Source organism: Prosthecobacter sp. (assembly GCF_044222565.1).
In the GTDB taxonomy this organism is placed as follows: Bacteria; Verrucomicrobiota; Verrucomicrobiia; order Verrucomicrobiales; family Verrucomicrobiaceae; genus Prosthecobacter.
Genome location: NZ_JBGANA010000002.1, coordinates 115,344 through 230,686, shown reverse-complemented (window position 1 = coordinate 230,686; position 115,343 = coordinate 115,344). Strand labels below are relative to the sequence as shown.

General features: G+C 61.5%; 59 protein-coding genes, 2 tRNA genes and 1 riboswitch (2 of these 62 cut by a window edge). Of the genes, 34 read left to right on the top strand and 27 right to left on the bottom strand.

Annotated features, from left to right (window positions below):
- Window positions 1-491 carry the beginning of a hypothetical protein gene (locus ACILSR_RS03100; RefSeq protein WP_395748261.1) on the bottom strand. It extends 1,936 nt beyond the left edge of the window, so the window shows 491 of its 2,427 coding nt (coding positions 1-491); the start codon lies at window positions 489-491; the stop codon falls past the left edge of the window.
- Between the two features lie 491 nt (window positions 492-982).
- On the opposite strand from ACILSR_RS03100, the gene ACILSR_RS03095 reads away from it, so the two are divergent.
- On the top strand, window positions 983-1,270 hold the full coding sequence (locus ACILSR_RS03095; protein WP_395748260.1) for a hypothetical protein: 288 nt from the start codon (window positions 983-985) through the stop codon (window positions 1,268-1,270).
- Window positions 1,271-1,326: 56 nt separating this feature from the next.
- Here the strand turns inward: ACILSR_RS03095 and ACILSR_RS03090 are convergent, their stop codons facing one another.
- Window positions 1,327-1,794 carry a hypothetical protein gene (locus ACILSR_RS03090; RefSeq protein WP_395748259.1) on the bottom strand — a complete coding sequence of 156 codons (468 nt, stop codon included), beginning with the start codon at window positions 1,792-1,794 and terminating at the stop codon, window positions 1,327-1,329.
- Window positions 1,795-1,945: 151 nt separating this feature from the next.
- Here ACILSR_RS03090 and ACILSR_RS03085 point away from each other — a divergent pair, with 151 nt between their 5' ends.
- Both ACILSR_RS03085 and ACILSR_RS03080 read left to right on the top strand, forming a co-directional pair.
- A complete protein-coding gene (locus tag ACILSR_RS03085) occupies window positions 1,946-3,220 on the top strand; it encodes a DUF1552 domain-containing protein (protein WP_395748258.1) in 1,275 nt (424 codons plus the stop codon).
- Window positions 3,221-3,348: 128 nt separating this feature from the next.
- The gene (locus ACILSR_RS03080; RefSeq protein WP_395748257.1) at window positions 3,349-7,470 is read left to right on the top strand and encodes a DUF1592 domain-containing protein; all 4,122 of its coding nucleotides are present in this window, start codon (window positions 3,349-3,351) and stop codon (window positions 7,468-7,470) included.
- A 6-nt stretch (window positions 7,471-7,476) separates the two neighbouring features.
- Here the strand turns inward: ACILSR_RS03080 and ACILSR_RS03075 are convergent, their stop codons facing one another.
- The 3 genes from ACILSR_RS03075 to ACILSR_RS03065 form a co-directional block, all read right to left on the bottom strand.
- Complete coding sequence (locus ACILSR_RS03075) at window positions 7,477-10,899, bottom strand: DPP IV N-terminal domain-containing protein (RefSeq protein ID WP_395748256.1); 3,423 nt, start codon at window positions 10,897-10,899, stop codon at window positions 7,477-7,479.
- Window positions 10,896-13,244 carry a prolyl oligopeptidase family serine peptidase gene (locus ACILSR_RS03070; RefSeq protein WP_395748255.1) on the bottom strand — a complete coding sequence of 783 codons (2,349 nt, stop codon included), beginning with the start codon at window positions 13,242-13,244 and terminating at the stop codon, window positions 10,896-10,898. The genes ACILSR_RS03075 and ACILSR_RS03070 overlap by 4 nt, the downstream gene beginning before the upstream one ends.
- 345 nt (window positions 13,245-13,589) lie before the next feature.
- Window positions 13,590-16,898, bottom strand: a complete 3,309-nt coding sequence (locus ACILSR_RS03065) for a bifunctional proline dehydrogenase/L-glutamate gamma-semialdehyde dehydrogenase (protein WP_395748254.1) — start codon at window positions 16,896-16,898, stop codon at window positions 13,590-13,592.
- A gap of 664 nt (window positions 16,899-17,562) precedes the next feature.
- On the opposite strand from ACILSR_RS03065, the gene ACILSR_RS03060 reads away from it, so the two are divergent.
- The 6 genes from ACILSR_RS03060 to ACILSR_RS03035 all read left to right on the top strand — a co-directional run bounded on the left by ACILSR_RS03060 (window position 17,563) and on the right by ACILSR_RS03035 (window position 34,130).
- Window positions 17,563-17,859, top strand: coding sequence for a hypothetical protein (locus ACILSR_RS03060; RefSeq protein WP_395748253.1), 297 nt, complete (start codon window positions 17,563-17,565; stop codon window positions 17,857-17,859).
- A gap of 503 nt (window positions 17,860-18,362) precedes the next feature.
- Window positions 18,363-19,121, top strand: a complete 759-nt coding sequence (locus ACILSR_RS03055; RefSeq protein WP_395748252.1) for an AraC family transcriptional regulator — start codon at window positions 18,363-18,365, stop codon at window positions 19,119-19,121.
- Window positions 19,122-19,489: 368 nt separating this feature from the next.
- Complete coding sequence (locus tag ACILSR_RS03050) at window positions 19,490-24,190, top strand: hypothetical protein (RefSeq protein ID WP_395748251.1); 4,701 nt, start codon at window positions 19,490-19,492, stop codon at window positions 24,188-24,190.
- 95 nt (window positions 24,191-24,285) lie between these two features.
- Window positions 24,286-28,149 (top strand): S8 family serine peptidase, encoded by a 3,864-nt coding sequence (locus ACILSR_RS03045; protein ID WP_395748250.1) that lies wholly within the window; start codon window positions 24,286-24,288, stop codon window positions 28,147-28,149.
- Window positions 28,150-28,764: 615 nt separating this feature from the next.
- A complete protein-coding gene (locus ACILSR_RS03040) occupies window positions 28,765-29,598 on the top strand; it encodes a hypothetical protein (protein ID WP_395748249.1) in 834 nt (277 codons plus the stop codon).
- Window positions 29,599-29,882: 284 nt separating this feature from the next.
- Window positions 29,883-34,130, top strand: coding sequence for a PAS domain S-box protein (locus ACILSR_RS03035; protein ID WP_395748248.1), 4,248 nt, complete (start codon window positions 29,883-29,885; stop codon window positions 34,128-34,130).
- On the opposite strand, the gene ACILSR_RS03030 is transcribed toward ACILSR_RS03035, so the two are convergent.
- A complete protein-coding gene (locus ACILSR_RS03030) occupies window positions 34,131-34,763 on the bottom strand; it encodes a L,D-transpeptidase (RefSeq protein ID WP_395748247.1) in 633 nt (210 codons plus the stop codon).
- A 330-nt stretch (window positions 34,764-35,093) separates the two neighbouring features.
- Entirely contained in the window at window positions 35,094-66,974 is a 31,881-nt protein-coding gene (locus ACILSR_RS03025; protein ID WP_395748246.1) for a putative Ig domain-containing protein, read from the bottom strand.
- 244 nt (window positions 66,975-67,218) lie between these two features.
- Here ACILSR_RS03025 and ACILSR_RS03020 point away from each other — a divergent pair, with 244 nt between their 5' ends.
- Window positions 67,219-68,451, top strand: coding sequence for an argininosuccinate synthase (locus ACILSR_RS03020; RefSeq protein WP_395748245.1), 1,233 nt, complete (start codon window positions 67,219-67,221; stop codon window positions 68,449-68,451).
- Window positions 68,452-68,689: 238 nt separating this feature from the next.
- On the top strand, window positions 68,690-69,253 hold the full coding sequence (locus tag ACILSR_RS03015) for a hypothetical protein (RefSeq protein WP_395748244.1): 564 nt from the start codon (window positions 68,690-68,692) through the stop codon (window positions 69,251-69,253).
- Between the two features lie 36 nt (window positions 69,254-69,289).
- Here ACILSR_RS03015 and ACILSR_RS03010 read toward each other — a convergent pair whose 3' ends face one another.
- Both ACILSR_RS03010 and ACILSR_RS03005 read right to left on the bottom strand, forming a co-directional pair.
- The gene (locus tag ACILSR_RS03010) at window positions 69,290-69,724 is read right to left on the bottom strand and encodes a hypothetical protein (protein WP_395748243.1); all 435 of its coding nucleotides are present in this window, start codon (window positions 69,722-69,724) and stop codon (window positions 69,290-69,292) included.
- Between the two features lie 6 nt (window positions 69,725-69,730).
- Window positions 69,731-70,954: a right-handed parallel beta-helix repeat-containing protein gene (locus tag ACILSR_RS03005; RefSeq protein WP_395748242.1), complete on the bottom strand. Its 1,224-nt coding sequence runs from the start codon at window positions 70,952-70,954 to the stop codon at window positions 69,731-69,733.
- Between the two features lie 181 nt (window positions 70,955-71,135).
- On the opposite strand from ACILSR_RS03005, the gene ACILSR_RS03000 reads away from it, so the two are divergent.
- Together ACILSR_RS03000 and ACILSR_RS02995 are read left to right on the top strand one after the other, a co-directional pair.
- Complete coding sequence (locus ACILSR_RS03000; protein WP_395748241.1) at window positions 71,136-72,227, top strand: lipid A deacylase LpxR family protein; 1,092 nt, start codon at window positions 71,136-71,138, stop codon at window positions 72,225-72,227.
- 199 nt (window positions 72,228-72,426) lie between these two features.
- Complete coding sequence (locus ACILSR_RS02995; protein ID WP_395748240.1) at window positions 72,427-73,458, top strand: ThuA domain-containing protein; 1,032 nt, start codon at window positions 72,427-72,429, stop codon at window positions 73,456-73,458.
- A 63-nt stretch (window positions 73,459-73,521) separates the two neighbouring features.
- On the opposite strand, the gene ACILSR_RS02990 is transcribed toward ACILSR_RS02995, so the two are convergent.
- The 5 genes from ACILSR_RS02990 to ACILSR_RS02970 all read right to left on the bottom strand — a co-directional run bounded on the left by ACILSR_RS02990 (window position 73,522) and on the right by ACILSR_RS02970 (window position 77,586).
- Entirely contained in the window at window positions 73,522-74,052 is a 531-nt protein-coding gene (locus ACILSR_RS02990) for a hypothetical protein (protein WP_395748239.1), read from the bottom strand.
- A gap of 35 nt (window positions 74,053-74,087) precedes the next feature.
- Window positions 74,088-74,729, bottom strand: a complete 642-nt coding sequence (locus ACILSR_RS02985) for an HAD family hydrolase (RefSeq protein ID WP_395748238.1) — start codon at window positions 74,727-74,729, stop codon at window positions 74,088-74,090.
- Between the two features lie 129 nt (window positions 74,730-74,858).
- Window positions 74,859-75,569: a phosphate signaling complex protein PhoU gene (gene phoU / locus ACILSR_RS02980; protein WP_395748237.1), complete on the bottom strand. Its 711-nt coding sequence runs from the start codon at window positions 75,567-75,569 to the stop codon at window positions 74,859-74,861.
- Window positions 75,570-75,599: 30 nt separating this feature from the next.
- Entirely contained in the window at window positions 75,600-76,469 is an 870-nt protein-coding gene (locus ACILSR_RS02975; RefSeq protein ID WP_395748236.1) for a UDP-2,3-diacylglucosamine diphosphatase, read from the bottom strand.
- A 1-nt stretch (window position 76,470) separates the two neighbouring features.
- Entirely contained in the window at window positions 76,471-77,586 is a 1,116-nt protein-coding gene (locus ACILSR_RS02970) for a glycosyltransferase family 4 protein (RefSeq protein WP_395748235.1), read from the bottom strand.
- Between the two features lie 177 nt (window positions 77,587-77,763).
- Here ACILSR_RS02970 and ACILSR_RS02965 point away from each other — a divergent pair, with 177 nt between their 5' ends.
- From ACILSR_RS02965 to moaA, 3 genes are read left to right on the top strand one after another with little or no spacing between them, the layout of a single operon-like run.
- On the top strand, window positions 77,764-78,465 hold the full coding sequence (locus ACILSR_RS02965) for a response regulator (protein ID WP_395748234.1): 702 nt from the start codon (window positions 77,764-77,766) through the stop codon (window positions 78,463-78,465).
- Window positions 78,462-79,721, top strand: coding sequence for a sensor histidine kinase (locus ACILSR_RS02960; protein WP_395748233.1), 1,260 nt, complete (start codon window positions 78,462-78,464; stop codon window positions 79,719-79,721). The genes ACILSR_RS02965 and ACILSR_RS02960 overlap by 4 nt, the downstream gene beginning before the upstream one ends.
- Window positions 79,722-79,754: 33 nt before the next feature.
- Window positions 79,755-80,753 (top strand): GTP 3',8-cyclase MoaA, encoded by a 999-nt coding sequence (moaA, locus tag ACILSR_RS02955; RefSeq protein ID WP_395748232.1) that lies wholly within the window; start codon window positions 79,755-79,757, stop codon window positions 80,751-80,753.
- Between the two features lie 214 nt (window positions 80,754-80,967).
- Here the strand turns inward: moaA and ACILSR_RS02950 are convergent, their stop codons facing one another.
- Window positions 80,968-81,537 carry a hypothetical protein gene (locus ACILSR_RS02950; protein ID WP_395748231.1) on the bottom strand — a complete coding sequence of 190 codons (570 nt, stop codon included), beginning with the start codon at window positions 81,535-81,537 and terminating at the stop codon, window positions 80,968-80,970.
- 272 nt (window positions 81,538-81,809) lie between these two features.
- Between ACILSR_RS02950 and ACILSR_RS02945 the strand changes: the two genes are divergently transcribed.
- Complete coding sequence (locus tag ACILSR_RS02945) at window positions 81,810-82,202, top strand: hypothetical protein (protein WP_395748230.1); 393 nt, start codon at window positions 81,810-81,812, stop codon at window positions 82,200-82,202.
- A gap of 273 nt (window positions 82,203-82,475) precedes the next feature.
- On the opposite strand, the gene ACILSR_RS02940 is transcribed toward ACILSR_RS02945, so the two are convergent.
- The gene (locus tag ACILSR_RS02940; RefSeq protein WP_395748229.1) at window positions 82,476-82,871 is read right to left on the bottom strand and encodes an SMI1/KNR4 family protein; all 396 of its coding nucleotides are present in this window, start codon (window positions 82,869-82,871) and stop codon (window positions 82,476-82,478) included.
- A 143-nt stretch (window positions 82,872-83,014) separates the two neighbouring features.
- Here ACILSR_RS02940 and moaC point away from each other — a divergent pair, with 143 nt between their 5' ends.
- The 4 genes from moaC (at window position 83,015) to ACILSR_RS02920 (ending at window position 86,748) form a co-directional block, all read left to right on the top strand.
- Complete coding sequence (gene moaC / locus ACILSR_RS02935; RefSeq protein WP_395748228.1) at window positions 83,015-83,461, top strand: cyclic pyranopterin monophosphate synthase MoaC; 447 nt, start codon at window positions 83,015-83,017, stop codon at window positions 83,459-83,461.
- A gap of 89 nt (window positions 83,462-83,550) precedes the next feature.
- A riboswitch (cobalamin riboswitch) is annotated at window positions 83,551-83,784 on the top strand.
- Window positions 83,785-83,837: 53 nt separating this feature from the next.
- A complete protein-coding gene (locus ACILSR_RS02930) occupies window positions 83,838-85,733 on the top strand; it encodes a TonB-dependent receptor plug domain-containing protein (RefSeq protein ID WP_395748227.1) in 1,896 nt (631 codons plus the stop codon).
- 22 nt (window positions 85,734-85,755) lie between these two features.
- Window positions 85,756-86,532, top strand: a complete 777-nt coding sequence (locus ACILSR_RS02925) for a helix-turn-helix domain-containing protein (RefSeq protein WP_395748226.1) — start codon at window positions 85,756-85,758, stop codon at window positions 86,530-86,532.
- Window positions 86,533-86,673: 141 nt separating this feature from the next.
- A tRNA-Val gene (locus tag ACILSR_RS02920) sits at window positions 86,674-86,748 on the top strand.
- A gap of 492 nt (window positions 86,749-87,240) precedes the next feature.
- On the opposite strand, the gene ACILSR_RS02915 is transcribed toward ACILSR_RS02920, so the two are convergent.
- The 9 genes from ACILSR_RS02915 to ACILSR_RS02875 all read right to left on the bottom strand — a co-directional run bounded on the left by ACILSR_RS02915 (window position 87,241) and on the right by ACILSR_RS02875 (window position 94,978).
- Window positions 87,241-87,594 (bottom strand): hypothetical protein, encoded by a 354-nt coding sequence (locus ACILSR_RS02915; protein WP_395748225.1) that lies wholly within the window; start codon window positions 87,592-87,594, stop codon window positions 87,241-87,243.
- 49 nt (window positions 87,595-87,643) lie between these two features.
- Window positions 87,644-87,985: a hypothetical protein gene (locus ACILSR_RS02910; RefSeq protein WP_395748224.1), complete on the bottom strand. Its 342-nt coding sequence runs from the start codon at window positions 87,983-87,985 to the stop codon at window positions 87,644-87,646.
- 67 nt (window positions 87,986-88,052) lie between these two features.
- Window positions 88,053-88,730 (bottom strand): hypothetical protein, encoded by a 678-nt coding sequence (locus tag ACILSR_RS02905; RefSeq protein WP_395748223.1) that lies wholly within the window; start codon window positions 88,728-88,730, stop codon window positions 88,053-88,055.
- A 66-nt stretch (window positions 88,731-88,796) separates the two neighbouring features.
- Entirely contained in the window at window positions 88,797-91,748 is a 2,952-nt protein-coding gene (locus ACILSR_RS02900) for a transglutaminaseTgpA domain-containing protein (RefSeq protein WP_395748222.1), read from the bottom strand.
- Between the two features lie 4 nt (window positions 91,749-91,752).
- Window positions 91,753-92,682, bottom strand: coding sequence for an AAA family ATPase (locus tag ACILSR_RS02895; RefSeq protein ID WP_395748524.1), 930 nt, complete (start codon window positions 92,680-92,682; stop codon window positions 91,753-91,755).
- Window positions 92,683-92,809: 127 nt separating this feature from the next.
- The gene (locus ACILSR_RS02890; RefSeq protein ID WP_395736920.1) at window positions 92,810-93,055 is read right to left on the bottom strand and encodes a hypothetical protein; all 246 of its coding nucleotides are present in this window, start codon (window positions 93,053-93,055) and stop codon (window positions 92,810-92,812) included.
- Window positions 93,052-93,792 (bottom strand): hypothetical protein, encoded by a 741-nt coding sequence (locus ACILSR_RS02885; protein WP_395748221.1) that lies wholly within the window; start codon window positions 93,790-93,792, stop codon window positions 93,052-93,054. Before ACILSR_RS02885 ends, ACILSR_RS02890 begins: the two co-directional genes overlap by 4 nt.
- 18 nt (window positions 93,793-93,810) lie before the next feature.
- Entirely contained in the window at window positions 93,811-94,215 is a 405-nt protein-coding gene (locus tag ACILSR_RS02880; protein ID WP_395748220.1) for a biopolymer transporter ExbD, read from the bottom strand.
- 73 nt (window positions 94,216-94,288) lie between these two features.
- Window positions 94,289-94,978 (bottom strand): MotA/TolQ/ExbB proton channel family protein, encoded by a 690-nt coding sequence (locus ACILSR_RS02875; RefSeq protein WP_395748219.1) that lies wholly within the window; start codon window positions 94,976-94,978, stop codon window positions 94,289-94,291.
- 309 nt (window positions 94,979-95,287) lie between these two features.
- On the opposite strand from ACILSR_RS02875, the gene ACILSR_RS02870 reads away from it, so the two are divergent.
- The 13 genes from ACILSR_RS02870 (at window position 95,288) to ACILSR_RS02810 (ending at window position 112,600) form a co-directional block, all read left to right on the top strand.
- Window positions 95,288-96,196 (top strand): N-acetylglucosamine-6-phosphate deacetylase, encoded by a 909-nt coding sequence (locus tag ACILSR_RS02870; protein WP_395748218.1) that lies wholly within the window; start codon window positions 95,288-95,290, stop codon window positions 96,194-96,196.
- Between the two features lie 744 nt (window positions 96,197-96,940).
- The gene (locus ACILSR_RS02865) at window positions 96,941-98,491 is read left to right on the top strand and encodes a lipase maturation factor family protein (protein WP_395748217.1); all 1,551 of its coding nucleotides are present in this window, start codon (window positions 96,941-96,943) and stop codon (window positions 98,489-98,491) included.
- A 126-nt stretch (window positions 98,492-98,617) separates the two neighbouring features.
- Window positions 98,618-98,694, top strand: a tRNA-Pro gene (locus ACILSR_RS02860).
- 51 nt (window positions 98,695-98,745) lie between these two features.
- Window positions 98,746-99,240 (top strand): YbjN domain-containing protein, encoded by a 495-nt coding sequence (locus ACILSR_RS02855; RefSeq protein ID WP_395748216.1) that lies wholly within the window; start codon window positions 98,746-98,748, stop codon window positions 99,238-99,240.
- A gap of 6 nt (window positions 99,241-99,246) precedes the next feature.
- Window positions 99,247-100,104 (top strand): PH domain-containing protein, encoded by an 858-nt coding sequence (locus ACILSR_RS02850; protein WP_395748215.1) that lies wholly within the window; start codon window positions 99,247-99,249, stop codon window positions 100,102-100,104.
- A gap of 82 nt (window positions 100,105-100,186) precedes the next feature.
- On the top strand, window positions 100,187-102,199 hold the full coding sequence (locus ACILSR_RS02845; RefSeq protein ID WP_395748214.1) for a sensor histidine kinase: 2,013 nt from the start codon (window positions 100,187-100,189) through the stop codon (window positions 102,197-102,199).
- A 19-nt stretch (window positions 102,200-102,218) separates the two neighbouring features.
- A complete protein-coding gene (locus ACILSR_RS02840) occupies window positions 102,219-102,845 on the top strand; it encodes a response regulator (RefSeq protein WP_395748213.1) in 627 nt (208 codons plus the stop codon).
- An 81-nt stretch (window positions 102,846-102,926) separates the two neighbouring features.
- On the top strand, window positions 102,927-105,521 hold the full coding sequence (locus ACILSR_RS02835; RefSeq protein ID WP_395748212.1) for a DUF1800 family protein: 2,595 nt from the start codon (window positions 102,927-102,929) through the stop codon (window positions 105,519-105,521).
- A gap of 20 nt (window positions 105,522-105,541) precedes the next feature.
- Window positions 105,542-106,972 (top strand): DUF1501 domain-containing protein, encoded by a 1,431-nt coding sequence (locus tag ACILSR_RS02830; RefSeq protein ID WP_395748211.1) that lies wholly within the window; start codon window positions 105,542-105,544, stop codon window positions 106,970-106,972.
- 109 nt (window positions 106,973-107,081) lie between these two features.
- Window positions 107,082-110,690, top strand: coding sequence for a DUF1553 domain-containing protein (locus tag ACILSR_RS02825; RefSeq protein WP_395748210.1), 3,609 nt, complete (start codon window positions 107,082-107,084; stop codon window positions 110,688-110,690).
- A 30-nt stretch (window positions 110,691-110,720) separates the two neighbouring features.
- Window positions 110,721-110,975, top strand: a complete 255-nt coding sequence (locus tag ACILSR_RS02820; RefSeq protein WP_395748209.1) for an addiction module protein — start codon at window positions 110,721-110,723, stop codon at window positions 110,973-110,975.
- Complete coding sequence (locus tag ACILSR_RS02815; RefSeq protein ID WP_395748208.1) at window positions 110,950-111,258, top strand: hypothetical protein; 309 nt, start codon at window positions 110,950-110,952, stop codon at window positions 111,256-111,258. Before ACILSR_RS02820 ends, ACILSR_RS02815 begins: the two co-directional genes overlap by 26 nt.
- Window positions 111,259-111,334: 76 nt before the next feature.
- A complete protein-coding gene (locus ACILSR_RS02810; protein WP_395748207.1) occupies window positions 111,335-112,600 on the top strand; it encodes a DUF1501 domain-containing protein in 1,266 nt (421 codons plus the stop codon).
- Between the two features lie 73 nt (window positions 112,601-112,673).
- Here ACILSR_RS02810 and ACILSR_RS02805 read toward each other — a convergent pair whose 3' ends face one another.
- Window positions 112,674-113,981, bottom strand: a complete 1,308-nt coding sequence (locus tag ACILSR_RS02805) for a DUF1501 domain-containing protein (protein WP_395748206.1) — start codon at window positions 113,979-113,981, stop codon at window positions 112,674-112,676.
- 35 nt (window positions 113,982-114,016) lie between these two features.
- On the bottom strand, window positions 114,017-115,343 hold the 3' portion of the coding sequence (locus tag ACILSR_RS02800) for a DUF1549 domain-containing protein (RefSeq protein WP_395748205.1). 1,169 nt of this gene lie beyond the right edge of the window; the window shows 1,327 of its 2,496 coding nt (coding positions 1,170-2,496); its start codon lies off the right edge, out of view; the stop codon is at window positions 114,017-114,019.

Sequence of the window (115,343 nt, the reverse complement as noted above, 5' to 3'; positions counted from 1 at the left end):
CCGCTCAGCACACGCAGCGCCTGCTCCGGGTTCGCACAGGGCAGCGTGCCGTTCTCGATCAACCGCCGCACCAGCACCGCACACACACCGGCGCAGGCTTCACGCAGCTTTGTCCACCCTTCGCGCGTGGCATCCGCACGCGCCATGGACTCCAGCCCGCGCACCGCCACGGCCGAGATACCGATCTGATCTTCAAGCCGAAACGCCAGCGGCACCAGCACCACCTGCCCATTCGCGGCAGCCGCCAGCCTTCCCAGCAGATGCGTCTTCCCGTAGCCCGCGCGCGGAGCCGTCAGCAGCAGCAGAGGCTGCCCGCCTGCCCGTCCCGTACTTGTTTGACGTTCATCGATCGTCGCCGTCAGCTGCCCCAAAATGTCCACATTCAGCCCCGGCACGGAGCGCTGCTCTTCCACGCCAAATGGCCCCGCACAGACATCGTCAGTGAAAGGATTCAGCCCGTCCCCCTGCGGCACAGATGCAGGCGGGCCCAAAGCAGATGGCAGCGGTGTTGGCGATGTTGATTCTGGACTTTCCACAATGAATCCGGTTTCAGGGTTCTGATTCAGATCAGATTCAATGATATTTATGCCAAATCATACTCCACAGAAAGTAAGTTTTTTGCTTTTGATGTTATTCTCTAAAACGAGAATAACCGAAGATACATACATGTAGAACGTTCCAACGGGGCGGGATGGTTGGATGAAAGGGGCGCATTCCACCTCAAGCAAGCTGCGGCAGCGCGCGCTTCTTGCCAAATCACTGCCTTGTTTGGCCCCCGTCCCCTCCCGCTTGCGTCCCTCCCCGGCATGCACTACCCAGTACCTTGATGGGCGATCCGGCACGCATTTCCTTCCCTGTGTTCCGGCGCTATCGGGTCCGGGAGTCGCTGCCGCTGTGCGCTTTGCTCATCGTGGCTGCCGTGCTGCTTTTCCCATATTGGAGAATACCCGGCCTCCTTTGCGCGGCGGGTGCCGCGTGGATCATGATTCCCCGGCTTCTCATCGACATCCGCAATGCCCTCATGCGCCGCCGCTGGCTCCGCCAGTTTCAGCGCCGGATCAGCGAGATCGAGATCGTCCCCATCATTTCGCAGCATCCCGGACGCTATGCCGCCCATGTGTCCCGTTACGCCGGATTCGACATCAACGCCATCAAGCCCCTCGGCTGCCTCGAAGACCTGACCACCGGCGAATGCATCGCCATTCACCCCAGTTCCTGGGAACTGCCCGGCACCCTCTACGCCACGGCCATTCCTTGCACCAATCACTAGCGCAGTTCTAAAAACGAATGCCCGCTCGCGCTGGCAAGCATCGTGGAAATGGACGCCTACTCCGCCAGCGCGCTGCGCAGCCTCTTCAGAATCCACACCCGGCTGGAAATCACAAGACGCGAAACACCATCGCTCACGCTCAGCTCTGCCGAGGCGCGGTCACTCCTCAGCCAGGTCTGCGTCACCACACGCCCGGCCTCCGCATTCGGTGCGCCGCTCTCCGGCTTCCACGCCTTGCCCTGTGCATTCGCCGCCAGCAGCACCGCGATTTCCGACGCGTCAAACGTCCCCTTCTTCACGAACGTGATGCGCTGCGTGGCGTCGTCGATGAAATCCGCCGTCACCTCCACCGTTCCTTGCGCATGCTTCAGCGTGTTCGTCGCAGGCGCCACCGCCTCCATGACCTGCCCCTCGCCATGATGTTTCACCGACAGTCCCCGCGTGTCTCCGAGATGCGCCGCTGCAGGAGTGCTTAAAGTCATCGCCAGGAGAAGAAGAAAAGCCGTTCCGCGTGTGTTCTTCATGCTGACACACTATCACACCTCAGTGGAGCGGGCAAATCCCGCCCGGTGAACGTTCTAAAACACGCATGTTCGAAAGAAGAAGTCTGCCACCAATCCTTTTCCATTCTTCACTTCTTCTCAAGACCTCCCCAAAACTTCCCGTAATCTCCAAATGGAAAAACGCCGCCAATTTCTTCGCCGGACCGGGTCCCTCATCGCGCTGCCAGCGCTGGAGTCCTTCGGTTTCCGCGCCTTTGCCGCTCCCAAGGCCACCACGCCGCCCAAACGCATGGTGTTCCTCGGCTTTGGCTGGGGTGTGACGAATGAAACGTGGTTCCCCGATGTGAAGCAGACCGGCGCGGACTGGCAGCTCTCACCGGGGCTGCAGCCGCTGGCACGCCACCAAAAGGACATCACCGTCGTGCAGGGCTGCTCCAATAAATTCAGCAACGAGGCGCATTGGGGCAGCACCTTCTGGCTCACGGGAGCGAACCGCTACTCGGAGCCGGGACAAAGCTTTCACAACAGCGTCAGCGCGGATCAGGTGGCCGCCGCGCATTTGGGCGCGGACACCCGCTTTGCCTCCATCCAGCTCAACTCCGCCGATGTGCCCAATTCCGGCCACGGACCCGGACTCTCGCTGGCTTGGGACATGCGTGGCAAGCCCATGTCCGGCCTGGAGACACCCGTGGCAGCCTTCCACCGCCTCTTCTCAGACGAAAGCACGCCCCTGAGCGAGCGCCAGGCCCAGCTAGCCCAGAAGCGCAGCGTGCTGGATGCCGTGTTGGAGGACGCGAAGAGCGTGCAGAAGGGCCTGACCAAAACGGACACCGACAAGCTCGACGAATATTTCCAGAGCATCCGCGACATCGAGGTGCGCCTCGGCAAGGACGAGCAGTGGCTCAGCGTGCCCAAGTCCAACGCGCAGATCGCCGAGCCCAAGCCCGGCCTCGCCGGCAAGGATGAAATCGAGATGATGTACGCCCTCATCGTCGCCGCGCTGCAGACGGACACCACGCGCGTGCTCACCTACCGCCAGCCCGTGGGCGCGCTGCTGCAGAGCCTGGGGCTCAAGGTGGCTCCCCACGACATGAGCCACTACACCACCGGCCCCCGCATGGAGGCCTCCCAAACACGCGATACCACCCAAAGCCAGCTTCTGGCAGGCCTCATCGATAAATTGAAAGCCACCAAGGAAACCGACGGCAGCACCCTCTTTGACCACACCTGCCTCGCCTACGGCAGCAATATCCGCTCCGTCCACTTTCTCGACAACTGCCCCACCGTCCTCACCGGCGGCGGCGCCGGCATCAAGCTCGGCCAGCACCTCGTCCTCTCCAAAGACACCCCTCTCGCCAATGTCTGGCTCACCCTCCTCCAAGGCATCGGCGCCAATGCTGATCGGCATGGAGACAGCACGGGCGCCATCTCCCAGCTCAGGGCGTGAAGGATCTCCATGCCACATAATACCATTCTATCTGCACCGCAAACATGGGAAAAACGCAGAGTCATTTCAGGATCAAATCTCTGCGTTTTTCAAATCTCTGCGGTGTAAAAAAATCAGGCGCTTCACCCATGCCCCTTCTTCGTTACTGCTTCCTTATCTTCTTTCTCATCGTCAGCGCCTCTGTTTTCGCGCAGCCGCCACCCCAGGCGATGCTGGACTCCAAGCACCGCGGCTTTCTCAAGGACTACTGCATCGACTGCCATCGTGCTGGCAAGGAAAAGGGCAAGGTGCGGCTGGATGACATCGCCTTCACACTGGACTCGGTGGCGCGGGCGGACCTTTGGCAAAAGGTGCTCAATCAGGTGAACTCAGGCGAGATGCCACCGGAGGATGAAAAGCAGCCGGACAAGCTGGCGAAGACAGACTTTCTGGAGGCGCTCTCCGGCACGCTGGTGGCCGCGCGCCAGTCGCTGGGGGATGTGCACGGAAAGATCACCATGCGCCGGCTGAACCGCCGCGAGTACAAGAACACCATCCGCGATCTCCTCGGCGTGGACCTGCATGTGAACGAGCTGCCGGCAGATGGCGGCGCGGGCAGCTTTGACACCGTGGGCTCGTCCCTCTTCATGTCGAGCGACCAGTTTGAGCAGTACCTCGCGCTGGGACGTCAGGCGCTGGACGAGCACTTCGCACGCTACGTCGCACCCGCTCCGGTCGTCCCCCGTGTTTTGCACACCGAGGCGGAGGAGAAAAATGCGAAGATCGCGAAAGCACTCGCAGCCCGCCTGGATGACCGGCAGCGCTACGAGAAGTGGACGGCGGCGGTGGAGGCAGCGGCGGATCGGCCGGAGAATGCAGAGACTGTGGCTAAGGTGCGTGCGGAGAAAAAGAACGACGCGACGCATCTCTACTCTCAGTGGCGGCGCATCAAAGGCTCACCATCGCCCACAGACTTCGGTTTTGTTGACGAGGTGAACGCGGACCACGCAGGGCGTCGCGACTGGCTGCACTACGTGCCGCATCATCGCGCCTATGTTCAGCACACGCAGACAAAGACGGGCGCGTTTCTCACCATTGAGGATGTGGCGGTGAATCCGTATCAGGCCTTACGCATTCCTGGCGACTGGCCTGCGGGCGACTACGTGGTGCGCGTGCGCATCGCAGCCACGGGCGACACGCCAGCCTCACGGCATTTTGTGCAGTTTGGCTCGCAACATGACAGTGGCGTGCGCGCGGTGATCAGCAGCCATCAGATCACGGGCACGATGGAGAAACCGCAGGTGCTGGAGATTCCGCTGCGGTTTTCGCCGGAGAATGGCCATGGCTTTTTCTTCCAGGAGAAAGGCAGCTACGAGTCGGACAACGCAGCACGGCAGGTCTTTGAAGAGGCCAAGAAGCGCAACGGCATCGGGCCGGAGTTTGCGCTGTGGTTGGACTGGATCGAAGTGGCAAGCACGGACGCCACGCCCGCGACGGCTGCCGTGCCACAGACGTTCAAAGCCCGCACCGAAGCCGAGGTCATGGGCAACAAGCGCATGAACTCCCTCTTTAAGCGTACGCAGGAGCAGCACGAGCACTACGCACGCTGGGCCGCCGCCGTGGATGCCGCTGCGGCCCGTCCGGAGAATCTGAAAATCGCCACCGAGCTGCGGGAGAGGGCCAAAAAGCCGCGCCCCGCCTCCGGGGTGCCCTACGCCACGCCGCTCTTCTTCTACTTTGACTGGGAGCAGATCCACGGCGCGCCATCCCCCGCAGACTACGGCTTCAAGGATGCGCAGCAGGCCTTCTTTGAGGAGAACCAGCACCAGCATTTCTTCCCCTACTACGCAGACTACCAAAAGCTACCAGCACGTGACACCGGGGCCTGGCTGCTCTTTTACCAAGCCTACCGGGAGGAGTATGTCTCCGCCGGGGGCAAGTGGCCCGCCGGAAAATACACCCTGCGCATGCGCGTGGCGGCCAATCCCGAGGCGGCGCGTGAGCGGCATTTCATCGAGGTAGGTCAGCGTGGGGAGGACGTGAGCGCCTTCACCGTGCTGGGCGCGCATCAGGTCACCGGCACGCTGGCGCAGCCGCAGATCATCGAAACCACCGTGGAGGTGAAGGCGGACGGCAGCCGCGAATTTGCCGTGCGTGAAAAGCGCCCCAACTCGCGCCAGGCGGAGGTGCGCCTCTACCACGATGAGTTTGAAAAATCCGGCCACGGCCCGCCGCCCGCCATCTGGATGGACTGGCTGGAGATTGAAGGCCCGGCCCACATGGCCGCACCGGCACCCGTCGCAGCGCGCACCATCAAGGAGCACCGCGAGGTGGAGCTGCACGCCAATGCCATGGTGGGCGGCACCTACCGCGGCTACTACGTGGGCGGCGAAAAGGCGGCGCAGGAGTTTCTGGCCACCGGCAAGCCGCAGAAGGGCATCCCGGATATCAATGAGGCCAAGTTCCGCATCCGTGCCTTCAACGAGCATGGCCCCTCCTTCGAAAAATACCTCAATGACCCGCTCACGCAGACGGGCGCGTTTCTGACCATTTACAATCTGCACCAGGAAGAGGTCATCACCCTCCCGCCAGACCAGCCCTCCGGCTGGCTGCGCACCAAGCACGAGCTGCCTGCGGCATCGCCCGGAGAGTATGTGCTGCGCTTTCGCATCGGTGCGGTAAAGGGCACGCCCGCTGAGCGCCATTTTGTGGAACTGGGCAGCCGCATCGAGAAAGAGGACTTCACTTTGATGAAGACCTTTCAGGTCAGCGGCACCACCGACGCGCCGCAGATCATCGAGCTGCCCGTCAGCATCGCCGCGCAGGGGCCGCGCACCTTTGTGCTGCGGGAAAAGCGCGATGTGAAGCTGGACCACGACGTGTACACCACTGCACGCAAGGCCACCGGCGTGGGCCCGCCCTCCGCCCTGTGGATCGACTGGGTGGAGTGGGAGGGCCCTCTGCACAGCCCGCAGGGGGCACCAGAGATCCCGCACGTGCTTTTGGCCAATACGCAGGGAGCGTCCGAGAAAGATCACGCACGTGCGTGCATCGCCGCCTTTGCGCAGCGTGCCTTCCGTGGTCGTGCGCCCAGCGCTGCTTATCTGGACAAGCTGTGCGCGCTGTATGAGACGCGGCGCAAAGCCGGAGACACGCAGCAGAGTGCACTCAAAACACCTTTAAGCGCCGTGCTGGCCTCACCGCACTTTCTCTACCTCGTGGAGCCCGGACAGGAGCAGAAGCCGCGCACACTGGACGCCACGGAGCTGGCCACGCGCCTCTCCTACTTCCTCTGGAGCGCCCCGCCGGACGATCAGCTTCTCAGAGCTGATCTCTCCCGGCCCGAAGTCATGGTGCGGGAAGTGGATCGCATGCTGGCCAGCACCAAGGCGGACGCTTTTGTGAGCGGCTTTGTGCATCAATGGCTCGGCATGGAGCGGCTGGACTTCTTCCAGTTCGACACCAAGCAGTTCCGCGACTTTGACGAAAGTGCGAAGGCCGCCGCACGACAGGAGGTGTACGAGACCTTTGCCCACCTCCTCAGAAACCACGGCAGCCTCTCTCGCCTGCTGAAGAGCGATGAGATCTTCATCAACGGCCTTCTGGCCACCTACTATGGCATCGAAAGCGTGAGTGGTGATGCGTTTCAAAAGGTGAAGCTGCAGCCTGGATCGCCACGCGGCGGACTGCTCGGTATGGCGGCCATCCTGGCCATGGGCAGCAATGGCGAGCGCACCAGCCCTGTGGAGCGCGGCGCGTGGGTGCTGCGCAAGCTGCTCCACTCACCGCCACCGCCCGCCCCACCGAATGTGCCGCAGCTCACGCGTCTGGAGGGAAAAGTCCTCACCACCCGAGAGCGCCTGCTGGCGCACCAGGAGGAAGCACAGTGCCTGCAGTGCCATCGCAAGATCGACCCCATCGGCTTTGGCTTGGAAAACTTCAACGCCGCCGGCAAATGGCGCACCGAGGAGCACCAGGAAAAGAAAGGCGGCGGAAGGCTCAAGAGCTGGCCCATCGACCCCGGCGGTGCGTTTTACAACGGTCCAGCTTTTGCCGACTACTTCCAGCTCCGCGACCTCATCTCCACGCGGACCGGAGACTTTGCCCAGGGGTTCACCGAATCGCTCATCGAATACGCACTCGGGCGCCCCTATGGTTTCACGGACCAAGAACTCGCCGCCGGCATCATGAAGAAGGCAAAGGCCAAAGACTACGCCCTGAGCGAGTTCATCACCGCCCTCGTCACCAGTGTGGAATTTCAGCGCAAATAAGCGCACTTACCGCACCGGTAGGTGCTGCTCCAGATACTTCGTCATCAGCTCGTACAAATGACGCGTGGTGCCCTTGCCGCTGTTGATGGCATGGTCCCGGTTCGGGTAGGGCATCACGCTGAAGTGCTTGTTTTTGGCAACGAGTTCATTGATGAGCTTCTCCGTGCCCTGATAGTGCACATTGTCGTCCCCGGTGCCGTGGACGATGAGCAGATTTCCCTTCAGTGCCGCTGCATGCGTGATGGGAGAGCCCAAGCGGTAGCCTTCAGCGTTGTCCTTCGGCAGGCCCATGTAACGCTCTTCATAGATGGTGTCGTAGAGCTTTCGATCCGGAACCGGAGCCACCGCCATCGCGGTTTGGTACAGATCAGGGTAGCGGAAGATGGCGTCCAGACTGCTGCTGCCACCGCCGCTCCAGCCCCAGATGCCGACGCGTTTTGGGTCGAGAAATGCAAACCGTTTCAACAGGGCGCGAGTTCCTGCAGCTTCATCGGCGGAGTTCATGATGCCGAGCTTGAGATAGATGGCTCGCCGCCATTCGCGGCCGCGCGGGCTGGGCGTGCCGCGTGTGTCCACACTGGCCACCACATAGCCCTGCTGCGCCAGCATCCAGTGCCAGAGCGTCTTCTGGCCGCCCCAGGAATCTTTTACGGTCTGTCCGGCAGGCTCTCCATACACATTCATGAGGAGCGGATGTTTGACGGAGGCGTCTATATCCTGCGCGGTGATGCAAAAAGCATCAAAGATGAGGCCTCCCTCTGCATTCACGCGCAGAAACTCCGTCTTCGGCATCTTCAGTTTTCCAAGTTTTTCGATGAGCTTGGTCTGTGCCTTGAGCACACGCACCGAGGCATGATCTGGCAGGGAGATGAGCTGGATGACCGGAGGTGACGTAAAGCTGGAACGAGTATGCACGGCCCACTGCGCATCTTCAGAGATGTCGTACCCATGCGTGCCCGGCTGGTCTGCGGGAGAAAGCCGCTGTGGCTCACCGCCTTTGACACTGACACGAAAGAGGTAGCGCTGCGTGGCATTCTGTGGCGAGGCGTAGAAATAGAGCCAGCCGCCTTTCTCATCCAGATGCGCCACGTCAATGAGGTCAAACTCGCCCTGCGTAATCGGCGTCACCTCACCGGCAGGATTCACCCGGTACGCATGCCGCCAGCCGCTGCGTTCGCTGAGCCACAGAAAGTCGTCACCGATCCACTCGATCTTGTTGTTGTTCTCCACCCAGGCCTTGTCCGTTTCCGTCAGAATGAGTTTCGTGGCGCCAGTGGCGGGATCGGCACGCATGACTTTGAGGGTGTTTTGCAGGCGGTTGAACTGCTGCAGCAGGATCGCCCTGCCGTCCTTGGTCCAGTCGGCCTTGGGCAGGTAATGCTCTCGCGGATCTCCGGGCACTTTAAGCCACGTCACGGCACCTCCGGTGACTGGCACAACCCCCAGACGTGCGGCTGAGTTTTTCTCTCCAGCCTTGGGATAAGGGAAGGTGCTGACGCTGGGGTACATGCCCTCGGTCTGGTTCACCAGGGTGAAGTTCTTGACGTCTTTGGTATCGAACTGCCAGAAGAGCAGTCGGGTGCCATCAGGGCTCCAGACGAAGCCATCGCGCAGGCCGAGTTCTTCCTCGTTCACCCAGTCAGAGCTGCCGTTGATGAGCGTGTCCGAGCCGTCCTTGGTAAGTGAGGTGATCTTCAAGTCGGCAAGCTTTTGCACCTTGAGATTGTTCTTCTGCACATAAGCCACACGGGTGCCATCGGGGGAGAACTTGGCGAACATCATGGTGGCCGCAGGAGTGTCGCCACCGAGCTTGCGCAGGGCCTGGGTCTTCACGTCTAGCACCCAGTAGTCACCTCGGGTGTTCTTGCGCCACACTTTCTTAGTGTTGGCAAAGAGCAGCACCTGGGACTCGTCTTTGGAAAACTCGTAGCTGTCCACACTCAGCGGCTTTTTCTCGCCTTTGGGTGTGAGGACCTTCGCGGAGGCGATGATGGTCTTTTCACCGGTTTTCACCTCGTTGCGCACCAGATCCTTTCCTTTCTTCTTTTCGTCGTCGTTGTTTTCCGCTGCCTCATTCTCGTCAGGCTTTTCGGCGGATTCATCGAGGGTGAAGTAATAGGAGCCGAGCTTGCTCCAGCGGATGGCTTCCAGCTTTTCCTCCTGGAACTCCTTGGCGGTGAAGATGCGGTCGAGGGAGAGCAGCGCGGGGTCAGCCTTGGGCTTGGCGGCTTCTTCGAGAAGGAGCTTCATCATCTCCTCCGCAGCGCCGGAGGTGGTCTGTTTAATCAGCTTGCGATCAGTACTGTAGCCGAGTTCATAGGTGATGCCAGCGCAGCCAAAGGTTTCCAAAGCCCAGGCCTTGGAGGTTGGGATGCCGACGTTGTGGGCGTTGTTGAGCTCGATTTTGTAGTCTGGAAAACGGGCGGTGATGGAGTTGTACCACTGCGTGGCAAAGTTTGGCGGGAAGGTTTCGGCGTCCTCCGGAGGTGTGTAGAGGACGTCGTTGCCAGTCGAATGGAAGTCCACGAAAAGGAATACTCTGGCATCGGGCGCCTTGCCGAGCTTGAGGAGGGCGTCACGAACGATGCGGGTTTCCTGCTGGGAGAATGCTTTCCAGTCGCGATTGGTGTCCACGCCGCCGAGGTTGTGACGCCAGTGGCCGTGCTCGATGCCGTCTGGGTTTACGACGGGAATGACGACCGTTTGAAAGGACTTTCGATACCTTTGCGACAGTTCGCTGTCGTTTGAGAGCACGTCGATGAAATGCTGCATGGCCAGGGTGCCGGTGATTTCCGGGGGGTGCTGGCGGCCGATGATGAAGACGTAGTTGGGCTGGGTGGTCTCGGCGAGGATGAACTGGTGGATCGGGCGGTGCTCGATGGACTCGCCGATGACGCTTTCTTTGACGAACGGGAGCTGCCTTTTTGTGGCGACATATGTGTCGGATTCGGCAATGCCGAGAATTTCCTGGGCGGCGACCCAAAGCGTTTCGGGACCGACTTTGACGGTGGCGACGGCGCGCTCGGGCTGGAGGGCTTCGCGGGATTTGGGGACCGGGATGAAGGCGGCCTTGTCGATGAGGGTCCAGGTCTTGCCATCCTTGCTCACGCGCGGGGTGATGACGGCGCCTTTGGCGGTGAGGTCGAAGTGGAGGGTGAGGGACTGAGGTTTTTGGGAGGTGATTTTAAAGGCATACCAGGGGCTGGGATTTACTGGCACATTTTCCGGAGCGATGGTGAGGCGGTACTCCAGAGGCTTGATGCGCTCGCAGTCGGAGAGGCGGGCGCCGGAGAATTCGTTGCTGAAGATGACGCCGTCTTCGGTGAAGTTCCAGGAGCGCTTGGTTTGAAGGGTGACTTTGGAGGTCTCGCCGAGACAGTGCAGAGCCGAAAGCAGTACGAAGAGGCAAAGGTGGGCGAGGGGCTTCATTGAGGGCTGGAGTATAGATGCTTGAGGAAAAAGTCCATGCGCAGGCGGCGGCCGTAGTCGGTGGTGGCGGCGGCACAGTGTTCGCCGGCCATGATGGGCATGAAGTCGAAGGTCTTGCCGGCTTTCTGCAGGGCGCTCACGACCTGCAGAGTGCTGGCGGGATCGACGTTGGAGTCGAGCTCGCCCATGGTGAGGAAGAGGTGGCCTTTGAGCTTGTGGGCATCCAGCACGTTGGAGCTTTGAGCATACTGCTCGCCGACGGGCCAGCCCATGAAGGATTCGTTCCATGCCATCATGTTCATGCGGTTGTCATGACAGCCACTGTCGGAGAAGGCGGCGTGATAGAAGTCATGGTGGTCGAGGAGAGCGCGCATGGCATTGTGGCCACCGGCGCTGCCGCCGTAGATGCCGACACGGGAGAGATCCATCCACGGGCGGGTTTTGGCGGCGGCCTTGATCCAGGCGATGCGGTCGGGGAAACCGGCGTCCTTGAAGTTTTTGAAGCAGACATCGTGGAAGGCTTTGCTGCGGTGGTTGGTGCCCATGCCATCTGCCTGAACGACGACGAAACCGAGTGCGGCGAGCTGATGCTGGGAGGTCTGCAAGCCGAAGGATTTGGGGGCCCATGTGCCGGGCGGCCCGGCGTAGACTTGTTCGAGCACGGGATACTTCCTGGTGGGATCAAGGTGAGAGGGTTTGTAGATGACGCCGTGAATGTCCGTGGTGCCATCCCGCCCTTTGGCGACGAAGCGCTCGGGCATCTGCCAGACGGTGGCGAGGAGGGCGGTGGCGTCTGCTTTTTCCAAATCGCAGATTTTGCTGCCATCGGAGCTACGGCGGAGTTCGATGACGGGTGTGGCGTCTGCGCGTGACCAAGTATCGATGAACCAGGTGCGTTTGGGTGAAAACTGCACGCGGTGGTCGCCATCGCCCTGGGTGAGCTGGACGAAACCGCTGCCGTCCAGGTTTACGCGGCAGAGGTGCTGCTGGCAGGGGTCTTCGGCGGGGTGCAGGCCGCCCGCCATGAACCAGACCTGACGCGTGGCCTCATCGAGGTGCAGCACTTTGCGCACGAGCCATGCGCCCTTGGTGACCTGATTCTTCACCCGCCCCGCGGAGACATCGTAGAGCCAGAGGTGCGCCCAGCCATCGCGCTCGCTGAGCCAGAGGATCTCGCGGGAGGCGAGCAGGCGATGGAGATAGCCTTTGAAGCCGTAGTCGATAAAGGTGGTGCTGGTCTCCTCCAGAACGGTGCGGGCGGTGCCGGAGGTGGCACTGACGGCGATGGAGCGAAAGAGCTGGTGACCACGCTGATCGTAGTTGAAGTAAAACTCGCTGCTGTCCGGCGCCCATTGAACATCGAGGGTGGATTTCGTGGCGTAGGGATTGGGAAAGAGATCATCCTTCACCACGATGCCCTCTGAGGAGCCGACATGGAAGAGCACGGGGACGGCCTTGGGCAGCGCGTCTCCAGCCCTGAAATAGTCCAGCGTCTTCACCTTTGGCTGAGCGGAGTCCTTGGGCAGGGCCTCCACGAGTGTGAGCTTGGGGCGCTCCACATCCAACACGGCGGGTACGATGAAGGAGCGGGAGTCCGGCGACCAGCTGACCCTGCCCATGAAGGCGGCTCCGGCGGGCAGCGTGCATTTGATCTCCACCACCTTTTTTGTCTTGGCATTGCCAAGGGAGACGCGGCTGTCTTTGAAGGTCACGTACCACTGCTTGTCCGGAGAAAGGCCTGGCAAACGGAGGGCCGATGCGGCGGCGGGCTTGCCATCGATGATGATTTCCTCTCCGTCCTCATTCATGATCATGAGGGCGACGGTGGACTTGGTTTTGACATCTTCAAACCACCAGCGTGCATCCTTGGCAGTGGTCTTGGTGAATTTGGCTCCCACCTTGAGCATGCCCTGGGTTTTGCGCTTGCCGTAGTGGTCGAGCCAGAAGAGCTCGATGTCGTTCTTCCAGGCGTTTACCAGGGTGACCTTCACGGGCAGCGTGTCCTTGGGAGAAAAGCCGGTGGTCCAGACGCCGTCCTGGGAGGTGCGGCGCGTGGCCGGGGGAGGAAGGTCCAGAGCCTCGCGGGTGGCGGCGGTTTTGCGCGCGCCGGAGCCTGCCTGGATGAGCACGAACTCGGCTTTGCCTCCGGTGGCCTGACGCTGATACCAGAAGCTGTCACCATCTGGCAGCCAGTGAGGCAGCAGGCGCTCATTGAGGACTTTGTCTTTCCACTGGTCGGGGAGCTTGAGGGCTTCCTCGACGGTGGCGGCGCCCGTGATGGTGATGCAGAGCAGCCAGAGGAAGGCGGTGATGGGGGAGGAATGAGCGCGGCTGCGGAGGTGCATGCGGGATGTGAGACGCTTATTGTGGCAACGTGAATAGCCGGAGATTTGCAACGCAAAGATTTGGAGAACGCAGAGAGGCAGAGATCCGGGGAAAGGCCAAAAAAATTGAGGACAAAAAGATTTTTCCGGAGAGAAAGATAAGATTAACAGCGGCAGTTATTTAGGAAGCGAGGCACCGTTTTCAGCAGAAGAAACACCGGAGATTCGACAGCGAGTATTCGAGAGATGAGGCTGGAGTATGGGTGAGGTGATGCGTTTCGGAAGGATGGTAGAAAAATTTACCCGGAGATTTCAGAGGGGGTGCTGAATTTATGATGTCGGAGTCTTTTTGGGAAGTGTTTCGATTTACCGGCCACGGCGGAGGTGGGTGGGGTCGGGGAGCTGGCCGTAGCGGTGGCGGGTTTCGGAGACGCTTTGTTCGCGGAGCCAGCGGGTGAGCTCGATGCGGCCGGTGGCGAGGAGGGGGGCATTGATCCAGTTGAGGTCGGAAGCGTGGGCGGCGCGGACGAGGGCGTCAGAGGGAGTGTGGGTGGTCCGGAGGAACTCGGCGTGTTTGGAGAGTTCGGGCAGGCGAGAGATGAAATCGGCATCGGGCTCTTCGGTGCGGATGCTGATGGTGAGCGGGGCGCCGGTGAGCTGGGAGGCGAGGCGGGCGCGGGCGATGGTGGTTTCATCGCGGGTGTCGAGGCGGAGGATGACGCCGCGGCAGGCGCGATAGCGGAAGATGTTGGATTCGCAGCGGAGGGCGGAGGGATCGTGAGGGATGGAGAAGTGGGTTTGCCAGGCGGTGAGGTAGTCGGGGTCCACATTTGCCTTTGCATCTGTGGTGTCGGTGAGGTGGCAGAAGTTGAGGACGTAGTTGGGGCCGCCGGCTTTGGCACCGGGGCCGATGCAGGATTTTTTCCAGCCACCGAAGGGCTGGCGCTGGACGATGGCGCCGGTGATGGGGCGATTGATGTAGAGATTGCCGGCCTGGGCGTGTTCGCGCCACCAGGTGACTTCGTCGGGGTCGAGGGAGTGAAGTCCGGCGGTGAGGCCGAAGGCGGTGGCGTTTTGCCAGGTGGTAGCTTGTGGTAGTGACTCGGCGCGCATGAGGCCGAGGACGGGGCCGAAGCATTCGGTGAGATGGAACCAGGAGCCGGGGCGGACGCCGAGCTTGATGCCGGGGGTCCATAAGCAGGGATCGTCGCTGATTTGTTTGGGTTCGAGCAGCCACTCTTCGCCGGCATCGAGTTTCGTGAGGGCGCGATGGAGGTCTGCGCCGGGTGGAATGACGAGAGGGGTGACGATGCTGCGGCGGTCGGTGGCGGGGCCGACGTGGAGGCTGGCGGCGGCATCGCGAAGCTGACGGCGGAAGGCGGGGTCGTCGTAGATTTCGCCTTCGAGGATGGCGAGGCTGGCGGCGCTGCACTTCTGACCGGAGTGACCGAAGGCGGAGCGCACGAGGTCTTTGATGGCGAGTTCGCGGTCGGCCTGCGCGGTGATGACGAGGGCGTTTTTGCCGCTGGTCTCGGCGAGGAGGTGGAGAGAGGGACGCCAGTTTTGGAATTTGCGCGCGGTTTCGTAGCCGCCGGTGAGGATGACGCTTTGAATGCGTGGATCGGTGATGAGTTTTTCGCCGATGGTGCTGTCGCAGGGGAAGAACTGGAGGACGTCGCGTGGGACGCCGGCCTGCCAAAGCTGGCGGGCGAGGAGGAAGGCGATCTGGGAGGTGGCGCGGGCGGGTTTGAAGATGACGGTGTTGCCAGCCATGAGTGCGGCGAGGATGCCGCCGGCGGGGATGGCGTATGGGAAGTTCCAGGGGGACACAACGGCGACGATGCCGAGTGCTTTGGCATGGGTGCCGTGAGGGGCGTGGGCGTTACGGGCGTAGTAGCGGGCGAAGTCGATGGCTTCGGAGACTTCGCCATCGGCATCAGCGATGGCTTTTTTGCCGTCGGTGTTTAAGCAGGCGAGGGCGGTGAAGCGTTGCGCGGACATGAGGTCGGCGGCGCGATTGATGATTTCGGCGCGACCGGTGACGCCGAGGGATTCCCAGGTGGGCTGGGACTGTGTGGCGGTGTGGAGGACTGATTCGAGTGAGGGGAGTTCTGGGAGCTTGTCTGGATGCCAGACATGTGTGGCCTCGGTCAGAGCGGTCCGATTGATGGGCTGGGTCCAATCGGTGTCGGGTTCGTTTTTGAATTCGGCCAGAGCGGAGGGCTGAACGGCGGGGACGATGCGGCGGGAGATGGAGGAGACGGTGAGGCGGTCGTGCCAGCCTTGGATGAAGCGGGCGTGCTGGTGCTCCCACTCGGCGGAGCCGGGGCGCATGGCGAACATGTCGCGGAGGAAGTTTTCGGGGGCGGTGTTTTCGTCGAGACGGCGGACGAGGTAGGCCATGGCGCTGAGGAAGTCATCGCGCTGGACGGCGGGTGCGTAGAGGAGGAGGGAGCCGGCGAGATCGCGCACGGCACGGGCCTGATGATTGGCCATGCCTTCGAGCATTTCGATTTCAACGCGGTCGGTGACGTTGTTTTGTTCTCGGAGGGTGAGAGCGAGGGCGACATCGAAGAGATTGTGACTGGCGACACCGAGGCGCACGGCGGCGGCGTGTGCGGGCTGGCAGCCGTACTCCATGAGGCGGCGGAAGTTGGCGTCGGTGTCGGCCTTGGTGGGATAGGGCGCGGGAAACCAGCCGTGGAGTTCTGCCTCGACGTTTTCCATGGCGAGATTGGCACCTTTGACGAGGCGGATCTTGATGGGCGCACCGCCGCGGGCGACGCGCTGGATGGACCATTCGGTGAGATCGCGCTGGGCGGCGCAGGAGTCGGGGAGGTAGGCCTGGAGGACGATGCCGGCGGAGTATTGGAGGAACTCGGGTTCATCGAGCACGCCGCGAAAGGCGGCGACGGTGAGGGCGAGATCGCGGTATTCCTCCATGTCGAGATTTACAAATTTTCCGCCTGCTTTGGCGGCGGCGCGGTAGAGGGTGCGGAGGTGCGCTTTGATGGAGGCGAGGGTGTCGTCCCAGGCGATCAAGTTGATCTGGCTGAAGATGGCGGAGATTTTGACGGAGATGTAGTTTACTTCGTCATCGGCGAGATGTGCGAGGACGGCGGCGAGGCGGTGGGCGGCTTCTTCTTCGCCGAGAACGGCTTCGCCGAGGTGGTTCAGGTTGATGCGGAATCCTTCTGCTGCGCGGGTGGTGAGGTAGCGGCGGAGGGGCTCTTTTTCGCCGGGGAGAATGACGCGTGCGCTGTCGGCGCGCATGCGGGCGGCGACGGCTTGCATGACGGTGCCGGGGAGGAGGTGGCTGCCGAGTGCGCCGAGGCGCATGAGGAGGCGATCGGTGAGGGGTGGATACTTGGGGATGCCGAAGTCGGTGAGGAGTCCGCGCCAGCGGCGAGCTTCTGTGCGGGGGTCGTGGCTGCGGAAGACTTCATCGACCATGGCGAAGGTGAAGGCCTTGCCGGTGGGGTCGTTCATGAGGCGGCCGAGGTTCGCGGTTTCGGCGTGTTCGGCGGCGGTTTGCTGGTGAAGAGCGGTGGTGAGGAGGACCTCGGCGAGAGAGGAGACGCGGGTGGGAAGGTCAGTGTCGGTGACAGGCGCCGCGGGGGTGGGTGATGGGGGTGTGGCGCGTGAAGGGCGCGCTGGTTGGGCGAGGCTGTTCATGGAGAGATGGTCTGTCTGAACGGGGCCGGGGTCGTGGAGATATTCGTGATGGTGGATGCGGAAAAAATACAAATTTGCGGGGAAAGTTGGGGGCGGGGAGCGGTGGGTGGGGAGTTTTTACAACGCGAGAGATTAGAAGACCGCAGAGATGAGGTTTGGAAGGGGGGCGTGGTGGTTTTGGCGAGGAGGGTGGTGAGTTTGGAGGGTTTCTTTTTTGGCAAGGGAATGGGGAATGCGGACGGCGGGGTGGCTCTGGCGCTTGGTGTGTGTCTGCTATGTTGAGTCAAACCGCAGTGCACCTGAACTCAAGGCGGCTCGATTGCGGAATGAACTCAGCCTCCAGATTCCGGCTAAAGCCGGGACTACAAAACATGCGCTGGCTGGTTTCAGTTTTGGCGCGATGCGAGTCTTCCAGAACAGGCTACGATCCTGCACTACGCATTCAGAAGAGCTGCGGATCTGTTATTCGGGAGGCAGATGGACGCAGAGGCTGAGGTGGAGATGAGTGGGGCTATGCGGTGTTTGAAAGACTGCCAAAGGAGGAGTGGGCGCTGTGGCGGGGGGAGTTTGGGTTGAGTTTGAAAAAACAAGTCTTCAGAATGACTTTGATTTATGCTGGGTTTAGAACTTCCCATTCGATGTCGTGCTTCGAAGAACTGTCTTTATGACCCTGCTTGCACATGCGCCTTCAGCGCCCATGGTGGTGTTTGGCTGGTTGCACTTGTTGTCGCTGCCGTTGACGCTGGTGTCGGCGTTCTTGGTGGGATGTCCGGATAAGAGAAGGTTGAGTCAAAGGTTTGCCATTGCGGCGTTGTGCATGGCGGTGCCGGTGCTGGTGGTTGTGCATTTTCTGCCGTCGATGCTGGGCAGTGATGCGGCGGGGGTGATTGGGATGCTGCTGGTGTCGCCGATGATTTCGATTGTGGTTTTGGTGATGATGAGGCGATGGAGGAAGAGGTGAGGTCGTGATCAGGGCGGCAGGCCACCGGTGTGCGAGATGTGTCTAATCGCGCAGCGTTGTAGATAGGTGTGCGCACGGCTCTCGCCTACCTTCGGCAGGCGGCTTTGAGTGTGGAAGGTGATGGTGCGCCGGGTCCGGCGGTTCTCGCTGCACCGCTTCGCGGTTTCGCTTCACCGCCGGCTATTTTCTCTGCTCCCTCCGGGAGCGCCTGAAGGGGGAGTCGCGTATGGAGTAGAGCGGTGGCCGGGGTGCCAGCGGGGGCGCTGGTCGACGGGCAGGAGTGCCCATCGTACTACAGGCTGGCTGCGCTATTGGTTTGGCTGGAAGCAGATTGAGGGAGGTTGTGCTGTGGCGCATGAAGGACAGAAAAGACGAAAAGGACAGAAAGGACGCTGCGCGCGGTAACAGGCAGGTGTGAGGCTGATGGCCTGAGGGGGGGGCGTGGGGCTTGGGCGGTTATGACTTATCGCTTTTCATGCGGGGGTTTTGATCTTCCTTTGGGCATGCGTTCTCCGCCACGAACTCGAAGCAGCAGAGATGCGATTTTTTCAAGTGCGCCGGGGCTGGAGGCGGCGGAGGCGCTGTTTGATACGATTGGGGATGTGCTGTTTTGTGTGAAGGACAGGAGCCGGTGCTATGTGGCGGCGAATGAGGCTTTCGTGCGGAGGGCGGGGCTGAGCCATCGGAGGGAGCTGCTTGGACGAACGGCGAGGGAGGTGTTTCCGGCGATCCTGGCGGCGGGGTATGAGCAGCAGGATGATGAGGTGTTTTCCAAAGGGGCGACGGTGAGTGACCGGCTGGAGATGATCACGCAGGCGAATGGGGGCGTGGGCTGGTTTGTGTCGCAGAAGGTGGCGGTGAAGAATGCGGTGGGAGAGGTGATCGCGCTGGCGGGGATCTCGCGGGATTTGCACAAGGGGGCGGTGGATGGAAAAGAGCTGGGGGCGCTGGCGGGGGTGCTGGATACGCTGCACCGGGATTGTGCGAAGCCGTTGCGGATTGAGAGGCTGGCGAAAAAGTCGGGGCTGTCGTGGAGCCAGTTTCAGCGGAGGGTGAGGGCGATCACGGGGCTGACGCCGAGGCAGTTGCTGACGAAGTCGCGGATCGAGATGGCGGCGCAGGCTCTGAGGTCGTCTGATGAGGCGCTGTCGGCGGTGGCGTTTGACTGCGGGTTTTATGATCAGGCGGCGTTCAGCCGGCAGTTTAAGTCGGCGACGGGGTTGACGCCGGGGGAGTATCGGAGGGCGTTTTTGGGAATGTGACTTGGGCGGTTCTTGGTTCTTGGTTCTTGGTTCTTGGTTCTCTGTTGGCGGAGTGGCGGATGGGTGGCTCCGGGTTGCCGCAGTGGGGCGGAGGTTTTTGGGACGAGGGGAAGGACGGAGATTTGCGACGCAAAGATTTGGAGAACGCAGAGATTTTCCGGAGGACGGTGAGGGATGGGGTGGGTAGTTTGGAAAGGTTTGAGGGTGGCGGGGGTGATGGGGGCGAGGACGATGAGGGGGAGATTGGGGTGGGTATGGGCTTGCGGAGGGGCGGGAGAGGCGGAATGCTGGCGGGGTCTGTGCTGCAGGTGCCTGCGGACAGCGAAAAGAAGCCCCCTGCTGAAGCGTTAAGTTTTAATCTTTTCCCCATGAATCTTGCCCTACGTCCCGCCACGCACGAAGCTTTGGAACGGTTTCGCCTGCGCCGTCAGCTGCTGCTGCAACTGCGCGCCGCGCTTTGTGGAGGAGTGATCGCGCTGGCGGCTTTCACTTTGATCGCGTTTCTGGACCGGGCGTGGTTCATGCCGGACGGGCTGAGGCCGTGGGTGACGCTGCTGGCCTATGGCGGTGCGGCGTATGCGGCATGGCGGGTGGCGTGGCGCTTCATCGCGCAGGGGAATGGCAAGGAAGGGGCGGCGAGGCTGATCGAGGCAGCGGAGCCGAAGCTGCGTGAGCGGATGCTGGCGGCGGTGGAGCTGGCGGACCCGAACGGGGGCGTGAATGTGAAGGATTCGGTGGAGTTTCGCGTGAAGCTGCAGGATGAAGTGGCTGCAGCGGTGGAAGGGATTGACTGGAATGAGAAGCTGCCGACGCGGACGCTGAAGCCGTGGTTCATGGCGGCGGGCGGGGTGTGCCTGGGGATCTTGGTGCTGTGCTTGATCCCGAATCTGCACCTGGGTGGATTTCTGGCGCGTGCGGCGCTGCCGTTTGCCAACCTGGAGCGGCCTGCGCTGGTGAAGATCAACATTTTGGAACCGGTGAAAGCGAACGATCTGGCGCCGATCGGCTCTGAGGTGCCGCTGGTGATCGAGACGGAAGGGCCGAAGTCTGAACGGGCGACGCTGGAGTTTCAAATGGAGGGCTCGAAGCCAAGGAAGAATGAACTTTCCGCGATGGGGACGAACCGGTTTGAAGGGGTGGTGCCAGTGGGGCAGACGGATGTGAAGTATCGCGTGCATGTGGCGGACGCGATCTCGCCGTGGCGTACGCTGAAGGCGCGGGCGAGGCCGCGGATCGTGGAGTTTACGAAGACGATTGTGCCGCCGGCGTATTCGGGATGGACGGAGAGCAAGGTGACGCAGGATCAGGGTGATCTGGAGGCGCTGGATGGATCGACGATCAAGCTGACGCTGAAGACGAACCAGCCGGTGTCACAGAGCGACTTTCTTTTGAATGCAGAACTGCCGGAAAAAAAGAAGCTGGCGACCAAAGTGACGCCGGAAGGGATGATCGAGGCGGCGGTGGATGTGAGTGCTGCGAACAGCTCGTGGCAGATCGCGCTGAAGTCTGAGGAGACCGGATTTACGAATGAGGAGAGCGCGCCGTGGCGGATCACGACGATTCCTGATCTGCCGCCGACGGCGCAGATCCATGAGCCGCAGGAGCAGATTGAGCTGCTGCCGGATGAGGCGGTGCGGCTGAGCGGACTGGCGACGGATGATGTGGGGCTGGCGAGTGTGAAGCTGATGCACGCGATCAACGGAGCGGGCTGGAAGGAGCAGGAGGTGCCGAGCGCGAAGGCGGCGAAGGAAGCGCCGATGCAGACGCTGCTGCCGCTGGCACCGCTGGGGGTGAAGACAGGCGATGCGCTCTTGATCAAGATGGTGGCAGTCGATCTGAAGGGGCAGAAAGCGGAGAGTCCGCCGGTACGGGTGATCATCCTGGAGCAGACGGTGGATCCGGAGCAGCGTGCGTGGGCGGAAAGCCAGCGCCGGCTGGCGATGAAGGCGGAGCGGCTGGAGGAGCAGACGCGGGAGCTGCGCAAGGAGCTGGAACAGGTGCGGAAGACGGAAAAGAGTGCACGCAAAGAGAGAGACCCGAACAAGGCGAAGGATGCGGCGGAAAACGCTCTGGCGAGCGCGCAGGAAAAATTTGAGCAGGTGAAGGCGCAGTCCGAGGACCTGTGGAATGCGCTGAAGGACGCGGCCCGCGATGCACCGAACCAGCTGGATGCGGCGGAGGCACAGATGGTGGGCAAGAAGCTGGCGCAGCTGCGGCGCGAGCAGCTCCCGGAACTGGAGAAGCTGAATGCGGATGAGATTCCAAATACGGAGCCGCTGAAGCGCGCGGCGAACGAGGCGGCAGGCGAGGCGGCGCAGATCGCGGATGCGCTGCGCGCGTTTGCGGCGGAGGACAGCGCGAAGATCGCGGCGAAGGAGGCGCAGCAGCTGCAGCGGCAGTCGAAGATGCTGACGGACACCTCACTGCAGGCGAACCGTGACGCGGAGCAGAGGCCGAAATGGCAGGAGCAGCAGCGGGCGCTGATGTCGCAGTCGAAGACGCTGCAAAAGGACCTGCAGAAGCTGGATGAAACGCAGAAGGGGCGGAACCGCGGGCAGCTGCAGGAGCTTGACAAACGCCTGAACGAAACCGGTGGTGATCTGGCAATGAGCCTGGACAAGCCTGACCAGACAAAGAGCCCGGAGCATCTGTATGGCGCGTCTGACAACATGCGCAGCCGACTGCAGCAGGCGGCGGACGTGACGCGGAACATCGCGGAGCAAACAGCGAACGAAGCGCAGCAGCGGCGTGAAGCCATGAACCGCCAGGACAACCCGGCGCTGGCGAAGCTGGAGGAGGCGCGGAATCATCTCGCGAATGCGGAGAACGCGGCGCGTGATCCGCGGCACAACAAGAAGGATCATGATGACCTGACGCCGGTGGAGAAGGCGCAGAAGCAGCTGACAGAAGCGGCGAAGCAGCTGCAGGATCAGGCGGAGCTGCGCGAGCAGAACCAGGCGACGAACACACAGGCGGCACTGGACATGAACCGTGAGAGCCGTGCGGTGGATGAACTGGCGCGGCAGACGGCGGAAGCGGCGAAGATTCCCCTGCCCTCCCCTGAAGAGGCGGACAAGGCACGGCGCAGCAATGCACCGCCGTCCGAGGCAGCGAAGGCGCTGGCAAATCTGAAGGAGCAGGCCGGGCAGCTGGCGCAGGCCGCGCGTGCCTTGGAAGCCGATGCGCTGGCGCAGGATGCAGCGGAGGCGCTGGAAGAGGCGCAGGCGGAGGGCATGGAGCCGCAGAACCAGCAGGATGTGACGGAGACGGCGGCGCAGGCGAAAGCGGCGGCCGAGGCGCTGCAGCAGCTGCCGGAGAAGATCAACCGCGCGCGTCTTGCCGATGCGATGCAGAAGACTGATCCGCAGGCGGCGAACAATCTGCGCGCGGCGGCGCAGCAGGCGAGCGACATGGCGAGAAATGCGGCGGAACAGAACAAGAATCTGGCGCGTGAAGCCGCGCAGCAGCAAGCCGGACAGCAACTGAACAACCAGCCGGCTCAACAGGCGACGGCGGAGGCGCAGAAGAAGGCGAACGAACTCGCTGCCCAGCTGCAGCCGCAGGTGGAGGCCGCGCGCGCGCAGCTGGCAGAGATGACGCCGGAGGTGAGCGAGATGATGAAGCGGGTGGCGGAAGATCTAAAGAAGACGCAGGAGGAGACGCAGGTGGCGGCGGATGAGGCGAAGGCTGAGAAGCCGGTGGAGGAAGTGGCTGCCAAGGCGCAGGAGCTGCGCCCTGAAGCGGCGGAGAATGCGGAGAAGATGGCGGCGCTGCAGGCGGCGCTGCGCCAGGAGGCGAATGCGTCCGACCTTTCCAAGAAGAAAGATGAGCAACTGGCCCGCGCGGCGGATGTGGCGCTGGCGCAGATGCAGCAGAAGACGCCGCAAATCGCGCAGAATTTGAAGCAGGCGGCGCAGGCGCAGCAGAGCAAGCCGCAGGAGCAGGCGCTGCAGGCGGCGGCGAATGCGCAGAAGCAGACGGCGCAGGCGCTGGAGCAGCTGGCGCAGAACATGAAGAAGGTGGAGGACGGACAGCAGCTGACCGATGCGGAGCAGGCTGCGATGCAGCAGATGGAGCAGGAACTGGGCGTACAGAAGCCGCTGGATGAGGCGTATGACCGCGCGAAGGAACTCGCGGAGATGGCAAAGGACGCGGCGCAGAATCCGCAGGCAGTGCTGGATGCTTTGGAAAAAGAGCTGCCGAAGAATCCTTCCATGCAGAAGGCTCTGGCTGAGACGGCCAAGAACACTGCACAGAAGGCGGAGCAGGCGGTGAACAAGGAAACGCAGCAGGCGGTGCAGAACGGCATGGCGCAGAAGCAGGCGGCGAATGATCTGGCGCGCGTGTCGCGCCATCAGCAGCGGCTTGGAGACAAGGATGCGGCGCAGCAGGTGGCGCAGGCCAGCAATCAGCTGCAGCAGGCGGGACAGCAGGCGGAAGCGCAGCAGGCCAATCCGGTGCCGAATCCGCAGGCGGCGCAGCAGAGCCAGAGCAATGCCGCGAAGGCCGCGAAAGCGGCGGAAGGCACGAACAGCAAGACTTCACCGCCGATGCTGGCGTCTCCGATGGAGAGGATCCAGGGCGAAATGCTGGCCCAGGCGCTGGATCAGCTGGATGCCCAGCTGCACCCGATGCAGGGCGGTCAGCAGCCGTCTGAAAACGGACAGCAACAGCAGGCGCAGGGCGGGCAGCAACAGCAGCAGCAAGGCGGCCAGCAGAAGGCGCAGCAAAGCCTGAGCGATGCGCAGCAGGCGCAGCAGCAGAGCATGGCTGATGCACGCAACAAGGGCCAGGCCCCGGGCCAGAAACCTTCCCAGCAGCAGGCGCAAAATCAGAAGCCGCAGGGACAGAACACGCAGTCTCCCAGCGCCGAAGGGGGCAACCAGGCGATGATCCTGCAGGACGGCGTGCTGGGACAGGCGACGGTGCTGGTCAACGGTGACTGGGGCCACCTGCCGCAGAAGATGGCGGATGATCTGACGGAAGCGACGCGGAGTGAGGCGGCGCCAGAATATCGCGCGGCGATCGAGAGCTATTACAAGGCGATTGCGGCGAAAGCGAAGAGGTGATTCATCGCGCTGTTCATGCGAAAGCCTGGGGAGTGATGCCCTTCCAGGAAAAAATTCGGGTTGCCTAGGAGAGTCATGCCGTGCCTTAATCAGACATGAGAACTCTTCTGATCGTTACCGCGATTTTTTCAATCGGGTATTTTGCCATGGCGCAAAGTGCGGGCGGTAACGAGGGGTTGAAAACGAGCTATGTGATCAGCGTGGGTGGAACTGTGCGGCAGATGACGCTGGTGGCGGATGAGATTGCGGTGAGAGAGGCGGATGGGAAGCGGACGATTTCCAAAGCCGGGGGCGCGGATGTCGCAGCGGCGGCGAAGGATGCGCGTGTGCGGTCGGGTGGAGTGGCGAAGGTGGAGCTGATGCTAACGCATACCACAGGAGGTGCGAAAGCGAGGACAACACGGCATTTTGTAACGCAGGAGGTGATGGTGAAACTGAAGGCGGGTGCGACTGCCAAAGGCGTGGCGCAGAACGCGGGTGTGCGAGTGAGCAGCGAGCCGGGACATGCACCTGGCTATGCGATCATGGATGCCGGGACTTCCGAGGGTGCACTGGTGGCGATGGAGGCGCTGCGGGCACTGCCTGAGGTGGAGAGCGCGAACGTGGTGCTGGCTACGCAGAAGGAGGCGAAGTTTACACCGAATGATCCGCTGTTTTCAGAGCAGTGGCATTTGAAAAACAGCGGACAGCTGGGAGGCGCGCTGTGGGTGGACACGAACATCACGAGCGTGTGGGACACGTACAAAGGCACGGGCATCACCATCGGCATCATCGATGGCGGGCTGGAGTACACGCATCCGGACATCGCGCCGAATTACAACACGGATCTCGATTTCGACTACAATGGGAATGACTCCGATCCTGCGCCCGCGGATGTGACGACGGAAAAGCATGCGACCGCATGCGCCGGAGTGGCGGGGGCGAAGGGGAACAACGGACTGGGCGGGTCTGGCGCGGCACCGGAAGCGACGCTGACGGGATTCCGCCTGATCGCAGCAGCGAACACGGACCAGGATGAAGCGAATGCGTTTCTGACGCGCAACGACGTGATCCAGGTGAAGAGCAATTCCTGGGGATGGCCTGATGGCGATGGCTATGGCGGACCGGATGTGCTGGCGACGGCGGCTTTGCAAACGGGGGCGACGAGCGGGCGCGGCGGCAAAGGGACGATCTATGTCTTCGCCGGAGGGAACGGCCTCGTCTATGGCGACAACTCGAATTACGACGGCTATGCGGGCTCTCCGTATGTGATCGCGGTAGGTGCGGTGAATGATTTTGGGTTTCAAAGCTACTACTCGGAGCCGGGGGCGAACCTCATCATTTCCGCGCCTTCCAGCGGAGGACTGCACAATGCGGGAATCCGCACGACGGACATCACGGGAGAAGGAGGGTACAACACCACGGCGACGGGGACGAATGATCTGGCGGACCGCAACTACACGAAGACTTTTGGCGGCACCTCCAGCGCGTGCCCGCTGGTTTCTGGCATTGTCTCGCTGATGCTGCAGGCGAATCCGAACCTGGGATGGCGGGACGTGCAGGAAATCCTGATCCGTACGGCGCGAAAAAATCACCGCACCGATACGGATTGGGCGACGAATCAGGCGGGCTTGTCCTTCAACCACAAGTATGGCGCGGGGATCATCGATGCAGCGGCGGCGGTAGCGCTGGCGCAGCAGTGGACGAACCTGCCGGCAATGACAACGCAGCAGGTGGCGCAGACGGGCCTCAATGTGGCGCTCACGGACAATTCGACGACGGGAGGCTCGACGCAGAGCTTCAATATTTCGGCGGCCAATTTTCGCGTGGAGCATGTGACGGTGGCGGTGGGGGCAACGCATGCATGCCGGGGTGATATCGAAGTCACGCTCACCTCCCCTTCCGGGATGGTGAGCAAGCTCGCGCAGGCGAATGATGACACCACGGCGAATCTGGCATGGACGTACAGCACGGTGCGGCACTGGGGTGAAACAGGCGCGGGCACATGGACGGTGACGGTGAACGACCGCGTGGCCACGAACACGGGCGCGCTGAACAGCGTGACGCTTACTTTGTATGGGGCGACAAACACCAGTGCCCGCATCGCGGGAACAGGCGCCACATTGACCGCCGAGGGGAACACGCCGACGAACTCGGTGGCGGATCCGGGCGAGGCGGTGACGTTCAGCGTGGGACTCAAAAACATCGGCGCGGCGGCGACGAGCAATCTCACAGCGACGCTGCTGGCGACCGGTGCTGTGAGCAACCCTTCGGCGGCACAGAATTACGGCGCGCTGAGCTCCGGCGGCGCCGCGGTGACGCGCTCTTTTTCCTTCACGCCTTCGGGAGGCTGCGGCATGTCGGTGCCTCTGCTGCTGAAGCTGCAGGATGGAGCGACAGACCTGGGCTACGTGAGTGTGAACGTGCCGCTGGGCACGAGTGCGACGGCAAACTTCGCCGCGTCCGGAAGCATCATCATTCGAGACAAAACCACGGCCCTCCCCTCCCCGTCTCCGGTGACGGTGTCCGGCCTCGTGGGGCGGGTGCAGACGGTGACGGCGGCGTTCACTTCTTTCACGCACAGCTATGTGAATGATGTGGGAGCACTGCTGCACGGGCCGGATGCGCTGGAGTTGAAGCTGTTCAGCGGTGGCATCACCAACCGGGCGACGGCGCTGGACCTGACCTTCACTGACAATGCGGATGTGCCCTTCCCCTATCTGGGCACAAGCATGACGGCGGGTGCGTACAAGCCGTATTACCTTTACACCAGCACTCAACGGCCGTTCACCGGCGACACCGCAACGGAGATGGGCTACACGCTGGGCGAGTTCAGCGGCCTGCAGGGCAATGGCACGTGGAACCTGTATGTGCAGGATTTTGCCACGGGAGACACGGGCACCCTCGGTGGATGGAGTCTGAACATTACCACGGTCACGTGCACGGACAATGTGATGCTGACACAGAGCGCCACCAGCGGAGCGGAGGGGGCGGGCAGCATCGCGGTGAGTGTGACGCGCACCGGTGGGAAAGAAGGCAGCGCCACGGTGAACTATGCCACGAGCAATGGCACCGCGACTGCCGGCAGTGACTACACGGCGACGAGCGGCACGCTGACTTTTGCGGTGGGCGAACTGGTGAAAACGTTCTCCATTCCGATCACAAACGACTCATCGCTGGAATCGAACGAAACCATCGTGGTCACGCTCTCCTCAGCGGGTGGGAACACGACGCTGGGGACACTGGCCAGCGGAAGCGTGACGATTCAGGACGATGATGCACCGACACCGGTGGCGATTTCTCCAGTCACGCAGACGGTGACGGAGGCTGCAACGCAGGTGACCTTTACGGTGAGCCGGAGCACGGCGGGCAATGCGGGAACGGTGAACTATGCCACGGCCTACGGCACTGCTGCTGCGGCGGATTTTACAGCGGCATCGGGCACGCTGACTTTTGCCGCCAGCGACTTGAGCAAGACCTTCACCGTGGACGTGCTGGATGATGCCGTGGTGGAAGCGGCGGAGACGTTCACGGTGACCATCAGTGCGCCGACGGGAGGGCTCTCGCTGGGCACACCTGTGGTATCGACGATCACGATTGTGGATGGCGATGCGGACGGGGACGGGATGCTGGATGACTATGAGACGAGCGTGGGGCTGAATCCGGCGGTGAATGATGCGACGCTGGATCTGGATGGGGATGGTGTGAGCAACTACAATGAGTTTGTGCTTGGGACGGCGCCGAATTCTGGCAGCGGCAAATATCCTGTTACGGTTGCGGGTGCGGGAGGCAATGTTGGGATTACGTTTCCGACACTGACGGGGCGGACGTACAAGGTGGAGAGGAGTGACAATGCGGCGGCGCCATGGATGACGGTGCAACAGGGCATCGCGGGGACCGGAACGAACCAGACGGCGACGGACACAGGCGGAGCGGCGCAGCCGAGGAGGTTTTACCGGGTGACGGTGACGCTGCCGTGAGGAATGAGATGGTGCGCTGGGCAGATGATCATGGAGAACCTTCTTGAGCCCGCGCAGTCGGCTGGCACGATCGGGGGTTCGGTGAGGCTTGGGGCGTGAGAGGACGCCGATTGCGCGGCGGAAGGGCGAGGAAGGCGCGGCTTGCCAAGAGGACGCTGGGTTTGCCTCCCAGAGGGATTTCTCTGGTACCAGGGTGGCCTCGCCAAGGCTCGGCAACCCTTCGCTGAGATGCGGAAGGCCGTTCGCCTTCGAGACGACGGAGTCATACCACCGACTGTTGAAAACGAGTCTGGACAGAAGCACGAGCAGAGAGAGATGGGCACCGCAAGTGACGCGCGCCCGGAACCGGCAAGATGCCGGCGCTCCCAGCAGTGAAGCGTGCTTCCGGCCCCCGGCGTCACAGCGCCTCATACTCTTTTCGACTCAATTGACTCATGTCCGGTGGGGGCTCCATCCGGTGTCATACATTTTGAGGCAACGTTCCGCCAGAGCCTCACTCGTTCACGCTCCCCCGGAGTGTTTTTTTAGGCAACTCGCCCACCAGTGGAACGCGTTCAAAGTTGCTGACAAAGCGAGGGATTTGTGAAGAATTGAGAAGATCAACCCAAAGCAGTCATGGCAGCAGAACTTCAGACACGCAGAGGCCGGACTTTTTTCTGGATCGGGCTCGGTGTGTTTCCGGTTTTCTGGGTGTGGTGGATGAATGCGCGGCAGTTTACGAGCGAGCAGATGAGGGCGGCGCGGGTGTGGACGGGGCTCTATGTGGTGGCGGTGGTGGTGGCGTGGTGGATGGTTCCGGAGTTTCGCATGAGGGTGAATCATCTGCCGTGGAACTATTCGTTCATCGCCTATGAGGTCGGCGTGTGGCTGTGGATCTGGTTGCTGTTTCGGATCGTCAAACTGCCGGCAAACGTGATGGGGTTCGTGATCTGGCTGGACATCATCAGCATGTTTTTCCATTCGTTCAGACCGGTTCTGAACCTGCTGCCGCAGCATCCTCTGGCGCTGCTGTGGATTTTAATTCCTGCCACGGTTCATCTTTTGGTAGAGCCGGTGCGGCTATATGAAGCGCGATTGAAGAGCCATCTGCCGTGGTACTCGATGAACGGGGACCTGAGCACGCAGGAGCATGAACGGGTGGCTTGCGCGGAGGCCATGCAGATAGCGGAGGGCTATTGGTCCCGCGCCGAAGAAAGGCATGAGTCCGAGCGCGAGGCGATGGCTGCCAACACTTTTGGCTTTGGATGGGAGGGACAGTTCATCGAGTTTAACATCAAGGCCCCGGACCGGATCTCGTGCACCGTGGCAACGATGCGTCCCTATGTGCCGTGGTTTCTCAGACGGTGGATGGGCAAGAAAATCCGGGAGGAAGAACTGCCGGGCCGTGACATGATGATGGCGAAGATTGAGAAATTCTTCAGAAGCGTCGCAGCCGAGAGAAGGAGATGATGCCGAGACTCTTTGTGAAGCGTGGGGTGAGCCAAACACTGCAATCCTCAATGAGCGGGACTCGAGTTTATCGAGCGCAAGAACAGATTTTGCGGCGGATAAAAATGAATGATTATTCAACACCTGTCGCAAAAACGCATTCCACTGGCCGAAGATACCAGGCAGAGGCACGCAATTTCCAGACAACGTTTTGAACGATCTTAAAAAAATAATGAATGAAGGGTGTCATGCCCTCCAGTCACATATCGTCTTGAAAAAGATTGCGATGTCGGACCTAATGAGTGGTGCGGAAACAATATAAAATTCAGGCGGGATTTGCCGCCGCCCTGCTCTCTCTTCTGGTCATTGGAATTTCGGCCTGGTGGAGCGTGGAACATAATGCGCAGTTGAACGGACTGGTGGATCATACGCGAGAGGTGATCGACAATCTCGACAGCGTGCTGGTGGATGTGCTGAACATTGAGACGGGAAACCGGGGGTATGCGATCTCGGGTGATGAGAACTTTCTGCTGCCGTATGAAGAAGGGAAAGAAGCGCTGAAGAAGCCGCTTGCCGAGCTGAGGAGGTTGACACGGGACAACGCCGGACAGCAGAAACGGCTGGCCGTACTGGAGCCTGCAATCCACAACAAGATCGCGGTGGCGGGGCGCGCGGTGGATCTGCGCCGAAGCGGAGACACAGGCGCCGCGCTGCAATACATCGGCGAGGGTCACGGGAAAAAGGCCATGGACGATATCCGGCAGCTGGTCGGCACCATGAAGATGGAGGAGGGCCGGCTGCTAAAGGAGCGTACGGCCAGGGCGGAGGAGCTTTCCCGCATAACAATGACGCTGGTGGTGTTTGGCAGCGCGCTGTCCCTGATGCTGACGGGCGTGGGCGGAATGCTGGTGCGGAGGAACTTCAAAAAGCGGGAGGAGGCGGAGGTGGAGCGGGATCTTTTCTTCACGCTGCCATTGGACATGCTGTGTGTCTCGAGTGCGGACGGTTACTTCAAACACCTGAACCCGGCATTTAGCCAGACACTGGGATGGAGCACGGAGGAACTGCTGCGGACACCGTACATTGACCTGGTGCATCCGGATGACAAGGCGGCGACGCTGCGGGAGGTGGAGAGGCAGGTGGTGGCGGGAGAGAAAGTGCTGCACTTTGAAAACCGCTATCAGCATAAAAACGGCTCGTGGCGCATTTTGTCTTGGAGATCCATGCCGCACACCGGGGGCCTGATGTTTGCCACGGCGCGCGACGTGACTGAGCAAAGGAACGCAGCCGAGGCCCTGCGCGCCCGCGAGGAAAAACTGGCGGTGACGCTGAACTCCATTGGTGATGCGGTGCTGGCCACGGATGCGCAGAGGCGCATCACGCGGCTGAACCCGATCGCGGAAAGGCTGACAGGCTGGACGCTGGCGGAGGCGATGGGGCGGCCGGTGGAGGATGTGTTCCGCATCATCAATGAGGTGACGCGGGAACCGGCGGTGATTCCGGTGGATGATGTGCTGGCCACGGGTGAGGTCCACGGGCTGGCAAACCACACGGTGATCATCGCCCGGGATGGCACGGAGCGGCCGATCGCTGACAGCGCGGCACCGATTCGAGATCTTGCGGGCGCGATCATCGGTGTGGTGCTGGTGTTTCGGGATGTGACAGCCGAGTACGAGGCGCAGCGCGCGCTGAGAGCCAGCGAAGCACTGAACCGGGCGGTGCTGAATTCGATGATGGCAAACATCGCCGTGGTGGACCGCGAAGGGACGATCATCGCAGTCAATGACGGATGGGAAAGCTTTGCGCGGGGGAATGGACCGGACGCGCTGATGCACCCGGTGGGCTTGGGGGCCAACTACCTGGAAGTCTGCAAGAATACAGCGCGGGAACTGGGAGGAGAAGCGGAGGACATCGCGGAGGGAATCCGGAGCGTGCTAAACCGGTCCCAACCCACGTACAAACACGAGTACCCATGCCACTCGCCGGAGGAATACCGCTGGTTTACGATGCAGGTGTCCGCACTTTCGCGGGAGGAAGGCGGGGCGGTGATCGCGCAGATCAACATCACGGCGCGCAAGCGGGCGGAACAGTTGCTGGCGGACTTCAAGGCGGCGCTGGACGAGCATGCGATCGTGGCGGTGACCGATTCCAGCGGAATCATCACGTATGTGAACGACAAATTTTGCGCGATCTCAAAATACACGCGCGAAGAGCTGCTGGGGAAGGATCACGGGATCATCAATTCGCAGCACCATCCGAAAGATTTCATCAGCGAGCTGTGGCAGACGATCAAGAGCGGTCAGGTGTGGCAAGGAGAGATCAAAAACCGCGCCAAGGACGGGACGGTTTACTGGGTGGATACGACGATCGTGCCGTTTCTCGGCGCGGACGGAAAGCCGGCGCAATACATCGCCATCCGGGCGGACATCACCAAGCGCAAGCAGGCGGAGGAGGAGATCCGGCTGTTTAATACGGAGCTCGAGAAGCTGGTGATCCAACGCACGAGCGCACTGCAGGAGCGGGAGGCGCAGCTGAAAGAGGCGCAGCGAATCGGGCAGATGGGAAGCTGGCACCTGGATGTGGGAGAGAACCGCCTGAAATGGTCCGACGAGATTTTCCGCATCTTTGAAAAGGATCCGCTGAAGACGCAGCCATCGATCGAGGTATTCCGTGCCACCGTTCACCCGGATGATCGCGAGCGCGTGGTGCAGACCTACGCCGAGGCCGTGCGCAACCGCAGAACGTATGAGATCGAGCACCGGCTGCTGATGCCGGACGGACGCATCAAGCATGTGAGGGAGCGAGCCGAGACGATGTATGACGAAGCGGGGCGGCCGCTGCACTCTCTGGGCACGGTGCAGGATGTGAGCGAGCGCTGGCTGGCGGAAGAACGGGATGCCGCACGATTGCGCAAGCTGAAGAAGCTTTCAGAGCTGAGCATGAAGCTCTCGGGCGAACCTGGCGCGGTGTTTGAAGAGGTGGTGAGCATGGTGGCGGAACTGTTTGGAGTTCCCACGGTGTGCCTGGCTGAAAAGTCAGGAAATCAGCTGCAGTTCAGAGCGGTGATCACGGACGGCAAGATCCTGCGTGACGCCGGAAGATGCGCGCTGGCCGACACGCCCTGCGAGGTGGTGGACGCTACCAAGGACCTGCAGATTTTTGACCGAGTGCAGGAGAGGTTTCCCGAGTCCGAACTGCTGCGCCTGTACGAGGCGGACGCGTATTGCGGAGTGCCTTCTTTGGATGCCCGCGGAGAGGTGGCGGCGATCACCTGCCTGCTGGCCCATGGTCCAAGAGAGTACAGCGTGGAAGATCAGGAGATCCTGCGGATCATCGCGCAGCGCGTTATTTTGGAGCTGGAGCGCAGCCGCATCCTGACCGAGCGAAAGAACATGGAGCGGCTGGCGCTGCGCTCGCAGCGGATGGAGGCCATCGGAACGCTCTCCGGCGGCGTGGCGCACGATTTGAACAATGCGCTGGCACCGATCCTGATGGGAGTGGAGCTGCTGAGGACTCGCTGCCCGCAAGAGGCCAAGATTCTGGATTTGTTTGAAACCAGCGCCAAACGCGGTGCAGACATGGTGAGGCAGCTGCTGACGTTTGCGAAGGGAGCCGACGGCCAGCACAGCGTGCTGCAGGTGGAGCGGCTGCTGCGGGAGATGGAGAAGCTGATGCTCAGCAGTTTCCCAAAGAACATCCAGATCAGCGTGAGCTGCGCGCCGGATCTGCCCGCGGTTCGGGGAGACGCCACGCAGCTGCACCAGGTGCTGCTGAACCTGTGTGTGAACGCCCGGGACGCGATGCCCACGGGCGGCACGCTCACGCTGGAGGCGACCACCACCGAGGTGGACGAGGCATTTGCCAGCGCCGTGACCGAAGCAAAACCGGGGCGCTATGTGGCGCTCCGTGTGCAGGACACGGGCACGGGAATACCGCAGGAGATCCAGGAAAGGATCTTTGACCCGTTTTTCACGACGAAGAGTCCGGACAAAGGAACGGGTCTTGGACTTGCGACAGTGATCGGCATTGTGAAGAGCCATGACGGATTTTTGCAGGTGACCTCCAGGCCTGGCGAGGGCTCGACCTTCACCGTATGCCTTCCAGCCCGTGTGGTAGAAGGTGGTATGCCGCATGCTCCGGCCGAGGCGGCGGTGCGGCCAGGCAACGGAGAGACCATCCTGCTGGTGGATGACGAAGCAGCGGTGCGTGAAATGGCGTGCGTGGTGCTGGAACGGCTGAACTTCAAGCCAGTGACCGCGGCGGACGGTGCGGAGGGGCTGCAACTGGCCATGCGACACCAGGCGGAGCTGCGGGCGGTGATCACCGATCTGCACATGCCGCACATGGACGGACTGGCCTTTGTGCGGGTGCTGAGGCTGCTGCTGCCGAAGGTGCCAGTGGTGGTGGCCAGCGGACGCATGGAGGACCCGCAGGCAATGGAGATGGAGGCACTGGGAGTGACGCAAAGGCTGGACAAACCATTTACCGAAGGACAGCTGGCGAAAGTGCTGCAGGAACTGCTGCTTGCGGCAAGTGAGGAGACGAAAGTGTGATCAGGGAACGACTTCGACGGGGGTGCCTACCTTGACTTCGCTGTAGAATTTTTCGGCCATGCCGGCGGGCAGGCGGATGCAGCCGTGGGAGGCGGCGTAACCGGGGAGATAACCCTGGTGCATGCCGACGCCGCCGTAGATGCGCATGAAGTAGTACATCTTTGCGCCTTCAAAACGCGTGCCGGGGGGCCTGCGGTCGATGCGGTTGTCGATGTTTTGCATGATGACGTTGCCCGAGAAGTCCTCGTAGTCGCCGTAAATGGAGGATTTGTGATCGATGTCCTTGTCGATGACGTGGTATTTGCCGGGGCGAGTGTCGTAGCCTTCGGCACCGGAGGAGATGGGAGAGCCGCCGGCAAGCTGGCCGCCTTTGAAGAGATAAACCATCTGTTCGCCGAGATTGATGACGACGCTGGGCCGGCCTGTCATTTCATCGGCATACCAGAAAGAGCCATCGCCGCCACGAAACATGCCGGAGACGCCATTCCAAACAAAGCGGGAGGCGCGCGGGATTTCCTTGGTCACAAAGCGGCTGCCGAAACGAAAGGCGTTGTTGCCCGTGTTTTTGACGGTGTTGCAGCTGACGAGGCTGAACGCGAGCGCGATGAAGAGGAGCAGGCGGTGAGACGTCATGCGCTGCATGTAGAGTTTAAAGTTTCAGGTTTAAAGTGCAAAGTTGTTCCGGAATACGCTGAGCGGGCGGGTTTGGAGTGTGGAATGTTTTTTTGAGGCGGGTGCCTGAGAGGTGCGGGGATTTATTTTGGGGGACAGGGACGTCCTGCGGATCGAGAACCGGTCGGGCTGCTGCGAAGCCGCGACGCGCCCCCCGAACTACGTTCGCGGAACCGGACGGGCCAAAGCCGGCATGACAAAAGGGAGAGCCGGAGTGGGCAAGCGGATTCGAATGCGATGAGGCGCACACGAGGCGGCGACGTGGCAGCGAGCTTTGACTGGTCCCCTGCCCTATGGTTTCACCAAGAAAAAGGCGCGGAAGGAGTCGAGCAACGGAGTGGTGGTGACGTCGAGGGAGGTGGTTTCGTCGATCCAGCGGGACTGTGAATCGAGGAGGTAGTTCTGGTAGGCGGCGGTGGCGGGGTCGGCATCGCCGCTCCAGAGGCGGATGCGTGAGCCAGAGGTGAAAGGCTGCGAGCCGGGGGTCTGCGGCGTGGCGAGGCCGGTGCCGAGGAGGGAGGTGCCGGAAGTCTGCGGCAGGGCGAGTGCGGTGGTGCGGACTTCACCGACGAAGGTGAGGGTGGCAGGGGTGCTGCGGATCTGCACGAGCATGCCTGCCTGCGGAGGAATGATATGCGAGGCATCGCTTGCGAAGGCGGTGTCGGCATCGCGGACCCACTGCGCGGCACCGGAGTTGGTGCGCAGCCAGTCGATCTGGAACTGGCTGGTGGAGCTGTCGAAGAACATGATGCGGTCCGCGGTATCCGACGAAGCGGCGGCTTGCAGGCTGGAGACAGGGACGAGGGTGGCGAGCGTCCAGTGCGGACGGATGCGGACGTGAGCGCTGGCGAGTGCGGCGCCTGGGGCGGTGGTGAGCGTGATGGTTGCGGCGGTTGAGGAAGTGGTATCGAAATCGAAGGTGCGGCCGCGGAGAGCGCCATCGGTGACTTCGAGGTAGTAGCTGACGCCATTCTGCAACTGGGTGCGGATATCTCCGCTAGTGAGATTGAGCGAGACGGTGCGGTCTGCGATGGAGCTGACCTGACCTGCAAAGATGGCGGACTGGAGCAGAGGCATGGAGAGGGACTGACGGCCCACTGGGAAGATCTTGCGGGCCCAGCCCTGAGCGGCGGTGGTGGCGGTGGCTTCAGGGGTGCCGTCGAGATCGGAATCCAGCACGACTTTGATGCGGAGGAAGCCGCTGGAAGCGCCGGTGAAGGTGGAGTCAACGCCGGCGTAGCGCAGGGTTTGCGTCAGGTCCGCATTGGAAGTGGTGGCTGGAGTGATGGCCAGGGTGGTCCAGGTGGTGAGATCGCTGCTGCCTTCGAGGTAGAAGCGCACATCCGCAGGGCTGCCGCTGGCGCGAGTGAGGACGGCATCGACAGCGCCGGTGACGGCATTGCTGACGAGGGCGAAGCGGGAGGCGCCGAGGCCGCTGCCACCGGGTGTGCCGAGGGCGTATTCGAGGAGATTGGTCATGCCATCGCCATCCGGATCGTCATTGGGGCTGTTGAGTCCGGAGAGGGAGTTTGCAGTCTGCCAGGCGGTGAAGGTGGCGGGGGCGGAAGAGGTGGTGGCGGGGTTGAGAGCGAGATTGCGCTTCTCTTCGATGGCGAGCGGACTGCCGACGAGCGCCTGGAAGCCGAAGTCGATGGTCATGATGCCGGAGTCGTCCGAGAAATCATCCATGAAGGACTGGAAGCCATTCTCACCAGAGCTGGCGGTGAGGGAGCTGTTCACCGGCATGGTGCCGTAGGCGAGATTGATGAGGCCGGAGGAGATGCCGGTGGCGGAAGGCGAGGACGCATCTGCGCCATTTTCGTCCGAGTGATCGTCCTTGCCGGTGTCCGCAGTGCTGGTGAGCTGGACATTGCCAGTGCCAGGAGCGGAGGTCATGCCTTCGAGCGCACCGCCCGCAGCGAAGTTTGAGGCTGGGATGTGCACGTAGTAGGCGGCAGGAGAGGTGGCGGCGAGCATGTAGGTGCCGTCCGCGGCAGTGACGGCGGTGGACACAGGTGTGTCGGTGACGGCCTGGGCCTGCTGGAAGAGCTTGACGGTGACGTCTGGCACCGGCTGGTCGATGCCGGACTCATAGGTGCCGTTTGAGTTGACGTCTTTGAAGACGAGATTGCCAACCATGAGTTTCTTCGGCTTGAGGCCGAGGTCGATGGTGAGGTCGATGCTGGCATCGTCCGCGTTGTCGCTGGTCCGGTCGAAGCCAGTTTCGCGGCCGTCGCTGTCGGTCGGCAAGGTGCCTGCGACGAGAGAGAAGGCGCTGGTGACGACGCCTGTGGTGGAGGGGTCCGCAGCAGGCTGGGCGTTCTGGTTCGCATTGTCGTCGCTGCCGGTGTTGAGGAGGGTGCTTGGAACAAGGAAGCTGAGCACGCTCGTTGCAGAGAACTGGGAGGCAGGGATGCGCACCTTGTAAGTCTGGGGAGAAATGGCAGGCGGGCCGTAGAGGATGTATTCACCATTGGTGTCGGTGGTAGTGGAGCCGATGGTGATGTCCGGAGCGGTGGAGCTGGCATTGTAGATGAGCTCGACGGTGACACCCGCGAGTCCGGTGTCCACGCCGGCCTGGAACTTGCCATCGGCGTCAGCATCACGGAAGACGAGGTTGCCGACACCGAGGCGGGAGGCGAAACCGAAGTCGATGGTGAGGTCGGAGTTGCTGTCATTGGTGTCGTCCGAAGTGCCCTGGAAGCCGTCCTCGGCAGCGCCGGTGGGGCAGGCATTGAGCGTGAGGGTGACGGGCCTGGCGGTGATGCCGACCTGCTCCGGGTTCTGAGCGTCGATGCCGTCTTCACCGATGTTGTCATCGCCGACATTCACCTGATTGCCACGCAGAGAGATCTTCTGATACAACGGACCCGGACCGACGGGGCCGCCATTGATGCTGACGGAGGGTTTGAAGTTGTTGGCGGCGACGTGGACGGTGTAGGTGCCTGGGTTGAGATTGCCGAAGTAGTAGCGGCCATTGGCGTCCGTCATGGTGCTGCGGATGAAGCTGCTGGAGCCAGCGGTGCCGGTGCCGGAGTAGAGGAGCATCCAGACGCCGGAGACGCCTTCGCCGGAGTCTGCCACGCCATTGTTGTTGGCATCCAGGAAGACGAGATTGCCGATGCCGACGAGGTTGGTCACCACGCCGCCGGTAAAGCCCATGTCGATGGAGAGGTCCACGTCCGCGTCATTGTAGGCGTCCTGCGAAGTGAGGTAACCGCTCTCGCCGGTGGTGGAGAGAGGCTCGGTGCCGTAGGCCAGGGAGAAGGAGATGGAATTGACACCGGTGGTGATGGGGGAGGCGGCGTCGAGACCGTTTTCATCCACATCATCGTCCTTGCCATCGTCACCGCCGAAACCAATCATGCAGGAGGTGCCGCTGAGAGGAGCGCCGGTGGCGAACTCGGAGGCGGGGATGCTGATGAAATACTGGCCTTCGACGTAGGTGTTGAGAAGGAAGGTGCCATCAAGGCTGGTGGTGGTCTCTGCAACCGGGGTGGCGGTGGCAGGATTGTCGCCAACCTTGAAGAGGCGCACTTTGACGCCGGCAACACCGATGTCCTGAGCGTCATAATGGCCGTTCGAATTGGCATCGCGGAAAACGAGATTGCCCACGGCGAGAGGTTTCGGAGCAAAGCCAAGATCGATGGTGAGATTGACACTGGCGTCCTCAAAGTCGTCGGACTCGGAGTAGTAGCCGGTTTCGTCGGTGGCGGCGGTCGGAGCCTGGTCTGGCAGAACGGTGAAGAGAGGAGTGCGTGCGCCGTCCACGAGCACGGAGGTGTTGGTGTAGCCGTCCTGCGCGGCATCGTCATCGCCTGCGGTGGTGGAAACCGTGGCGCCTGAGAGAGATCTCGAAGGCACAAGATTTTCGAGCGCCGCGCCGTCCTGGAAATTGGAGGCAGGGACGCGGACGTAGTAGGTGCCGGGAGCGACGCTAAAGCTGTAGAGACCGCCGCCGAAAGTCGTGGTGGTGGTGACCGGAGCCGTGGCGTTCGCCACATTGGACCACAGTTCGACGGTGACTCCATCGACGCCGGTTTCAGTGTCAGGATCGAAGATGCCGTTGTTGTTGGCATCGCCGAAGATGACATTGCCGATGCCGATGTGCGGAACAAAACCGAGGTCGATGGTGAGATTGGTGGCGGCATCGTCGATGTCGTCGCTGGAGCCGAGATAGCCGCTTTCCTGACTGCCGGTGGGCGCATTGGTGGGGCTGAGCTCGATCACCGCGGTCTGGATGCCGTTGAAGTTCGGACTGCCATCGTCAATGCCATCTTCACCGATGTTGTCATCTCCTGCCTGAGTGCCGAAGACGCTGGAGTAACCGTAGAGCGGCGAGCCGAAGTCGAACTGCCATGCAGGGACACGAACGAAGTAGCGGCCCGGGGTGATGTCAGAGAAGAGATAGGAACCGTCCGAGCCGCTGGTGGTGGTGGCCACAGGTGCATCGAAGGGAATGAATGCGCCTTCGGCATAAAGCTCCAGAGCGACGCCGGCCACCCCTTCCCCGGCATCCGCACGGCCGTTGTAGTTGGCATCCTTGAAGACGAGATTGCCAAGGCTGACAGAACGGAAGAAGCCGAAGTCGATGGTGAGGTCGGAGTTTTCATCCTTGGCATCGTCAATGAAGGCGTCATAGCCAAACTCACCGAGGGAGTCGGTAGGCTCATCTCCCGGAGAGAGATGGAACGGTGCGGAGGCGATGCCGGTGGAGGCGGGGGTGTCGACATCGATGCCGTTTTCGTCGAGGTTGTCATCGAGACCGTTGTCACCGCCGTCTCCCGGGAGGGAGCGCCAGCCGGAGAGGGGCTTGCCAGCGGCAAATTCGGTGGCCGGAATGAAGATGCGGTAGTCGCCTTCGACGAGATTGCTGAAGAGGTAGGAGCCACCATTGGAGGTGGTGAGAGTGGAGAGAGGCGGAGCGGTGAGAGGATCGACCGAAGCATCGAAAAGCTGCACCTTCACACCGTCAATGCCTTCGCCGGAATCGAAGGTGCCGTTGCCATTGAGGTCCACGAAGACGAGGTTGCCGACGCCGACGGCATTCGGGTTGGTGGGGGCGAATGCGAAGTCGATGGTGAGATCGAAGTTGTTGTCGTCGAAGGAGTCGAGGTCCTTGCTCATGCCGGTTTCACCATTGGCATCGGTAGGCTCGGCATCGACGGCGAGGGTGAAGACGGAGCTGCTGATGCCATTGAGGAAGGGCGCAGAATCATCAATGCCGTTTTCGTTGCCGGGGAGATTGTCGTCCTGCACGCTGGTGATGCTGCTGACGCCGGTGACGGAGGTCAGACCGCTGAGCGGATGCCCAGGCTCAAACTGCGAGTAAGGAATGTGGACGGAGTAGCTGCCCGCAGGCAGAGAATTGAAGAAGTAGGAGCCGCCATTGCTGGTGATGGTGGTGAAGAGCGGAACGCCGAAGCCGGGGGTCTGATCGCCACGGAAGAGCTCCACGGTGACGCCGTCCACGCCTTCGCCCACGTCGGCGAAGCCGTTTTGATTGGTGTCGATGTAAACGAGGTTGCCCACGCCGACCGGGGTCTGGAAGCCGAAGTCGATGGTGAGGTCGATGGCGGCGTCGTCCTGATTGTCGGAGGTGCCTTCGAAGCCGGTTTCACCGCTGTCATCGGTGGGTGCATTGCCGGGGTAGAGGCTGATGACGAGGGAGGAGACGCCGTTGAGTGTTGGATCGCCATCATTGACGCCGTCCTCGCCGACGTCGTCGTCGCCTGAAAGACCTTCGAGGATGCTGATGCGCTGATAGAGAGGACCGCCCGACTTGAACTGGGAGGACGGGATGTGGACGAGGTAGTTGCCGGGGCGAAGGAAATTGAAGCCGTAGCGGCCGGCGGCATCGGAGGTCTGGATGGCGAGAGGATTGTCCACCTCAGGGAACTGGGTGTCCGTGTACAATTCGAGTCTGACACCGGAGATGCCTTCGCCGACGTCGTAGTGGCCGTTGGAGTTGTTGTCGGCAAAGACCATGTTGCCAAGAGCAACGGGGCGGAAGAGGCCGATGTCCTGGGTGAGGTCCACTTCGACGTCATTGAGATCGGTGGAAGAGTCAAAGCCGGTCTCGGTACCAGAGTCGGTGGGGGCGGCCTCACGCACGAGATTGATGGTGCCGGTGCGCACGCCGGTAATCCACGGCGTGTCCGTAGGCAGGGCGTCCTGGCCCACATTGTCGTCCCCGGCGGTGATAACGGGAAGGCTGAAAAGGCCGCGGAGATTGCCGGTGGACTCAAACTGATAGGCGGGGAGATAGAGGAAGTACTGTCCCTGCCAGAGATTGCTGAAGAGGAAGAGGCCGCCATTGGCCGTGACCGCGGAAGCCACCGGCTGCGTGACGCCGGGCGTGTCTCCCACACGGTAGAGCTCGATGGCCACGTCATCCCTGCCCTCGCCGACATCGAAGCGGTTGTTGCCGTTGTCATCGACGAAGACAAGATTGCCGATGCCCATGATGCCGGGTTCGACGAAGCCGAAGTCCACGGTCATGTCGCCACTGGCGTCCACGGTGTAGTCATCGAGTTCGCCGCCGCGGCCAGACTCGGCGCCGCTGTTACCATTACCCGTTGGTTCGGTTCCTGGAGTGAGGGTGATGAGGGGACTCTTGACGACGGTCTTGGGACCGCCGGGCTGGCGGCCGTTGTCGTCTCCGTCGATCTGGTCATCGAGATTGGAAGAGATGGGGCTGCTGTAGCCGCTGCCGGCGAGAGGCAGGCCATCAACGAAGTTTGACTCAGGAATCTGGAGCTGATAGACGCCCGGGGCCTGACCGGAGAAGTAGTAGAGCCCATTGCTGTCTGTGTAGGTCCAGCCGACGAGGAATTCAGCGCCATCGGCGGAGTTGCCATTCAGATCCTGCCAGAGTTCGACGCGGACACCGGGAATGCCGATTTCAGCAGCATCCTGAATGCCATTGGCATTGTCATCATTCCAGACGATGGAACCGATGGAGACGGAATCTGGCAGCGGCGCGAACGGACGGCCGATGGCGAGGTCACGGGGGCCGGACCAGATTTCGAAGTTGGGGCCAGGAGGCCGCGGGATGGGGACTTCAAAGATTCTGACGGTGCCATTGGGAGCCGTGGTGACGTCCACGCTGAGGAGGGAGCCGGTGATGTAGCTGCTGGCGTTGATGGGCTTGTCCCAGTGATAGCCGGCGATGTAGAGACGATTGTCGGCAGGGTTAAACTCGACATCGCGGGTGTCCACCAGGCCTTTGCCAGCACTGGAGATGGTGCCGACGAGCTGGGGCAGGCCCGGAGCGGACGGCGTGGCGATGTTGACGCTGAAGACTTCGCCATCGGTGCGGTTGACGCCGTAGAGGACATTGCCTTCGATATCGATGCCGGAAATCAAGGCGATGGACTGTCCCCCCGGGACCATGGAGATGAGCTGGGTGTCCGTAACGATGGTGTTGAGCAGAGCACCGGTGGTGGTGCTGTAGCGGCGCACTTCGCGCGTGTCATTGGTCTGGACCACGAGATAGAGATTGCCGTCCGGACCGAAGTTCATGTCCTCCACGCCCGCCTGGGAAATGAAGGTGTAAGGAGCGGTGCCGATGGGCTTGCCGGGAGTGGCGCCGCTGGGGCCCTGGAAGCGGACGATGCGGGCGCCGTTCAAATCAAAGACGTAGAAGTTGCCGTCAGGACCGATGGCGAACTGGGTGACCAGGCTCATGCTGGCGGTGGAGTTGTCCAGCACAGGGCCGAGATCGGTGCCAGCGGGGCTGATCTTGCGGAGATTGCTGGCGCCGTAGTGGGCGACGTACCAGTTGCCATCCTGACCGAGCTCCATGCCATATGGGACGTCCCCGTAGTCGGCATTTCCCTGGCTGAGGCTGTTGCCAAAGGCGGAGACGAGAGAGCCGGCGTAGAGACCAGTCGAGGCATTGAAAGTCTGGATGCTGTCCGCCTGGGTGGCCGACACATAGATGCTGGGGGTCATGTTGACGAAACCAAAGTCGATGGAGGTCTCGTTGTAGGTGCCGCCAGTAGTGCCCGGTTCAGCGCCGGGAGTGAGGGTGATAACGGGGCTGTTCACCGCGCCGCCGCTGAGCTGGAGGCCGTTGTCATCATTGTCCACGCCATTGTCCGCAAAGGTGGTGCTGCTGCTGGAGAGCGGCTGCGCTGCTGGAGCAGTGGGGATGCGCACGAAGACATTCAGCGGAGGCACCGAGGTGAAAAGATAAGCGCCGCCGCCGCTGGTGGTGGTGGTCTGCAGGAGGGTGTCGTCAGTGCCGCCGATGCTGTTGTCCGCGCCGACGTTCCAGAGCTGAACGGTGACGCCATCGATGCCGGGCTCTCCCACGTCACGGAGGCCGTTGTCGTTGGTGTCCTGCCAGACGAGGTTGCCGACGCTCATGCCGCGGAAGAGGCCGAAGTCGATGGTGTTGTCCGTATCGGCATCGCCATCGTCCGCGGTGGGTTCGCCGCCTTTGGTGAGGGTGATGACGGGAGAGAAGGCCGGAGTGCCGGGGCCGCCGGGCTGGGAGGCGGCGTTGTTATCATTGTCCACGCCGTTGTCGAGGTTCACCGGATTGCCGCCGATGATTTGCAACGAGTTCGACATGAGGACGCGCATGAAGAAGTAGCCAGGCTGCAGATTGTAGAAGCTGTACTGTCCGAGGGAATCGGTGGTGGTGGAGCTGAGGAGGAGGTCGCTGTTTGGACCGCTGCCGCCGATGGCGTGGTCCGCACCGGGATCCCAGAGCTCGACGGTGATGTTGTTCAGGCCGGGTTCGCCGAGGTCCTTGATGCCGTTGTAATTGCTGTCGTCATACACGGTGTCCCCGAGGCTGAGGCCCTTGACGAGGATGGAGTAGGACTGGGTGGCGGAGCAGTTGTAGGCGTCGGTGCTGCGGACGGTGAAGCTGGCGGTGCCGTAAACGAGCGGCGCACCGGAGACGAGGCCACTGGAGGAGAGGGTGATGCCGGCCGGAGGCGAACCCGCGATGACGGTGTAGGTGTAAGGCCCGGTGCCACCGCTGGAGCTGAGCTGCTGGCTGTAGGAAGCGCCATAATAGGCGCTGGGCAGCGTGGCCGGCGTGATGGCGACCGAAGGACAGGTCACTGCAAGCGTGTAGACGACGGTGTTGATGCAATTGAAGGAATCGGTGACCTTCACGGTGAACGTGGAGGTGGAGGCCTGCGTAGGAGTGCCGGAAATGACACCGGCAGAGCTCAGGGAAAGACCGGAAGGAAGCGTGCCAGCGGAGACGGTCCAGGTGTAAGGAGCGCTGCCGCCGGTGGCGCTGAGAGCCGCGGAGTAGGAGGTGCCGACGACGCCATTGGAGAGCTGCTGCGGAGAGATGACGAGGCTGGGGCAGACGATGGTGATGGTGTAAGGCTGCGTGCCGGGAGCGCCATTGGCGTCCAGCGCCTGCACGGTGAAATTGTAGGTGCCGGGGCTGGCGGTGGTGGTGCCGGAGATGAGGCCGCCGGAGGAGATGGACAGGCCGGTGGGCATGGTGCCGGTGAGCTTGCTGAAGGTGTAAGGAGCCGTGCCGCCGGTGGCGCTGAGCTGCTGGAAGTAAGGCACGAGACGCACGGCGTCCGAGAGAGTGGTCGGCGTGATGTAAATGGGAGGATAATTGACGGTGAAGGTGTAGCTCTGGATGGAGGCGCAGCCGTCGGCATCGGTGGCTTTGATGCCAAAGGTGTAACTGCCGAGGCCGGTGGGAGATCCGCTGAGCACGCCGCCGCTGGAGAGGGTGAGACCGGCGGGCAGAACGCCGGAGGCAAGGCTCCAGGTGTAGGGAGAAGTGCCGCCGCCGACGCTGAGAGTCTGGGAGTAGGCGGCATATTGTGTGCCGGCAGGAAGAGGCACAGGGCCGATGGAGAGCGTGGGGCAGGCAATGACGATGGCGAGAGCCTTGCTGGCAGAGCAACTCACCCCATCGGTGGCACGCACGGTGAAGTTGTAAGTGGCAGGGGCGGCGGTAGGCGTGCCGGAGATGAGGCCGCCTGTGCTGAAGGAGAGCCCCGCAGGAAGGGCCCCGGAGATGATGCTCCAGCTGTAAGGCGAGGTGCCGCCAGAAGCCGAGAGCTGCTGGCTGGGATAGGCGACATTTTTCGAAGCGCTGGGGAAGGTCGGCGCGGTGATGGTGAACGAAGGGCAGTTCACCGAGATGGAGTAGGCCGAAGTGCGGGCGCAGCCATTGGCGTCCGTGGCAGTGACACTGATATTGTAAGTGCCGGGGGCGCTGGTAGGCGTGCCGCTGAGCACACCGCCGCTGCTGAGGATCATGCCGGTGGGCATGGTGCCGGTGAAGCTCCAGGTGTAAGGCGAAGTGCCGTTGCTGGCGGTGAGTGTCTGCGCCGTGTAGGCGGCATACTGCGTGGCCGCGGGCACGGTGGCGGGAGTGAGAGAAATGGCCGGGCAGGTGATCGACCAGGTGAAAGAGGTGTCAAGGAAACAGCCATTGGCGTCCGTGGAGCGAATGACAAAGGCGTAACTGCCGGGAGCACCCGTGACGGTGCCGGAGAGCAGGCCGCTGGAAGAAAGAGTGACACCGTTTGGCAAGGTGCCCGAAGCGCGTGTGTAAGTGTAGGCTGCCGTGCCGCCGGTGGTGGAGAACTGCTGGCTGACGGCGGTGTTTTGAGCCACGGAACTGAGCGTGGTGGGGGAAAGGGTGAGCACAGGGCAGACGACATTGAGCGTCATGGCCTGCGTGGCGGAGCAGTTGGAGGCATCCACGGCCTTTACCGTGAAACTGTAGGTGCCCGTAGCGGCGGTGGCCGTGCCGCTGAGGACGCCCCCGCTGGAGAGCGTGATGCCACTGGGCAGCGTGCCGCTGGAAATGCTCCAGGTGTATGGAGAGGTGCCGCTGGAGGCGGTGAAGGTGGCGCTGTAAGAAGTGGCCTTCAGCGCATTCGACAAGGTGGTGGGCGCGATGGTGATGACCGGGCAGGAATGGACGCCGAAGTCGATGGTGTTTTCCGTGTTCGTAGCACCGGTGCTGCCGGGCTCGCCACCGGCGGTGAGTGTGAACACCATGCTGTTGATGAGAGAACCGGCACCGCCGGGCTGCGATCCGTTGTTGTCATTGTTCACGCCATTGTCCGTGCTGACGACGACACTGCTGGCGAGGGAGTAGGCGGCGGGAGGAGTGAGGCGCACGTAGTAGGCGCCACTGGTGTAAACCTTGAAGCTGTAAGCACCGGTGCTGAGAGTGGTGGTAGAACTCAGCACGGTGTCCGCATTGAGGCCGGTGCCACCGACGGCATTGTCGGCGCCGGGGCTCATGAGATCGATCTGCACGCCTGTGACGCCGGTTTCGGTGGAGTCTTTGAGGCCGTTGTTGTTGGCGTCATTCCAGACGAGGTCCCCCACGGTGATGCCGGTGAAGAGGCCAATGTCGATGGTGCTGTTCGTGCTGGTGCCATCGCCATCCACGCCGGTGCCAGGCTCGGTGCCAACCTGGACATCGATGACGGGACTGTAAACGAAGGTGCCCGCGCCGCCGGGCTGGCTGCCGTTGTTGTCATTGTCCACGTCGTTGTCGAGACTCACGACGACGTTGCTGACGCCCGGCACACCTGAGGTGGGAGTGACGCGCACGTAGTATTTGCCGGGCACGAGATTGGTGAAGGAATATGCGCCCGCGCTGCTGGTGAGCACGCTGGCGCCAACCTGGGTGTCCGCATTCACGCCGGTGCCACCGATGGCATTGTCAGCGCCGGGGCTGAAGAGCTGCACGGTGGCGGAGCTGATGCCAAGCTCGCCGGTGTCTCTGAGGCCGTTGCTGTTGACGTCGTTCCACACGAGATTGCCAATGCCGACCCAAGGCGAGACGGAGCAAGGCTCTGTGGCGATGGTGTTCACACCGGAAGGATCGGTCACAAAGGAGCCTTCGGTGGAACCGGGGGTGTAGCTGAAGGAAGTGAGAGCGCCGTTGCTGTCATAGGCGGGTGCGCTGCTGAGGTCCACCATGTGGAGGATGAGGCCATTGCTGCCACCGGTCTGGATGCCTTCCCATGTGGCGGCATTGACGCCCATCGAGGCCCAGTTGGCAGCATTGTTCACACGGCTGACATCGAGCACGCACTGGAAGCGGACGCTGCTGCCAGTTTCGGTGACGAGGTTCTGCAGCACGTCTGCGGAGGTGGCGCTGCCGGGTGCGCTGCTGACCATGAGGTTGGCGGCAGTCTGCCAGCTCTGGTAGTCCAGCGTGGTGTCGTATTTGTAGATGGTGACGACCGGGCTGGAGCGGGTGATGCCATTGATGTAAACGATGGCGTGGTCCGCGGTGGCGGGATTGGAACCGGTGCTGACGATAAACCACAGCGCATCCACCTTGCTGGCGCCGATCTGATTGAAGGTCATGTCCAGAGCGAGGCGGCTGAGCGCGGCATCGTAGATCAGGTTCACGCTGTCCATGTTCGCCACGCCACCGGGGGTGTAGTTGAAATCGTAGGCCTGGGCAGGCGTCCAGTCCGAAGACTGGCTGAGAATGCCATCACGATTGGTGTCGGTGGCGAGGAAGTGATAGCAACCCGTGGCGCTGGGACCGCTGGCCTTGAAGCCGAAGTCGATGGTCATGTTGCCATTGTTGTCATCGGCGTCGTCGAGGGTGTTGAAGGCGCCGCTTTCCCCGTTGCTGTTGATGGGCTCGCCGCTGTCACTCAGGGAGAGGAGCGAGCTGCTGATGCCGTTGACGGCAGGGCTGGCATTGTCGATGCCGTCATCGTTGCCCACAATGTTGTCATCGATGTCGTTGTCAGAAGAGGTGGAGGGGAAGATGGAGATGGTGTTGACGAGGGCCTTGCCCGTGGCGAATTCGGAGGCGGGAACACGCACGTAGTAGGAGCCTGGGACGACGCTGGTGAACTGATACTGGCCGCGCTTGCTGGAATTGGTGCTGGTGGTGGTGCTGGTGACGAAGGAGCCAGCGCTGTTGAGAAGCTCCACGCGCACACCACCGACACCTTCGCCAGAGTCATAGACGCCGTTGTTGTTGCCATCCTTGTAAACGAGGTTGCCAATGCTGCAGAAGGTGGGGCGCAGACCGAAGTCGATGGTGTCCTCCACATTGGTGCCGAATGGAGCGAGCAGACTGCCCGGCTCCGTGAGGGCCGAGAGCGTGATCATGGGGGAGTAGATCGGCGCGCCGGTGGAGGACTGGGAGATGCCATTGCTGTCGTTGTCGATGCCGTTGTCCGCATTGCTGCTGGTGGAGCTGCGGCGGGGATGGGTGATAGGCGGCGTGAGCTTGACGTAGAACCTGCCTGCGCTGAGGCCGGTAAAGCTGTAGAGACCGTCGCTGCCAGTGGTGTAGGTGGTGCCGACTTTCACATCGTCGCCATTGTTCACGGTGGTGTCGGTGGAGGAGTAAAGCTCCAACTGCGCGCCTGAGACGCCGGTCTCGCCTGCATCGACGACACCGTTGTTGTTGTTATCGGAGAAGACGAAGTTGCCCATGGTGAGGGCGGCGCTGAAGCCGAAGTCAACGGTCATGTCCTGATTGCCACCGCCGCTGGCGAGGTTTCCGGGCTCTTTTCCGAGGGCGAGATTGATGACAGGGCTGGAGACGGCGGTGCCGGAGCCGCCGGGCTGGATGCCGTTGCTGTCATTGTCCACGCCGTTGTCCAGATTGACCGCCGGAGAGGCCAAGGGCCACTGCGAGTCTGGGGTGGGCAGACGCACGAAGTAGTTGCCGGAGTTCAGGCCGCTGAAGAGGTAGTAGCCGTTGGCATCCGTGGTGGTGGTGGCCACGATCGTGTCGTCGGCGGTGTTGGTGGTATTGTCCGCGCCAGGATTGAGGAGCTGCACGGTGAGGTTTTGCAGACCCGGCTCGCGCGGATTTTTGATGCCGTTGCCGTTGGTGTCCGCCCAGACAAAGTCGCCGATGGCGAGCGACTGAGGATTCACCGTGGCGCTGCCTTGCAGGAGGATGTTGTCCACGTCGATGTAGCCGGTGCCGTCACCGCCCCAGAGATACAGTTCGATGAGGAAGGATTTGCCCGCGAGCTGAGCGCCGGTGGGAATGGCGCTGGCACCGCCAAGGAAGGAACTCCAGGGCAGATTGAGCGAGTACCAGGAACCGGTGGCGGGAATCTGGAATGTGCTGGTGACGGCAGTGCGGATGGCCGTGCCTTCGGTCCAGGAGAGGAAGACTTTGCCCTGCACCGGCGAGGTTGTGCCGACGCGATAGAGATCCAAGAGGATGTTGCCGATGTTGCCGGTGGCGGTCGGATCCATGTCGTAGCGGATCCAGAGGCTGTCCGGACGCTGCACCAGCGTGGCAGGCACGGAATCGTAGCCGGTGTCATAGGCGGCATCCCAGTCGCGCATGCGACGGGAGAGAGAACCGGAGCGGATGGGGCCGTTGTTGGTAGGCTCGCTGATGTCGGTGAGGCCGTTCATGTCCGCCTCGATCTGGATCTTGGCGGCATTCACGACAGCGGGGCTCTTGTAGCTCGGAGGAGCAGGCAGGCCGCCGCTGGAGATGTTCATGTCATACTCGAGCAGATTGGTGAGGGAGGCGGGCACGGCGCGGAGCGCGAAGTCGATGGAGTTGTCCACATCCAGACCGCCAACAACGTTGCCGGGTTCTTTGCCGATGGCGAGAGCGATGACGGGGCTGGTGATGGCGGAGCCAGCGGTGCCGGACTGGACGCCGTTGTTGTCATTGTCCACGCCATTGTCGAGGGCGACCTGTGGACCGGAGGAAAGCGGATACGCCGTGGGCGGGGTGGCGATCTTGACGAAGTAGTTTCCAGGAGCGAGACCGGTGAAGGCGTAAGCACCGCTGCCGTCCGTGGTGGTGGTGCCCTGGGAGACATCGTCGCCATTGCCAATGACGGTGTCCGTGGTGGAGAAGAGCTGGAGAGAAACGCCGCTGATGCCCTGCTCTCCGACGTCACGCGTGCCGCTTTGATCTGTGTCCTGCCAGACGAGATTGCCAAGGGAGAGACCGTTGATCACCACGATGTAGTCGCGGGTGCCGGAGCAGGCGGCGGCATCCACAGCGCGAACGGTGAAGCTGTAGCTGCCGGCGGTGGTGGGCGTGCCGCTGAGCAAGCCGCTGCTGGTGTTCAGGCTGAGACCTGAAGGCAAGCTGCCTGCGGTGACGGAGTAAGTGTAAGGGCTGATGCCGCCGCTGGCGACGATGGTCTGCGAGTAAGCGACACCGCGATAGCCGGAGCTGAGGCTGGTGGGGCTAAGGGCCAGCGTGGGGCAGACGACCGTCATGGTGATGGTCTGCGTGGCTTTGCAAGAATACAGGGCCGTGGCGGTGACGCCGAAGCTGTAGGAACCGGTGGCGGTGGGAGTGCCGCTGATTACGCCGGTGGGGCTGAGGGCCAGGCCCGGAGGCAGCGTGCTGCCCACTGGAAGACTCCAGGTGTAGCTGCCAGTGGCGCCGGATGCACTGAGCGTGGTGGAGTAGGCGTTGGCCACGGTGCCGTTTGGCACCGTGGTGGGAGTGATGGTAACCGCGGGGCACTGCAGCGTGAGCGTGCATGCGAGTGTGCCAGGGCAGTTGTTCTGGTCCATGGCCTGGACGGTGAAGGTGAAGGTGCCGGCGGTGTCCGTGGGTGTGCCGCTGAGCAGGCCGGAGGTGCTGAGCGTCATGCCGACGGGCAGCGAGCCTGACTTGATGCTCCAGGTCTTGGTGCCCACGCCGCCGCTGCTGGAGAACTGCTGCGAGTAGGCGGACCAAACGGTGGCCGCAGGGAGAGAGGCAGGCGTGATGGTGATGGCAGCGCAGTTCACGCCGAGCACCAGCGCCTGCTGTTTGACGCAGCTGTTCAGATCGCTGACCTGGACGGTGAAATTGAAGGAACCGACGACGTTGGTGGTGCCGCTGATCAGACCTGCGGAAGAAAGCGTGATGCCGGAAGGCAGCGCGCCGGATGCGAGGGACCAAGTGTAGGGTGTGGTACCGCCGCTCACGGTGAGCTGCTGGCTGTAAGCTACGGTGTCCGTGGCCTGTGGCAGGGTGGTGGGCGTGACGCTGATGGCCGGGCAGCTGAAGATGATGCTGCAGGTGCGTGTGCCTGTGCAGCCTGCGGTGTCGGTGGCGGTAACACCGAAGGTGTAGGTGCCGGGAGCGACCGTCGGTGTGCCGCTGATGACACCGCTAGTGCTCAGGGTGAGGCCGGCAGGGAGGGTGGAGCCGCTGTTCAAGCTCCAGGTGTAGGTGCCATTGCCACCGCTGGCAGTCATGGTCTGGCTGTAGGCCTGATACTGGCTGCCAGCGGCCATGGTGGAAGGACTGACGGTGATGGCAGGGCAGTTCACATGAAGCGTGTAGCTGCGGGTGCCGGAGCAGGAGGCGCTGTCGGTCCCCTGCACCACCACGGTGTAGTCGCCCGGTAGCGCGGTGGGAGTGCCGCTGAGGAGACCTGCGCTGCTGAGGCTCATTCCGGCAGGCAGGGAGCCGCTCTTGATGCTGAAGGTGTAAGGCGATGTGCCGCCGGTCCCATCGAGCAGCACGGCCGAGTAAGCGGCAAACTGCTGGGCATTGGAAAGGGTGGAAGGAGTGAGCGAGATCGTCGGGCAAATGACCTTGATGCTGAGGGCCTGGGTGGTGACGCAATTGTTCACGTCACGAGCACGCACGGTGAAGTTGTAAGTGGCGGGAGCGGAACCCGGCGTGCCGCTGATGACACCGGCGCTGCTGAGGCTCATGCCGGTGGGCAGCGCACCAGTGGTGATGTCCCACACGTATGGAGCGGTGCCGCCCGCGGCGTTCAGCGTGACCGAAGTGTAAGCGGCGTACTGAGGTGCATCGGCGAAGGTCTTGGGAGTGATGTTGAAGGTGGGGCAACCCACGGTGAGTGAGTAGGTGCGGGTGCCGACGCCGCTGTAAGTGTCGCTGGCACGCACGGTGAAAGGATAGGAGGTCGGAACCGAGGAAGGAGTGCCGCTGAGGAGGCCGGTGGTGGAGTCCAGCGTCATGCCGGCGGGCAGGCCGTTGTTGCCGCTGGAGGTCGCGGTGTAACGAGCGAGGGCTTCTGCGGCGGAGATGGCGCGGCTGTAGATTGCGGGTTCATCGAGCGCTCCGATCCAGCAGGTGCTGGTGGTGGAGCCACCGCCCATCACGAGAGGCTGGGAGGAGTGACTGATAGCCGTGGTGAAGGCTTTCGTCGCAGCCTGCACACCATTGACATAGATGAACAACGCGGTGCCGTCATACGTGGCCACGACATGGTTCCAGGCGTTCACGGTCAGCGTGGCGTCCACGAAGTCGGAGACCGAAGCGACGGTGGAAGGACGGTTGATCCAGAAGCGCGTGGTGCTGGTGCCGCTGCGCTGGATCAATCCGTAGCCATCGGTCGGAGAGGCGCTGTTCGTGCTCTTTTGGATGATGATCTGATCGGCCGCGGGTGTGGCGCTGGCGGGTTTCACCCAGGCTTCGAGTGTGATCTGAGTAGGACGCATGACCGACTGGTCGGCGACCTGGAGGTAATCGTTGGTTCCGTCAAAGCTGAAGGCCTTGCCGACGAGACCGGTGGTGAAAGCCACGCCGTTGATCAAGGCGGCGTTGTTGCTGGCGATGATTTCCGCACCGCCGCTCTCACCGGGCCAGAGAGCCGCTGTGCCAGTGAGAGGCGCAGGTCCGACGCTCCAGGCATAAGGCGAGGTGCCGCCGGAGGCTGCGAGGCTCTGGGAGTAGGCGGCGTATTGGGTCGCGGCAGGCAGAGTGGCCGGAGAGACGGTGACGATGGCGTTCGCCAGGGTGAGGATGTAGTTCTGCGTGCCGGAGCAGCCCTGGCTGTCGGTGCTGCGGACGGTGAAGGAATAGTTGCCGGGAGCGGCGGAAGCGCCGGGGGTGCCATTGATGAGGCCTGCACTGCTCATGGCCATGCCGTTTGGCAGAGCACCGCTGCTGATGGCATAGGAGTAACCGCCGGAGCCGCCGCTGGAGGTAAGCGTGAGCGGATTGTAGGCGACATACTGCGTGGCCACAGCGACGGTGCCGGGGCTGATGGTGATGACGGGGCAGCCGCGGAAACCGAAGTCGATGGTGTTTTCCGTGTTGGTATTGCCCGTGCTGCCAGGCTCGCCGCCAGCGGTGAGGGTGATCACAGGGCTGATGACAGCGGTGTTGATGCCGCCGGTCTGGCTGCCGTTGCTGTCATTGTCGCGGCCATCGTCCAGAGTATCGACCACACCGGAAGCGAGCGGATAGGCGGCAGGCGGCGTAGGCACGCGCACACGATAGTTCGCGGGCTGATAAACCGTGAAGCCGTAGGCACCGGAGCTGTTGGTGGTGGTGGATGCGATGACGGTGTTCACCGAGCCATCGAGAAGCTCGACGGTGACACCAGCGCCGACGCCGGTTTCCGTGCCGCTGCTGAAAACACCGTCGTTGTTGGCGTCGACAAAGAGCTGATTGCCAAGCTGGATGCCGGAGAACAAACCGAAGTCGATGCTGAGCTCGGTGTCGGGATTGGTGTCTCCGTCATTGGTGGGCTCCGTGCCGGTGGCGAGAGTGATGACAGGGCTGTAGATGAAGGAACCGGGGCCGCCGGGCTGGCTGCCGTTGTTGTCATTGTTTACGCCGTTGTCCAGCGTGACCACATTGCCGCCAGTGGCCTGGATGCTGGCGGGCGGTGTGACACGAACCACATATTTGCCAGCAGCGAGGCCGGTGAAGTTGTAAGCGCCGGCGGAGTTGGTGGTGGTGGTGGCGACCAGGAGGTCATCGGCGTCCCCAGCGGTGTCGTTGGCGCTGGTGAAGAGATCCACCGTGACGCTGCTGATGCCGATCTCGGTGGTGGCACCGGTGTCGCGGACGCCGTTCTTGTTGGCATCGTTCCAAACGAGATTGCCGATGGTGAGCGTGGCGGTGGTGTTGACCTGGCAGAGATAGACAAGGTCAGCGGCGACGGCATTGGTGGCGCTGCCGCCGGAGAGAGCGAGCGTGGCGGTGTCGATCTGCTGAGAGGTGGCGCCATTGGCCACACGGAAGTGGTAGGTGAACTGGCGCCACAGGGGCTGCGTGGAACTGGCTGTGGCTTCGCTCCAGTTGTTGTAATCGGAAGCACCAAAAGCGGAGTAGGAGATGGTGCCGCCGTTGTAGCCGCAGCACTGGCTCACGCCAGGAGCGGTGGCGCTCATTTCACCCTGCGGCACGGTGTAGTATTGATACAGGCCCGGGGTGGCGCCGGTGATGATCTGGAAGATCTGGGCGTTCGCTCCAAGATTCCACAGGATGGAGGCAGCGCCAGAGGAGGCGCTGGTGGCCCAGACGCTGAGTTCGTATTCCTTGCCGGCCTGCAGCACGCTGCTCCAGCCGCCACCGCCCGCGGGCATGAGATTGACGGCGGAGTTTGTGCCCTGCAGCAGGACCATGCGTTTGCCGTGGCGGCTCTTCACGCTTTCCATCCAGGAAACTTTGGAACCGGTGGTGCCGACGCTGACCTGCACGCGCTGGATGGGCTCGCCCACACCGCTGGTGCCATTGGTGCCGCCGACCCACTGGAAGGCATTGATGCCGGTGCCCATGGATGTGCCGGTGCCATCATAGCTGAGCACGGTGGTTCCGGTGCCTGTGGTGTTTGGCAGCCCTTGGAATTCGAAGCTGGGATTGTCGATGAGGTTGGTGATCTGGCATGGGTTCGAATTGGCAAAACCAATGTCGATGGTGCTGTTCGCGTCGGCGTCGTCTCCATCCACTCCAATGCCTGGCTCCGTGCCGGGAGAGAGAGTGATGAGCGGTGTGTAAACGGCGAGGCCAGAGACGGCCTGAATGCCGTTGTTGTCGTTGTCCACGCCGTTGTCCAGATTGACCTGATTGGTGCTGGCCTTCGGGTAGTAGGTCGGCGGCGTGGAGATGCGCACGTAGCAGGTGCCTGGAGCGAGGCCGGTGAATGAATAGGCACCATTCGAATCGGTGGTGGTGGAGCCGAGCAGCACGTCATCGCCGCTGCCGTTGTTGCCCACGCCATTGACGCCGGGAGACCAGAGTTGCACCGGCAGGTTGGGCACACCGCTTTCCGTAGAGCCGCGGAGGCCGTCGTCGTTCATGTCCACCCAGACGAGATTGCCGATGGTCATGCCCTTGATGTTGAAGGTGACCGCAGTGGCGATGCTCTGGCAGCTGTAAGCATCCGTGGCGCGCACGGTCACGGTGTAAGTGCCGAGCGTGGTGGGGGTGCCGCTCACGGTGCCGTCTGAGGCGAGGCTGAGTCCGGGTGGCAGCGTGCCGCTGACCAGGGCGAAGCTGTAAGCGGATGTACCACCGCTGGCGGTGATGGTAGCATTGAAGCTGGTCTTCAGATATCCATTGGCAGGCGCGGTGCCGCCCACGGTGATGACGGGGCAGACCGGCGTGACGGTGTAGGAGCGAGAGCCGGAGCAGCCGTTCGCGTCCGTGGCCGTGACGGTAAAGGTGGCAGGTGCGGAGGAGGTGGGCGTGCCGCTGAGGACGCCGGTGCTGCTGGCGATGCTGAGCCATGAGGGCAGGCCGCTCGCGCTCCAAGTCAGCGGTGTCGCGCTGGTGCCGGAAGAGGTGATCGTCTGCGAATAGAGGAAGCCGATGGTGGGAGCAGTGAGGGAGGAGGGATTGAGAGTGATGACCGGGCAGACGCGCAGAGGAATCGTGGCCGTGGCGCTGCAACCCAGGCTGTCCGTGGCCGTGATGACGATGCTGCTGGCACCCGCCGTCGTGGGTGTGCCGCTGAGGACGCCGGCGGAGGAAAGGGAGAGGCCCGCAGGCAGAGTCGCGGCCTGAACTGACCAGGTGTAGGGAGCGGTACCACTGCTGGCGCTGAGGGTCTGGCTGTAGCTGGTGCCGGCCACCACGGTGGGCAGTGAGGAGGGAGAGATGAGGATGGCAGGGCAATTCCGCAGACCGATGTCAATGGTGTTTTCGACATTGGACGTGCCGGTGGTTCCGGGTTCGCCCGCGAAGGTGAGCGTGAAGGTGGCGCTGTTTACCGCCGTGCCTGCTCCGCCGGGCTGGCTGATGGCGTTGCTGTCATTGTCGACTCCATTGTCTGAGGACACACCGTTCAGCGCCATGAGCTGAGTGGCGCCCGGTGTGACGCGGACGTAATAGACGCCGGACTGGAACACCGAGAAGCCGTAAGCGCCGCTGCCATTCGTGGTCGTGCTGGTGATGATGACGTCATCGCCATTGTAGGCCACATTGTCCGCGCCGCGAGACATCAGCGCAACGGTGACGCCAGACACGCCGCTTTCGCTGCCACTCTGATAGAGACCGTCGCCGTTGGCATCGAGGAAAACGAGATCGCCAATGCTGATGCCGGAGAAGAGGCCGAAGTCGATGCTCAGATCGGTGCTGGCATCTGTGTCCCCGTCGTTCACGGACTCGGTGCCGGGAGTGAGGTCGATCACGGGGCTGTAAAGAGACGTGCCGGGGCCGCCGGGCTGAGCGCCGTTGTTGTCATTGTCCACGCCATTGTCGAGGGTGACGGGTGTGCCGCCGGTGACGGGATTGGAAGAAGGCGGAGTGACCACCACGTAGTATTTACCGGGAGACAGGCCCGAGAAGGAATAGGCACCGGAGGAGGTGGTGGTGAAGATGGTGCCGATCTGCGTGTCCGCCGCGCTGCCGGTGCCGCCGATGGCATTGTCCGTGCCCGGGCTGAAGAGCTTCACCTGCGCTCCGGCGAGACCCGTTTCAGAGGCGTCCTTGAGGCCGTTGTTGTTGGCGTCATTCCACACCAGATCACCGATGGTGATGGAATTGACATCGACGGAGTAGGAGCGTGTCTGCGAGCAGTTGTTGGCGTCGGTGACGGTGATGTTAAAGGCTGCGGTCTGCACCGTGGTGGGAGTTCCGGTGATGGCACCCGTGGTTCCGTTCAGGCTGAGGCCGTCTGGCAGAGCGCCGTCGCTGACCGCCCAGACATAAGGAGCGACGCCATTGGTAGCGCTCATATTCTGGCTGTAAGGCACCGCCACACTGCCACCGGCGAGGATGGAAGGAGCGATGGCAATGATGGGGCATGAAGGAGTGACGGTGAATGTGCCGGAGCCCGTGCAGGCATTGGAGTCCGAGGCGCGGATGGTGAAGGTGGCGGGCACCATGTTGGTGGCGATGCCGCTGATGACACCGGTCACATTGTTGAGTGTCAGGCCGGCAGGCAGCGAACCGCTGGTGAGCACATAGGAATAGGGCCCCTTCCCTCCCGTGGCGCTCAGCGTCTGGCTGTAGGCCGCGTTCATCGTCGGAGTGGCGAGGGTGGCGGGAGTGATCGAGATGGTGGGGCAGACGGGATTCAGCGTGTACTGGCGCGATCCGGTGCAGAGATTGATATCCGTGGCGGTGACGGTGAAGGTGGCCGAGGCGGTGCTGGTGGGAGTGCCGGAGAGGACACCGGTGGTCGGGTCCAGGGAGAGCCAGGCCGGCAACGAGGTGGCGCTGAAGGTCAGCGGTGTGGCGGTGGAACCGGTGGCGGAGATCGTCTGGGTGTAGGCATTGCCAACCAGCGGTGTCGGCAGCGTGGCGGGATTCACCGTGATGACGGGCGCGATTTTGATCTGCACCAGCTGGTCTCTGACGCACAAGCTTGCATCGATGACACGCACCGTGATGCTGGTGCCGTTCACGCCATTGGTGGCAGCGGTGGGTGTACCGGAGATGACACCCGCGCTGCTCAGGCTGAGCCCCGCAGGGAGGGTGCCCGAAGAGAGGGTCCAGGTGTACGGAGTGGCCGAGCTGCCCGTGGCGCTGAGTGTCTGGGAGTAAGGCGTGCCGATGGTGCCATTGGCCAGCGTGGTGGGAGTGACGGTGACGACCGGGCAGGAGCGGAAGCCGAAGTCGATGGTGTTTTCAAAGCTCGTGCTGCCGGTGGAGCCAGGCTCCTTGCCAACCGCCAGGGTGAAGACGGCGCTGACGGAGTTCGAACCCGGTCCGCCGTCCTGCACTCCGTTGCTGTCATTGTTCACGCCATTGTCGGCGGTGACCGAAAGGGTGGCGGAGCTGTAGGCGCTGGGCGGTGAAGGAACATTGACGCGATAGGTGCCCGGTGCGCAACCGCCGAAGAAGTAGGCGCCGCTGGCATCTGTGACCGTGCTCAGGAGGAGGTGGCCGTTGGTGCCGTCCAGAAGCTGAACGGTGATGTTCGGAACGCCGGACTCCGTGGCGGACTGGAAGAAGCCGTCGCCATTGATGTCTGCAAACACGAGGTCGCCCACGCTCACGCCATCGCTGAGTGCGAAGTCCACGGAGAATTCCGTGTTGGCGTTGGTGTCGCCATCATTCACCGGCTCGGTGCCGGGAGAGAGGGTGATCATGGGGCTGTAGATCGGCGTGCCGGGGCCGCCGGGCTGCATGCCGTTGTTGTCATTGTCCACGCCATTGTCCAGAGCCACGACCACGCCGGAAGTCGAAGGCAGAGAGGCCGGCGGAATGACCTGCACGTAGTAGGTGCCGGCAGGAATGGAGCTGAAGACATAGGAACCGCTGCTCGTGGTGGTGATGGGCGAAGAGATTTCATAGTCCGCATTCACGCCGGTGCCGCCGCGCACGCCATCCGCGCCAGGATGGAAGAGATGCAGCACGGCGCCCACAGCACCGGGCTCGCCAGCGTCTTTGATGCCGTTGCGGTTGGTGTCCTGCCACACGGCATTGCCGAGGCAGAGGCGGGCGTCGGCCACCGCCACGCGCTGGAACACCATGGAGTCTTCCACGTTGTAGGGGTTGTTGCCATACACGCCCATCATGGTGCCGTCAGCGGAGATGCCGTCGCCACCGTTGTAGATGTTCCAGAAGGAGTAGGTGCTGTCCTGCCCGACGTGGCCGTCTGAAACGAGCAAGTCGGAGATGCGGGTGTACAAATCCGTGGGTGTGTCCCACATCACTGCAAAGCTGCCGGTGGAGGCGCTGCTGTACATGGTGCCGAGCACTCGGCCGGTATCGCTCACCGCACCAACAATGCCACCCAGGGTGTCCTGCGAGAGGATGCGGGGGAGATTGGTGCGGAGGCTGGCCTGAATGTCATACACAAACGGCGTGGGCACGCCGGAAAGCTTCTGGCTGGAAGCGATGTAACGACCGTTTGGACTGACGCGGCCCACATTCAGGGAGCCGCCGGAGAAAGTGACCACGGTGGTGGTGTAGCCCGCGGAGGGGCTGCCGCTGAGGACCTTGCCGACGCCGCTGCTGTCTGTGACAAGCAGTGTGGTGCCATCGGCAGAGGCATCGACCACTTCACGAATGCCGGCGATGGCGGTCCAGGAGCGGTTGGTGAGATTCCAATAACCGCCCTGGGAGAGGACAGGGCCGCCGGGTCCGTCGGGGTCCACGGTGCCGAAGGCATACGCGCTGTCACTGGTCAGAGCGGAAGGAAGGGCGCTCATGCTCGCATTCGAATCATACTGAGTCAGGAGGCGCACGCTGGTGCCGGTGGTCTGGCTGTAGTACCATGGGATGATGCTGACCTTGGCGCCGGTGGTGAATTTTTCGTAGCCGACGGCATTGCCGCTGTCATTGACATCGCGACCCATGGCATAGGGATGGGCGGAGTCGAGCAGCGGCACGTTGATGTTGATGTCCGTGAGGGTGTTGAGCAGGAAGCCGTAGGATTTCAGTCCAGTGCGGATGCCGGTGATCCAGCGGCCATTCGGGGACATGTTGTAAAGGCAGTTGCCCAGGCCGGAGTTTTCGCCGCCGAGCACATCGCGGCCCAGGCGGGTGACTTCATAGGCACCACCGATGGATTGATTGAGCGGGGTGGGGCAGCTTGACACCACATTGGAGGAAATGGTGATGCCGCGGGTGATGGAAACCTGGCAGGAGGTGGCGTCCGTGACGGTCAGCGTGACGGCACTGCTGCCTGCTGCCGTCGGTGTGCCGGAGATGGTGCCGGTGCTGGTGTTCAGGCTCAGACCAGCGGGCAGAGAACCGGTGGCGATGGCGTAGGTGTAGGGGGCGGTGCCGCCGGTGGTGGTGAATGCCTGCGAGTAGCCGCGGCCCACCATGCCCACAGGCAGAGTGCCGGGACCGACGCTGATGACGGGGCATTGGGGAGCGATGATGTAGCTTTGCGATGTGGCGCAGCCGTTTGCATCGGTGGCATTGATGACAAAGGAACGCGAGACGGGGCTCGTAGGCGTGCCGCTGAGCACACCGGTGCTGGCATTGAAGGAGACACCCGCAGGAAGCGTACCGCTGCCGAGGGCGAGGACATACGGCGAAGCGCCGCCGCTGGCCGTGATGGTCTGTGTGGAGCTGGCACCAACTGTCCAAGTCGAGGTCAGGCTGCTGAGGGAAATGACCGGGCAGATTTTAATGGTGACCGGCTGGTCCTTCACGCAGCCGCTGGCATCCGTGCTGCGGACGGTGAAGCTGCTTCCCGCTCCGGTCGAGACGGCCGGAGTCCCACTGAGGACGCCGCTGCTGCTGAGGGCGAGACCGGCCGGAGGAGTGCCGCTGACGACCGTGTAGGTGTAAGGGGCGGTGCCTCCGCTGGAGGCCAGGGTCTGGCTGTAATCCGTCCCGACCATACCCGCTGCCGCCGTGGCCGGAGTGAGGCTGATCACCGGGCAGACCTGAAGGGTGTAGGTGCTCGAAGACTGGCAGCCATTGGCATCCGTAGCGCGGAGGGTGATGCTGGTGCCGGCCGCATTGACCACGGTGGGCGTGCCGGAGATCACGCCGGTACTGGCATTGAGAGAGAGGCCGGTGGGCAAAGTACCTGCGGTCAGCGCCCAAGTGTAGGAAGAGGTGCCACCGCTGGCTGAGAGAGTCTGCGAGTAGGCAGTACCCAGCGTGGCCTGTCCGAGCATGGCGGGAGCAATGCTGATGGTGGGGCAGACCGGAGCGAGGGTGCAGGCCAGTGTCTTGGCGCAGCCATTGGCATCGGTGGCACGGACGGTAAAGGCAGCGGCAGTGGTGGTGGTGGGTGTGCCGGTGATCACCCCCGCGGAGGACATCGTGGCCCAGGCAGGCAGCGCGCCGCTGGCGATGGTGAAGGTGTAGGGGGAGGTGCCGCCGCTGGCGGAGACGGCCTGCGAATAGGCGGAGCCAACCACGGGCACGGTCAACGTGGCGGGAGCCAGCGTGATGACGGGGCAGACCTGCAGCGTCACGGTCTGCGAGCCCTGGCAGCCATTGGCATCATTGACGCGAACGGTGATGGAGGTGGCGGGACTGGCGGAGGCGGTCGGGGTGCCGCTGATGACGCCGGTGGTGGAACTGAGAGTGAGGCCCGCGGGCAGCGTGCCGCTGGTCACGGTCCAAGAACTGTAAGGAGCGGTGCCACCGCTGGCGGCGAGAGGCTGCGAGTAGGCCGTGCCGACCGTGCCCTGTGTCAATGAGGTCGGGCTGATGGTGATGGTGGGACAGGCAGGGGTGAGGGTGTAGGAACGTGTGCCGACACAGCCGTTGGCATCCGTGGCCTTAACCGAGAAAGTGGCGGAGGTGAGATTGGTGGGTGTGCCGCTGAGCACGCCCGTGGAACTCAGAGTGGCCCACGAGGGAAGCGCGCCGCTGGCGAGCGAATAGGTGTAAGAGGCAGCGCCACCTGAGGCGGTGATGGTCTGCGAATAGGCGGTGCCGACGGTGGGGGTGGGCAGAGTGGCGGGAGAGAGTGTGATGGTGGGGCACACCTGAAGCGTGAAGGTTTTGGTTCCCGCGCAAGTGATCGCGAGGGTGTCCGTCGCGGCGATCGTCACACTCACTCCTGCAGCATTGCCAGCGGTGGGAGTGCCGCTGATGACGCCCGTGGCTGCACCGAGGGACAGACCCGACGGAAGCGTGCCGCTGGTGACCGACCAGGTGAAAGTGCCCGAGCCACCGGATGCCGCGAGCGCTTGAGAATAAGCAGTGCCGACGCTGCCCTGAGCCAAGCTGGAAGTGGTGACACTGATGGCAGGGCAGCCTATGGCAAAAGTCATGGCCCGCGTGCCGATGCAGCCGTTGGCGTCCGAGACACGGATGGTGACGTTGGCGCTGCTGTTGGATGTGGGTGTGCCGCTTACAACACCGGTGCTGGTATTCAACGAAAGACCTGCCGGCAGCGAGCCGCTGATGACCGCGAAAGTGTAGCCAGCGGAACCGCCTGAGGGAGTGATGGTCTGGGAATAGGCAGTGCCCACGGTGCCGGTGGCGGGCGTGGCGGGCGAGAGTGTGATGACGGGACAGATTTGCAGGGTGATCGCTCGTGATCCCTGGCAGCCGTTGGCATCGCTCACCTGAGCCGTGATGGTGGTGGCGGGGCTGGCAGTGGCGGTGGGAGTGCCGCTGATGACGCCAGTGCTGGCATTGAGCGTCAAACCGGCAGGCAGTGCTCCGCCGGTGATCGTCCAGGAGCTGTAGGGAGCGATGCCACCACTGGCGGCCAGCGTCTGGGAATAAGCCGTGCCCACGCTGCCCGAAGGGAGCGCCGAGGGGGTGATGGTGATGGCGGGGCACTGAGGAGTGAGCGTGTAAGCCAGCGTGGCGGTGCAGGCATTGGCATCTGTGACGCGGAGGGTGAAGATGGAGGTGGCGGTGCTGGTGGGGGTGCCGCTCAGCACACCGGCAGATGTCAGAGAAGCCCAGGAAGGCAGCGTGCCACTGGCGAGAGAGACGGTGTAGGGTGCGGTGCCGCCGGAGGCGGTGATGGTCTGCGAATAGGCCGTGCCCACGGTCGCCGCAGGAAGTGTGGAGGGTGAAAAGGTGATGACGGGGCAGATTTGCAGCGTCATGGCACGCGAGCCCTGGCAGCCGTTGGCATCATTCACGCGAACGGTGATGGAGGTGGCGGGGCTGGCCGCTGCGGTGGGCGTGCCGCTGATGACGCCGGTGGTGGCATTCAGCGTCAATCCCGCGGGCAGCGTGCCGGCTGTGACGGTCCATGAGCCATAAGGCGCAATGCCGCCCGCGGCAGACAGGGTCTGCGAGTAAGCGCTGCCGACGGTTCCTGTGACCAAGGTGCTGGGAGTGATGGTCACCGTGGGGCAGACCGGAGCCACAGTGTAGGAGAGCGAGCCCGTGCAGCCATTGATATCCGTGACACGCACGGTGAAGGTGGAAGAAATGGAACTGGTGGGCGTGCCGCTGATGACACCGGTGCTGGCATTGAGTGAAAGTCCGGCTGGCAGAGTGCCGGCCGTGACGGCCCATGAGCCATAAGGAGCGACCCCACCAGACGGGGTGAGTGTCTGCGAATAGGCCGTGCCCACCGTGCCGGAGGGAAGAGTGGAAGGAGTGATGCCGACGGCCGGGCAAACCGGGGTAAGAGAGTAGCTGACCGTGCCCGCGCAGCCTTTGGCATCGGTGGCTTTCACTGTGAAGGAAGCGCTCGCAACTGTGTTCGGCGTGCCGCTCAGCACACCCGATGAACTGAGGGTGGCCCAAGTGGGAAGTGCACCGCTGGAGACAGTGAAGGTGTAGGGCGCGGTGCCTCCCGTGGCGCTGATCGTCTGGGAATATGCACTGCCAGCGGCAGGCACAGAGGGAGTGGCCGGGGAAAGAGAGATGGCAGAGCACACGCTGGTCAGGTAGTCCTCCACTTCGCCATTACCCGCCGTTCCCGTGGAGCCAGGTGTGCTAACGGAGCTGAGGCGGACTCGAATGCCTACGTTGCCAATGGTGGCACCGGCGGGAGTGGTGAAGGTGATGGTGCGCGCGCTGGCGCTGGTACCGGTGGCGATGACGACGTTGCTGGCGACCTGCTCTCCCGCATCAGTCAGCACGCCGTTGCCATTGAAGTCCACCCAGGCATTCAGGAAGGCCGAGGAGCCGCTGGTATTGGTGACCGTGGCCGTCAGCGTGGTGGACGTGCCCTGATAAATGGCGGATGGCACCACAACGCCGTCTTCGTCATCCAGGCCGGTGGTATCGTCTCCCGTTGCTGTGGTGTTGGTGTTCGCGGAATATTCGGAGTCGATCTGCGAACCGAGATAGAGCGAGGAAATGAGGGCGCCGCCCGCTGAACCGAAGGAGGCATAGTCACCGTAGTCCACCGCAGTGATCAAACCGAAGTCGATGGTGTTTTCGTTGTTGTCGCCGCCGGTGGAAAGATTTCCAGGTTCTGCGCCTTGTGTCAGAGTGATGATCGGGCTGTACACCGTGGTGCCGCGGCCACCGGGCTGTGTGCCGTTGTTGTCGCCATCGACGCCGTTGTCTCCCGCCACGGTGCTGCTGACCACAGAGTAGAGCGTGCTCGGCGTTACAGTAGCGAAGTATTTGCCGGCGCTCAATCCCACAAAGCTGTAGGTGCCGGAAGCGTCTGTGGTGGTGGTGGATGAAAGCGTGTCCGCCGCAGAACCGGTGCCGCCGATGGCATTGTCCGTGCCGGGTTTCCAGAGCTGCACGGTGACGCCGCCGATGCCGCTTTCCCCCACATCCTGGAGGCCGTTGTTGTTAATATCATTGAACACTGTGTCGCCGAGGGACAGGGTACGCGTCAGACCAAAGGTGGCGTTCACGATCCCCACCGTGCCGACGGTGACGGCGAGGCTGCCATCGACGGTGCCGTCACTGCCCGAGCCGGAGCCGAGGAACTCTCCGGCATTCAGCCAGCCATTGGGAACAGCCGCCGCTGGAGCGGTGGAACCGAGGCTGCCGTAGGAGGTGCTCAGCACGACCTTGTAAGAGGTGTTGGCCGAGGCGCCGCCGAGGATGAAGGTACCGTCACTCTTGACCGGGAAGGAGTCCACCAGATTGCCGGAGCCATCCACGAGCATGGCAAACAGCGTGCCGCTGGCATTGGTGCCGGTGCCGCTGATGATGCCGTCGGTGAGGCCGTTCGTATCATAATACACGATGCCCTTCACGCCGAGGGAGGTCACGGAGGAGGAGATACCTTCGGACAAGTCCGTGTAGGTGGCTGTGGGCAGCGGTCCCACCTTCACCGCATTCGGAGTGGAGGTGTCGTACCTGTCGATGCGGTAAACATTGGAGCCAGCGGAGCCCAGAGCATAGAGGCGGGTCACACCACCCACACCGGCGATCTGCACGGAGCTGTTGCTGGAGTAAGGAATCTGCGAGTCCACGCTGGCGGTGGTGGCGGCGGGGCCGGAGGAGTTTTCGCCGTCATCGATGAACTGGTTGAACAGCGTGTTGGTGCTGTTGATCACGGTGGAGGTGACCAGCAGGCCGTCCTGCGGACGAATGACGAAGTCACCGCCGTTGAAGGTCTGGCTCAGGTGGAAGAAGTTGGTGTAGTCGCTGTAGGCGGGCGTGCTCAGACCCAGGCCGGCGGCGTTCAGGTGCCACACAGCCACGTTGTTGTCGAGCTGGCCGCCGGCGTAGTATTCTCCATTGTAGAATGCAGCGCGCGGGAACGCTCCTGAACTGGCCGTGGCCGAGGAGGGAGTGCCGGAGTTAAAAGCGACGTTTGAAAGGGCAGAACCCGTCACGAGCTGGTAGCTCCAGGTTTTGGTGACGTTGTTATAGGCCGCGGTGTACAAGCTCGCATTGTAACCGCTGGATCCGGTGGAGGTGGCCAGCCAGTAGAAGCGGCGGTTAAGCCAGTCGAGCGCCAGACCGTTCATCCACGCATCCGTGGCGCTGGCGTTGAAGCCAGGAGAGGCCGTGTTCAGATTGAGGATGCCCGGTGTCACCGAAACGGTCGGCGAGGCGGAGTTGGGATTGTAAACGGAGATCTCATCCAGATAGAACTGGGAACCCACCGCACGGATGGAGTAGAAGTAGTCACGGAAATTGGACGAAGGCGCCACGATGGTCGTGGTATAATCTTCCACTTCACCGTAGCCGCTGGCACCCGTAGCACCAGGCGAAGCGACCGAGGTCAGACGGAAGCGAGCGCCCACGGAGCCGATCGTAGCCGTGCTGGGCACATCGAAGTAAAAGGTCTGGAAGTCTCCGGAGGTGCCGTCATCCACCACGGAATCGGAGATCACCTGCTCGGTGGATTCGAGAGTGCCGTTGTTGTTGAAGTCCACCCAGCCATTGAGGTAAGCGGGCGCGCCGGTGGTGTTGTTGAGCTTGACGGTGACCGCCACGCCTGCCTGGCCCTGCACCAGAATGGCCTGCAGGGTGACACCGTCTTCATCGTTCACATTCGTGATGTCGTCACCCGTGGCCGCCAGATTGGTGACCGCGGTGAACTCATTGTCTTCCAGATCGCCGATGCCGAGTGCGATGGAGTTGTAGCTGCTGGCGTCCGCAAAACGCGAAAAGTCCCCATGGTCGGATGCGGGGACGATGGTGAGCGCGTAGTCTTCGACTTCACCCGTGCCGGCGATACCGCTGTCCCCGGGAGAGGCAATGGAGGTGAGCCGGAAACGCACGCCAACCGCCGCGGCGGCCGAAGCAGCCGGAACGGTGAAGGTGTAGGTGCGGGTGGCGCCGCTGGTTCCGGTGGCGACGACATCATTGACCGCGATCTGCTCGCCCACATCGGTGAGGAGGCCGTTGTTGTTGAAGTCGATCCAGCCATTGAGGTAGGCGTCCGCGCCGGTGGTGTTGGTCACGTTTACGGTCACGCTCACGCCGGACTGGCCTTGGATGACGGAGGCGGGCAGGGTTACGCCGTCATCGTCGTCGGTGTTGTTGGTGTCGTCCCCGGTGGCTGCAGCGTTGGCCAAGGCAGGGCCTTCGCTGTCCACCAGGGCGCCCATGCGGAGGGCGGTGGAATAGCTGCTGCCTGCGAGACCGAGGCCGGAGTCATCGCCGAAGTCGGTGGCGGGAAGAATGGTGATGACGTTGTCCTCCACTTCGCCATTGCCACTGAGGCCAACGGAGGTGGGGGAGCTGGTGGAGGTGAGGCGAACGCGAATGCCCGCCGTACCGAGAGACGCCGCCGCAGGCACGGTGAAGGAGATGACCTTGCTAGAATTGGACGTACCTGTGGCAATGATCGTATTGGTGGCAATCTGCTCACCGCTGTCTGTAAGCAGGCCGTTGCGGTTGTAGTCGATCCATGCGTTCAGATAGACCGAAGAGCCGCTGGTGTTGGTGACAATGGCCGTGATGCTGCCGGTGGCACCGGCCACGAGGTAAGCCGGGAGGACGACGCCGTCTTCGTCATCGCTGCCCGTGGTGTCGTCCCCGGTGGCGGTGGCATTGGCCGTGATGGCGGTCTCACTGTCGACGGTGGGCCCAAGCCTGATGGAGCTGACGGTGGTGCTGCTGGCGCTGGCAAAGACCGAGTAGTCACTGAAATCCGTGGCGGCCTCGGTGGTGGCTGCCGAGGCAAGGAACAGGGCGGCGAAGGCAAAGAAAGCGCGTCCCAGCCTGGCACAGGACCTCTTTACGCGCGTGGGAGCGCGTAGAATCGCGGCAGTCAAGTCCCCGCCTTCTTGGGAAGCGGAGAGTTGATGCTTGTATTCTGGAGACAAATCCATGTAATTTCGTGAATAAAGCCATCTTAACCATACCAATTATAATTTCAATAGAAAGAAGGGATTTATTTAACTTTTCCTAATCACCCCGTTTTTATCCCCCCAAAATCGCAAAAAAAGGTTCACTCCGAGGCTCGACACACCAGCGAATTCCCTTATCCTCGGCACCCCCCTCAAAAAAGTGGCACTCATGAGCAAAAAAATCGTCCTCGCATACTCCGGCGGCCTCGACACCTCCGTCCTTCTCTCCTGGATCAAGGAAACCTACAACGCCGAAGTCATCGCCTTCTGTGCCAACGTCGGTCAGGACGACGAACTCAAAGGTCTCAACGCCAAGGCCAAGAAGACCGGTGCCTCCAAGATCTACATCGACGACCTGCAGGAGGAGTTTGCTTCCGACTTCATCTACCCGATGATCCAGGCCGGGGCCATCTATGAAGGCGAGTATTTCCTGGGCACCAGCATCGCCCGCCCGCTGATCGCCAAGCGCATGGTGGAGATCGCCAAGGCCGAGAAGGCCGGATTCATCGCCCACGGTGCCACGGGCAAGGGCAATGACCAGGTGCGCTTTGAACTGACCGCCGCCGCTCTGGCGCCGGAGATTGAAATCATAGCCCCCTGGCGCGACGAGCGCTTCCGCACCGAGTTTCCCGGCCGCGCCGAGATGATCGCCTACTGCGAAAAGAAAGGCATCCCTGTGCAGGCCAGCGCGAAGAAGCCTTTCTCGATGGACCGCAACCTCCTGCACATCAGCTACGAGGCGGGCATCCTGGAAGACCCGTGGTTTGACGCCAGCGACCCGAAGTACAAAGGCTACTTCAACACGCTGTCCGTCTTCCCTGAAGACGCCCCGGACAAGGCGGAAACCGTGATCCTCGAATTTGAAAAGGGCAACTGCATCGCCGTGAACGGCAAGCTGCTCTCCCCGCTGGGAGTGATGAAGATGCTCAACAAGCTGGGCGGCAAGCACGGCGTGGGCCGCGTGGACATGGTGGAAAACCGCTTCGTCGGCATGAAGAGCCGCGGCGTGTACGAAACCCCCGGCGGCAGCATTTTGCACTTCGCCCATCGCCAGATCGAAAGCCTCACGATGGACCGCGAAGTGATGCACCTGCGCGACAGCCTGATTCCGAAGTACGCCACGCTCGTTTACAACGGCTTCTGGTACGCACCAGAACGCCTCGCGCTGCAGGCCCTCGTCACCGAAAGCCAGAAGAAGGTCAGCGGCACCGTGCGCATCAAGCTCTACAAGGGCAACATCATCCCCGCAGGCCGGAAGAGCATCTTCAGCCTGTACAACCCGCAGATCGCCACGATGGAAGCGGACCCGACGAAGGCCTACAACCAGGACGACGCGACCGGCTTCATCCGCCTGAACGGCCTGCGCCTGAAGACGGGCGCGATCCGGGACCGGAAGAAGTAAGACGACGCGAGTTCAACGCTCAAACCTTTCAACGCCGCAGAGGAGACTCTGCGGCGTTGTTTGTTTTCTGTATTTGCTGGTGTGCGGTCAGCCAAGGTTTGAGAGCATTTGTCATGGCGAGGACTGGTCTAAAATTCGGGTGAGATTTATCGAATGGTTTCAGACTTGGAAAGGTGGTCCAGAGATGCCAGGGCACAGATCGCTGGCGCTTTTTCTGCCAGATCTTAAGCTCGGTGGCATGTCGCCTCGCATCGAGATCAACAGGAGTGCCGTCGAAGGCGGGATCAGGACTCTGCTGGGCAGACGCTCGCGGCGTGCATGGCAGGTGGTGATTCTACTGGTGATTCTGTCCGTCCCCGGCGTGTATGCCTGGAGAGCGAACGGAGACGGAGCAAAGCTGACCGTCGGGGACCAGTCGTATCCGCAGGCAGCAGTGCTTTCCGCGAAGGTCTTTGCGCTGCTAGCGGTGACTACCATGATCGCCGTGCCGCTCATCATCATCCAGCGAAGTCACGAGCGAAAAATGATTCTGGACATGGGTGCAGCCTGGGAAAAGAGATCCGGAGGCAAGAGTGTGGTAGAAATCTTGGGCGACCAGATCCGCCACCAGGCCCAAGGAGAGGAAAAGCTCATCTCGCCCCTGGAGGTCAGAGATCTTTTGGAAGGGAAACGGTATGCGGTTCTTGTTTGCGCGGATGCGACATCCCAAGAGAGCTTCTTCTTTGCGGTGGACCGAAAAGAAGAGGAGTTTGTGGAGGCTCTAAAGAAAATGAGCCCGCAAATTTCGCGGTCGTTTTCTTGAACAGGCACGCTCAGGCCCCCCCTGCCCTGCCTTGGCCTACCAAAGCATGAAGCCGGTCTCGCCAGCGAGGCGGACGCGTGCATTAAACATCATGATCAGAGCGCCGATGCCGTAGGTCAGATTGGTCATTCCCATCCAAAGAGGGATGGCAGAGAGCGGCAGGAGGGAGGTGCGCGGAGGGATGATGGCGGGATAGATGCGGTTGAGGAAGAAGACTCCCGCTGCAGTCGCGGCCAGAAACACGAGCGCCAGCAGCCAACGGCAGCATCTGCTCTGGCACATGAAACCGTACATTGCCGCCAGACTGGCGGCATACCAAACCAAGGCACCGGCAAACCAGGAAAACAGCTCGTGAAACAGAAGCAGCGTGATGACGACAGAGCCAAGAATCATATGCGTCCACATGATCTTGCGCGTGAAGTCGATTTCTTCACGGTTCCTGGTTCCACGATTGCGCTGTACATCAAGCATGCAGCATCACTGTGGGGTTGGGGCGCTTTCGTCCATGTTGTCTTTGATGAGGATGCCTGTCTTTTGAGGAAAGGCGAGCCACGGGCTGCCTTTGGGCATCTTACGTCCGCAGTCCATACAAAGGTTTGACGTAATGAGTACATTTTTCACAGCGCCCTCGCCCCAGATGGCGGGCGTGGAAAGCCCCGAGAAGGTGTTTCCGGTGAGCACCATGCCATTCACGCCGGCCTCCAATTTCACGCCGGTGCCGGCGTCGATGCTCATGGGCTGCGCACCTTCGACCGGGCGTTTGTTTTGTCCCGCTCCAATGAATGAATTGGTAAAGGTGTTGCCTGAGACGGTGTTGCGCTCGGACTCGGCGGAAGCGCGCACGGAGAACTGGTGCACGAGGACGAAGGTGTTGGCGCTGAGGGTGCAGCCGCAGGCGTCCCGAAGATCGATGCCGCCCTGCAGGTGATGGGCTATGACGTTGGCGCTCAGAGTGATGCCGTAGCAGTCGCGATCCAGGATGATGGCAGTGCCATTGCACTCCTCAATCATGTTGCCGCTCACGACGGAGCCGTAGGTGTTCTCAATGATGATGCCATTTCCAAGATGGTCATCAATGTTGTTGCCGTTCATGCAAAGATTGAAGGCGTCATAGCAGTGCAGGGCGTCCTGGTTTTCCTCAAAGTGGCAGGCGTTTACGATGATGTCGTGGCCGCCATGGATCTCGATGCCGCTTTTCTTGTTATAGGTAAGAATGCAGTCCGCGACGCGCGGGTCCTCCGTGCAGTTCTCCATGTGAATGCCGTGGCCGCCGTGATGGTCGATGGAGACGCCTTCAAAATAGATCTCCTGGATGCCTTCGGCAAAGACGCCGTCTCCACTTTGTGCCGTGCCGCTGATGCGAAGGTCTGCCATCTGTACACGCCACAGTCGGGCCTTGGCGTCTTGATCGAGGTTCGGGGGGCGCAAGATGAAAGCGGGCTCTCCCGTGGCGTTTTCATTGACGATGTGAGTAGCCGCACCGCTGCCAACGATCCGGGTCTCCGCAGTCTTCACCCGCAGCGGCTGCGTGATGACATAACGCCCCGGCGGTATGGACAGGAGTCCTCCGCCCTCAGGCAGGGAGTCCAGCGCCGCCTGCAGGGAGGGATAATTGGAAGCATCCACGGTGGTCACCGGGGGAATAGTCTGGGCATGCAAGAGAACTGCCGACGCCAGGAAGACGGAAAGAAGCGATCTCATCCCAAACAAACGTAACGGTATTAAGTTTTCCCTCTCAAAGAGGATACTAAAATTTAGTTCATGGCGCTTTTTGCTCCAACGAGCCGCAGTATTTCCAGAAAAAATCTGATATTCCATACATCCAATTAGTTTCTGCTTTTCGATAGACGGCAGTCGAAAAGTTAAATTAGGTTTCCCGATTATGAAAAACGCGCTCATTCTCCTCGCCACCATCAGCCTTCCCTGTCTGCTGCAAGCGCAGATAGCGGAGGACGTGGAACCCGCCCCTGTTGCTCCGCCAGCCATGAGTCCTGCGCAGGTGGCTCCGGACCTAAGTCCGGCGCATTTCGGCGCATTGACGTTTTACTTTGAGAATGATGCCTTTGCCGGCACGGACCGCGACTACACCAATGGCGCACGCATCAGCTGGACCTCGCCGAGCCTGAACAAGTTCAGCGACGACACCGCCGCGGGTGGTGTGGCAGGATACTTTGACGACGCCCCGTTCATGGGTGACTCCGGCTACACACGCAATGTGGCGGTATTCATCGGTCAAAGTCTGTTCACGCCAGTAAACACCAAGACGAACATGCTGGTGCCCAACGAGCGCCCCTATGCCGGATGGCTCTACGGGGGTCTGGGGCTGGTGTGGAAAACGCCGCGGGTAAAAAACACCTTTGTGCTGAACCTCGGTGTGGTGGGCCCCTGGGCCATGGGGGAGGAGACGCAGCATGCCGTGCATCAGGCGCTGGGACAACGCTCTCCGCAGGGCTGGGACAACCAGCTGCGCAACGAGATCGGCATCAATGCCTCCTATGAGCGCAAGTGGCGCTTCCGCAGCAATCCTGAAGGCAGCGGTCTGGCCTGCGACTTCCTCCCCTATGCCGGGGCCACGGTGGGCAATGTCTATACGCTGGCAGATTTGGGCGGCGAGTTGCGATTTGGCTACAATCTGCCCGATGACTTTGGCACCAGCGGCATCAGTGATGCAGCCACCACGCCGACGCCGGTGGAAGGCATGGGCGCCAGAACCTGGATGCACCGCTTTGGCGTGCATATGTTTGCCCGTGCTGAAGGACGCGCCGTGGCCCGCAACATCTTCCTGGACGGCAACACCTTCCGCAGCAGCCACTCGGTGGACAAGAATATCTTCGTCGCGGACCTGTCGGTGGGCATGGCCATGAACTGGCGGAATTCGAAGCTCAGCTACGCCTTCATCTACCGCACCCGCGAGTACAAGGGCCAGGCGGAAGGGCAGCTGTTTGGCTCGGTGATGCTGAGCATTTTCTTTTGAGCGGATTCTCGGTTCGAAGTTCCTGGTTGCTGGTGATTGGTTCGAGGGCTTCGCGGCGCATCAGGTGCCGCGAAGCCCAACCAGCTGAGCCGACAGAGGCTCTGTGCGTAATTTGCGGCGAGATACAGCAGGCTTTGCATTTACCACACTTTCCGGCTGCAAAAGGTCTTCAGCACGCCACGTTTGCCTTCTCCCACCCATGATCAAACGCCTCACGCTCCTCTTTGCAGCCGCGCTTTCCCTCTCCGCCCACGCGGAGCCCAAGAAGCTCCTTGTCGTCACCGTCACCACCGGCTTCCGCCACTCCTCCATTGAGACCGCCGAGAAAGTCCTCGCCGAGCTCGGCCAGAAATCCGGTGCTTTCACCGTCGATTACGTGCACCAGCCCGACGGTCAGCCGAAGAACCCTGGCAAGGCGCCGGAGCGCGGCCCGAAAGACACGGATGAATCCTTCAAGGCCAAGGTCGAAGCCTACAGCAAGGCGTCTGCTGACTTCAATGAAGCCAACAAAGTCTGGGGCGACAAAATCAAGGCCTACATGGCTGAGAAGATGGCGCTGGATAAAATCAAAGGCTACGACGGTTTCGTGTTTGCCAACACCACCGGTGATCTTCTTCTGCCTGACCGCGAGGGCTTCATCAAGCTGATCGAAGGCGGCAAGGCCTTCATCGCCATGCACTCCGGCTCGGACACTTATCATCCCTTCCGGGGCTACATCGACATGCTGGGCGGTGAATTTGAAACGCACAAGTCCCAGGTGGAGATCCAGCCCATCGTGCATGATCCCGCACACCCCATCACCAAGACCGTCCCCGTTGGCTGGAAAGTCTTTGACGAGATCTACATCATCAAGACCTTCGACAAGACCAAGGTGCATGGACTGCTGGGACTGAACAGCCACCCGAACCTGGAGCAGATGCAGGCAGAGGCGGCCCAACGGAAAGAAAAGAAGGTCGAAGATCCGAAGAAGGATGCGGACCTGAAGGATGTCGAAGCCCAGAAGGGCCGCTACTACCCCGTCTCCTGGTGCAAGGAACTCGGATCTGGCCGGGTGTACTACAACTCCCTGGGCCACCGCGAAGACGTGTGGGACCCCACCTGGAAAGCCGATACCAAGGACCGCAAGAACAGCCCTGAGATCGCCGAGACTTATCAGGAGATGATCCTGGCGGGCATCAAGTGGGCGCTGAAACTGGAAGAGGGCGTGTCTACTCCAGGTAACATTCCGTGAGGCTGAAGTCAGCTTTGTCAATCAAAGGGCGCTGTGGTGACACAGCGCCTTTTTTCTGGTGTGCTACAGCGTCGATGGTGGCAGTCCGCCCGATGGCAGCGGTCCGACCGGCATCGGTCCCGGCGAGCCGGGTGGCAGGGGCGGTGGCACAGATCCAGAAGGTGAAACGTATCCAGGAGGTCGAAGGGGGACGCCCGTCAACATGTTGTAGCAACCACCTTTGCCAAGGGTGGAAGCTTCCTGATCTTGGAGGGCCATTCCCACCAGGGTACCAGCATCGAAGGCGATGGAACCTGCGGCCACGGCGTTCATGGATATCAGCGCGGCCTTCAGCAGTTTCCTTTTGAGAGGATGACCTTCCGGCAGCACCGTCACATCAATCGGCTCGCCATTCAGATATTGGAAGTAGGTCACGCAGGGGCTTTCTTCGGTGCTCGCCAGCAGCTTGCGGCGCTCCTCCGTATTCATCATCGAGAGATTGTGCACGTTCTTCTGGCACACGTCGCAGAAGCGCGTCTTTTCATCTCCCTGCATCTGCGCCCAGAGCTTGGGGCAGTTGAACGAGAGGGCCGGAAAGTCAGCGTTGGAGCTCATTCGGAAAGGAAACCCTGTTTTCGACTCACTATAGCCTAAATCAACGCAAACTGCACGCGGGTATAATCCAACACCTCGGGACAGCTGGGTTCGAAGGGGTGCGGGCGGGCGGCGGTGATGGCGACGACATCGCAGCCCGCTCGGCGGCCGGCTTCGATGCCTGCGGGGGCGTCCTCGAAGACGAGGCATCGATCGGCGGTGGTGCCGAGAAGTCGGGCGGCTTTTTGGTAGCCTTCGGGGTCCGGCTTGCCGTAAGCAACCTGCTCGGCGGTGACCATGACTTCAGGGATGGGCAGCCCGGCGGCGGTGAGACGGCGAATGGCGAGTTCACGACCTGCAGAGGTCACGACGGCCCAGCGATTGCTGGGAAGGCGGGTGATCAGTTCCTTTGCGCCGGCAATGGCAAAGATGCCTTCGACATCGGCAATCTCCATGGCTTCGACCTTCCGGCTTTCCTCCTCCACATCCGTTCCAAGGATGGCAAAGGCACGCACGGTGTCGATGGTGCGCCGCCCGTGGGACACGGCCATGATGGGGGCGGAATCACGCCCGTGGGAGGCGGCCCAGTCGCGCCAGACACGATCCACCACGGCCCGCGAGTCCAGCAGGGTGCCGTCCATGTCGAAGAGGACGGCTTGGTAGGGGCGGGAGAGGTGGAGGATGGGGGAAGAAGACATTGCGGTGTGGTTTGGCGAGGCAGAGCATCACAGGCCAGATTGCCGGGCGGAGCAGCAGGAATGCGGCAAGAACTTCAGCGGGCGCTGGAGGGGACGCTTTCCAGAACGAGCTGAAGCTCTTGACTACTTTTACAAACCTGAAACGGCTGCGGCGGCGGCGACTTCGGCGCGCTTGTCCTTGCTGAAGCGGATGTCTTCAGCGCGCTCGATGAAGATCGTGTCTTCGCAGATGTTCTTGGCGTGATCACCGACACGTTCGAGGAAGCGGGCTACGAAGATGAGGTGGATGTAACCTTCGAGCTCGGCGTGCTGGGATTCCATCACGGAAATGATTTCGCGGTCGAGCGCCTTTTCAGCGGCATCGAGTTCCTTGTCCAGCAGACGGGCGGCAGCGGCGGCATCGGGGTCGGCATTGAGGAAGGCCTGGAGGCTGATGTCGAGATTGCGGTCGCAGAGCGAATAGACGGGCTGGATGAGCTTGATCTCGGGGAACTCGGGGAGGTTGTTGATGATGCGGGCGCGCTTGGCGATGCTGGAGGCCTGGTCGGCGATGCGCTCAAGGTTGTTCGCCACACGGATGGTGCCCATGACCTGGCGCAGGTCGTGCGCGGTGGGCTGAAACTTCACGAGGATCTGCATGCCGAGCTTGTCCACGTTCTTTTCCAGTTCGTTCACATCCTGGTCCGCGGCGATGGCGGCATTGCACAGGTCGGTGTCTCGCTCCAGCAGGCCGCGCATGGCACTGGCGAGATTCTTGCGCGCCATGCTGGCCATGGCGAGAACGTCGTCACGCAGCTTGTCGAGCGAGTGGTTGAAACTGGAGAGGATGTGATCTTGCATGATGAAGAATGAACTAGTGTGACAGTTTTGCTACATGGGAATTGGGGAAGATTCCGCTGGCTGGGAGTCTTCCTCGACCTCGGCGGCGGCCCCCTTGGGATCACGGCTGGTGCGCTGGCAGAAATCGAGGTAGCCGATGATCTCAAAGGTGCCGTCGAGATGCTCCACGAGTGCGGTCATGGACTCGACCCAGTCGCCGGAATTGAGGTAATGCGTGGAGCCGACCATCTTGTTGTCAGCCTTGTGAATGTGCCCGCAGATGATGCCGATGCAGCCGCGCTGTTTGGCGAGGTTTTGCAGCTGCTCCTCATATTTGCCCACGGCGCCGATGGTGGACTTCACCTTCTGCTTCACCCAGGCGCTGAAGGAGAAAGGCTCCTTGCCGCGCAGCCGGCGGTAGCCGTTGTAGAAGCGGTTGATGCGGAGGAGGAAATTGTACCCCAGACCGCCGAGCTGGGCCAGCCAGGCGTGATTGGTGCTGACGGCGTCAAAGCCGTCCCCATGCACCACGAGGTAGTCGCCCCTGGGTGTGTGGTGGATGTGCTCGTCCGTGATGATGAAGTGCTCAAACTGGATGGGAATGAAGCGGTCCAGCACGTCATCATGATTGCCGCGGAGGTAGATGATGTCGGTGTTTTCCTTCTCCATCTTGCGCAGCACCGTGCGGATGAAGTTGGTGTGGGCTTTGTTCCAGCCGCCCATGCGGCGGAGATGCCAGGCGTCGATGATATCGCCATTGAGCACCAGCTTTTCGCAGAGGCAGTTCCGCAGGAAGTGGGAAGCCTGGGCGGCCTTGCTGTCCGGCATGCCGAGGTGGACATCGGAGACAAAGATGGTCTTGAAGCGCAGCTTTGACTTGCCGGTGGCGGGATTCAGAACTGGCGCGTCGTCATTCATCATTTCAATCAATCATGCGGTGCATCACGGATGCCAGCTCGTGCTCGAACTGCTCAATGACGCGCTCCCAGCCCAGGTCAAAGGCGGACTGGCGCGCTGCGAAGCGCAGTTCGTCATTCCGCCATTCGGAAGCGGCCACGCGGGTTTGGGCCAGAAATGCGGCCTCTTCATTGAAGGGGGCCAGCCAGCCGTTCTGCCCGGAGCGGATGAGCAAGCGCGGCGCGGCGTAGTCATAGGCCACCACGCCGAGACCGGCGGACATGGCCTCCAGCACCACGTTTCCAAAAGTTTCCGTGATGCTGGGAAAGAGAAACACATCGCCCGAGGCATAATGAGCGGCGAGGTCCGTGCCCGTGCGGGCGCCTGCATAGATGAAATCCGGGCGCTCCTGCTGGAGGGACTCCAGGCGCGGGCCATTGCCCACAATCACCATGCGAGCGGAGGGCTGCACCTGCTTGAACTCATCGAAGGCACGCACCACCAGCTCCAGATTTTTTTCCGCAGCGACGCGGCCCACGTAGAGGGCCACGGGTGTGTCTTGGTCCGCACCCCAGGTCTGGCGCAGGGCGGGATCCCGCCGCTTGGGGTCGAAGAGTTCCGTGTCCACCCCGCGTCCGAGGACGCCGACGTTTTGGATGCCCCAGCGCTCGAGCATCGCTGCAGTGTCCACGGAAGGGGTCAGGGTGCGCGCAGTCTGGTTATGGATGGCCCGCAGGACACCCTGGGCCACCGTTTCCATGCCGGGCAGGTGGTAGTCCTCCAGGTAGTTTTGAAAATTGGTGTGGAAGCCCGAGACCACGGGGATCTGGCGTTTGCCGGCCGCACGAATGGCGGAAATGCCCATGAGCGTCTCAGTAGCGACGTAGAGGGCGTCCGGCTTGTAGCTGTCCAGGATCTCCAGCATCTGGCGGGTGGAGGCAAAGCCAAAGCGGAGGCCCGGATAGCCCGGCAGCGGCATGGAGTGCATGACGTGGCGCTTCAGACCGTCGTCCCCTTCCACGGTGGTCACGACCTGCACCGTGTGCCCCCGGCGCTTCAGCCCCGCCCCGAGGGTATGGAGCGTCCGCGCCACGCCATTGATGTCTGGCGGGTAGGTGTCTGTGACGATGAGAACCCTCATGATGGGAGATATTTAACGAAAGCTGGATGAAGCGCATCCACGAAAGCACACCAACTTTGACTCCGTGACGAATCCGTCACGCTTCAATATTGGGAAGCACGCAAGTCAGTTGCGATGTGTCAGCTTCGTTGCCATCATCGGTTTGCCGGTGGTGCAGCCACGCCACAAAGCCACTTCATGAGCAAGATACTTATCGTCGAGGACGAATCGGACATCGCGGAACTCATCTCCATGCATCTCAACCGCGAGGGGCATGAGGCCATCTGCGTCAGCAACGGCCTGCAGGTGATGCCGACGGCGCTGGCTCAGCAGCCGGAGTTGATCGTGCTGGACCTGATGCTGCCCGGGCTGGACGGCATGCAAATCTTCAAACGCCTGCGCGCAGACACCCGCACGGCCACCATCCCCGTGATCATCCTCACCGCCAAAGGCCAGGTGACGGACAAGATCGCCGGCCTGGAACTGGGGGCTGACGACTACCTGACCAAGCCCTTCAGCCCGCGCGAGCTGTACCTGCGCATCAGCGCGGTGCTGCGCCGGGTGAAGAAGGTCACCCACGTTTCCGAGATCCAGCGCGGGCGCTTCATGCTGGACCGCAAAAACCTGAAGCTCTTTCTCGACGGCACCGCCCTGGACCTGACCACCATCGAATTCAAGCTGCTGACCACCCTGATGGAGAACGACACCGCTGTTCACAGCCGCGCCGATCTGCTGCGGGATGTGTGGGGCTACAACAGCGACGTGGCCACCCGTACCCTGGACACCCATATCAAGCGTCTGCGTGAAAAACTGGGTGCAGCGGGCGATCATATCGTCACCATTCGCGGCACCGGCTTTCAGTTCCAGACGGAGCTAAATGCCGCCTCCCAGCCTGCATGACCTCCCTTTCCTTCTTCCTCGCCTTGCTGCTTGGCATCTGCCTTTTTGCCTGGGCGCGACGTGAGAAGTACTGGACCAAACGCTGGGAAAGCGTGGCCAAATCTCTCGGCATGAAGGCGCGGGATGCCGAACTGCTGCCCACCCATGCCACCGCAGTTTTGAATGCCCGCCTGCATGCCGAGCAGCAGGCGGAGCAGCGCCGGGTGTTTGAGTCCCTGCTCGATGAAATCAGCCAGGGGCTGGTGCTGGTGGACGCCAATCTGCGCATCCGCTACGCCAATGCCCCGCTGAAGAAGCTGCTGCACCGCCACGAGATTCACGCGGGGCGCTCCCTCATGGAAGAAGTGCGCGACCACCAGATCTCCGATCTCGTGCAGGAGGCCATGCAAGAAAAACGGCACGCCACCCGCCGTATTCAGATGCTGCCGTCGGACGTGGGCGCCGGGTCAAATCTAGGCGGCCGGTACTTCAACGCCGAAGCCGCGCCCCTGGCTGCCGATGTCGGAGGTGGTGCCTGGCTCATGATTCAGGACGTGACAGAGTCCGCGATGACCGAGCAGATCCGCCGGGACTTCGTGGCCAATGCCTCGCACGAACTTCGCACCCCGCTGACGCTGATCAATGGCTACATCGAAATGCTGCAGGAAGATGCCGGCAAAGCCTCGCCCGTGATGAAACGCAGCCTCGACGTGATGGAAAAGCATGGCAAGCGCATCGCCCGCATCATTGAGGACATGCTCGCCATCTCCCGCCTGGAGGATGCCAGCAGCACGCTGAACATGGAGCCCTTTAACGTGCGTGACTGTGCCCGCGATGCCGCCGACCACCTCGCGCCGATGCTGGAAGGGAGGGACACCCGCATCGAATTTCATTTCCCCAAAGACGGCGGCCTCCTCACCGGCGACCGCTTTTACTGGGACCAGATCTTCACCAACCTCATCGAAAACTCGCTCAAGGAAAACACCAAGCCCGGCCTCGTCATCCGGGTCTCCGGGGAGTGGCAGGACAAAAGCTGCGTGCTCAAAGTCAGCGACAACGGCATCGGCATTCCCGCCCACGATCTGCCCTTCGTCTTCAAACGCTTTTACCGTGGCAACAAGCACCACTCCTCCACCCAGGTGAAAGGCACCGGCCTCGGCCTCTCCATCGTCAGGCGCGCCGTGGAGGCCCACGGCGGCAAGGTCGAACTCGCCAGCTCCCCCGGAATCGAGACCACATTTACCATGACTCTGCCTTTGCAGCATACGAAGGCTTGAGCACATGCGTAGAGTGTGGTTAGAAACCTCCCTGTGGAAGACCTCTTCGGCCATCGCATCTCCTACCTGCGCGTCTCCGTCACCGACCGGTGCAACGAACGCTGCCGTTACTGCATGCCTGAAGAGGAGCAGACCTGGTTCGCCAAGGAGGAGACGCTGAGCTACGACGAATTGCTGCGCGTCGTCCGCGTCGGGGCCGGCCTCGGCATCAAAAAGATCCGCGTCACCGGCGGTGAACCCCTCACCCGCCCCGGCGTGGCCGGTTTCTGCGCCGAGCTCGCCAAGATCCCGGGCATTGACGAAATCGGTATCTCCACGAATGGCACCCTGCTGGCCAAACTGGATGGCGGCGTCACCATCGCCGAGCACCTCGTCAAAGCCGGAGTCCGCACCGCCAATATCTCCCTCGACTCCCTCGACCGCGCCGTCTATCAACGCACCACCAGCCGCGACCTCCTGCCCCGTGTGATTGAAGGCGTCGATGCCGCCATTGCCGCCGGCTTCCAGTCCATCAAGTTCAACTGTGTCCTCATGAAGGGCCAGACTGAGAGTGAACTGCCCGCCCTCATCAACTTCGCCCGTGAAAAAAACGCCCTGCTGCGCTTCATCGAGCTCATGCCCGTGAGCACCCAGGAAGTGCTCAGCGAGGACAACTTCCTCCCCATTGGCATCGCCAAGCAGCTCGTCGAGCAGACCACCGGCCCCCTCATTGCCTCGCCCGATTTCAAAACCAACGGCCCCGCCGTCTATCACCACGTCCCCTCCACCGGCCAGAAGATCGGCTTCATCGGAGCGATGACGAACCTGCACTTCTGCGAGAACTGCAACAAACTCCGCCTCACCTGCGACGGCAAGCTGCGGCCATGTCTTGGGAGCTTCCTCGAGTTCGATATCCGCAGCGTCCTCCGCGCCGGCTGTACCGACCCCGAACTCGCCGCCTTCTTCCAAAACGTCGTCGCCCGCAAACCCAAGGAACACGACTTCCGCCACAACTACCAGCCCAACCGCCGCATGATCGCGATCGGGGGGTAAGTTGGAAAGCAGCGTACGAAAGTCGCGAGAGCGTCCCCGGAGTGCGCGCGCTTCAGAGCCGCTTTCGAATATCCAAAGGCCCACGCAAAGCTCCAGAGCACCTGGAGCATTGATTCGCTGCGCTTACCCTCCCGGGCAACCTTCGGTTGTCTACCTCCGCTGCGCTCTGGTTCCAAAACGCACAGCGCAAGCGTAGACAATAGGTGCGGCGACTTTACTTTTTTGGCGGGACTTCACCCCATTTCCCCAGCAAAGCTTCAACCTTCCACCGCCTCAAAATCTTTTCCACCAAGGCATGCGCAGAAGCCACATCAATCCCTGGCGATGTAGGCTCACCACGCACCCACTCCTCCACCGTGGCATCGTCGGTCATAACGTAAACCTGACACAGCCTGGTTTCATAAGAATAACGCGCCACACACGTTTCAAAAGATGTCCCTTCTCCATCAGGACTCGGAAATGGCCGACCCGTCGGAAAATTATCTGACTCCACCAGCGGGCCTTGAGGGCCACGCTCAATGGATTTGGCGAAACGCCCACCGACATACGCCCATCCAACGGACGAAGCATCGTATCGGTCATTTCTCCATTCCTTCTCGACCGGCCTCAACCCAGCCTTCTCTCTCTCAACCTCCAACTTGGACAACGGATTGATTGGCTCCAGTCTCAGATTCATTTTTCCAGGCGGCGCGTCAGGACGGTCTTTGCATCCTGCAGCCACAACACAAAACCCCGCCACAGCGACGACCTGCACCCACCTCGGGAAATGGTTTTTGTGTCTCATGGAAATGGGCAGGTTTCCGAAAATGCTTCTGTTGGAACTCTCTCTGTCTCATCAAGACTTCCACCGGGCATCTTTTTCCCGTGGTTAAAAAACACAAGTTTTAAAACGTCCCTGGCCTAAACGGGGGGCTACTCCGCCCCCACAGCAAGTGGGCCCAAAGCTCTTCAAGACGACAAAGCTCGACAAACTCCGCCAAACCATGAAATGATGCAGGAATCCCCCTGAGCCTTGCTGCAAAATCTTCGACTGTCAGGCGCACCCTCATCCGACTTATGAGAACTTCGTTGTTCATCCTCCCCCTTCTTTCGACAGCGTGCGTCACTCGCGCGGAGGAAGCACCGCCCTATGCAGGCTACCAGCAGGATCTGGCCCTTCTCCGCAGCACCCGCCGCCTCCCTGCGCCGGTGCTCAACGCATCCAGTGGTGAAGCATGCCAGGCGGCGGCGCGTCTTTTCAGCAAGGTAACGTTCGTGGGACTCAGCCGCGAGCGCGTGCATGCCATTCTCGGTGATCCCAAGACCATCAGCGATTATGGCGTCGCTCAATCACCGGAGCCCGACAGCTCGCTGAAGTACCGCTTCGACACCGGCTACGGCGGATGTGAGTACGTCATCGAGTTCCGCGCCGGAGTCGCCATCAGCCTCAAGACGAACAGCATCGATTGAATCTAGCGACGGTCATAGCCATCCACACCTACTCAATACCGAACTTTATATTGGCGGATGATTGCAAGCTGTGAAGTGCTTGAGCGCGATGCGCGTTAGGCGCGACAGCGTCCTGGAGTGCGGTCGCGCAGCGAGGCACGAGCGCAGCTACCGCTTTCGGCAGGCCTGGTAAACACACGCAGTCCATCACCCTTCTCCAAAGCAAACGCTAATCGGCAGCCACATTCTTAGCTTGCTTCGCACAGGTGCCGTTCATGGCAGGCACTTTATACGTCACCTATCGGACACAACGATGCGATGAAGCATCTCGCCGAATGTATCAGCGACCATTCGTGAAGTGGTCTTCCCTCCATAATAGTTGATGTAGTGAACAGCACCTCCGCGATCAATCACGTAGAGGTTTCCCAGCACACAGTCGGCAACAGGCAACACACCATCTTCCTTTAAATCAGTGCATATTTCCAATGTGGATAGCACAGACCCGGCATCTAAGAAGGCAGAAATGGGCAGTTTCGGGTCTCCATCAATCAATCCGCCCACATACGCACCTCCATATAGACAGGCAAAGTCCCTGTAGTCCGTGGGCAACGTTTGCCCAAGGACTCGCTCGACTGTCGCAAGGTCCGTCTCCGTGAATGGAGTGGCTGGTTCGATTCGTGGATCTAGCATTGGTTTTCTTCTCGGAATTGTGAAGCAACGCTCTAAGGATGAAAGATAAAATCACAGGACCCCCGTCCGCAAATTTCATCATTGCGGCTTTGTCTTTCCTTCGTCATTCGGATTTACTCATTCGTCATTCAATTCCCCACCCCATGCCCACCCTCACCCACCTGAATCGCAAAGGCGAAGCCGCCATGGTCGATGTTTCTGCAAAGCCGCCGCTGCGGCGTGAAGCTGTAGCGGAAGGACGCATTCTGCTTCAACCTGCCACGCTGGATTTGATACGCAAAAACCAGGTCAAAAAGGGAGACGTGCTGAGCATCGCGCGCATCGCGGGCATTCAGGCGGCGAAGCAGACGCAGTATCTCATCCCGCTGTGCCATCAGATTCCGCTTAGCAAGGTGCAGGTCGATTTCGAACTGCGTGCCAAGGCCGTGCACATCACCGCCACGGCGATCACTGTGGCTCCGACGGGTGTGGAAATGGAAGCGCTCACCGCGGTGAGCGTGGCCGCTTTGACGATCTATGACATGTGCAAGGCGGCTGACAAAAAAATGCGCATCGAGGGCGTAAGGCTCGTGAGCAAGACGAAGGGCTGAGGCGCTTCAGATTTCTGGTTGCCCAGGTTCTGCACGGAGACTATGAAAAGGCATGGCGGAGCGCCCCAGTGTGCTCCGTTTTCTTTATCTGCACGTCGTTCACACGCCGTGCAGCCGTTCGCAGATGCAGGGAAGGCCGTGAGAACCGGCCACAGTGGCGCTGCGGTATCGGGTAACGACCCTCCATTCGTGTCCTTCACGGACATGGAGCAAAGCCAATCGGGAGCAATCCTTGGTGAAGGCGGAGGCGAGGAGCAATGGCGGTCACACGCCATCGCGCAAACCCGGAGTCCGAACATCTCGCTGCGAACACATCATCCGACCGCCCATTGGCGCGCCCGGATGATTTCATCGAACCAATGAACAACCCAACGACATGTACACCCAGAAACACTCGGGTCGCCGCCTATGTGCAGCGATCACGGTGGCGCTCCTAGCCGCCATTCAAATCAGCGTGGCTCAAACGCCCACGCAGACTCAGACCAGGAAGAAGACCAAAGAAAAAGAAATACCCGAAGTCGTCATCACTGCGACGATGACGGAAACGGAATCCTGGCGCACCGCCAGCAGCGTCACGGTCATCGACCGCAAAAAGATCGAGGAGAACCAGTACCGCTTCGCCGTCGATGCCCTGCGCAACGTACCAGGCGTGGCCATCGCCACCCCCGGCATCCCTGGAAACGTGGCCACCGTGCTGACGCGCGGCACCGCCACGAAGGACACCGCCGTCATGATCGATGGCCGGCCCATCCCTGGGAACCTCGCCGGCTCTTTCAACCTCGAAACCATGGCGCTGGACAACGTGGAGCGCATCGAAGTGCTGCGTGGTCCCGCCGCCAGCCTCTACGGTGGGCGCACCATGGGCGGTGTCATCAACATCATCACCCGCAGTGGCAAAGGCCTGGAAAAGCCGAAGACCACCGCCTTTTTTGAGACGGGCAGCTATGGCACCTTCCGCGAAGGAGTCAGCTCCATCGGTGCCATTGGCAATCTCGACTGGGGCCTCGAAGTCAGCCGCACGGACATCGACGGGCAGCGCCAGAATGGCCAGTTCCGCCAGACAAACGTCGCCGGAAAGGTGGGCTATCAGCTCGCTGACAGTCTGCGCTTTGACCTCGACACCCGTTACTACACCGTGCAGAGCGGTACGCCGGGAAACATCTACGCCGTGGACCCGGACGCGCAGGTGCTCTCGGAATTCTGGAGCATCTCCCCGCGCATCGTTTGGGAAACCACGGACCGCTGGACGCAGTCCCTCACGTTCTCGCACAGCGAGTTCCGGCAGGTGGCCACCGGTATGGGCGGCTTCTTCAGTCCCAACAACCGCACCAGCTCACGCACCGACTTTTTGGAATATAAGAGCGTCGTGAAAGTGACGGACCAGTGGACCATCACCGCAGGCGCTTGGTTCCAGGATCAGAAGATCAGCCGCTACAACGACACCGCGCAGATGCTGGACATCTCGCAGGCGCAGACCAACTACGCCTTCTTCGTCCAGTCCCAGGCAGAGCTCTTCAAGGGCTTCAACCTCATCAGCGGCATTCGCTACGACAAGTACTCGGACTTCGACAACGCCCTCACCTGGCGCGCCGGGGTCAGCTACCTCATCCCCAAGGTAAACACCGTGCTGCATGCCAACTACGGCACCGCCTACACCCCGCCGACACCGCAGGATCTCACGCCCGTTTTTGGCGGCAATCCCAATCTGGTGAACCCGGAACGCAGCCGTGGCTATGAGTTCGGGATCACGCAGCCGCTGTTTCAGAACAAGCTCTCGCTGCGCGCCACCTACTTCCACAATGACCTGCGCAATACCTACCAGTACCTGCCGCCGTTCTTCATCCCTGTGGCCGTAGGCTCCGCCACCACGCAGGGCCTGGAGAGCGGACTCGACTGGAATCCCTGCGCGATGTTTGGCGTGAACCTGAGCTATACCTATCTGGGGGCTTACGACAATACCAACGCCGCACGTCTGGTGCGCCGCCCGCGCCACTCCATCTCTGCAGGCTTCCGCTTCCAGCCCGTCCCCGCGCTGACCTTCAACCTCAATGCCCTCTACGTCATCGACCGCGAGGACTTTGATCCCGTCACCTTCGCGCAGCGCGATCTCGAGGACTACCTCAATGTGCGACTCTCGGCCAACTACCGTGTAAACCAGCACCTCGAACTGTTTGCGCGTGTCGAAAATCTCCTCGGTCAAAAGTATGCGGAAATCCCCGGTTTCCCCGTTATGGGCACCGGCGCCTATGCCGGGCTGCGTTTGCGCTTTTGATCCTCATGGCTAACACTGGGGGGTGAGCAGTCCCACGTCACACCCTGAATCCCCTGCCGCACTGCGCGAACGGTTCATCCGCCGCGTCAGTGCGGACAGCCCCTTCTACCGGCTGTTCGACCACCTGCCGGACGTGGCCTTTTTTGCCAAGGACAGCGACTTTCGTTTCATGTGCGCCAGCCGCCGTTTCATGGACCGCTTTGGCATCACGGAGGAAGCCGGCATCGTGGGCAAAAATGACTTTGACCTCTTCCCTGCCCGGCTGGCCGAAAACTTCCGCCGTGATGACGAGCTCGTCCTGAGCACCGGCAAGGCCCAGCTCAACATTGTGGAACTCTTTTTCACCGACCAGGGCCTGCCCGACTGGTTCGTCACCAACAAGCTCCCGCTGACCGATGCCAAAGGCCGAGTCATCGGCATCATGGGCACCGTGCAGAGCTTTGAGGGCAAGAAGCAGATGCTGCAGCCCTACCTGCAGATTGACCGTGCGCTGGCCTACATCCGCGAGCACTTCCGCACCGGCGTTTCCATCACCGAGCTGGCGCAGATCGTCCACCTTTCCCCGCGCCAGCTTCACCGTAAGTTCGTCGAAACCTTCGGCGCCAGCCCGCAGGCCTTCATTATGAAGCTGCGCATCCAGGCCGCCTGCGAGTCCCTGCAGCGTGAAGGTGCCAACATCTCCGACGTCGCCCGTGATCTGGGCTTCTGCGATCAAAGCGCGCTGACTCATCATTTTCACCGGCACATGGGAATGACGCCGCTGCGGTATTTGCAGCAGTTCCGGCTAAGGCGGGTGTAGAAGGGAGACCATTTGGAACCCCTGCTCGGGGCCGCTGGGGGAAGCGTGAGCGTGAGGGATCGGGATGATCCCTCTCCTATCTTGCAATTTCTGGTTGCTCACACCGCAAAGCCCTGTTACAGACTCCGCCCCACGATTTTCGCGCGATTAGCTCAGTGGTAGAGCATTGCCTTCACACGGCAAGGGTCGCAGGTTCGAACCCTGCATCGCGCACCATCTTCCTCATTCGCCACGTCGCGATGTTCTGAGGATCTTGGTTCAAGATCAACCTTCTGAATTGGGTCAGTCTCCATGTTTAGTGAGACATCTCGCGAGGATCTTTCGTGGCAAGACGAAGATGCCTGCAGCAATAGCTGCTACAGTCGCAAGAATCTGCGGCCAATAGGAATGGACCATGAACGAAAAAAAGCGGTGAAGATGTTCGGACTGAGTCTGAGACCCCATGGACCAGGCCCCCCAAGTCGTGCTGTCGGTGAATCCCCAGCCGAATAGTGCCACAAATCCAAGGCAGACAATCGGCACGAGAATAAGCAACGTCCCAACGACTGTTCGGATACGTCGAGAGTTGATTGTCGTCATTGGTAAACTCAGGGGTTGGTCAGACGTCTGAGCCGTGGCAAGGCGAGTGCAAGAGTCGGGTCAGTGGTGCTGACTAAGCGAGAACTGGTTCGTTAATGAAGGCGCTCACGTGAGACGCTAGCCTGAAGCTCAACCTGGCACCCAATCGCCAGCAGAGGTTTGGAGATAGTAACGGACGCGGAGGGGCGGCTTGCTGAGTTCGACGATTTTTCTCAAGTCGGGCAGGTCACTTTCAGAGGCCAGGACCCCGTGAATCATGAGGCAGCCGCCTTCGCCGGTCCAGCTTCCCGCCTGCACTTCGGCAAAGCGCGCATCATGCTGCAGCAGCACATTGATCACAGGCGCATGGCGGGCGGCCGCTTTCAGATTTCGCATCTGCTGCGTGATGGGATAGCCCGACTGGATCACCCACAGCAAGCTCAGGACGATCAGAGAAACGACGGTGTAGAAGGGTTTCCGAAACGATGAGCCCGGCTTGTTCATGACGGAAATGTTTCATTCAAACACCCGCCGTCAAGGAGGACCTGAAATGTTAGACCTGGGGAATCAACTCCCCTTCCCGCACGAGGCTGCCACGTTGCAGCAGAAGCTGGCCCTGCTTAATGGTGAAGAATTCGAAATGCGGGTCCACCTTGTCATCATCGATCTCACAGCGCAGCTCGCCTTCGGCATCCTCCAGCGTTTTGGCGACGGCCATGAAGAGCTTTCGGACCTGATGATCGCGCTCGCGGCCCATCCAGGAGAACTCGAGGGATTGCAGGGCGAGGTCCACTTCGATGCCGGCTTCGGCAAAGAGGTCGTCCAGGTAGTCTGCTTTCTCCCGGGAGAGAATCTTGAAGGTAAAGTATCCGTCGTAGGTTCTGATTTCGCTCATGCAGCGCATGCTTGGCATGCTTTTTTCCGCAGGCCAATCGTTTAAACGTGCGAGCCGCAACTCGAGATCAAGTGATCCGCGGCTTGACCTGCCAGCCCATGCTGCGGGGCGAGTGCCACAGCTCAAACCACGGCTCAGCGTCGCGCAGTGTCAGCGCCACCAGCTTGAGCTCCTGCGGAATGTAAAAATCGTCATCGGGCCAGAGGAAATGCCAGCCGCCGATGACGACGTCAGCATTCTGCTGGTAGAAGGGAGAGCGGCGTTGCCACTCCGTATCGTACTGATCCGGCAGATCTCCGGAGACGCGCCAGTATTCATGGCGGGCCAGGCCCTGCTCGCGCAGCCAGGCCGCGACACGCTCGCTGCCATAAAGGCACACGGCCGCAAACGGCGGGAAAGAAGTGCTGGCCGTGGCATAGAGCGCCTCTCCGCTGAATTTCAGTGCGGAGAATTGCAGGCGGTGGTCGGCCTCCACGCGATAGGATGTCTCGTCTTTGACGCTCTCCCATTCAAACAAGCTCACGGGTCCCTGGCTGATGCCCAACTGCGCCAGCAACTGCTCGCTGACACTGAACACATGCCGGCGCGAAGAGAAGACCACCACAGGCGGCGGCAGCTTGTCCGGCATGTCCGCACGCTCACCACCCCAGTAGCCAACGATGCCACCGTCATTCGGCTCGGCCTTCAGCAAGAACGAAGGACGGGCCAGGGCTTCGCCTTCGGAGATCAGTTCTTCAAGAGTCATGGGAATGGGATGGCAAATAAAAGGAAGAAGGTACCAGACTTTGATCGCTGGCGATGGACTAGGACTTCATCCTTTCTTCCGGGCTGGCACTGTGGACATTCTCCGAGGCCTGAAGCGCACGACTGCTGCCTTGAAGTCATCCAAGCTTTCATGCGTGGAGCCGTAGCGGCCAGCGACATACATATCCGCCAAAGGCGCGAACTGATCTGACAGATCAGGACGCGACAGCGCGACGCGTTGAGCGAAAGCGAGCGGGCCTTCGTTGGGCAGCAGTGCGTGCACGCCGGCTTTGCCTACCCGGCTGCAGGCGCGCTGCCAGGCTCGCATCCAGGGGTCCGCATGACGCGCGGGACGGCGCAGCCAAAGGGTGATGAGCAACGCGCCGAGCATGACAAAGGCGGCACTGGGAATGAGCAGCACCAGCTTGCTCTGCTTCAGACCCACACGCTCCAGCAGGCCGCGCTGGCTTTCCTGATTGTAGTCAATGACCTGGTTCTGCCAGCCGTAGTTGACGCTGTCCCACCACAGATGGAGGCGCTGCAACGTCCTCCCCCAAAGCGTGCGGCGCTGGCGCTCCGCCTCCTCCGCACCACCGGCCAGGAAGGAGCGGAGGTCGATGTTCACACGATCGGGCGCCAGCGCTGCGGTGGGGTCGATGCGCAGCCAGCCAAATTTCTCCAGCCACACTTCCGTCCATGCGTGCACATCGCTTTGTTTCACGATGAGGTAGCCGCCATTGTGATCTGAGTATTCACCACCGAGATAGCCGATAACCACACGCGAGGGCACCCCGGCCATGCGCATGAGGGTGGCAAAACTGGCGCTGAAGTGTTCGCAGAATCCGGTGCGGCGGACGAGAAAGAATTCCTCCAACGCCTGCGGACCTTTGTATTCTCCCGGCTCCAGGGTGTACCTGAAGCCCATGGTGCTCACATAGCTGAGGCCAATGCTGACGATCTGCTCGTCATTTTGAGTCACCTTTTTCCAGTAGTCCGTGAGTTCCCGAAGCTTGGGGGAGATGTTTTGAGGAAGCTGCAGCGCGGCGATGCGGTGGGTTTCCAGCAGTTCCGGCACGTCGGCGGGGTCCTGCGGCGTGGGAATCTTGAAACGGGAGAGCACCTCGAAGCGCTCGGTGTTCTGCACCGAGATGGGAGAGGAGAGAGTGTCATCGTAGTCAGGATAGACCTCCACTCCCCGCAGGTAGCTCACCATCGGGAGATCCAGCGCTGGGAGCCAGCGTTTGCCATGCGCCTCCATGTCGATGATCTGGGTGACATCCGTCTCGCGTTTCTTTCCGGAGAGCCTGGGCGAGTAGCCAAGGCGGTCGCCACGCGTCCAGCGCATGCCTTCGCAATTCCAGAGAGTGAGGCAGCGCCAGTAGCGGGTATCATTGGGCGGCAGCCTGCCATCTGGAAAACGCACGCGGAACGCCACCTCGGAACTCAGGGCCACTTTGGCGATGCTCCCTGCATCCAGCACATTGTCGATGCCGGTCTGGCCAAAGCGGCTGCGCCCCAGCGCAGAGCCCAGCTCCAGCAGACCACGCGGAAAGACGAAGAACAGCAGCACCGCCAGCGGCAGCGCCTGGGCAAACAAGATGGCCGTGACCCGGGCCGGCTCGCGTGCGCCGGGCATATTGCGGCGAAAGCGCACCATGGCGGCGGCGATGAGCAGCAGCACTGCAATCGTCCACACGGAACGGGAGAGACGGTTTTCCATCAGGATGGCGCAAAAGGCCAGGAACCAGCCGATGAGGGCGAGCACCTGAAACTCGCGCGGCGTGCGGCTTTCCAACATCTTGGCTCCTGCAAGCACAAGCAGCATCGCGATGCCGGGCTCCATGCCGCTGAGCTCTCCATAGGTGGAATAAACCGCCACCACTCCGGCCAGGATGACACCCACACGGACTAGCACCGGAGGCACCCCCATGCGCAGTACGCCGCGCCAGAGCAGGCAGAGCGCGCACACCACCAGCCCACCGATGGCGATGTAGCCATGCAGCGGCAGGATGGCGAGCAGCAGAGAGATGCTCAAAAACATGAGCGGTCGCCAGGGCAGAAAGGTGGACTGCTCCATGCTGACCACGCTGCTGGACTTGCCAGTCTTCAGGTCGCTTGAATGAGCCGATCCAGCATCCGCACTGGTTTGCATGGAGAGGGCGTCCAGGCAGCGCCTCATGTGCGCTGGCCCGTGCCCCGCACGGATGATCTGCCCCGGAAGGCGCAGTTCATACGGTCTGCCTTCCTCCTCACAGGTCTCCATCCATTGCGCGATCTGGGAGGCGCGCGCAGGCTCATCCAATGTCAGCGCATTCCAATCAAAGACCACCACGCCCTGGGTGCCGCTGCTCCAAGCCTTGACCATGAGCGGCCCTCCCCGGGCTGCGGCACGCCAGTCAATATGACGCGGAGAATCTCCCGCGCGCCATTCACGCAAGCCCGCAAAATCATCTCCGCCGCTGGTCTGCCCACGAGCGGTGGCGACGGGGATGGCATCTCCCTGCCGCAGCGGATCCGGAGCCGGCAGCGGCAGATCTCCCGCCGGCTGCGGATGCACACGGCGCACCCATGCCGTCTCCACCATGCACTCTGCTGAAAAGAGTCCGAGCGGGTACACACTGCGCACTAAAATCTGTAAAACTCCGCCCGTCTGCTGCACGGGCGGGGGCAGGTCCACAATGACCGAACCTCCCGCACGCACGCGCTCCACAAACACGGGCTCCTTGGCACCAATGACGAGGGCCTCGAGGCCGCAGGGGGAAACCGCACCCGTGGCGCGCAACTCCACCGCGATGGGTCTGGCAGCATCCTGCACCGCAGGCCGTGCTCCGACGAGCCGGACGTGCAGGCCACGCAGATTGGCACGCGCATGCAGCCAGGAGAGCAGGCCCATCGTCGCAGTGAGCAGCGCGATGAGGTGCGCCGCGCCATTGGACTGCGCTTCGGCGGCATACCACATGCCCGCCACGATGGCCAGCAGCGCCAGCGTGTGTCGGTTCCAGCGCACGCGCACTTTCATGACATCAGGGCACGGGAGTTTCGGCGATGAGCTGCCGTGCAAGATCGACACCGCTCATACCATCGGCGGCATGTTCCAGGCGGTGCCCCATGACGAACACTGCCACCGCCTGAATGTCTTCAGGCAGCACCATCGCGCGGCCATTGAGCAGAGCCCAGGCACGCGAGGCGGCCAGCACCGAGAGGCCGGCACGCGGAGAAAGTCCGCGGCCCTGCACTCGGCTGGCGGCCAGCAGGTCCTGCAAATAGTCGAGCAGCGCGGGCGCGGCATGCACGGCACGCGTCCAAGTCTGCAGTTGCTGGAGTTCAATGAACGACATCGCCGGCTGCATGGCGCGCAGCATTTCACGCCGCTCCTGCCCTTCCAGCAGAGCGCGCTCCGCACTGCGGTCCGGCACGCCGAGCGCCAGACGCATGAGGAAGCGGTCCATCTGGGACTCCGGCAGCATGAAGGTGCCGATTTGAGACGAGGGATTCTGCGTGGCGATGACAAAGAATGGCTCCGGCAGCGGGTGCGTGGCTCCATCCGCAGTCACCTTCCCTTCCTCCATGGCCTCCAGCAGCGCTGACTGCGTCTTGGGAGTAGCGCGGTTGATTTCATCCGCCAGCAGCACCTGTGTGAAGACGGGGCCTTTATGAAAATGAAATGCCGCTGTGTCGCGATCGTAAACGGAGGCTCCGAGGATGTCCGCAGGCAGGAGATCGCTGGTGAACTGCACCCGGCGGAAGCCGAGGCCGAGAGCCTGCGCCAGCGCCTGGGAGAGCATCGTTTTTCCCACTCCCGGCTGGTCTTCGAACAGCAGATGTCCACGTGCCAGCAGACAGGTCACGGCAAGGCGTACGACATTCTCCTTTCCCAGAATGATCTGCGACACACGCGCGATGATGGATTCGATCTGTTGGGACGCTTGCAAAGCGGTGGCAGCGGGCAGCATGGCGTCGGCGGAGGTATGGGATGCGCGTGAGGACACGGTGGTTGGATGGATACGCGCAAGTGTCGCCGATGAGGCGTGTGGAAAGCAAGCCTGCTTTCACACAGAGCGCGGAATTCAGTTCCAAGCTTCAGATCTGCTGCAGCTTGTTACGCTCATTCGGCGTGCGGCACACGGGACAGATGGTCACGGCGATCTTGCGCTTGGCCTCGCAGGCATAGGCGGTGCCGCAGATGCGGCACTGGATGGCGATGCGGCGGCGATAGACCTCGCGCTTGCGGTCACGCCAGAAGGTGTAAAACCACAGCAGGCAGACGGTGGAGACGCCGACGGCCATGAAGAGGATGATGAGACCACCGAGCGGGATGGGAATCATGGCGGCGGGGCCTCCACCCAGCGGAATGAGATCTCACCCCAGTCCACATTCTTTGCATCAGACGGGCTGAAGCGCAGGGAAAGCACCGCGGCATGCAGCTGCTGCATGATTTCGGCATCATCCACACTGCTCAGCGGCAGGGCGGTGATGATCTGGCCGGCGCTGCCAACACCCACACGAAACTGCACACGTGAGGGCTGGGTGAGCCGGATGCCGCTGAGCTCCACACTGGCCGGACCTCGCTTTGCCAGCGCCGAACTCATGAAGGCACGCAGCTGAGCGGCTGGTGGCGCCACTACGGACGAAGCCACTCGATGAGGCACCGGCGGCAGCACACCCGCGGCGGCGGTGAACAGGCGCGGCTGCTGGATGGCGGCGGGGGAGGCGTCCAGCTCCCGCAGCTTGATTTGATGACCGGCAAAGGACGGGAGGAAGACCAGCCCTCTGGCCTCAGCCGGCGGCGCAGGTTCTGAATCGCACAGCAGCGCAAAACTGCGATCCTGCGCCCGATGAATGAGCGCCAGCTCGGCTGGATTATTGGGATCCAGCGAGATCACGTGCTGCGGCGTGACCGGCAGGGGTTGGGTGACCGGATGAACGATGCGAAAGATAAAGAAGAACCCTGCCATCGCGGCCATGAGCAGCAGGAGGGCGGCGAAGAGGTGCCACGTGGAGTGATCACGCACGCCCCATGCGAAGATCAAGGCCGGCTCGTCATGATGGGATTTGGCAGACATCGAGTGGGCGGCGATGGTTTATGCCTTGGGAGGCACGGTGGAATAGGCCACTTCATAGCCAAGTTCGAGAGCGATGTTGCCGATCTCGACGACACGGCCATGCGGCGCCTCCTTGGCGGCATGGATGATGGCGCGGCGTTCGCCTTCGCGGCTGGCCTTGAGCTTCTCCCGCAGCTCCCCGGTGCTGGTGCGCACTCCGTCGAAATAGAGCTGATTTTCCAATCCTGCTGGGACGGTGATGATGTGGGCGCGGTCAAAGCCCGTGAGCCGGGAGTTCGACTGCGGCTTGTCCACCTTGATGCCGGAGAGGACTACAAAGTTGCTGTTGAGGAGGAAGAATACCAGCAGCAGCAGGATCGTATTCAGCAGCGGCACCGTGTACAGCCAGGGGCTTTGCTTGGGCAGTTGGCTCTCGAGCTTCATGGTTGGGTACGGCAGTACACGCAGTATCGGAGGCGCGGAGTGGTTGGGCCAGCCGAAAATGCGCTGAGGTCGCTTATCCCTTCATCCCACGTCCGCGGGCCTTGGTCAGAGGCGGCGCGGCTTCCGCCTGACGGAATTCCACAATGTTGTCGGTACTGTTGGCGTCTTCGATCAGATTTACGATCTCGATGCCTGCGCGCTCCAGATCATGCATCAGGGAGCGGGCCCGGGCGCTGAGGAAGGCAAAGGAAAGGTAGGAGGGGATGGCCACCACCAGACCCAGCGCGGAGGTGATAAGGCTCTGATAAACCCCATGCGCCACGTCCGCCTGAGTGGCGAGGCCGTTGGCAGAGGAGAGGCTGGTAAAGCTGTCGAGCAGGCCAATGATGGTCCCCAGAAGGCCAATAAGCGGGGCGGCGTGGGCGATGGCGTTCAGAATTCCCAGAAAACGCTCCAGCCGGGGGACTTCGAGCTGACCTGCCTCCTGCACGATTTCCTTGAGCTGCTCGCGGGGAGCATGGTGCCGGAGGAGGGCCGCATGGACCACCCGGCCGGCGGGGACCCGCGTGGCCACGCATTCCTGCAACGCCTCGGCGAAGTTTTTGCGGCGGATCAGACTGGCCAGCCCGGCCAAAAACTCACCCACATTCATGCTGGCACGGTGAAAGTAGGCCAGACGCTCGATAAAGATCGCTCCGGCGAAGCATAGGCACCCTATGAGGAGCCATACGAGTGGTCCGCCTTTGGAGATAAGATCAATCATGTGCCTTGAGTCGAGAAAGTGATGGGGTAAAACCTGGCGCTACACGCCAGTTCGGGAGACGTGAAAAAACCAAGCAGATTTTATGCCGAGACCGATAGCTTGTAAACACTGGAAATAAGGAGGCTTGGCTGGGGAGGGCCTGGATCTGCAATCAGGAGGTCAAGACGCCAGCCGACGAGGAAAGGCGGCTTGCCCCCTGACTACCCCTTCGTCCAGCCCCCCTCTGACCTCTCAATCAAGTAACATTCATACCAAAAGCCATCACCTCCCAGCCTTGATTCCCCTTCCCGAAACCGCTCCAATGCCTGCATGAAACCTTTCGATCTCCAGGTCAACGGCTACGCAGGCACCGACTTTAATGGCGACAACCTCACCGCCGAATCCCTCCACCATGCCTGTGAGGCCCTGGCGGAAGACGGCTGTGACGCCATCCTGGCCACCTTCATCACCGACGAGATCCCCACCTTGGAGCGTCGTATCGGCAAGCTGGTGGAACTGCGGGAAAAAGACGAGCTAGCCCGCCGCATCATCACCGGAATCCACATCGAGGGGCCCTTCATCAATCCCATCAAAGGCTACGTCGGCGCCCACCCGCCCCAAGCCGTGAAGCCCGCGAATGTGGACGACGCCAAGCGCCTGCTCACCGCCGCTGCCGGTCTTGCCAAGCTCGTCACTCTGGCCCCCGAACACGATGAGGGCAGCAAGACGACCGCCTTCCTGGCCTCCCAAGGCGTGACGGTTTCCGCGGGGCATTGCGACCCCTCTCTGGATCAGCTGAACGCCGCTTGCGATGCCGGGCTGACCATGTTCACCCACCTCGGCAATGGCTGCCCCATCCAGATGCACCGGCATGACAACATCATTCAGCGCGCCCTGAGCCTGCATGACCGCCTGTGGCTCTGCTTCATTCCGGACGGTGTGCATGTGCCGTTTTTTGTGCTGAAAAACTGGCTCGCCGGCATCGGCCTGGAGCGCACCGTCTTTGTCACCGACGCCATCTCCGCCGCTCGCCTGGGCCCCGGCCGCTACACGCTCGCCGGATGGGACATCCTCATCGGCGAAGATCTCGTGGCCCGCTCACCGGATGGCACGCATTTTGTGGGCAGCACCGTGACCGTGCCGAGGATCAAGGCGAATGCGCTGGCGGAACTGGGGATGAGCGACGCCGATCTGAAGCAGGTGCTGGATGTGAATCCGCGGAAGGCGATTGCTTTGTAAGTTCAATCAGCCGGTTGAAGCCATGACTCGTGACCAAAAGATCGCGGCGATAGCGGTGGATCTTATTTGTCGTAGCTCCATGAAGCGAGACCGGTGGCGAGCCACCCCATTGGTGTTGTCCACACGACACCAGTGATACCGCTTAGACCAACTCTCAAAAATCTTGTCACATTGCCCGGGCGGCGGAGCGGCCCCATTGGCTGCGTAAGTCGCTTGCCTGTTATTCTTCAATAGCAGACGGCGCTCCCGCCTTGCCACTGGGGCCGCTGCGCTCGCCGGTTCAATATGACAATCTTTTCGAGAACTGGTCTAAACTCGGAAGTGATGAGCGCCCGCTCGTGAGTGCATCCTTCGATGGAGGCGACTGGTATGTATGGACAACCCGGAGACTGGTGTCGCTCTGCGACCAGCAGTTTTACGAGGCCAGCGCTGAATCGATTGTCCGTGCCGAATTCGGGAAGTTCAAGGGGCCACCCCATTTGATGAAAATGACATCTGGCCCGATCCACACCCAAATCTGCACGCTTTATCATGACAAAGGAGTCGCAGCCCGAATTCGTTATGAGACCGGTTATGCATCCATGGGGCCAATCGGATGCTTCAAGTATTGGGAGCTCAAACACCCCATTCTCGACAAACTCATGACTCGAGGGGAACTCGCCGCATACCGAAAGCAAAAGAATCGGAATTGATCCAAGTAAGTATTGGGTGACACAATGGAGGAATGCGCACCATTCCTATGCCATGAACCCCATCCTCTGGCTCGACTCCCGCCGCGGACGCTACACGGTCGTCCGCTGGCTTTTTCCGCGTCTGCTGGCGGGCATTTACCTGATCGCTTTTGCCTCCTGGGGACTGCAGTACGACGGGCTGGTGGGCGAAGACGGCATCCTGCCGGCAAAGTCGCTGATGGAAAACATCCATGCGTTTGAAGAGCGAGAGCACCACACCCTGTTCTGGCAGATGCCCTCGGTCTTTCACTGGCATTACAGCGATGCTTTTGCCCATGGCATACTGATCTCCTGCTGCGTGCTCGCGGTGCTGGTGATGGCAGGCGTGGCGCAGGGACCGCTGCTGGCGCTGCTGTGGTTCAGCTACCTCTCCTTTGCCACCACGGGTGAGATTTTCATGGGCTACCAGTGGGACGCCCTGCTGCTGGAGGCTGGGCTGCTGGCGCTCTTCATCGCTCCATGGCGGCTGTGGTCCTGGCGTGGGCCGATGGAACCACCCCGCGGCTCCGTTTTCCTCCTGCACTGGCTGCTCTTCCGCCTGATGTTTCTCTCCGGGTATGTGAAGATCGGAGGCGGTGATCTGCCCTGGCATGACATGACGGCGCTGCTCTACCACTACGAAACGCAGCCCCTCCCTAACGGCCTCTCCTGGTTCGCCCACCAAGCGCCGCGCTGGATTCACGTGGCAGGCTGCTGGATCATGTATTTCATCGAACTCGGCCTGCCGTTTGCGATTTTCCTGGGACGCTGGGGCCGGCTGGCGGCGGCGCTGGGCTTCCTCGGGCTCATGGCCATGATCTCCGCCACGGGAAACTACAATTTCTTTGACCTGCTCACCGCCGTGCTCGCCATCACGCTGCTGGATGACCGCTGGTGGCTGCAGAGGGTGCGCCGCTGGCTGCGCATCGAGCCCGGCACTGAGCGCCCGTCTTTCAAACGCTGGCCGCAATGGCCCGCGCTGGCTGCGGTTCTGCCCGTGATGCTCTTCACGCTGCTGGCTGCCGACTCCTTTCTTGCCGGGCGCATACCTCAGTACAAACCTAAGCTGTCCGCCACTTTGCACGAAAAGCTCGACGCCCCGATCGCCCGCACGCGCAGCTTCAATGCCTACGGTCTGTTTCAGGACATGACCGAGCAGCGGCCCGAGATCATTCTGGAGGTCAGCGATGACGGCGCGTTCTTTTTGCCGGTCGATTTCAAATACAAGCCCGGAGACCTCAAGCGCAGGCCGCCTTTCATCGCCCCGCACCAGCCAAGGCTCGACTGGCAGATGTGGTTTGCAGCGCTGTATCCCGGCTTCGATCCAAGGCGCGATGCCAACCCCGCCTCTCCCATGCACTGGTTTGGGCAGTTCTGCCGGGCGCTGCTGCAGCACAAGAAGCCTGTGTGGGACCTGCTGGAGCCGCCCCCCTTCCCTATCGAAAAAATCACCCAGGTGCGAGCGAGGCTCTACCGCTACCATTTTACCAGCCCTGAAGTGCGCCAGGCCACCGGTGAATGGTGGCAGCGCGAGGAGATCGGGCCCTTCAGCGGGAGAATCAGCCTCGACACCCTGTCCCGCTGACCCGTCGCCGCGGAAGGCGGTTCGGCGACATTCGTCATTCTGCATTCGACATTCTCCTTGCGTCTGTCCGAACCTGCGGCACTATCGCGGCCCCTCGTTCGATTTTTTGGACGGAGGAACAACCTTCGGGGCGTAGCTCAGCCTGGTAGAGCGCTTGCTTTGGGAGCAAGAAGTCGTGAGTTCGAATCTCGCCGCCCCGACCATCTGGAATCACAGATATCGGATTTCAGATTCTCAGTCTGAAATCACGCCGCATGTCCGCCCTCTACGCCACAGCCCTGAACACTTTCAAGGAAATGGGCTGGCACTACCGGGAAGTCTCCGAGCATTCCGTCATCGAGGCCGACTTTGAAGCCCACCACACCAAGGTGCCCCTGCATGTGCAAATTTTTGGCGAAACGCACATCATCACCGTCGTCTCAAACTCCACGCTGCAGGTGCCAGCCACCCACCGACTGCCGGTGTGCGAGCTGCTCATGCGGACAAACAAGGACCTGAACCTTGGCAATTTCGAGCTCGAGTGGGAAAGCGGCCAGGTGATGTTCCGAGTGACAAACGTTTTCCCGCCGCACCGCCACGACGCGCGCATCATCGCCAGCCTGGTGCATTCCGCCGTCGCAGAGATGGACCGCCTCACGCCGTTTCTGGGCGAGATCATCCGTACTCCGAAAGGTGAGCTGCTGCTGCTCAAAGTCGCCGACTTGATGCTGCGTGAAGATTTGCTGCCGCCAGCACCCGAGGCTGAGTGATTGGACGTGACACGGGCCGCCCGCCTGTGCTTCTTTGGCAGCGACCTGGCTTTCCTCATGTCCGCCCGCTACCGACTCCAGCAGCACCCTGCCTTCAGCGAACCGCTGTCGAGAGAGGATCTGTACACGCTCGTGGCACGGGGTTCGCTGGCACGAGGCGAGATGTGCGTGGACGAAGCCACGGGGTTTACCCACACGGTGGGAGAACTCGTCAGCGGTATGCGGCAGCCAAGCGCCATCGGTGGCAAGGCGCGCATCACCCGCCCTGCTTACCGGGAGTTCAGCCCGGACACGGAGATCCCTGAGGAGGAAATCGCGGAAGAGGAAGAGGACGAAGAGATCGAAGGCGAAGAGGACCCTGAGGAGGATCCGGATGCACTGGAGGAAAAGGCGAAGAAGGACCGCGACTTCTCCCCCAGCGGCGAGGTCATTCTGCACCACGCTCATCCTTCCTGGTTTGGCTACACCAAAGCGTTGGTGCTCTGCATCCTGCTCACAATCGCTGGTGGCCTGCTGTTCATCATTCAATTTGAATACTCCATCATCGCCTTTCTCTGCGCATCCTCCACCCTCATCGCCATCGGCATTTCACGCTACTCGCACGACTACATTGTGACACGCGAACGCGTAGAGCTGATCTGGGGCATCATCGGCAAGAGCTCCAAGGAGGCGCGCATCTGCGACATACGCAGCATCGACGTCTATGAGAGCGGCATCAAAGGCCTGCTCGGCCTGGGCACAATCGATTTCTCCACCGCCGCCAATGCCGGCATCGAAGTACAGTTCAAAGACCTGCGCCGCGCCCATGTGGTGAAGGATCTGGTGCGCAAACTGCAACGTGGCGCGGACCCGACCAATGATTGACGAATGCAGAATGACGAAGAACGGACTCCGAGGCCGGGTGCCCGTCGTCTGCTGGTTCGTCCTGCTTACGACACTCACTCTCTTGCATCCGTTATTCGCGGAAGGAGCGCTGACTCGCGCCATCGACATCCGCAAGCTGCCGTATGAACGCAGCCTGGAAAAACTTCCGGTCGATCTCACAGCGACAGTGGCCTTTGTGGAAAACGGCGGAACCGTTTTTGTGCAGGACGACACCGCTGGCACCCACCTGCACTTTAAACCCACGCGCGCTGATCTGCGCGTGGGGGATCACGTTCGCATCCAGGGCACCACGACTTCGGGCCTTTACTTCCCAGGGGTGGACGTCTCCCAGCTGCAAGTCCTCGGGCATGCAGCTCCGCCCACAGCCGTGCCCGCTACGTATGACGACCTGGCCACGGGCCGCTTCCATTACCAGCGTGTCATCGTCGAAGGGCTGGGCCGCACGCTGGCGCCACTGGATGAAAACCGCTCAGTGCTGCGCATGGCCATCGGCAGCCGTGTGCTGGAGGTGCGCATTGATGCTCCGGCGGAGACCGCGCCGGACCTTATCGACGCACGCCTGCGCATCACCGCACTCGCCGCAGGTGGCATCAACGACCGCCGTCAGCTCGTGTTTCCCTACCTGCGTGTCACGGACTGGAACGATGTGGAGATCACCCAGGTGGCACCAAAGGCCGCATCGCTTCCCATCACCTCCGTGGTCACCCTGCTGCAGTTCGGCGCTGCGGATGAGCCCCACCATCGCGTCCGCATTCGCGGCACGGTTCTCGCTGCTTTTCCGGATGGCCGCGTCTTCCTGCGCGACTCCCTTCCCCCACCACCGCCGCGCGAGATGCAGAATGGGACAGTTCCCACCACTCCCCAGACTCCCTCCATCGCGATTCACCTTCTGGCATCCACCGAACTCGAGCCCGGCCATGCCGCGGAGATCACCGGCTTTCCCACCATGGCAGGCTTCAGCGCCTCGCTGGCCGATGCGCTCGTGCTGGCAGCAGAGCCGGATGTCGCGCCCGCGGCGGCGGTGGTTTCCCTCAAAGAGTTTCAGCAGGGCTCACATGATGCAGATCTGGTGCAGCTCGCCTCACCCGCAGTGCTCAATGACTTCTTCCGCACCGTGGATGGCTTCGAGCTGCGCCTCACGTCCAATGGCACTCCGCTGCGTGCGTTCCTGCTCCAGCCCAATGCACCTGCCGTAGAGATAGGAGCAGCCGTCGAACTCACCGGCATCTGCCTGGTGGAATCTTCCACCGACAAAGGCTTCCGCTCTCAGGCAGAGCGAGCCTCCCTGCTGTTGCGTTCGGAGGCGGACATCCGGGTGCTGAGTGCGGCGCCGTTTTGGACCGCAGGCCGGCTTGTCATCGCCATCAGCATCCTCGCGGGTGTGGTGCTGCTGGCGTTCGTGTGGATCGCCGCGCAAAGGCGGCAGATCAGCGCACTCAGCAGCCGCATCGTGCAACAGGCCACGCTGGATGAGCGCCAGCGCATCGCGCGCGAATTTCATGACACCTTGGAGCAGGAGCTCACTGGGCTATCCCTGCGCCTGGACGCCGCCACCACACGCCCCCTGGAGGACAAAGCGCGCAGCCTTGTCGAGACCTCCCGCAGTCTCGTCTCACGTATTCAAAGCGAGGCGCGCAATCTTGTGGCTGACCTGCGCGACACGGCACAGCTGCATGACCTGCCCAGCGCGTTGCGTGAAATTCAGAACCGCATGCCGCCGGACGGTCCCGCATTGAAGCTCGACCTCCAGCCTGTTCCGCCCATTTCAGGGCCGGTCTCCCACCATCTGCGTATGATCGCCCAGGAGGCCGTGACCAATGTGCTCAAGCATGCACAGGCCACAGAAATCACCCTTCAACTTTCCGCGTCTGCTGAAGTTCTGACGCTTCGCATCACAGACAACGGCCGTGGCATTGCCTCCAGCACGGAAACCACCGGCAAGCCCGGCCATTTCGGCTGCATGGGCATCCGCGAGCGCTGCCGCAAAATCAATGCTGACATCGATTGGCAAAGCCGGCCCGGACAGGGCACCGTCGTCACCATCTGCCTGCCTCTTGACTCCTTGACTCCTTGACTCCTTGACCTCTTCCACCGTGTCCGCCTCTCCCATCTCTCTCCTCTTGATCGACGACCACTTCGTCGTGCGCAGCGGCCTCGTCGCCTCGCTGGAACTGGAGGATGATTTAAAAGTCGTGGGAGAAGCCGACCGCGGAGAGGAGGCGGTGGCCCTTTTTGGCAAAAAGAAACCCGACGTCGTGCTCATGGATCTGCAGCTTCCCGGCATCAGCGGCATCGAGGCCACCGCAGCCGTAATGGCCGAACACCCGGGTGCACGCGTCCTCATCTTCTCCACCTTTGCGCGCGACGATGAAATCCAGGCCGCGCTGAAAGCCGGCGCTCTCGGCTACCTGCAAAAATCCTCCTCCCGCGACGATCTGCTCGCCGCCATCCGCATGGTCGCCAAAGGGGAGCGCAGCCTTCCTGCGGACATTGCCCAGCGGCTCAAAGAACGCCTGTCCGAGCCGGAGATCACTCCCCGTGAACGCGAGATCCTCGCCCTCGTGACGCGTGGCAATGCCAACAAGGAAATCGCCGCCACCCTAGGCATCGGTGAGGATACGGTGAAGCAGCACGTCAGCCGCATTTTGATGAAGCTCAAAGTCAATGATCGTGCCCAAGCCACTGCGGAAGCCATCCGGCGGGGGCTGGTGCAGGTGTAGCCCGGGCACTCGCCCGCTGCTGCAAAAGTGCTTCGCCATTTCACCCCGCTTATGCTTAGATGGTGGCGACCGTCCTCCACCATGAACACGCGTTTTCTCCTGGTCCTGGTTTTACTCACCGGTTCCGCCTGTGCGTTCGACAACAACACCAATCTGCAGAGCGACATTTGGGAGCTCCACTATGGAGCCATCGGCCTGCAGGCCCTGGCCGATGCCGACCACGATGGATGGACGAATGCGCAGGAGAGCGCGGCGGGCACCAATCCGCTGGACGCACACTCCTTTCCTCAGTCGGCCCTTTCTCCGGTCATCTCCGGCCAGGTTCAGCTGGGCTGGACCAGCGAAGCTGGCAAGATCTACAGCATCTACGGCAGCCCCGATCTCAATCCCGCCAACTACACTCTGATGGCCACCGTCACAGGCGATGGCACCCCGCTCCTGGCTCCGCTTAACACAAACGGACAGAGCCGCTGGTTTTTCAAACTCGGCATCAGTGATGTAGATACCGACCTCGACGGTTTGAGTGACTGGGAGGAGGTCAAAATCGGCTTCAATCCTGCGCTCAATCACACTGACCGCAACGACACGGACGACTTCACACGCGCTAAAAACACGCTCACTACCAGCAGTACCATCACCGTCGGTTTGATCGATGGAGACATGCGCGAAGACTGGCCGGACAAAGGCGTCTTCGCCATACGGCGCAGCGGCGGGCTGAAGGCGCTCACCGTCAATGTCACCTTCACCGGCACCGCCACACGCAACGGCGACTACACCACCAACATCGCTGCCCAGCAGGTCTTCCTTCCATTCGGTGCACGTGAGGCTTGGATCGAACTTTCTCCCATCAATGACGCGGCAGTCGAAGGCGCCGAATCCATTGTGGTGACGGTCACGGGCGGCACAGGCTATTCCGTGGGCGCTCTCAACAACGCCACTGTGACTTTGGGCGACGCCTCCTCCCTGCCCTGCGCCAAAGAAGCCGCGCGCTTCCTCATCCAGGCTGCATTTGGTCCGGATCAGGACGACACCGATGCGGACATCATTCCGGAAAATGTGGAGGCGCTCATGGCCATGGGGCTTGAAGCCTGGATTGATGATCAGTTCACACGCCCCATCGGCTACATCCAGCCCTACACCAACTGGGCGCTGCAATATGCCAACGGCATGGCGCTTTACGGCAACTACAAGGAGCACGCCTGGTGGGAACGTGCGATGGGCGTGCCAAAGCTGCGACCCGACTCCACCACCACGCAGCTGCCAGATCCCCTGCGCCAGCGCGTGGCCTTTGCCTTGAGCGAGATCCTCGTGACCTCCGACCGCCCCGAAACTCTCGCGGTCGATTACGAAGGCATGGCCAACTACTACGACATCTTCGAAGAGAATGCCTTCGGCAACTATCTCGACATCCTCAAGAAGGTGGCGATGCATCCTGTGATGGGAGTTTACCTCAGCCACCTGGGTAATCAGAAGGCCAATCCGGCCCTCAACATTCATCCCGACGAAAACTTCGCACGCGAGATCATGCAGCTCTTCACCATTGGTCTCTGGCAGCTGGAGACGGATGGCACGCGCAAGACATACCCCGTCGGGCATCCGCAGGCGGGGCAGTTCATCCCGACCTACAGCAACTCGGACATCACCGAACTTGCCCGCGTATTCACCGGACTCACCTGGAACGACAGCGCCACCTTCAATCCCAACAATCTCATCAATGGCGACCGCCTGCACCCGATGAAGATTTTTGACGCCTACCACGACTGCGGAGCCAAAACTCTGCTGAACGGCTACGTGGTGGCCGCCAGCACACCTTCGTCCGGCAGCACCGGCACGGCCGGGACGGCGGACATCACTGCCGCGGTGACCAATCTGTTTAATCACCCCAACGTCGGCCCCTTCGTCGGGCGTCTGCTCATCCAGCGATTCGTCACCTCCAATCCCAGTCACGCCTACATCGGACGGGTGGCGGCGAAATTTAACGACAACGGCAGTGGCGTGCGCGGAGACATGAAGGCCTTCATCAAGGCCATCCTCACGGATCCTGAGGCGCGCGATCCCGCCATGATGGACTCCCCCACGTTTGGCAAAATGCTTGAACCTTTTCTCCGTGTGGTGAATCTCGTCCGTGCCTTCAACGGCGCCTCGGTCTCCGGACGCTATCCTCTCGATCAGTTCAATCTCGACCATCAGCAGGATCCGCAAAACTCTCCCAGTGTGTTCAATTTCTTCCTGCCGGGACACAGTCCTGCGGGTCCCGTCACCCAGATGGGCTTGGTCGCGCCGGAGTTCCAGATCCTCAACGCCACCTCCGCCATCACGGGTGCCAATTACTTCTACAATGCCATCGGCAACAACGACATGGCGCGCTGGGGTTCGGGAAATGCCGACTATGCCGTTCGCTTGAATCTGGACCCCGAACTCGGCTACATCATTCCCTCCGCCCATATCAATGAGGACACACCCAGCGTGTCCAACCTCATGGATCTGGATCTTCACATCCGGCGCATGGACCTCATGCTCCTCGGCGGCACCATGACACCACAGCTTTTTCAATGCCTGCGCGAGTCGGTCGATCGCGTGAAGCCGCCAGATGCGAGCTGGCAGTGGCACCGAGAGCGGCTGCGCCAGCTCATCACCTCCATCGTTTCCTCGGCTGAATTCAACGTGCTGCGCTAACCCCTGACGCCCCTGCCGCCATGATCGCTTTTAACTCACCACGCCGCCAGTTTCTCGGCCAGGCCAGTTGCGCGGCCGTCAGCTCCATTCCAGTGCTGAACACGCTGCTGAATCTCTCCTTTGCCGAAAAATTGGCCGCTGTCACTGCCCCCACCAACAGTGACTACCGGGCCGTCGTCTGTCTCTTCCTTTCCGGTGGCAACGACAGCTTCAACATGCTCGTCCCGCGGGAGACATCCGCGTATGCGCAGTACCAGGCCACACGGTCCAATCTCGCTCTCGCTCCCGGATCACTCATCGACATTCATCCCACCGGGCAGAACACTTTTGCCGTGCATGGCGGCATGCCGGAGATCGCGGCCCTGTTTGAGGCCGGACAAGCAGCCTTCGTGGCCAATGTGGGCACGCTGATCGAGCCGGTGCAAAACCGCACGCAGGTCTCTGCGGTCACCAAACAGCTCCCGCTCGGCCTTTACTCCCATTCGGATCAGATCGAGCAATGGCAGACCAGCCTGCCTAACCAGCGTTCCGGCATCGGCTGGGCGGGACGCACCGCCGACCTGCTGCAAGGCCTCAATGCCAATCAAAAGGTGCCGATGAACATCTCGCTCGACGGCAGCAACGTCTGGCAGACCGGCCATCAAAATGCCGAATACGCCATCACCACGGGCGGAGCCGTCGCCCTGGAGAATTACGACTTCGGCTGGCAGCAGTATGACACCACCACTCAGGCCTTCAGCCAGTCCGTGGACAGCCACCTCGCGCAGCAGTATTCGAACATTCTCATGCAGACTTTCAATACCCGGAAGAAAGCTGCGCTGGACGCCTACAACGCCTTCACCTCGGCCACCGCCGCCTCTCTGCCGGGCAGCATCAGCTTTCCCGGCAGCTACGTCGGCTCCAGGCTGCAGATGATCGCAAAGGCCATCCAGGGGCATGCACATGCGGCGCTCGGCGCGGTGCGCCAGACCTTCTTTGTCAATCTGGGCGGCTGGGATCACCACAGCGGGGTGCTCAATCTGCAGGGCCAGATGCTGCCGCAGATCAGCCAGGCCATCGGTGCATTTTACAATCAGCTCGTGGCCATGAACATGCAGGACAAGGTGACGCTCTACACCGCGTCTGACTTTGGCCGCACGCTCACCAGCAATGGCCAGGGCAGCGATCACGCCTGGGGCAGCAATCAGTTCGTCGTTGGCGGCAGCGTGCAGGGAAGAAAGATTTACGGCAGCTTCCCCAGCCTCGCGCTGAATCCAGACACCGGCCCGGAGCAGAATCCGCTCGACACCGGCAGCGGCCGCCTGATCCCCACGACGAGCTGCGACCAGTTCTTCGCCGAGCTCGCCCTTTGGCTCGGCGTTTCTCCCACCGACCTCCCGCTCGTGCTGCCAAACATTGGCAATTTCTACACCCCAAGTGCCAGCAATCCCCCGCTGGGCTTCATGATGTGAACTGGCGGGGACACTGGCCCCAGCGTCCCCACCTCCATCGGCCCCACCCCACACGAAAGTGGGGTGCCCAAAATGCTGAAAGCAGCGCCAATCTTGCGTTGATAGGGGCATGACGCGCCCCGTTTTCGCCACACTCCTGCTCACTGCCCTCACTGCCACCGCCCAGAATGACAGCGGCGGCAATGATACGACGGACAAGCCCATCGCCAAGCCGGTGATGCAGTGGCGCTTTGACGATGGGAAGGACGCCGGCCCCCGTGCGCCCACCTTTCCCACCTACACAAAGGACAACACCGCGCAGCGTTTCACCGGAGACGGCAAAAAATCCGCCCTGACCATTCCGGACAGCGAGGAACTGCGCTTCCGGCTGAATGAAACCATCACGCTGGAGGCCTGGGTCAAGCCCGCGGCCATGGGCGGCACACCGTACATCATTGGCAAAGGGCGGCTGGGCACAAAGGAGTTCGGTGCGGAGAATCAAAACTACGCGCTACGGCTGCAGACGGCGAAGGGCGGCGCGCAGATCGGCTTCCTCTTCCACAGCGCGGATGTGCCAGGCAAGAAGGGCGACTGGCACCGCTGGTGGTCGAAGGACACCCTGCCCACCGCAGGCTGGCACCACATCGCCGTCACCTACACTTTCGGCAAACTGAAGAGCATCAAAGGATTCATCGACGGCCGCGAAACCGACGGCGTGTGGGACATGGGCGGCGAGACAGACCGCGCCCCTGTGACAGATGGCGACTCCCTCATGCTTGGCAGTGGCTCCACGCTGGCGGCCTCCCATTCGCTGAACGGCTGGCTGGATGACGTGGCCATTTACCGCGGCCCGCTCGATGTGCCCGCTCTGAAGGCCAAGTATCAGTTTGTTCCGCCTCCGCCTCCCATCGCCAAAAAACAAGTGCCCGCAGGCCGTGTGCTGGTGCAACTGGCCGAGGAAGGCATGCCCGATGCGAACGCCTGGCCCAGCGAGCATCCCAAGGTAGGCGAGACTTACACCGAGGATGTGTTTGGCTTCTTTGACGTGCCGCAGAAGTATGTGGACACCGGCGTGCGAGGCGAGCGCCATGTGCCCTTCCTCCTGCGTGCCGCCGCCAGCGTGACCTTCCCCAAAGGCAAGCACCGTCTGCTGCTTCGCGCCCGTGGCGCCACGAATCTCTACATCGACAACAAGACGATCCTGACCACACCCTTCCCGCCGAATGACAGCGACGGGCATCATCTAGTGGCAGACCAGCACGAATATCTGAACCTTGGCCCTGACTTCCGCTTTGTGCCGCCTGGGAATCGTGAATCCTGGTGCGAATTTGAAGGCACAGGCAAACCGCAGTTCATCGTGCTGGAGACAGTGGTGGGCAGCTTTGCGGGCAAGAGCGTGCGCCGCCCGGAGCTGGGCGAGACCGTGGTGGCCTGGAGCCCGCAGGGCAGCGAGACGTGGAAGCTCATCACCCCGGGCAAGCTCGAGGTGCCGTACAATGACGCCGGCTGGGCCGCCTATGAAAAGGAGCGCAATGCGCACTACGCGGAAATGAACGCAAAAAAGCGCGCCGAGCTGCGCGCGCAGTCCGCACCCTACTGGGCCGCGCGCCGCAAGGCCGCCGAGGCGTGGCTGGCGAAGAATCCCGCGGGCGAGGGCAGCATTGATGGCTTCATCGCGGCAAAGATCGCCACCGTGAAGTCGCAGGATGCGCACAAAGGAACGATCGACTACTTCAAGGACATCCAGCCCATCCTTGAAGCCAAGTGCACGGAGTGCCATCGCGGTGCGAAAGCCAAGGGCGGCCTGCATCTCGACTCGCTGGCGGATGCGATGAAAGGCGGCAAGTCTGACGGCGCGGCGGTGGATCCCGGGAAACCGGACCATAGTTCCATCATCGCGCGAATCACCGCCAGCGATGAAGACGAGATCATGCCGCCCAAAGGCAAGCCTTTGACCAAGGACGAGATCACTCTGCTCACCACCTGGATCAAGGAAGGCGCGCACTGGCCGGAGATTCGTGCAGACCACCTCACGCTCACGCCTTTGACAGATGACCTCACCTTCCTGCGCCGTGTGTATGTGGATGCCATTGGCGTGCCGCCTTCGCTGGAGGAGATCGCCGCATTTCAGAAGAATCCGGACCGCAAGGCTGTGATCGACAAATTGCTCTCCGACCCGCGCTGGGCGGACAACTGGATGGGCTACTGGCAGGACGTGCTGGCGGAGAATCCGAACATCCTGAACCCCACGCTGAACAATACGGGGCCTTTCCGCTGGTGGCTGTATGAGTCCCTGCAGGACAACAAGCCCATGGACTTCTTCGTAACCGAACTGCTGCGCATGCGCGGCAGCGAGCGCCTGGGCGGCCCCGCCGGATTTGGCACGGCCTCGCAGAATGATGTGCCGATGGCGGCTAAGGGTACAATCGTGAGCACGGCCTTCCTCGGTGTGGAGATGAAGTGCGCGCGCTGCCATGACTCGCCCACCGGCAAGTCTTTGCAGCAGGATCTGTTTGAGCTGGCAGCCATGCTGGGCACAAAGGAGATCGAAGTGCCGAAGACGAGCAGCGTGCCGATGGACAAGATCCACGCCGGCGGCCGCAAGCCGCTCATCCAGGTGACGCTGCAGCCGGGCACCAAGGTGCAGCCGAAGTGGCCCTTCGCCGAATTCTGCGATGAAGCCGCCGCAAAGCTGGCGGAAGATCCCAAGGACAGCCGCGACGTGCTGGCCGCCATGATCACCGCGCCGCAGAACGAGCGTTTTGCGCAGGTCATCGCGAACCGCGTGTGGGCGCGCTTCATGGGGCGCGGCATTGTGGAGCCGATCGAAGACTGGGAGAAGGGCAAGCCCACCCACCCCGAGATGCTGAAGTGGCTGGGCCGCCAGTTGGTCAGCGGTGGCTACGATGTGAAGCACCTCGCCCGCCTCATTCTGAACAGTCAGGCCTACCAGCGCGCCACGGATCCTGCGCTGAAGCAGACCAGCCCGCTTTTCACCAGCCCCGCGCCGCGCCGGCTGCAGGCGGAGCAGATTGTGGACTCGCTTTTCTCCGCCACCGGCAAGCCCTTCCACACCGAAGAAGTGTGCCTGGACATCGACAACACGCGCGATCTCAAAAACGCCATTCACATGGGCAAGCCGCACCACAGCTGGATGCTCACCAGCACGAGCAATGAACGCGACCGCCCCAGCCTGGCCCTGCCCCGCATCCAGGCCGTGACAGATGTGCTCAGCGCCTTCGGCTGGCGCGGCTCCCGCCAGGACCCCGTGAGCAAGCGCGATGCCGACCCCAACGTGCTGCAACCCGCCATCCTCAGCAACGGCACTGTAGGCGTGTGGCTCACCCGCCTGAGCGACGACCACGGCATCACCGCACTCGCGCTGCAAGACGAATCGCTGGATCAGTTCATCGACCAGCTCTTCCTCAAGCTGCTCACCCGCCACCCCACCGCGGAGGAGCGCGCGCTTTATACGAAGCACCTGAGCGCCGGATTTGAGAAGCGCATCGTGCCACAATCCGAGATCCGCGACCTGTCCGCAGAAACGCGCAGCCGCGAGAAGTACGTGAGCTGGTCCAATCACTTGGACGGCGAAGCCACCACCGTGCGCATGGCCCAGGAAACCGCCGCCCGCGCCGGAGATCCCCCCACGCAAAAACTGAATGCCGAATGGCGCGCACGCATGGAAGACGTGCTCTGGGCCCTGCTGAACGCGCCGGAGTGGGAGTTTAGCCCTTGAGGTCTGGGGTCGCGTCATTATACTTCTGCCATGAGTTCCCAAGCTTCAGCAATCCTTGAACAGGTTCGACAGCTTCCCCAGGCGGAGCGCGAAGAAGTTTACTGGCAGATCGGAGACTCATTGTTTGCCGACGTGAGTCCGGACACTGTCTCAGAAGAACTCAAAACAACGATCGACAGGCGCTGGAATGAAATCACCTCCGGAAGAGTGCAGTGCCGGGATGCCTTTGCAGCGTTAAATCAGGTTGAAGCCCGCGTCCATGCTCGAATTGCAGCTGCATCCTGAAGTCGAGGCTGAAATCGAAGACTGGGCAACTATCCTGGCTGAGCACAGTGATCGTGCTCCCATACAATTTCTGGCAGAAGTGCGATCTGCGTTTCAACGCATTTGTGAGCACCCAACTCATGCACATTTCATCTATCGAAACTATCGCAGACTGAATCTCATCCGTTTTTCTCAAGCCATCATCTATCGTGAACACAGCAACGCTGTTTATGTTATTGCGATGATGCATGAGAAGCGCCATCCCGACTACTGGAAATACCGCATTGCAGACAAAGCTGGTTAATCCACCCACCCCACGAAAGTGAGATGCCCCGGAAAGTGAAAACCGGCCTGATTCTGCGTTTATAGCTCATCACATCATGAAACGCCGCTCCTTCCTCACCTCCGCCGCCGCTTTTGGCGCGGCACCGTTGTTTGCGAACAACACACCTGTCCACACCCCGAAGGGCAAGGCGGAGCACTGCATCTTCATCTGGCTTGGCGGCGGCATGGCGCAAATTGACACTTTTGACCCAAAAAAACTGGGCAACAACACGGACAAGACCAAGATCGCCGGCTCGCTGTACAAAGCCATAGACACCGCTGTGCCCGGCGTGCAGGTGACGGAACATCTTAGCCAGACGGCCAAGGTCATGGAGCACGTGACGGTGATGCGCACGGTGAACCATCACGTCATCGACGAGCACGCCTTCGCCACGAACATTGTTCATACCGGGCGCATGATCTCCGGCAATGTGGTTTATCCCAGCGTCGGCTCCATCATCTCCCACGAGCGTGGGGCCGCTGGTGAAGGCATGCCGCCCTACATTCTTATCGGTTATCCGAATGTGAGCCGCGGCCCTGGCTTCCTCGGCGCAAAGGCCGGCTATGTCTATCTCACAGACACCAACACGGGCCCCGCTGGATTTACCCGGCCGGATTTTGTGGATGAAAAACGCGCCCTCACCCGCGAGCAGCTTCTGGCTCCGCTGATGTCACGCGCGCCCAAGGAGTCTGCCATTTCCGACTACAAGGCCGCCCAGGAGCAGGCGCTGAACCTTTCCGGCCCGCAGTTCATGCGGCATTTCAATCTCAAGGAAGAGCCCGCCGCGCTGCGCAATGCCTACGGCGGAGAATTCGGCCAGCGCTGCCTGCTCTCACGCCGCCTGGTGCAGGCCGGCGTGCGCTTCATCGAAGTCTCCCACAACCTCAACTTCATGAACGGGACCGGCTGGGACATTCACAACGAAGGCTACAAAAACCAGCACTTGCTCATTCAGGAGCTCGACACCGCCCTCGCTGCACTGATCCGGGATTTGAAGGACAAGAAGCTGCTCGACAAAACCCTCATCGTTGTAGGCACCGAGTTTGGGCGGCCGCCGGAGTTTGATGGTCGCGGCGGACGTGGGCATCAGGGCACGACGTTCTCCATGGTTCTGGCCGGCGGCGGTTTGAACCACTGCGGCGCTTATGGCGTGAGTGATGAACTTTCCAAGAAGCCGGTCGAGAATCCCGTGCCTCTGGTGGATTTCCACGCGACGATTCATGCGGCGATGGGCATTGATCCCAGCAAGGAACTCATGGATGGGACGCGGCCTGTACCGATCACGGATGGTGGCAAGCCGGTGGCGGCGCTGTTTGGTTGAAACGAACAAACGAAACAAAACACGCGATGCCTTGCGGCATCGCGTGTTGAAAACCTGAACAGTATCTCGTGACTTAAGCGAAGAGATTCGTGATCGGCTGGCCTTTGTCCGCGATCGTGAACGGACGCTTGCTGGGGCTGTAGATCACCTGATCCAGCGGCAGGCCGAGGGCATAGGCGATCGAGGCATTGAAGTCCATGATCTTGACCTTGTCTTCGACGACCTCACGGCCTTCCTTGTCGGTCTTGCCATAGGTGTAGCCACCTTTGACACCGCCGCCGAACATGACGCCGGAGAATGCTTTCGGATAGTGGTCACGACCTGCGTTCTGGTTGATGTCTGGCGTACGGCCGAACTCAGAGGTCAGAACGATGAGGGTGTCTTCCAGCAGACCGCGGTTGTGCAGGTCGGAGATGAGAGTGGCGAGGCCTTTGTCGAGGGTTTCGCAACGGTCAGGCACGGCCACGAAGTTGGCGTTGTGCGTGTCCCAGCCGCCGAGGGAAACTTCCACGAAACGGACACCGCGCTCCACCAGACGGCGGGCGAGCAGACAGCCCTGACCGAAGGCTTCCTTGCCATAGGCGGCACGGAGTTCTCCGGGCTCCTCACTGAGGTCGAAGGCCTTGAGGTCTTCCGACTTCATCATCGCCATGGCATCATCATACATGTCGGCATAGGCCTTCACATTGCGGTGCGGGAAGGTGGTGCGGAAGTCCTTGTCGAGTTCATCCGCCAGCTTCATGCGGGCCTGGAACTTTTCTTCGGGGCTGCCGTTCTTGATGTTCTTGAGTCCGTTTTCAGGGTTGCTCACAAACAGCGGAGCCTGTGCGGCGGGGAAGAAGCCCGCGCCGGGATGGCGGCTGTCATTGCCGATGAACACGAAGTTCGGCAGGGTGCTGTTGCCACCGCCCTGAAACACATTGAGCCAGGCGCCCATGGCGGGATGGCGGATCGTGCCGCGCATTTCGTAGCTGGTGTGCATCATGTAGTTGCCCTGCTCATGCGCACCCTGGGTGGAGGAGAGGGAATTGATGACGGTGCCGTGGTGCATCTGCTGCGCGGTGAGGGGCAGATATTCGGAAATGCGCACGCCATCGGCGCTGGTCTTGATCGGCTTGACCGGGCCGGCGGTTTCCACGCCTTCCTTGGGATCCCAGGTGTCGAGGTGCGTCTGACCACCGCTCATGTACAAATAGATGACATTCTTCGCAGTCGCAGCCTGTTTCAGCTTCGAGGAGCCTTCAAAGGCCGCGAAGGATTTGCTGGTGAGCGAATTGCCAAGCAGACCGACTCCGAGAAGGGAGCTGGCAGTTTTGGCCGCGAAGTCACGGCGGGTGATTTCACCCGAGCGGACGAGTTTGGAGGCAAGTTCCTGTTTCATGGGAGGTGCGCGTGTGGTGTTGGGTTTGTCGTGTCTTACTGAATGAAAATAAACTGCTGCGTGTTCAGAAGGGAGAAAACGAGGTCCTCCATGCTGGAAAGGCCGCTGTCCTGCGCCTTGAGCCAGACGGCTTTTTCGGCCGCGGTGGGCTTGCGGGAGAGCAGGGTCATGTAGGCGGCATCCACTTTGTCATCCGGATAGGGAGCCTTGTTCACGGTGAGCATGAGCTGGCTGTACTTGCTGGTGATCTGAGGCAGCAGGCTGCCGTTCATCATGGCCAGCGCCTGCGGCACGCTGGCGTCGTTGTTGGCATTTTCGATGGTCTCGCGGTCGCTCTGGCCGAATTCACGCAGGTAGTGGCCACGTGGCGCGGGACTTTCCAGTTCAGCGGCACGCAGTGTGCTGCGGCTGATCTGCGCACGGGTGCTGATGTAGGCCCGGCGCTCCTTTTCATCCTTGATGCCGAAGAAATCCGCCTCTTCAGCGTAGGCGGCCTGCGTCTTCTGGGCGATGGCCTTCTCCTCCTCCTTCGTGAGGGCTTTGCGGTCATAGCCGGGGATGACGACTTTTTCAGCCTTGGCTCCATTGGCCATCATCATCATGTCTCCGCCACCGCTCATCATGGCAGGGGAGGCATCAGCGCCAGCACCATTGTTTTTCGTCGTCATCGAAACAGTCTGGTACGGCTTGCCGGTCACTTTCTCATAGAGCTTCTTCTGCCCCGGAGAAATCACCTGAGCGTAGGTGACACGGCGGCCTTCGCTCTGAATGCGATTGACCTCGCTGCGAATGGCATCGGACTTCTTCTTCAGTTCATCTGCTTTTGCCATCGCCGCCACCTTGGCCGGGCCGTCCGGCATGGCCTCGGCTTCGTCACGGGCTTCTTTGGAAGCGGCACGCGCCTCGGCAAAGAGCTTCTGCTGCACATCGGTGCGCTCGCGGTTCTTGCTGTAGATATCGGCGGCCTTCTTCAGGCCTTCGAGCGCTTCCTCAGGAGAAAGAGCCTCGACACCATCGGCGATCTTCTTGGCCTGGAGGATGCGCTGCTCCATGACTTCTCGATTGGCCTCGTTGACCATGTCCGGGCTGGGATTGATGAGGGTCACAAACGAATCCCACATCTGCTCCGCGCTCATGCGGCGCAGCAGTGGCCCGGTGAAATGATAAACCATGCCGGGAGAATGCTCTTCACGGGTGACCTGGGCCTGGTAGGCCTTGGTGTTGTAAAGGACGCGCAGGACGGCCTTCATGTCGTAGTTCATGTCCACCACGAGTTTCTCGATGTGCTTTTCCATTTCAGGAATCATCGGCACGGTGGTGTCCATGAGTTCGTCCAGTGGCTCGATAAGCGCGAGGCCAAAC

Bases quoted from the DNA above. Each gene is read 5' to 3' on its own strand.
- ACILSR_RS03095 (WP_395748260.1), top strand. From the start codon at position 983: ATGATTCCCCGGCTTCTCATCGACATCCGCAATGCCCTCATGCGCCGC.
- ACILSR_RS03090 (WP_395748259.1), bottom strand. From the start codon at position 1,794: ATGAAGAACACACGCGGAACGGCTTTTCTTCTTCTCCTGGCGATGACT.
- ACILSR_RS03085 (WP_395748258.1), top strand. From the start codon at position 1,946: ATGGAAAAACGCCGCCAATTTCTTCGCCGGACCGGGTCCCTCATCGCG.
- ACILSR_RS03080 (WP_395748257.1), top strand. From the start codon at position 3,349: ATGCCCCTTCTTCGTTACTGCTTCCTTATCTTCTTTCTCATCGTCAGC.
- ACILSR_RS03075 (WP_395748256.1), bottom strand. From the start codon at position 10,899: ATGAAGCCCCTCGCCCACCTTTGCCTCTTCGTACTGCTTTCGGCTCTG.
- ACILSR_RS03070 (WP_395748255.1), bottom strand. From the start codon at position 13,244: ATGCACCTCCGCAGCCGCGCTCATTCCTCCCCCATCACCGCCTTCCTC.
- ACILSR_RS03065 (WP_395748254.1), bottom strand. From the start codon at position 16,898: ATGAACAGCCTCGCCCAACCAGCGCGCCCTTCACGCGCCACACCCCCA.
- ACILSR_RS03060 (WP_395748253.1), top strand. From the start codon at position 17,563: ATGACCCTGCTTGCACATGCGCCTTCAGCGCCCATGGTGGTGTTTGGC.
- ACILSR_RS03055 (WP_395748252.1), top strand. From the start codon at position 18,363: ATGCGTTCTCCGCCACGAACTCGAAGCAGCAGAGATGCGATTTTTTCA.
- ACILSR_RS03050 (WP_395748251.1), top strand. From the start codon at position 19,490: ATGAATCTTGCCCTACGTCCCGCCACGCACGAAGCTTTGGAACGGTTT.
- ACILSR_RS03045 (WP_395748250.1), top strand. From the start codon at position 24,286: ATGAGAACTCTTCTGATCGTTACCGCGATTTTTTCAATCGGGTATTTT.
- ACILSR_RS03040 (WP_395748249.1), top strand. From the start codon at position 28,765: ATGGCAGCAGAACTTCAGACACGCAGAGGCCGGACTTTTTTCTGGATC.
- ACILSR_RS03030 (WP_395748247.1), bottom strand. From the start codon at position 34,763: ATGACGTCTCACCGCCTGCTCCTCTTCATCGCGCTCGCGTTCAGCCTC.
- ACILSR_RS03020 (WP_395748245.1), top strand. From the start codon at position 67,219: ATGAGCAAAAAAATCGTCCTCGCATACTCCGGCGGCCTCGACACCTCC.
- ACILSR_RS03015 (WP_395748244.1), top strand. From the start codon at position 68,690: ATGTCGCCTCGCATCGAGATCAACAGGAGTGCCGTCGAAGGCGGGATC.
- ACILSR_RS03010 (WP_395748243.1), bottom strand. From the start codon at position 69,724: ATGCTTGATGTACAGCGCAATCGTGGAACCAGGAACCGTGAAGAAATC.
- ACILSR_RS03005 (WP_395748242.1), bottom strand. From the start codon at position 70,954: ATGAGATCGCTTCTTTCCGTCTTCCTGGCGTCGGCAGTTCTCTTGCAT.
- ACILSR_RS03000 (WP_395748241.1), top strand. From the start codon at position 71,136: ATGAAAAACGCGCTCATTCTCCTCGCCACCATCAGCCTTCCCTGTCTG.
- ACILSR_RS02995 (WP_395748240.1), top strand. From the start codon at position 72,427: ATGATCAAACGCCTCACGCTCCTCTTTGCAGCCGCGCTTTCCCTCTCC.
- ACILSR_RS02990 (WP_395748239.1), bottom strand. From the start codon at position 74,052: ATGAGCTCCAACGCTGACTTTCCGGCCCTCTCGTTCAACTGCCCCAAG.
- ACILSR_RS02985 (WP_395748238.1), bottom strand. From the start codon at position 74,729: ATGTCTTCTTCCCCCATCCTCCACCTCTCCCGCCCCTACCAAGCCGTC.
- phoU (WP_395748237.1), bottom strand. From the start codon at position 75,569: ATGCAAGATCACATCCTCTCCAGTTTCAACCACTCGCTCGACAAGCTG.
- ACILSR_RS02975 (WP_395748236.1), bottom strand. From the start codon at position 76,469: ATGATGAATGACGACGCGCCAGTTCTGAATCCCGCCACCGGCAAGTCA.
- ACILSR_RS02970 (WP_395748235.1), bottom strand. From the start codon at position 77,586: ATGAGGGTTCTCATCGTCACAGACACCTACCCGCCAGACATCAATGGC.
- ACILSR_RS02965 (WP_395748234.1), top strand. From the start codon at position 77,764: ATGAGCAAGATACTTATCGTCGAGGACGAATCGGACATCGCGGAACTC.
- ACILSR_RS02960 (WP_395748233.1), top strand. From the start codon at position 78,462: ATGACCTCCCTTTCCTTCTTCCTCGCCTTGCTGCTTGGCATCTGCCTT.
- ACILSR_RS02950 (WP_395748231.1), bottom strand. From the start codon at position 81,537: ATGAGACACAAAAACCATTTCCCGAGGTGGGTGCAGGTCGTCGCTGTG.
- ACILSR_RS02945 (WP_395748230.1), top strand. From the start codon at position 81,810: ATGAGAACTTCGTTGTTCATCCTCCCCCTTCTTTCGACAGCGTGCGTC.
- ACILSR_RS02940 (WP_395748229.1), bottom strand. From the start codon at position 82,871: ATGCTAGATCCACGAATCGAACCAGCCACTCCATTCACGGAGACGGAC.
- moaC (WP_395748228.1), top strand. From the start codon at position 83,015: ATGCCCACCCTCACCCACCTGAATCGCAAAGGCGAAGCCGCCATGGTC.
- ACILSR_RS02930 (WP_395748227.1), top strand. From the start codon at position 83,838: ATGTACACCCAGAAACACTCGGGTCGCCGCCTATGTGCAGCGATCACG.
- ACILSR_RS02915 (WP_395748225.1), bottom strand. From the start codon at position 87,594: ATGAACAAGCCGGGCTCATCGTTTCGGAAACCCTTCTACACCGTCGTT.
- ACILSR_RS02910 (WP_395748224.1), bottom strand. From the start codon at position 87,985: ATGAGCGAAATCAGAACCTACGACGGATACTTTACCTTCAAGATTCTC.
- ACILSR_RS02905 (WP_395748223.1), bottom strand. From the start codon at position 88,730: ATGACTCTTGAAGAACTGATCTCCGAAGGCGAAGCCCTGGCCCGTCCT.
- ACILSR_RS02900 (WP_395748222.1), bottom strand. From the start codon at position 91,748: ATGAAAGTGCGCGTGCGCTGGAACCGACACACGCTGGCGCTGCTGGCC.
- ACILSR_RS02895 (WP_395748524.1), bottom strand. From the start codon at position 92,682: ATGCTGCCCGCTGCCACCGCTTTGCAAGCGTCCCAACAGATCGAATCC.
- ACILSR_RS02890 (WP_395736920.1), bottom strand. From the start codon at position 93,055: ATGATTCCCATCCCGCTCGGTGGTCTCATCATCCTCTTCATGGCCGTC.
- ACILSR_RS02885 (WP_395748221.1), bottom strand. From the start codon at position 93,792: ATGTCTGCCAAATCCCATCATGACGAGCCGGCCTTGATCTTCGCATGG.
- ACILSR_RS02880 (WP_395748220.1), bottom strand. From the start codon at position 94,215: ATGAAGCTCGAGAGCCAACTGCCCAAGCAAAGCCCCTGGCTGTACACG.
- ACILSR_RS02875 (WP_395748219.1), bottom strand. From the start codon at position 94,978: ATGATTGATCTTATCTCCAAAGGCGGACCACTCGTATGGCTCCTCATA.
- ACILSR_RS02870 (WP_395748218.1), top strand. From the start codon at position 95,288: ATGAAACCTTTCGATCTCCAGGTCAACGGCTACGCAGGCACCGACTTT.
- ACILSR_RS02865 (WP_395748217.1), top strand. From the start codon at position 96,941: ATGAACCCCATCCTCTGGCTCGACTCCCGCCGCGGACGCTACACGGTC.
- ACILSR_RS02855 (WP_395748216.1), top strand. From the start codon at position 98,746: ATGTCCGCCCTCTACGCCACAGCCCTGAACACTTTCAAGGAAATGGGC.
- ACILSR_RS02835 (WP_395748212.1), top strand. From the start codon at position 102,927: ATGAACACGCGTTTTCTCCTGGTCCTGGTTTTACTCACCGGTTCCGCC.
- ACILSR_RS02830 (WP_395748211.1), top strand. From the start codon at position 105,542: ATGATCGCTTTTAACTCACCACGCCGCCAGTTTCTCGGCCAGGCCAGT.
- ACILSR_RS02825 (WP_395748210.1), top strand. From the start codon at position 107,082: ATGACGCGCCCCGTTTTCGCCACACTCCTGCTCACTGCCCTCACTGCC.
- ACILSR_RS02820 (WP_395748209.1), top strand. From the start codon at position 110,721: ATGAGTTCCCAAGCTTCAGCAATCCTTGAACAGGTTCGACAGCTTCCC.
- ACILSR_RS02815 (WP_395748208.1), top strand. From the start codon at position 110,950: ATGCTCGAATTGCAGCTGCATCCTGAAGTCGAGGCTGAAATCGAAGAC.
- ACILSR_RS02810 (WP_395748207.1), top strand. From the start codon at position 111,335: ATGAAACGCCGCTCCTTCCTCACCTCCGCCGCCGCTTTTGGCGCGGCA.
- ACILSR_RS02805 (WP_395748206.1), bottom strand. From the start codon at position 113,981: ATGAAACAGGAACTTGCCTCCAAACTCGTCCGCTCGGGTGAAATCACC.